The sequence below is a fragment of the Nocardia sp. NPDC058633 genome (assembly GCF_042717045.1).
GTDB lineage: Bacteria > Actinomycetota > Actinomycetes > Mycobacteriales > Mycobacteriaceae > Nocardia.
Genome location: NZ_JBHXRA010000008.1, coordinates 171,388 through 284,749 on the forward strand (window position 1 = coordinate 171,388; position 113,362 = coordinate 284,749).

Consider the following 113,362-nt stretch of genomic DNA (forward strand, 5'->3'; position numbering starts at 1 on the left):
GCGGGCCGGGCGGAGTCGCGAACTCGGTGAACTCCGCGGTGGTGTCCTCGGCGCTGATGCTGTTCGCCACCAACATCATCGTCACCCAGCTGTACAACACCTTATTCCCGTCGAAGGTGGTCTGAGATGGCTGCCGAATACATCCCGCCTGCGCTGCGCCCGGTGCACATGGTCGGCGCGGCGGCCAAGGTACCGGTGCGGGTCAACCAGCGCGTCGGGCATCAGGCCATCGTGTTCTTCCAGGCGCTGTTCGCGATTCCGTTCGTGCTGCGGCACTACCGCAAAGAAGTCGCGCGGCTGGTCGCCGATGTCGGGTGGGGCAACGGCTCGTTGATCGTCGGCGGCGGCACCGTGGGTGTGGTCGTGGTGTTGTGCGCGTTCGGCGGCATCACCGTCGGTGTGGAGTCCTACACCGCGCTGAACCTGCTCACGATGGGCCCACTCACCGGGGCCATCTCCGGTTTCGCCACCACCCGCGAGATCGCACCGATCCTGGGCACGCTGGCTTTCGCCATCCAGTCCGGCTGCCGCTTCACCGCCCAGCTCGGCTCGATGCGGATCTCGGAGGAGATCGACGCGCTCGAGTCCATCGCGATCCGCCCGTTGCCCTACCTGGTCACCACGCGCATGATCGCGGCCACGGTGACGATCGTGCCCCTCTACACCCTCGGCCTCGCGGTGGCCTACATCGCGACCAAGCTGTCGGTGCTGTTCCTCGGCGGCACCACCGCGGGCACCTACGACCACTACTTCTTCCAGTTCCTGCTGGGCGGCGACGTGTTCTTCTCGGTACTCAAGGTGGTGATCTTCGTGCTGATCGCCACGTTCATCCAGTGCTACTACGGGTTCGTCGCCACCGGCGGTCCCGAAGGCGTCGGGGTAGCCGCCGGGCGGGCGATCAAGATGGTCATCGTCGTCATGGTTTTCACCAATCTCTTTCTCACCCTAGCTATCTGGGGCATCGACCCCGGATTTCGAATCTCGGGATAGGTCGATGATTCTCGATCCAAGTGGCCGCGGGCCCAAACCCTTGCAACTCACCCTCGCAGGCCTGGCGGTGGCCGTCACCGTCGCGGTGGCGCTGTATCTGCTCGCCATGCGCTACAACGGCGAGTTCGAAGACACGGTGGTGGTCGGCGCCGAGCTGACCAGTACCGGTGACGGCCTACCGCAGCGCGCCGACGTCAAGTACCGCGGGATGCTCGTCGGCGCGGTCTCGTCCGTCGACATGGTCGCCAAGGGCCGACTCCAGCACGCGACGCTCGAGCTCGAACCCGGACTCGCCGAGACGATTCCGGACACAGTCACCGCGCGGGTGATTCCGGACAACATCTTCGGCGTCACCTCGATCCAGTTGGTGGACAACGGCGACTCGGCCACCACCCTGCGCGCCGGCGCCACCATCCGCGAGGACACCAGCTCGGCGACCGTCCAGCTGCAGACCACGCTCAACACCCTGCGCGACGTACTCACCACCATCCAGCCGGAGAAGCTCGGCCGGGTGCTGGCCACCCTCGCCGCCGCGCTCGACGGCGGCGCGCGCGTGCCCGGCTCCACCATCGAACGCCTCGACACCTGGCTCACCGAAGTGCACCGGATTCCCGAAATCGGCGGTCTGCTCGGCAATCTCGGCCGTGCGTCGATGGCGTTGAGTCAGTCCGCGCCCGAACTGGTCGGCATGCTCGGCGATTCGCTCACCGCCGCGAACACCCTCAACGAGCACCGCACCCAACTGGTCGCGCTGCTCACCGACGGCAACTCCACCGTCGAAGCGGTGAACAGCCTGTTCGCCGCCAACCCCGATTCGGGCAAGGAACTGGTGTCCGGCCTGGACACGGTGTTCGGTGCGCTGGCCAAGGATCCCGGCGCGCTGCAGTCCACCGCGGCCAATCTCAATGCGTCGCTGCACAAGTTGCAGCAGGCGTTCCACTTCGGGCCGCGCAAGCAGATGGTGTGGAAGATGGATGTGTCGTTCACGCCGTTCCAGCAGTACACCGCGGCGGATTGCCCGCGCTACGGCGATATGGCCGGGCCGCGCTGCGGTGGGCCTACTGTGCCGGAAGTCGCTCCGCCGCAGCAGTATCCGGCTCAGCAACTGCCCCGGCGCGTCGAAGCCGCAGGCCCGGCGCCGACGGTGCAGATCCCCGACCTACCCGGCGTCCCGGCGCTGCCCGGCCTGCCTGCGATTCCGGGACTACCGTCGATTCCCGGTCTGCCCGCCGTCCCCGGTCTCACCGCGCCGGCCGCCGCGCAGCTGCCGAACACCGGTGCGGTCACGCCGATCTCGCTGCGCGGTCACGCCGCGGTAGCAGCCCTGGTCGGCGGGCGCCCCACCTTCACCCAGCTCCTGCTGCTCGGTTCGGTGCTGGGCGATGTCCCCCTCGTTGCCGAAAGTGTGGTGTAGCGCGATGAAATCGACCAAGGCACTGTTCGGGTTCAGCTTCTTCGTCGTCCTCACCGTGGTGCTCACCTACACCGTGTGGTCGACGCTGCAACGCAGCGTGCCCGGCACCACCCACAGCTACTCGGCCCTGTTCACCGACGTGCTCGGGCTGCGCGTGGGCGATGACGTCCGGATGGCCGGTGTCCGCGTCGGCCGCGTCGACAAGATCGATTTCACCGACGACTACACCGCCAGGGTCGACTTCCGGATCGAGGCGCGCCAGCACCTCACCGATACGACGAAAGCCCTTGTCCGGTACCAGAACCTGATCGGTCAGCGCTATATCGCCCTGGCCGCGGGTGAGGCAGCGGGGGTGACGGTGCCGCCGGGCTCGCAGATCCCGCTCACCCGCACCGAGCCGTCCTTCGACGTGTCCGCGTTGCTGTCGGGCTTCGAACCACTGTTCAGCGTGTTGCAACCCGACCAGATCAACTCGCTGTCGGAGACCCTCATCCAGGCACTGCAGGGCAACGAGATCTCCCTGTCCGCGTTGATCACCCAGGCGGCTGAGCTGGCCGACACCTTCGGGCAGCGCGACGAGATCCTCGGCGACGTACTCGGCAACCTCAGCGCCGTGATGTCGGGCCTGGCCAATCGCAGCGGCGAACTGGAAACCCTGATCACCCAGACCCGCAGCCTGATGGACGGGCTCTACGCGGAAGGACAGTCGTTGAAGAGCTCCGTCGACCGAGTGGCCACGGCCACCGACTCTTTGGTCACGCTCATCGGCCAGGTGAAACCCGGCATGGGCGAGGCTCAGCGCACCGCCACCCAGGGCGTGATGATGCTGCTGTACAACGGCGCCGCGCTCGACCGGGCGGCGGTGGAACTGCCCGACTTCCTCAACGGTGTCGCCCGGTTCACCAGCTACGGCGCCTACGGCAACGCCTATATCTGCCGACTCGACGTCTCGCTGTGGAACGTGGTGCTGCCGCCGGGCCTGTTCTCCCAGGTCGGCGGGGAATCGCAGTCGGGGGTGTGCCGATGATCGGCAAGTTCTCGTTCCTGCGCGACAACCGCAACCTGCGACTCGGGCTCGGTGCGGTGCTCGCGGTGGCGGTGCTGCTCGGCGGATCCAGCCTGCTCGCCCAGCTCCGGCTCGGAGACAAGACCGTCCATGTCGAGTTCGCTCAGGCGGCCGGGTTGCAGGCGGGTGCCACCGTCGACGTCTCCGGGATCGAGGTCGGGGCGGTGCGCGCGGTCGACCTCGTCAACGATCGGGTCGATGTGACCTTGGCGGTGCGCCGCGACCTGCGTCTGAGTGCCGACGCCACGGCGGCGATCAAGATGTCGACCATCCTCGGCCGCCTCCATATCGACCTCAAGCCCGGCAAGGGCACCGCACTTCCCGGAAACCGGATCACCGTCGACAAGACCTCGGTGCCCTACAACTTGAGCAAGGTGATCCAGGACCCGCAGTACACGTCCTCGTTCGAGCGGATCGAGCGCCTCGACCCGAGCAAGCTGCGGACCGCGCTCGATCTGCTCGACAAGCAGATGGGCGACTCCCCCGCGATGGCCGTCCAAGCGCTGGACAGTATCGGCGCGCTGGCCCAGGTGATCAACGCCCGCCGCGACGAAGTCGACCTGCTGTTGAAGAGCATGGACCAGGTGTCGCAACTCGTGTCCGACAACCGCAACAGCGTGCTCGTGCTGCTCACCCGCGGCGAGGCGATCGGCGCGGCGGTGCAGACCAGGCAGACGCTGCTGACCCAGCTACTCGACAACGTCGCCGCACTGTCGAAACTGTTGCAGGACATGGGCATCGAGAACAACGGCGAACTCGGTCCGCTGATCACCAACCTCGACACGATGGCCGACGGCCTGACAAAGAACAAAGAGAACCTGGACCGGATCTACGAGATCGCCCCGGTCACGCTGCGCCAGTTCAACAACGTGATGGGCAACGGCCCGTACGGCGACGTGTGGGCACCGTGGATCTTTCCCGACAACTGGCTGTGCTTCGCGCAGGCCGTACAGGGGTGCAACTGATGAGAAGCAGAGCGAAACTGGCGGCGCTGTGTGTGGCTGCCGCCGTCGCCTCGGGATGTTCACTGCTGCCAAGCAGTGTGTCGAGCCCGGTCGACCGCTATTTCGGCGAGAACAAGCGCATCAGCGCCGATTTCGAGAGTGTGGCCGGGCTGTATGTGGGCAACGAGGTGGCGGTGCTCGGCGTTCCGGTCGGCGTCGTCGAATCGGTGACACCGCGCGGTAGCTACGTCGAGGTGGTGATGTCGGTCGAGGGCGACGTGCGGATCCCGGCCGACGCGATGGCCGCGCTGATCTCACCGCAGCTGATCACCAACCGCCACGTCGAGCTCGCGCCCGCCTACACCGGGTCGGGTCCCGAATTGGCCGACGGCGCGCATCTTCCGTTGGCGCGCACCAGGACCCCGGTCGAACTGGATCGCATTCTGGAGAACTTCGACCAGCTCGGCGCCGCGCTCAAAGGTGACAGCGAGGGTGGCCCGATGGCCAGCCGGGTGCTGTTCCCGCTGCTCGACGGTAACGGCGACCGGCTCCGCGAGACCCTCGACTCGTTGTCGTCGGCCTTCGAGCTGACCCTCGCGAACAAGGACCAGATCGCGAACACGGTCGTGCGACTCAACGAAATCACCCAGATCATCGCCGAAAACGACCAGACCGTGCGCGATTTCAGCGGCCGGATCACCGAACTGGTCGGGCTGCTCGGTGCGCAGGCACCCGGCTTGCAGGCCGTGCTGGCTCAGCTCGACGACTTCGTCACCAACACCTCCACGGTGGTGGGGCAGAACGAGGATCAGCTGGCGGGCGCGCTGTCCAAGTTCGTCGCGATCTCCACCCAGATGCGGGCCAACGCCCGCGGACTCACCGAGATCATCGATGTCGGGCCGTTGCTGTTCCAGAACGTCGACAACGCCGTCAGCCGCGAACGCCAGGCGCTGCGCCTGCACGGGCTGCTCGACAAGGCGGTGCTCGACGGCGAGGCGCTGTCGTTGTTCTGCGAACGCGTGCAGATGCGCCTGGACGGCTGCCGTACCGGCAAGATCGCCGACTTCGGTCCGGACTTCGGACTCACCGCCGCGCTGTTGGGAATCACCGAATGAGCCTGCGCACCAGTGTTTCGGCGGCCGTGTGCGCCGCGGCGGTGATGTCGGCGAGCACCGCCTGTTCGCTCACCGTGCGGGAGCTCCCGATGCCCGAACCAGGCATCGGCGGCCCTGGCTACACCCTGCACGCCACCTTTCGCGATGCCCTCAACCTGCCCGACCGGGCCCAGGTGAAGATCGGCGGCACCGATATCGGTGTGGTGACCGACATTACGGCCACCTCGTTCCTGGCCGACATCGAGATGCAGATCCGCGAGGACATCCGGCTGCCGCGCGGCACCACCGCCGAACTGCGTCAGGCAACCCCACTCGGTGACGTCTTCGTCGCGATGACGCTGCCCACCGACGCCGACGCCGGCGCACCGCTGCGAGCAGGCGAGACCATCGGCATCGAGCACACCGGCTCGGCCGCCTCGGTGGAACAGCTGATGATGTCGATCTCGATGCTCATCAACGGTGGCGGGATCAATCAGGCCGCGCGGATCACCTCCGAACTGGATTCGATCTTCGCCGGGCACGCGCCGCATCTGCGTCATCTGATCACCGAGATGACCGAGGTGATCGGCGCGCTCAACCAGCGCACCGGCGACCTCGACGCCACCCTGCACGGCTTGCAGGTGCTCACCTCCGAGCTCGCGGGCCGCAAGGCCGAACTCGGCGCCGTCGCCGACAGCTTTCCGCAGCTGATCGGCCTGGTCGCGGAGAACAACCAGTCGATCGTGGATCTGATCGGCAAAGTGGCGGTCACCATGGACGCGCTGGGCGACTTCAGCACGAGCAACGGGCCACAGTTCGTGAGCCTGTTCCAGAGCGTGCAGAACCTGATGTCGGGGTTCACCAGCATGGGCGACGATCTCACCGGCACCCTCGACGGTCTGCACGAGCTCTACCCCTCGCTGATGGCCACGCTGCAGGGCCCGACCCTGGCGGTGGCAGCGACGGTGTCCTATCTCGACATCGGCGCACTCACCGACCCGTCGGGCAGCCGCTGGCCGGAAGGCGCTGATGTGCCGGCGTTCATCGGCAGTCTCGCCGACGTCCTCGCGAAGGTGTTCGGTCGTGTGACCAGCGTCCCGCAACCCACACCGCAGGAGGGTCCTCGATGAATTCACCGCTGTGGCAATGGTTGGTAGGCAGGCGGATCGCGGTCGCCAATGCCGGCCTCGTCGTCGTGCTGGTCGTGGGTTGCCTGTATCTGGGCGGCGCGGTGCTGCGGATCGACCCGACCCGCTCGCAGTACGCGGTGACCGTGGAACTGGCGACGTCGGGCGGGTTGTCGGTCGGTAGCGATGTCACCTTCCGTGGCTGGCGGGTGGGCCGGGTCACCGCGGTTCGCGTGTCCGGTGACGGTGTCGCGGCAGTGGCCGAGATCGACGGGGGGACAAGGATTCCCGTCGGCGGCACCGCGGCCGTCAATCGGCTCTCCGCGGCGGGCGAGCAGTATCTGGACTTCCGGCCGGTCTCCGAGAGCGGGCCCTATCTGCGCGACGGCTCGCTCGTGGGGCGCGCGCAGACTTCGGTGCCGGTACCGATGCAATCGGTGCTGGCGAATATGAGCGGCCTGGTCGGGGGAATGAATCCCGAGCGGCTCACGGTCATCGTCGACGAGCTCGACAAAGCTCTCGCCGGCGGCCCGGATCGATTGCGCAATATGATCTCGGGAATCAGCAGGGCGATGGCCGGGCTCACCGATCTGCTCCCGCAAACGCAGCAGTTGATCCGCAATCTCGAGGTCATCGCCGAGACGACCTCGCACGCGCAACCGGACCTCACCACGCTCACCGGGTCGGGCAGTGCCCTTTTCCGGCAGTTCAGCGCCGCCGACGCCGAATTGCGGCACCTGCTGGAGCAGGGGCCCGGACAGCTGGCGACGCTGGGTGGGTTCATCTCGCGCACCCACGATCCCATCACCGACCTGGTGACGAACTTCGTCGCCGTCACCAGGGCCGCCAAACTGCGGCAACCGGCGCTGGAGGCGCTGTTTCCGTCACTGAGCCGCTTCGCCGAAGCAGTCGGCGTCCCGGCACACGACGGTGGTTTCTTCACCCTCGTCGACCCGTGGCCGCGCCCGACGTGTGACTACGACACCGTCCCGGTGGTGCCGACCACCGAGACCACCGATACCAGGGTGCGTCTCTACAACTACTGCGTCACCTCCGATCCGGCTCTGCAGGTGCGCGGTTCGGCCAACGCGCCGAGGCCGCCGGGGCCCGACAACGGCGCGGGGCCCCCGCCCGGCGTCACCGGCAACGAACTGTCCCAGCCCGCCGTCCCCGCACCACGTTGAGGAGCTCGACCATGAGCAACGAGCAAACAGTTACCCCGAACGCATCGGTCCCGGATTCGCCCGACGCGACGGTGTCCGTGGACAAGCCCGCCACCGACGCGGCCCAGGCACCGACGTCACGGTGGCGCGGAAGACCCGCCGCTGCCGCCACCCGTGCGGGCGTGGCGTTGCTGCTGTGCGCCTCGCTCGCCACCTCGGTGGTGTTGTTCGTGCAGAACCAGCACAACAAGGACCTGTTGCGCGCCCACGAACAGGCGCGCGAGGCCGCGTGTCACTACGGGCCGGTGCTCGCCGACTACGACAGCAAGGAGCTCGACACCTACTTCGACGCCGTGCTCGACGGGTCGACCGGCGACTGGAAGAAGCAGTTCGAGTCGACCAGCGCCGAGTTGCGCGAGGTGCTCACCCAGGGCGAGGTCATCTCGCAGGTCACCGACACCCAGTGTGCGATCCGCACCGCCGACGAGGACTCGGCCGAGGCGATCGTGGTGATCCGCCAGACCATCACGAGCCTGGGCACCCAGCACAAGCCCAAGCCCGGCCAGCTCTCGATGGTGCTGAGCCTGCGCGACGACAACGGCCGGTGGTTGGTCGAGAAGGTGAACTCGCCGACGCCGACGGCGCCGGCCCAGTGAACCGATCCGATGAGCCGCCCCGCGGCGAGCGGGCGATAACATGACAGGCGAGATGGGCAGGACGACGAACGAACGCGCGGCACAATCGACGGCGGACGCGCCACCACGGGTGGTCAAGCGCAGGCCGAAGAACCGGCGTGCGCAGATCGCGGCGGAGTCGGCCGCCGCGTTCGGCGCCCACGGCTACCACGGCGTCAGCATGGACGACATCGCCCGCAGGCTCGAGATCAGCTCCACCGCCCTCTACCGTCATTTCCCGAGCAAGTACGCGCTGTTCCGGGAGGAACTGCTGCGCTTGTCCGGGTTGGCGCTGAGCGCGGTGGAACTGCCCGACGACGCTGTCGACTGGTCGCCGCGCGAGCGCCTCGATCACGTTCTGGACGCGATCGTCGTGCTGACCATCACCAACCGCCCGACCGTCGCCCTGGCCCGGTGGGAGCGCCGCTACCTCGAGCCCGCCGACTTCGCCGAGTTCACCGGCCAGTTCACCACCGCGATCGCCGCCGTGCGCGCCCTCATTCGCGACGTGCACCCCGAACTCGACGGCTACGACCGCGTGATCCGGGCCGTGTCGCTGTTCGCGGTGGTCAGCAGCATCGGCGACCACCACGCGACCGTGTCGGCGAAAGCACTTGCCCCACTGCTCAAGGCGACCAGCTGGGCACTGATCGACGCCGATCTGACGAGCGAGCCGAGCGCCGCGCAGACCCGCCGGGCCGCTGACCGGCCACAGCCGTTCAAGCACGAACTCCTGCTGCGCAAGGCGGTGGAACTGTTCCACGAGCGTGGCTATCCGAACGTCAGCATGGAAGACATCGCCGTCGCCGCCGATCTGTCGGCCGCTTCGGCGGTGTATCGCTACTACCGCAGCAAGAGCGATCTGCTGGCCGCGGCCTTCCGGCGCGCGGCCGATCAGGTGTCCGGGGCGATCACCCCCGCGGTGGCCGCCGCCGACACCCCCGCCGAGGCGCTGGGGACGTTGATCGATCTCTACGTCGCCGGGTCCTTCGACGAACGGGCGCTGACCTTCGTCTACTACGCCGAGTTCACCCATGTGGACCAGGCTGATCAGGTGACCCTGCGCCACCTGCAGCAGTTGATCATCACCGAATGGGCCAAGCTCGTGGCACAGGCCAGACCGGAACTGTCGATCGGCGAGGCCAGAATCCTCGTGCACGCGGCGTTCAGCCTGGTGGTCGACCTCGGTCGCACGTTCGGCGATGACGGAATCTGCCCGCAGGAGACCGTGATCCGGCTTCTCCAGACCATCACCCTGGGTCAACCGCTGTCTCGCTGACACACGAGTATTTCCCGATATCGTGGCACCGCAATGTAGTCGGACTACGCTGACCGCCATTGCCGCCCATCGATGAATTGAGGGGACACGCGTGACCAGCAGCGAATTCGCGTACACCGGGTGCGACAACCTGGAGGCGATGACCGAAGCGGTCAACTACAACAGATTTCTGATCGACTGCGTGCACAAACATGTCACCTCGCCAGATCTACGCATACTGGACTTCGGTGCTGGTCGGGGCACCTACGCCGATATGCTGGCCGAGCGGCGGATCATCCCCGATTGTCTCGAACCCGACGCCGAGTTGCAGAAATTGCTGCTGTCGAAGGGCTACAAGGTCGTCGATTGCGAGGCCGAGCCGTCGGAATCCGAAATGTACAGCCTCATTTATTCTTTCAACGTTTTCGAACACATCAAGAACGATCAGGAAGCGGCGGATCACCTGACCGCGCTGCTGCGTCCCGGGGGGACGCTGGTGATCTACGTACCGGCGCTCGAGATGCTGTTCACGTCGATGGACACCAAGGTCGGGCACTACCGGCGCTACCGCCGCACCCAACTCGACCGCATCCTGCGCAATGCGGGCCTGGAGATCGTGGAGTCGCGCTATTGCGACCCGATCGGCTTCTTCGCGACCCTGGCGTACAAGCTCGTCGGCAGCGACGACGGCACGATCAACACCCGGGCCCTGAAGTTCTACGACCGCGTGGTGTTCCCGCTCAGCAGGCTGCTGCAAGTCGTCACCGGCAAGCTGTTCGGGAAGAACATTCTCGTCGTCGCCACGAAGTCCTGAGCTCGCGGGAAATCTTCGCAGAATTCGACTCCGTCGGCAGCCATCCGAGGCGGTGTGCCAGCCGAACTCCGTTGCGTCCACAACACCGCGGCATCGCGCCGCCTCGATGGAAGTGACGGAAAAGACGATGCGAACTCAGCGCAGCGCCCTCATGGCAGCAATTCTCCTCGGCTCGGTGCTCGGCGCCTCGGCCTGTTCGGACGACGACTCGAGCTCCACCGCGCCCACCTCCTCCGCGCCGATGACCTCGGCATCGACCACCACCGGCATGCCCGCCGCGGCCGATCTGGTCGGTCCCGGGTGCGCCGAATACGCCGCCCAGGTCCCCAGCGGGCCCGGCTCGGTCAGCGGCATGGCACAAGACCCGGTGGCCACCGCCGCGTCCAACAACCCGATGCTCACCACCCTGGTGTCGGCGGTCTCGGGCAAGCTCAATCCCGAGGTCAACCTGGTCGACACGCTCAACGGCGGCGAGTTCACCGTGTTCGCGCCCGTCGACTCGGCCTTCGCGAAGATCGATCCGGCCACCGTCGAGTCGCTGAAAACCGACTCGGCCACGCTCACCGAGATCCTCACCTACCACGTGGTCCCCGGCCAGATCGCCCCGCAGAGCATCGCGGGTACGCACAAGACGGTGGAGGGCGCTGATGTCACGGTCAGCGGGTCGGGCGACTCCATCAAGGCCGGCGACGCGAATGTCATCTGTGGTGGCGTGCGCACGGCCAACGCGACGGTGTACATGATCGACAGTGTGCTCATGCCTCCCGCGTCCTGATGTATTCGGACATCCCGTTCCCGGCCACGACATCGTGGCCGGGAAGGCGAGACACGAAAACCTCTCGACCGGAGGGAATTTCCGATGAGCGGGAAGAATCGGCGGATCCCCTGGTCGTGGATGGATGACGCGTATCCGTACGCACTGGACGCGCTGGAGCCATGGCAGCGGCGCGCTGTCGACGAATGGCTCGTCGCCGCCCCCGATCGTGCGCCGGAGTTTCACGCTGCCGTTCACCACGTCCACGAGATCATGGCGGCGCTGACCGTCTTCGACTCGGTGGCCTCGCCCGTGCGGCTCGAGTCCGCGCTGTTGCGTGCCCTGGATCGACAGGATCGGCGTCCGCATCCGCTCGCTCGACGTGACGCGCCGGCCCGGCGGTATCTGCGATGGTCGGCCGCGGCGATCGTGGCCCTCGGAGCCGGGTTGGGCATCGCGGCGGCAATCACGCGCCGCCGCTCGACAAGGCAAGGGTGACAGCATGTTCGGCCGTATCGGAGTCACACATCGACAGTCGAGCCGCACCGCGGCGGCGGCCGCGACCATCGCCGCCGCCGCCGTTGTGCTCGGGGTCGGACACCTCGTGGCCGTCCTGCTCGGGCCGACCTCCTCGCCGTTCTTCGTCCTCGGCGCGACGGTGGTCGACAACACGCCGAAGTGGTTGAAGGACAGCGCTATCGACTGGTTCGGCACGAACGACAAGCTGGCGCTGGCGATCACGATGGGTGTGGTCATGGTGGGGGTCGCTGCGCTGATCGGGCAGCTGACCCGCCGCAATCTCGCGCTGGGAGCGTGCGCGCTGGGCGGTCTCGGTCTCGTCGTCGCGGTTCTCGCGCTGTCCAGGCCTACCGCCACACCGTTGTCCGCCGTCCCCGCGGTGTTCGGAACGGGTGCCGGGATCGTGGCACTGTGCGTGCTGTTCCTCGTTCCGGTCGATGACCGTGGGCAGGCCGGGCCCACCCGTCGTGGGTTCCTGCTCGCACTGGCGGCAGTGCTCGCCGGCGCCGCCGCGGCGGGCACCCTGGGGCGGGTCATCGGCAGCCGATTGCGCGATATCGAGGCCGACCGAGCAGCTTTCACGCTTCCGCGGGTCGCCGAACCCATCCCCCCGGTCGCACCCGAGATGGATCTCGCGGTGCCCGGCCTGACCCGGTTCATCACCCCGGCATCGGATTTCTATCGCATCGACACCGCGCTACAGCTCCCGGCGCTCACCCGCGCGCAGTGGCGGCTGCGCATCCACGGAATGGTTCAGCGCGAAATACATCTCGACTTCGACCAATTGAGCGCCCGACGTGCCGTCGAATCCCTCGTCACGCTCACCTGCGTCTCCAACGAAGTCGGCGGCGACCTCGCCGGAACCGCGACCTGGACGGGCTACCGCCTCGGCGATCTGCTCGCCGAAGCGGGCCCGGCTCCCGATGCCGACATGATCCTGTCGCGCAGTATCGACGGATTCACCGCGGGCACTCCGCTGGCCGCTGTGCTCGACAACCCGGACGCACTGCTCGCCGTCGCGATGAACGGCGAGGCCCTACCGGTGACCAACGGTTACCCGGCACGGATGATCGTGCCCGGCCTCTACGGCTATGTCTCGGCCACCAAATGGGTGGTCGACCTCGAGCTCACCCGTTTCGACCGCGCCGAGGCGTACTGGACCGAACGCGGTTGGGCCGACCGCGCACCCATCAAGACCGCGTCCCGGATCGATGTCCCCGACGCGTTCGCGAAGCTCGCCGCCGGGCCCGTGACCGTCGCCGGGGTCGCCTGGGCGCAAGGTCGGGGAATCACCGAGGTGGAGGTCCAGGTCGACGACGGGCCCTGGCAGCGGGCCACCCTCGCCGCCGCGTACTCCCTCGACACCTGGCGCCAATGGACCTGGACGTGGGATGCCTCGCCCGGGACGCACGCGCTGCGAGTGCGCGCGGTCGACGCGACCGGCACGGTACAGACCGACGCGCGGACCACACCGTTCCCCGACGGGTCCACCGGACGGCATTCCCGGGTGGTGACAGTGCGCTGACCTGCGGGTCATGCCGGGCTGATCGCAGCCTGCTCGACGCAGCGCCTCACCCTTGCGACACGAAATCCCGATGACCGTGGATCCGGTCATCGGGATTCGTCGCTGTGCCGGGTCAGGCGACCCGCGGTGCTCGGGAACGCGGGTCGGCTCAGTTCGTTCGGCTACCGACCGACCGTGCCAGGAACGGCCAGGACGTTTTCAGGTCGTCCTCCCAATATCCCCAGGAGTGTGTGCCCACGGGACGTTCGTCCAGCGTGACCGGAATGTTCAACTCCCGCAGGCGGTTCGCGAGGTTCACGGTGCAGAAGTGCACCGCCGCTTCGATGGGTCCGCCGAAGGCGATCTGGACCGGGAGCGGGATCCTGCCGTCCTGGACACGGGCGTCGGCCGGTGTGTCGTGGGGTGCGGCGGGAATGCCGGTACCGGTGCTCAGATAGACCTCGGTGCCGCGCAGGCCCTCGGCATTGACGAGCGGATCGTTGGCGCGCCACAGGGGGCCGTTGCGTGGTCCCCACATGTTCTCGATGCTCTGCCCGCCACCCCAGGTCTCGACCGTGATCCGGACGAATTCCTGGCCGATGGGGTCCGACGTCTGCGCGCAACCGCTGTAGGAGGCCACGCTGTTCCAGAAGCCGGGTTTGGCGATCGCCAGATTCAACACCGACGTGCCACTCATCGACACCCCGACCACGGTGCGGTTTCCGTCGGCACGGAGGAACTCCTCGATCACCGACGGCAACTCGTCGTTGAGGAACGTCTGCCATTTGTTGCGGCCGAGCACCGCGTCGTCGCGCACCCAGTCGGTGTAGTAGGAGCTGGCGCCCCCGACCGGGGTCACGACATTGACGTCCTTGTCCTGCAGGAAGCTCACAGCGTCGGTCTGCGCGTCCCAACCGCTCTGATTCGGGCCACCCTGGGAACCGTTGAGCAGATACATCGTCGGGCGCGGGTTATCGATGTCCGCGGCCCGGATGACCTGCAACGGGATCTGCTTGTCCATCGCAGGCGAGAAGACGGTCACCACGTGGCGCCTGCCGTCGATATCGACCGCCGAGACCACCCGGGCCGTCTCGGGGTCGGCGACAGCGACACTCGTGGGAAGGGCCAGACCCGCAAGGGCCAGCGCGCTCACCAACGCCGCGCGCGCTGACACCGTAGGGATCGATCGCCGTGTTCGTCTCACCAGGAAAACCTCTCGTCTACCGGATGCACTGTGGCAGTGCGGGTCACCCCACGGCGGGCGTGAGGCATGAAGAGAGGTTCGGGCTGCTCCCGTCCACGGTTTGGTGGATCAGCCGACAGATCGCGGCGCCTGGCCCCGCGGCGGTGGTCAGCGGCTGAGGAACTCCTCGATCGCCGGCCAGGTGGTCTCGGCGGCGGCCGCACTGGCGACCATGCCAAGGTGGCCGCCGCTCACCTCCACGAACTCCACCTCGGCGGCATTGGGCAACACGTCGAGGCCGCGGCGCACCGAGGCCGCGGGCACCACCACGTCGCTGCGGCTGCCCGCCAGCAGCACCCGGCAGGTGACCTTCGACAGTTCGATCACCAGGTCCGACCGCAAGCGGATCGAGCCGCTCGCGAGTTCGTTGTGCAGCACCAGACTGCGGTAGATCTGCCAGTACGTGCGGCCGGGGTAGCCGGGCATGGTGGCCATGAACCGGTCGGTGGCCTCCATCCTGGCCAGCGCCTCGGTGTCGAAGGCATTGCGGGCCAAGAACATCGGTTTCGCGAGCTCGCGGTCCAGGGCCTGGATCCGGAAGCCGAGCCGGACGAATTCCTGGGGGATCCCGCCCATGACCTTGGTCGCCAAGGCCATCTCCCGGCCGCCGGTGACCTTGGCGACCAAGCGCAGCGGGATCAGGAACGCGGTGCGGGCCTGGTCGATCGGCGCGGCCAGGCAGGTGATGGAGGCGATCGGCAGGTCGGCGTGGGAGGCCGCGGTCAGCAGGGCCAGCACCCCGCCCAGCGACCAGCCGATGATGTCGACACCACGGCCGTCGTGCTCTTCGGACACCCGCGAGATCGCCTCGGGCACGATGTCGTCGGTCCAGTCCTCCAGGCCGAGATCGCGGTCGGCATAACCGAATTCGCCGTAGTCGACGACATAGGGCTGCCTGCCCTGTTCGAGCAGGTAACGCACCAGACTCTGCCCCGGGCGCAAGTCGAAGCACGCCGTGGTCACCGCGAGCGGTGGTACGAGCAGCACCGGATTGCCCTTCGCCGGCGTGGTGCGGTCGTAGCGCTTCACGTGTCGGTGGGCGCCCTTGTACACCGTCGTCGACGGCGCGGGGCGGTAGGACTCGAGTCCCCCGCCGACCGACACCGACCACACATTGCGCACCGCACGCGGCAACGCGGCAACGATCCCCATCGGTAAACCCCTTACCTCACCAGTCACTGCCTTCCGGCAGACCCACTCGCGCATATATTACCAGTGAGTAAGTTATTTCTTCACGCTGCGTGACGCGCCTTGCTCGCCGTCCGTTCACCGCGGTGACCAGCCGACGAGGCCGTGATGGGTCGTCCGAAGAGAACCCGGAACACGGCGCGGCCGAGGGCTCCGAACCCTCGGCGACCCGCGGGCAGCGTGAGCACGCTGCGCACCGTGCGGGTTCGCGACGGTGTCACCGCCACGCCGGCGAATCGATCGCCGAGCCAGTTCAGGCTCAGCGGTGTCGACAGCGGCAGCAGAGTGAGGTGTTCGCTGGTCCGGTCACGGAAATAGGTCACGTGCGCGCCGTGCTCGCGATAGCGCTGTACGAGCGCGTCGATATCGGCCACCGCGATGATCTGGTCGTGCACGGCCTGCACGACCAACAGCGGCACCGCGGGCGCCCGGTCGCCGAGCGCCAGATCGGCGAAGACCGCCAGCATCGCTTCCATCGCGAGCAGTTCGGCGATCGGAGTCCCGGTGTGCCGGTCGACGTTGTAGCGGGCCAGCCGCAATACCGCGGCGGCCGTCGTCGACTGTGCGGCCTTGTCGAGCACCGCGCGACCTTCGTCGCTGAAATGGGTGTCGACGAGCTCGGCGAAGGCCGGGTACACCCGGCGCAGCGCGGCGACGACGAGCGTGGGCAGTCCGGCGTGCAGGCCGCCGTTGAGCCGATGGAAGGTAGACACCAGATCGCCCACCGGGGAGCCGAGCACGGCACCGACGATGTCGAGTTCGGGCGCGTAGCTCGGCGCCATTTCCGCCGCCCAGGCCGTGGCCAGACCGCCGCCCGAGTAGCCCCACAGGGCTACCTGCGCCGACGGGTCGAGGCCGCCGGGCTCGAAGGCCAGTGCCGCGCGAATGCCGTCGAGTGCGCGGTAGCCCGGTTCGCGCGGTGCACCCCACGCGCCGAGCATGCCTTCGTGATCAGGGATCGAGACCGCCCACCCTCGCGACATCGCGTCGGCGAAGCACAGCAGTTCGACGTGGGTGAAGGTGCCGATGGCGCGGGAGCCGCGCTGCAACGCGTAGGACGGAAACGCGCGCGGCGAGATGGCGTCGATCGCGCACTGGAACGACAGCAGTGGCGCGCCGGGCGAGACACCGCCCATCGGCGCCACCACGGTGGTGACCGACGCCTCGGGCATACCGTTGAGATCGGTGGTGCGATACAGCAGCTGCCAGGCCTGCGCCTTCAGCCCGATCAACCCGAACGCGGCGAGTTCGACGGGCCGCCACCTCAGGATCGTGCCCTCGGCGAGGCTTTCGAACCCGGGCCGAGGGGCGAAGAACGGATCCTGGTCCGGGAGCACGGCTCGCGTGGGCACCGACCAGCTTTCGGCCCTCATACGGCCCTGCGCGCGGGCTCGCTGCGGTAGCGCGACACCGGTCCGTCGATGCCGAGCAGACGCCACACCCGTGCGGCGACCGGGTTCATCAGGCCGATGTCGGTGGCCAGCGCGCGAACATCGGTGAACACATCGCGCTTGACGTGCTGCGATCCGGGGCTGCGCCAGTACGCGTCGCGCATCACCTCGGCCGGGATGGCGAACTTGTCGACGAACTGCTTCGGCGGGGTCGCGATCATCGCCAGCATCACGCGCATGGTGATCGGGAATGCCACGGACAGTACGGTTTTCGATACCGGGTTCATCGACGGCACAGTGCGGCGCAGATACTCGTGCGCGAACGAGATGTGCCTGGCCTCCTCGGCCACATGGATCTCCATGATCCGATGCACCATCGGATGCAGGTCGGTGCCGCTGCGCAGCAACGCCTTCTGCAGATGATCGATCGGCTCCTCGCCACCGAGCACCATCGTGAAGAAGAACCCGGGGAAGTACTTCACCGAGGGCCAGATGATCATCGTGAGCTTGCGATCGATGGTGCCCATGCCGATCACGTCGCGGTAGCCGATGCGGTTGATCATTTCCTGGAACATCATCGTGTGGTTGCACTCTTCGGCAGCCTCGTGGGTGATGTAGCGGAATTCCGGGTCACCGTTGGGCACCGAGGGCAGGTACTGCATGAGCCCGCGGATGAGCAACTGCTCGAAGTCGATGCCCACCTTCGCGATGCCGGCCTGGCGCCACAACCCCATCGCGATCTGCCGTTCGATCGGCTGCGCTTTGTACCAGGGGTGACGGCCCAAGGGATCGGCCTCGGGCAGGATCCAGCGCGGGTCGTCGGAGTGCACGGCGAACTCGGGCGAATCCCAGTCGATATCGACGTAGGGATCGAAGTGTTTGGTCACCGAGCCTTCGGACAGGCTCTGCAGGGCGTCGTGATAGCTGGACAGCGTCATCGGTGTCTCCTCGGTGTGGCTCCTCTCCAGTTTAGTGGTACCGGAGGTACCACACAAGAGTTGGCGCTACCGCGTGTTACATCTAATTCTGCGCCGTCAGATCGGCGATCGAGGTCAGCGGATCGAGCGTGACGCCGACCTCGCGCAGACTGGCGTCGATGATCGCCCAAATGGCGACTTGCAGGTAGGACGATAATTCGTCGGCGTCCATCGGCTGCATCGACCGGCTCAGCCATCGGTTCACACTGCCGTCGACGAAGCTGACCAACCCGAACGCCATCGGTTCGGCGACCGCCACCGGCGCGGACTGCGCCCGCAGCGCACTCACGAACACCTCACGGACGGTACCCGCGATAGCGATCTTGGTCCCGGACACGATCGGCGAGTGGTGATCCTTACTGCCACCCGATCCGGCGCCGAGGAAGTAGTGCAGGCGCGGATTGGCGACTATCCAGCCCACATAGGCGTCGATGGAGCGCGCGATCGCCTCGGTGACGGTGCCCTCGGGGTTGAGCGTCGGCGCGAGTACGGCCATCAGATCGTCGACGATGCGCGTGCGCAGCTGTTCGTCGAGGTCCTTGCGGTCCTTGAAGAGGCGGTACAGGACCGAACGGGGGACGCCGGCGAGGTCGGCGATCTCCTGGACTCCGACCGAGGCACCCTGGGCTTGCACGGCCGCGAGGGCGGCGGCGAGGATCAGTTCGCGGCGGTCGGCGCGATGCCGGTCCCAACGGCTCGCTCTGCCGTCGGTGCGCTGTGCGGTCACTTCTCTCCTAACCGGACCCGGGGTGGTACGCCTTGCTGTGTTTGTTGGAGCGCTGACGCGCTCGAGTCGGGGCCCTTCGGGCCCGGAGATCTTCCCTCCCTCCGGGCACTCCTTCGTCGCACCCTCCGCTCAGTCCAGATCGGGGCGGGCCCCTCCGGGTAAAGACACACATCGGGGTTGCGGTCCGAGTGGGGGTCACTCGGTACAACGGCGAACTGTAGTACAGCGATTCCGGGGATTCCGCTTCGCACGGCACGGGAGCGGTGCCCGTGCCGTGCGAAGCGTCAGGCGATCGCCCCGGCTCGGCGGAGACGGTCGGTCTCGTCGTCGCTGTAGCCGAGCTCGCGCAAGACCTCGGCGGTGTCGGCACCGGTTGCGCTGCCCGGCCGCGGCACCGGTGCGGGCGTGCGCCCGAACCGGGGGGCGGGCGCGGGCTGCCTGATGCCGCCGACCTCGACGAAGGTGTCACGGGCCTTGTTGTGCGGATGCTCGTGTGCCTGCCACGGCGAGAGCACCGGCGACACACAGGCATCCGAGTCCGCGAACACCGCCGACCACTCGTCGCGCGACCTGGTGACGAACACCTCGGCCAGCGCCGCCCGCAGCTCCTCGGCACTGTCGAGGTCGTACTGCGCGGGCAACTCCGCCGACGCCAAGCCGAGCCGGTCGAGCAGTTCGGTGTAGAAGTGCGGCTCCACCGCGCCGACCGCGACATACCCGCCATCGGCGCAGCGATAGGTGTCGTAGTACGCGCCGCCGCCGTCGAGCAGGTTCTCGCCTCGTTCGCCTTCCCACAGGCCCGCGGCGTGCATGCCGTGCAGGAAGGCGGTGAGCAGGGCCGCACCGTCGACCATCGCGGCGTCGACCACCTGACCCAGGCCGGATCGCGTCCGCTCCTGCAGTGCGGCGAGCACACCGACGACGAGCAGCATGCCGCCACCGCCGAAGTCGCCGAGCAGGTTCACCGGCGGGGTCGGATTCTGTCCGGCCCGGCCGAGCAGATCCAGCGCGCCCGCGACACCGATGTAGTTGATGTCGTGACCGGCGGCGTCGGCCAGGGGTCCGTCTTGGCCCCAACCGGTCATCCGGCCGTAGATCAGCCCGGGATTGCGGGTGGCGCAGTCATCGGGACCGATACCCATCCGTTCGGCCACGCCCGGCCGGAACCCTTCGACGAGAATGTCGGCGGTTTCGGCCAGGCGCAGGACGACCTCCCGGCCCTCGGGCGATTTCAGGTCCACCGCGATCGAGGAGCGGCCGCGGTCGAGCACACCCGACGGGGCGAGCAGCCCGGCCGAGTCGCCGACCCGATCCACGCGGATCACCTCGGCGCCGAGATCGGCCAGCACCATGCAGGCGAAGGGACCCGGTGCGAGACTGGCGATCTCGATCACCCGCAGACCGGTCAGTGGTCCGCTCGCGCGAGAGCCGGGAGTGCTCACCCGTTCACCGCCGCATCCCGTGGCAGGCCGAGCATCCGCTCACCGATGACATTGAGCTGGACCTCGGTAGTTCCGCCGTAGATCGTGGTGGCTCGGCCCGCGATCAGCTGTTCCATCGCGTGATCGCTGCGCTCGCCGGGCACCGACACCACGCCGGCGACACCGAGTTCGGCGACGACGTACTCCGAAATCGCTTGCCCCAGTGCCATTCCCAGTAGCTTGCCGACGCTGGACGTGGTGGACACGTCGATCCCGGAGAGCTGCTTGAGCACCACCCGCGAACCGATCACGTCGACCGCGCGGCTCTCGGCCATCAGTTCGCCGAGCCGGTAGCGCGCCACCGGGGAGAGGTCGCGACCGATCGCGAAACGCAGCAGGTCGGTGTCGGTGGCGTAGGCCTCCATCTTCTGGCTCAGCGCCACCCGCTCACCCGCGAGGGTGGTGCGGGCCACGTGCCAGCCATCGTCCACGGCGCCGACCACGTTCTCGTCGGGAATGAACACCTCGTCGAGGAACACCTCGTTGAACAGCGCCGATCCGGTCATCTCCCGCAGTGGGCGCACCGTGATGCCGGGCGAGGACATGTCGAGCACGAAGTAGGTGATGCCTTCGTGTTTGGGCTTGTCGGGGCTGGTGCGCGCGATCAGCATCGCCCAGTCGGAGAACTGGGCGACCGTGGTCCAGATCTTCTGCCCGGTGACCCGCCAGCCACCCTCGACCTTGGTGGCCTTGGTGGTCAGGCTCGCCAGATCCGAGCCCGCGCCCGGTTCGCTGAACAGCTGACACCACACCAGTTCGCCGCGCAATGTCGGCACGACCAGTTCTTGCTTCTGCCGGTCGTCACCGTGCGGAACGATCGCGCCGACCGCCCAGGTGCCCATCAGCAGCTGCGGCATCTGGATGCCGGAGGTCTTGATCTCCTGGGCGATCACCACCTGCTCGAGCGGGGCGGCGGAGCGGCCGTAGGGGCGGGGCAGGTGCGGAAGGTTCCAGCCACCGTCGCCGAGGGCGACGAGCTGGTCGTCCTCGTCGTCGATCGCCGCGATCTGGGCGAGCTCGGCGCGGACCGTGGCCCGGATCTGTTCGGCCTCGGCGGGCAGTTCCAGTTCGCTGGACAGGGTCGACCCCGACAGCGCGTACCCGGCCACCGCTTCGGCCCGTTCGTCGCGCGGGCCGAGCAGCCCGCGCAGCGCGAGCGCACGCCGGTAGTACAGGTGCGCGTCGTGCTCCCAGGTGAAGCCGATGCCGCCGTGCACCTGGATGCACTCCTGGGCCACCTGCACCGCGGCATCCGGGATGATCAGCGCGGCGACGGCCGCCGCGTAATCGGCGGTGTCGTCGTCGCGATCGAGGGCGAACGCGGCATCCCACAGCACAGCGCGCGCCTTCTCCAGCGCGATGCCCATCTGGGCGCATTTGTGCTTGACCCCCTGGAACTGACCGATCGGCCGACCGAACTGCACCCGGGTCTTGGCGTATTCCGACGCGGTCGACACACACCACGACATCACGCCGACCGCCTCGGCGCCGAGAACCACCGCGGCCACCGAACGTACGCGCGTCGAGCTCACGTCGAGCACCCGATCGACCGAGACCTCGACCGAATCCGCCTGCAGCCGTGCCGAACCGCGCAGCACATCGATGCTGTCCTGCGCACTGATCGTCAGCTCGATGTTCTCGAAGACGACCCACCGCTGTACGCCGGCCACTGTGACCGGCGCGATGACGACATCGGCCGATCGTGCCCCCAGCACACCGTCGGCGGTGCCACTGACGGTCAAGGTCGTGTCGGTCAGGGTGCCGGTCAGGTTCGATGTCAGCGCCACCGCACCGGTGCGCGATCCGTCCGACAGACCGGCGAGCCGTGCCGACGCGGAATCCGACGTGCCCTCGGCACGTTCACCGCACGCGGCGGCCAGGACCGCACCGGCCAGGACGGTCGGCACGAACGGGCCGGTGTGCAATCCCCGACCGAGCGGTTCGAGTGCGACGGCCAGCGTCAGCAGGCCCGCCCCCTGACCGCCCAGATCCTCGGCGATGTGCAGGCTCAGCAGATCCTGAGCGACGAGAGCGTCCCAGTACGGCAGGACCTTGCCCGGGTCGGTGGACTCCACCGCGGCCCGGACGACCTCGGCCGTGATGGTCCGCTCGACGAATCCGGCGACCGCGTCGGCGAGGGCCAGGTGGTCCTCGCTGACGCCGACCCCGAGCTCATAACTGTTGCGCGCCATGGCTAGTTGGCCTCTTTCAGCTGGGCGGCCACCTCGTCGATGGTCCACGGTCCGTCGGTTTCCACGGTGCGCACGTCGTGCCAGCCGGCCAGTTCGACGATCGCACCGCCCTGGACGGCGAAGACCTTGCCGGTGAGCGAGCAGTCGGCCGCGGCGAGATGGGCCACCAGCGGCGAGATGTTGGCCGGAGCGAAGGCGTCGAACTCGCCCTCGGGCACCTCGGCCGCGAACAGCGCGCCCATGCCGGGGGTGGCCAGGGTCAGCCGGGTCCGCGCGATCGGGGCGATCGCGTTCACCCGCACGCCGTACCGTTCGAGTTCGTCGGCGGCGACCAGCGTCAGCGCGGCGATGCCCGCCTTGGCGGCACCGTAGTTGCCCTGACCCGCGTTGGGCATGAAGGTGCCCGAGGCCGACGCGGTATTGATCACCGAGGCCGACACCGGGGTACCGGCCTTGGACTGCGCCTTCCAGTACGCCGCCGCGTGATGCAGGGTGGCGGCGTGGCCTTTGAGGTGCACCGCGATGACCGAGTCCCACTGCGACTCGTCCATGCCGGCGATGAACGCGTCGCGCAGGATGCCCGCGTTGTTCACCACGATGTCGAGAGTGCCGTACTCGCTGATCGCCTGGTCGACAAGGGCTTTCGCCCCGTCCCAGGTGGCGATGTTGTCGGTGTTGGCGACCGCGGTGCCACCGGCGGCGACGATCTCGTCGACCACCTGCTGGGCCGGGCCCGCATCGGTGCCGGTGCCGTCGTTGGCGCCGCCGAGGTCGTTGACCACGACCTCGGCGCCTTCGCGGGCGAACAGCAGCGCGTGTTCACGGCCGATGCCGCGACCGGCGCCGGTGATGACCGCGACGCGACCGTCGAGTTTTCCCATGAGTCTTGTCTCCTAGTTGATTTCGACGCGGCCGTCGGTGATCGCGATCTGGCCCGCGGCTTCGGTCTCGAAGGCGTAGGCCCGCACGCCGGGATCATCGGATTCGGTGGACCAGAAGGTGGTGGTGATGTCCTGGCCGGGCAGTACCGGCTTGGCGAACCGCACAGCGAGCCTGCGCAGTCGCGCGGTATCGCCGTCGGCGAGTTCGGTCAACGCGGCCCACGACGTGAACGCCATGGTGCACAGACCGTGGTTGATGATGCCGGGAAGCCCTGCCATCCGGGCGATTTCGTCGTCGAGATGAATCGGCATCGGGTCACCCGAGGCCGGGGAATAGCGGAAGGTCTGGTCCTGGTCGACGTGCGCGTCGACCTTCGCGACCGGATCGGCTGCCCGATCCTCGTCGGTGATCCGGTGTGCGGGCGCAGGCTCCCCTTCACCGGGACCGGCATCGACTTTGCGGAAGAACGCGGTCATCCACTGCTCGTTGACGAGTTCGCCGGTGGCGTCACGTGTTTCGGCGTACACGACCACGGTGGAGCCGTTCGGACGGCCCACGTAGCCGATCGGCTTTGCCCGCACCACCAGCTCGTCACCGGCCCGGATCGGCCGATGGAACAGGAAGTCCTGTTCACCGTGGACCAGCTTCATCAGCAGTTCCACCGGCGCGACCGACAGTGCGGCGGGCGCCATCGAGGTGAACACCGGCACCACCGCGAACACCGGCGGCGCGATCTCGCCCGACAGGTGCGCGGCGATCGGATCATTGGTCGCCGCGGCGTATTCCGCGATCCGCTCGGCGGTGACTGAGAATCGTTCTTCGTCGGTCCACTCCCCCAGGCCGGAGCCGTCGAAGACGACTCCGGCCGACTCCGAGGTGGTCATGCGGCCGAACCGACGAGCTCGGTGAACTTGTCCATCGACTCCTTCAAGTCGGCTTCGGCGTGCTTGGCCACGGCCTTGCCGATCGGGCCGACGATCATCGCGCCCTTGAAGCTCGCGTCGAACGCGGCCGAGGACCCCGTGTCGGTGGGTTCGACCTTCAGCACGAATTCGATGGTGACACCGGCCATTCCGGCGCCGGTGATCCGCAGGAAGGAGTTCGGCACGACCTCGGCCACGGTCCATTCGATCTTGTTGGCCATGTTCATCACCGAGACCACCTCGGTGAACCGCGAACCCGCGGCGAGCTCGGCGGGCAGATCGCCGCGCCAGCCCTGGTGAATGGTCAGCCATTCCTCCCAGTTCGCGAGATCGCTCAGCCGGGCCCACGCCAGCTCGGGGGCGACGGGGAGTGCGGTGGAAACGGACACAGATGCCATGGGGTTACTCCTTGTGTGATGCGGAAGGGGAAAGTCAGCGGACGGCGGGGCGATAGGCGGTGACCACGACCGCGCCGCCCAGTCCGATGTTGTGCTGCAGGGCGATGCGCGCGTCGGTGACCTGGCGGGCGTCGGCGTCGCCGCGCAGCTGCCAGGTGAGTTCGCTGCACTGGGCCAGACCGGTCGCGCCGAGGGGGTGCCCCTTGGAGATCAGGCCGCCCGACGGGTTGACGACCCACTGGCCGCCGTAGGTGGTGGCATTGTCGTCGACGAGTCGACCGCCCTCGCCCGGCGCGCACAGGCCCAGCGCCTCGTAGGTGAGCAGTTCGTTGGTGGAGAAGCAGTCGTGCAGCTCGATGACGTCGATGTCGGCGGGGCCGATGCCGGCCTGCTCGTAGACCTTGCGCGCCGCGGTGCGCGACATGTCGGCGCCGACCAGATTGATCGCGCTGTTGGTGGAGAAGGTGGTCTGCAGGTCGGTGACCATGGCCTGCCCGACGATCTCGACCGCACGATCGGCCAGGTTGTGCCGGTCGACGAAGTCCTCGCTCGCCAGGATCACCGCGCCCGAACCATCGGAGGTCGGCGAGCACTGCAGCTTGGTGAGCGGACCGTAGATCTGCTTGGCGCCCAGCACTTCTTCCAGGCTGTATTCCTTCTGGAACTGCGCGTAGGGGTTGTTCACCGAGTGCTTGTGGTTCTTCACGCCGATCTTGGCGAACTGCTCGGCCGTGGTGCCGTAGAGCTCCATGTGCTCTTTACCCGCGGCACCGAACATGTACGGCGCGGGCGGCATCGCGAACTCCTGGAGTTCGGCCAGAGCCAGCAGGTGCTTCATCATCGGCTGCTCGCGGTCGTCGTAGGTCGACCCGAGCGAACCCTTCTGCATCTTCTCGAAGCCGAGGGCGAGGGTGCACTCGGCCAGACCGCCGCGAATCGCCTGCGCCGCGAGGTAGAGCGCGGTGGATCCGGTGGAACAGTTGTTGTTGACGTTGACGACCGGAATACCGGTCATCCCCAGTTCGTAGACCGCGCGCTGCCCCGAGGTGGACTCGCCGTACACATAGCCGACGTAGGCCTGCTCGACCTGGTCGTAGTCGATTCCGGCATCGGCGAGCGCCTTGGTCCCCGCCTCGCGGGCCATTTCCGGATAGTCCCACTCCAGCGAGCCGGGCTTCTCGAACTTCGTCATACCGACGCCGACGACGAACACCTTCTGTGTCATGAACGCACTCCCGTGTGCCGTGTGTCCCGAATACCTGAGACACGGTGTCCATGTAATTTATGTTGGACACCGCGTCCAGGTCAATACCCCGGCACCTGCGTTCCGAAATTCGGCGAAAGGCACGCCGGGGCCCACCCATCGGTCGTGGGAAATCTCTGTGAACTAACCAATGTGTAAATTCCGAATTGGTCAATTCAAAGGGCCGCCGCCGTGGCAACCCCGGGAACTGGTCACTACCCGAACCGCACCGAAAACAGCCTCGACGCAGGGGCGATGAGGCCCCGCGCAGCTACCTCAGGTCTGCTGGCCGAACCGGCGCGGCTTCCTCGATCCCATGATGTCGGTCCACCAGGACTGCAACGGGCTCGGTTCGGGCCAGTGGACGGTCGGGTCTTCTTCCTCGGGTTCGGCGGGTGAGATGTCGGACGGATCGTCGTCGAGATCGCTGGTCATGCAGGTTTCTTCCTCGGATCGATCGACGGCGCGCTGCGGCAGACGAGAGAGGGAATGACAGCCGATGACTCGAGGCCGAGTGCGGCGACGACGCGTTGATCGCCGCTGGTACACGGGCGACCTGTATACGTTCAACGGTACACGGCGGGGATGAACCGCCGGTATCGAATCATGCCCTTTACACCACAGTGCGAGTTACGTTCTGCAGCAACCCGTTTGGTGCACTCGCCGGTTTGCACTGCTAACGTGTCCGCATCACCGAAGCGCCGGGCAGCGAGCCCGGACTCGTCTGAGCTCACGCGCGTGACGCCGAATTATGGTGCGACGCAGCCCCTGTGAGAACAGAGCATCGGCGAGAAGTCTCGTCGGAGAGACCGGCGAGGACCCGGCCACCACGGCTCTTCGGTCGGTACAAACGACAAAGGAACCGATGACTCCGACGCTCGCGGTCTTCTTGTTCTCCCTGGCGACCCTGGTCCTGCTCGGCGCCGTCGCTGTCGCGCTACAGGCCTTGCGCAACGAACGTCAGGTCCGCGGCCGCCTTGCGGTGGCCGAACGAGACCTGCACGCCAAAGACACAGCGATGGAGCAGATGTCGCTCGCCCACGCCGAGGATTTGCGGGCCCGAGACGACGAGGCGGCACTGGCCGAACAGGCCGCACGCGAGCACGCCGCGGCGCAGGTCGAGGCGGCACAGGAGCAGACGCGCGCGCAGGTCTCCGCCGACGCCCGCGCCGCCACGAGCAACGCGGTCCGCGCGTTCGGCACCACCGTGGTCAGCCTCGGCGCCGACGTCGGCCAGGTGGTGAGCAACGCGCTGCGGGAAAACCGCAACGACGAGGTCTACGCGACACTGACCCGCATCGACCACACGGTCCAGCAGATGATCCGCCAGGCGCAGGCCTACGTCATCGTCTCGGGCGGGCTGCCCGGCAGGCGCTGGCCACAGCAGACCGTCGGCGACGTGGTGGGCGGCGCCACCGGCCGGGTGCGCGACTATCTGCGCGTGCGCGCGGGCAACTGTGACCTGGTGGTCATGAGCCGGGCCGTCGAACCGCTCGTGCACACGGTCGCGACCCTGCTCGACAACGCGCTGCGCTACTCGCCACCGTCGTCGTTCGTCGACATCTCCTACCAGCAGGGCCACCACGGCGTGACCGTGATCATCGACGACGCCGGCGTGCGGATGAGCCACGAACAGATGGAGGAGGCGCGCCAGGTGCTCTCGGGTGAGCGCGTCGTCGACATCAACGCGCTCGGTCCCTCACCGCGAGTGGGATTCCCCGGCGTGGCCGCGCTCGCGCGCCGCTACGGCTTCGCCGCCTATGTCGACGGGCCCAATATCTACGGCGGCACCAGGGCGATGGTCTTCGTTCCCGCCGCCCTGCTCGTCGCGGCCACCGAGGTGCACCGTCCCAAGCACGCCGAGGCGCCCGAGCCGACACCAGCACCACCACCAGTGGCCGAGATCGCCGCGGCCGCGCCCGAGCTGGATGTGGTCGAGCACGACCGCACCACGGGCGGACTACCCAAGCGCACCCGCCGCACCGTCGCCCCGGCCGACGAGCGCGCCGACACCGGTGAGGTGCTCGCGCGGCCCGAGCTCGCGGCGGCATGGCACAGCGGCTCCAGACACGGCCGCGCCGCGGCCGCACGCTCGACGAAAGGGCACGACAGCTGATGAGTACTCCGATCGCGAACAGCACCAACCGCCTCGCGTGGCTGCTCGACGACCTGGCGCTCGACGGCGTCCGCTTCGCGGTGTTGTTATCCGAGGACGGCCTACGCGTGGCGCATTCCGGCTCGATCACCATCGACGACGCGGAGCGTTTCGCGGCCGCCGCGTGCGGGCTGCGCTCGCTGGGCAAGGTCCTCGGCGAGTTCTGTGGTGGGCTCGCGAACTCGGTGCGCCAGAACATGACCGAATACGACGAGGGCATGGTCCTGATCACGGCCGCGGGCGCGGGCACCCTGCTCGGCGTCGCCACGGCCCCCGATGTGGACCTCGCGCTCGTGGCCCATCGCATGAACGAGCTGGCCGCCCGGGTCGGCCACGAACTCGGCGCGTCGCCGAGGCACCGATCCTCGACTCAGGAGTACACGCTGTGACACTGGACGTTTCGCCGGACTCGCGCAGCGGTCAGGACCGGGTGCCGCTGTACTCGCCGGAGTTCGCGGCCGATCCGCAGAGCACCTACCGCGCCATGCGGCACCGCTTCGGCTCGCTGGTGCCGGTCGACCTGGTGCCCGGCGTTCCCGCCACCCTGGTGATCGGCTACCGCACCGCGGTGCAGATTCTCAACGATCCCGACCATTTTCCCGCCGACCCGCGGATGTGGCAGCGCGACATCCCCGCCGACTGTCCCGTGCTTCCGATGATGCGCTACCGCCCGAACGCGATTCGGACCGCGGGCGTGGAACACACCCGCCACCGGCAGGTCACCGTCGCGGGACTGGCGGGGGTCGACCTCTACCAGCTGCATCGCACCGTCGAGCAGATCGCGATGCCGGTGATCAATTCGTTCTGCTCCGACGGTAGCGCGGACCTGTTGAGCCAGTACGCCTTTCCCGTCATCTTCGCCACCATCAACGCGATGCTCGGTGTCCCCGCCGACATCGGCGGGCGGGTGGCGACCGGGATGGCGCAGATGTTCGAGGGCGGCGACACCGCGGCCACCGGCACGCAGATGATGGAGGAAGCGCTCTACGACCTGGTGCGTCTCAAGCAGAGCGAACCCGGCGACGATGTGACGACCCGGTTGGTGCAGCATCCGCAGCGACTCACCGACGAAGAGTTGATGAACCAGGTGCTCACGATGTACGGCGCGGGGATCGAGCCGATGCTCAACCTGATTCTCAACACGGTGCGGCTGATGCTCACCGATCAGCGTTTCGCGGGCAGCCTGCTCGGCGGCAGCCTGTCCACCCGCGACGCGCTCGACGAGGTGCTCTACACCGATCCGCCGATGGCCAACTTCTGCACCACCTATCCACGTCAGCCGATTCTGGTCGACGACGTGTGGCTGCCCGCGCATCAGCCGGTCGTGATCAGCATGGCCGCGTGCAACAACGATCCCGCGATCGGGACCGGCGATTTCCTCGACAACCGCGCACACCTGGCGTGGAGCACCGGCCCGCACGGCTGCCCGGCGAAATCGCCCGCCTACCTGATCGCCCAGGAGGCCATCGACCAGCTTCTCGACGCGTTGCCGGAGCTCGAGCTGGCGGTGCCCGCGAACGAATTGGTCTGGCGGCCGGGGCCTTTCCACCGCGCGTTGGCCGGGCTGCCGGTGGTGTTCCCGAGCACTGCCCCGCTGGTGGTGCCCGGCAACTGACGTTCTCGGTCGGCCGAGGCGCACGGGTCGGCCGACCGAGTTCGACACTATGCGCCGTGGACGTAGGCCGGCAGGCTCCGGTGACCGTTGGAGATGAAACTGGGCACCGTGCCGAGTTCGGACACGGGAGCGGCCAGCGTCAGATCCGCGAACCGCTCGAACAGGGCGGGCAGCGACACCAGCGCCTCGAGCCTGGCCAGCGGCGCACCCAGACAGTGATGCGCCCCGTAGCCGAAGGCCATGTGCGACTGCTTCTGCCGCTGGGGGTCGAATTCGTCGGCGGTCGCGCCGTGCAGCTTCGGATCGCGCGCGGCACCGGCGTAGCTCGCCAGGATCGGATCGCCCTTGGCGATCCGCACACCGTCGATCTCGATGTCGTCCACCGCGAAACGCAAGGGCAGATGCGCGACCGGCGACTCGAATCGCAGCGTCTCCTCGACCACGTCGGGCCAGGTGATCGTGCCCGCGCGCAGGCCCTCGCGCACCTCGGGCCGGGTGAGCAGCGCGGTGATGGCCTGGTCGAGCAGGTTCACAGTGGTCTCGTGACCCGCCGAGATCACCAGCAGCAGCGTGCCGACGAGCTCCTCCTCGGTGAGCTGGCCCTCGTCCTCGTCGCGCTGGACGATCAGCAGGCTCGTGATGTCGTCGCCGGGCTGTTCGCGCCGCAGCGCCACCAGTTCACCGAGGATCCGGTACATCTCCATGTAGTTGGCCTGCGACTGCTCCGGCGTGAGCGAGGTGTCGAAGATCCCGTCGACGCACGTGCGCAGGCCGGGGTTCAACGACTCCGGCACCCCCATCAGTTCCGAGATCACCTGGATCGGCAGCGGATACGCGAACCGCTCGCGCAGGTCCACCGTCTCACCGGGCGGAGTCTGCGCCAGCCCGTCGAGCAGTTCGGCAGTGATGCGCTCGACCTGTGCGCGCATGGCCTCGGTGCGCCGCGCGGTGAAGGCCGGCGCCACCAACTTGCGCAGCCTGCGGTGATCGGAGCCGTAGGCGGTGAACATGTTCGGCGCGGAAACCCACAGGTACAGCGGCCAATCCGGCGGAATCTCACCCGCGACGAACGCGGGCCAGTGCTGGCTCGCGTCCTTGGAGACCCGGGGATCGATCAGCAGTTTCTCCAGCAGTGCGGCATCGGTGATCGACCACGCCTGCACCCCGCCCGGCAACTCGACCCTGGTAGCGGGGCCGTGCGACCTGATCTCGACGATCTCACCTTGAATATCTTGCCCGGTCGGATCCATCACGACCCGATTCGTCACCGTTTCCACTGTGAAACCTCTCGATCACCCGGTGCCCCGCAGACCCCGGTTCTCCGCGACGCAACGAAACATATTGCTGGACTAGACCTTACGGTCCGTTAGCGATGCTACCGGCCGAACGTGTCTGTCGCAGTGAACACTTGAAATGGGGGTCACACAGTGAGATCGGACTATCGTCGCCGCCGAAGTGGTTACCCACGGCCCCGCCCGCGGGTCACTTGGGCACGAGCACGCCCGTGAGATCGGCCTCCCGGATGGGGGTGTCCGGATTGGCTTGCGCCCCGCACATCAGATCGATGGCGGCCATCGACAGGTCGATGGTGTTCGGATCCGGCTTCGCCTCGTCGCCACGCTCCTGCTCGAGGAACTTGGTCACCGTCGTGCGCCGATCGTCCGGGTCCTGGGCGGTGTATTCGCTACAGGGCGTATCGCCGCCCTTGTTGACCGCCTTCTCCACCTGATCACAACCCGTGCCGAGCACGGCGATCGCGGCCGCGGTGAGCGCGGTAGCCACAACATTTCTGCGCAGTGTCATCATGTGGCAGCTTTACCCGATTCCGGCGAAAGAACGCAACGGTGAGCGTTCGTGAATAGGCCTGACTGTTTGCGCGTGAATCTTGTACTGTCGCAAACAGATCAGTTGCCAAGTCACTGGTGGTTCACCCTGGGCGGGGCGCGCCACTGTCAAGTCGCAGGAGGAGCAAGGCTCATGGCCGACGTGCAGACCCCGATGATCAGGACCGATATCCCCCATTCGGCACGGATCTGGAACTACTGGATGGGTGGTAAGGACCACTACGAGATCGACAAGATCGCCGGCGACGCCGGACTGGCGGTCGACCCCGACATCTCCACCATGGCCGTGCAGTCGCGGCAGTTCCTGATCCGGGCCGTGCGCTTCCTGGCCAAGGAACGCGGCATCAAGCAGTTCCTCGACATCGGCACCGGGCTGCCCACCATGCAGAACACCCACGAGGTCGCCCAGGGCGTCGCCCCGGACGCCAAGGTGGTCTACGTGGACAACGACCCACTGGTGCTCGCCCACGCGCGCGCGCTGCTGACCAGCACCACCGACGAGGGCGTCACCACCTACATCGACGCCGACTTCCACCACCCCGAACAGATCGTCGCCGACGCGCGCAACGTGCTGAACTTCAACGAGCCGATCGCCGTGATGTTCATGGGCGTTCTCGGACACGCCGAGACCTACGACGACCTGCTGCGCATCGTGCGCACCGTCGTCGGCGCGGTCCCCTCCGGCAGCCACCTGATCTATTGGGACGGCACCGACGACAGCCAGGCCTACGTCACCCTGTGCGAGAACTACACCGGCACCGGCGGCACGCCGTACGTCCCGCGCACCCAGGCCCAGATCCATGGCGTTTTCGACGGCATGGAAGTGGTCGAGCCGGGCGTTGTCTCGATCACCCAGTGGCGTCCGGAGACCACCGAGGTGGGCCAGGTCCTGCCGATCTCGGCCTACGGCGCGGTCGCCCGTAAACCCTGATCCACGCCGTGCACGGCAGCGGGCTCCGCTGCCGCCGAAGCCGCGTGCGGCGCCCCGTTCGACCGGTCGTCGAACGGGGCGTCACCTTGTCCGGCCACCGCCGAGCAGCGACCACCTGCCGATTCGGACGAACCCGCACGGACAGATAAGCTGATACAGGGAGTTACAGCTAGTTCTCTCCTACCGCCGCGACGTATCCGGAGAATTACATGGGCCCCCTGTCGGTTGCACTGCGCAACGTGGTCGCGCTCTTGAGCGACGGTGTCGAGCCGTACGCGCCGACGCCGTCGGACATCGTCTACGACGAACCGCACCGCAGGCTGCTGCGATACCGGCGCGCCACCTCCGCCACGGGCGATCCCGTGCTGCTCGTTCCACCATTGGCAGTGACGATCTCCTGCTACGACATGCGGCCGAGCCAGAGCCTCGTGCGATTCCTCCTCGATCTCGGGCGCGAAGTCTATGTGCTCGACTACGGCGAGATCACCTACGCGGACCGCGATCTCGGCTTCGAGGAATGGGTCGACGACATCGTGCCGACCGCCGTCGACGCGGTGAGCGCGGACAACGACCACTCCCCCGTCGACCTGATCGGCTGGTCGTTCGGTGGCACGATCAGTGTCCTCACCGCCGCGGGGCACCCCGGACTGCCGATCGGGTCGGTCACCGCGGTGGGGACCCCGTTCGACCAGCGCCGCAACGGCCAGATCTCGCTGGCCCGCAGGTTCGGGCAGCTCACCGGCGGCCGCGAGGTCACCGTGCCGGTACGCGTGGCCGGTGGCGTGCCGAAGTACGGGGTACGTGCCGGATTCCGCATCCAGTCGATCGACCGTGAACTCACCAAGCCCTGGTACATCGCACGCAATATCGCCGACACCGAAGCGTTGGCTCGCATGCAATCGGTGGACCGGTTCATGGACACCATGCCCGGCTACCCCGGTCGGTTCTATCGCCAGGCCTATCGACAGTTGATCATCCGCAACGAAATGTTCAAGGGCACAGTACATCTGAGTCCAGAGCGTGCCATCGACCTGACCGAGCTCACCGCACCGACCCAACTGATCGGCGGCACCAAGGACGCCCTGGCCTCCTCGGCTTCCGTCGCGGCAGGCGTCGGAGTACTCACCGGCACGTCGCAGGTTCGCTTCACCGAGGTCCCGGGAAGCCATCTCGGCATCATCGCGGGGCCGAATGCCCGCGAAACCACCTGGGCGACGATCGCGGACTTCCTCGACAGCGCGCGGGTCTCCGGTCGGACACCCTCGCCGACCCACTGAGCGGCACCGGGTCAGCGGGGGTCGACGAAGGGTCGTGCCCCTGTTCGACCGAGACGCACCACGGTCACACGGTTCTCACGCACCACGCATGGCGCGATAGACGGCCGAGCCGACGAAGGCACCGAGATCGTCGGGATTCCAGTCGCCCTCGTGGGCGAACAGGGTCCTGACCGCACTTTCGGCGGCCGAGACCCACAACTCCACCAGGGCGGGCAGTTTGCGCTCGGCGTCGTCGATGCCCCAGGCCTGCAAGGTCGGACGCAGCAGCGCCGTGCAGCGCTCGACAGCCAGCCGCCGCCCCCGCCCGAAGGAACCGGCGACCGCGGGGTCGGGGTTGCCGTAGATCAGCCGCCAGGCATCGGGGCGCTCGGCCGCCTTGTGCAGCAGGGTGCGGAAACCTTCGACGAAAACCGTCTCGTCGGCGTCGGTCGCGCGCGGCGGTAGCACGTCGAGGACACCCGATATCAGAAAACTCTCCTCGCGCTGGATCAGCGCGTCGATCAGCTCGACCCGATCGGGGAAACAGGCGTAGATCACCGGGCGGGTGACCTTCATGTAGTCGGCGACCGCGCCCATCGTGACCGCGGCGACGCCGTCGTCGGCGGCGATGGCCAGTGCCGCGTCGAGCACCTGCGGCCTGCGCCGCTCGGGGCCGAGGTGCGCGGCCCGCCCTCGCCGCGGCACGACCGTCTCGCTACCCATGCGCCCACAATAGCAACCCCTGCAATGTTCCTACACCAGTGTACGAAAATGCTACAGTGGCGAATGAAGCGTCCTACCGTGCTGGACGCCCGCAGGAGGAGCGACGATGCCCCAGGATTTCTTCAACCCGAACACCGCCGACTTCGCGCAGTTCGATCCACAGACGCGCAAGCTGCTGCGCGCGATGGTCGACTGGTTCGAGTCGCGCGGCAAGACCCAGCTGCTCGACGACGACCGGTCCCGCGTCTGGCCGTCGGATTTCCTGGACTTCGTCAAGCAGGAGCGGCTGTTCGCCACTTTCCTCACCCCGGCCGCCGAGGCGGGCGGTGACCCGAACAAGCGCTGGGACACCTCACGCAACGCGATGCTGAGCCAGATCTTCGGCTTCTACGGCATGACCTACTGGTACATCTGGCAGGTCACCATTCTTGGCCTCGGCCCGATCTGGCAGAGCAGCAACACCGCGGCCAAGAAGAAGGCGGCCGCACAGCTCGAGTCCGGTGAGATCTTCGCGTTCGGCCTGTCGGAGAAGGAACACGGCGCCGACGTGTACTCCACCGACATGATCGTCGACCCACAGCCCGACGGTGGTTACACCGCCACCGGCGGCAAGTACTACATCGGCAACGGCAACCTGGCCTCGATGGTCTCGGTGTTCGGTCGTCGTTCGGACAAGCCGATCATCGACAGCGCCGCGGCGTTGCGGGGCAAGCCGACTCAGCAGGATTACGAGGGGTATCTCTTCTTTGTCGCCGACTCCCAGCACGACGCGTACAAGCTGCACAAGAATGTCGTCAACAGCCAGATCTACGTCGCGGCCTTCGAGCTCGAGAACTACCCCGTGGCCGAACAGGACATCCTCCATCGCGGCGAGGACGCGTTCCACGCGGCGATGAACACGGTCAACGTGGGCAAGTTCAACCTCGGCTTCGGCGCGGTCGGCGCCTGTGAGCACTGCTTCTACGAGGCGATCGACCACGCCGAGAACCGAATTCTGTTCGGGCACAGGGTCACCGAGTTCCCGCAGGTCCGGGCGCTGATCACCGATTCCTACGCGCGCATCGCCGCGATGAAGCTCTACAGCGCTCGCGCGGTGGACTACATGCGATCGGCGTCGCCCGACGATCGGCGCTATCTGCTGTTCAACGCCATCGAGAAGATGTCGGTCACCCGGCAGGGCCAGCGCGTCATCGAAGACCTCGCCGACGTGATCGCCGCGCGCGGGTTCGAGAACGACATGTACTTCCCGGTCGCGATGACGGCCATGTTCGGTCTCCCGAGACTCGAGGGCACCGTCCACGTCAACATGGCGCTGTCGCTGAAGTTCATGGCCAACTACATGTTCCACCCCGCCGATGCGGGCCTGGCCGCGATGGGGTCGCTGCCGGGCGCTTCGGTGGCATCGAAGGCGACCACGCGCGCGGTCGCCGGCGCGCTGTCGTGGTCGAGTCGCAAGGTCGCCCCGCGCCTGCGTGCGGTCGTGAAGCCGCTGGCCGCCGAATTCGCCGGCGCCGCCTATGAACCGGTGCCGTCGCGGCACGACACCGCCGACGACGAATTCCTGTTCCGACAGGGCCCGAGCAGTGGTCTGGGCCGGATTCGCTTCGCCGACTGGCGCCCGGTCTTCGAGAGCTTCAGTGACGTGCCGAACGTGGCGGTGTTCCTCGAGCAGGTGCTCGCGCTACAGGCCCTGCTCGCGGTGGCGGCACCGACCTCGTCGCAGCAGCAGGACGTGGACTTCCTGTTCGCGTTCGGTGAGCTGTTCACCGCGGTGCCCTATGCGCAGCTGGTCTTGGAGCAGGCGGTCATCGACGGCACCGACCCGGTGGTCATCGATCAGATCTTCGACGGCTTCGTGCGCAGCTTCTCCGCGAACGCGCTCACCTTGCACAACAAGCCGACCGCTACCCCCACCCAGCAGCGCAGGGCCCTCGACCTGGTTCGCCGACCCGCCTTCGACAAGGCCCGATTCGAGCGTGTCCTCGGTAAGGCGCGCGCCCTGGCGGGGACCTACGAGATGAAGGCCTGACCCAGTGGTGACGGCGGTCTCCGCGGGCCGAGCGGAGGCGACCGCGCGTCAGTCGAGTGGCGGCGCGTTCTCGGTGATGACGGCCAACGTCGCCGCCACCGACATGTCGGGCTCGATGACCAAGCCCTTCTCGCGAAGAAAGCCGTCGAACAGCTGGACGACGGCATTGGTCGTCCGTTCGACGAACAGGGCCGTCGGTTCCGGGAGCGGGACGGGATCGGTGTCGAGCCACAGGTCGGTGACGGCCATGACGAAACCGACGATGCCGCGCAACAGATGGTCGATACCGTCGGTATCGAGCGCGACCGAGGACAGCACACTGCGGCTGCGCTCGGCCAGATCGCGCGAGAGGCGCCGACCGATGTCCAGGGGCCGAGCAGACGGATCGGCGCTGGAGACGCTCTGGGTGAGGACGAGAAACCGGAACACATCGGGGTGCTCGGCGATGACCCCGGCATAGGCGGTGAGGAACCGATGGATAGTGGCCCGTGGCGGCTGCACGATCAGCGAGAGATCCGGCGCGACGGCCGAGTAGACCTGCGCGACAAGCCAATCCGAGACCGCGCCGTCGAGCTCGGATTTATCGGCGAACATCCGGTAGAGACGCGGTTTTGCCACGCCCATCTCCCTGGCGAGCGTTTCCATGCTCACCTGTGGTCCGTCACGGTCGATACACCGCACCGCACCGGCGATGACCTGCTCGCGAGTGAGCGACCGCGCGGGCGACCGCCGAACCGGCCTCGACGATGTAGTCACGATGTCCTCTCTGTTCGCCCTTCGCGTACGGCCAGGATAGCGGCGCCCGGAGGCGGTTCCACTACCCCGCCGCGCATGGGATCGACGTTCTGATCGAGAGCGGCGCGCGAGATCATCAGAATAATCCGGTACCCCCCGTATCATTAATAGGTACCGTCGGTACTATCGAATACGCACGGAGCAACGTGGCCCGTGTCGAAAGGAGTCCCGTATGACGCGCGAAACCGGCGTCGACATCCCCGCAGCACCGACATCCAGAACCCATCGGGTGCGCAACGGTGACATTTCGCTCGCCGTCTACGAATCCGGCCCCGTCGACGGCATCCCGGTGGTGCTCGTCCATGGTTGGCCCGATACCCATCACCTGTGGGACGGCGTCGTCGCGCTGCTGTCGGACAGATATCGCGTGATCTCCTACGACACCCGCGGCTACGGACAGTCCAGCGCGCCGACGGAGGTCTCGGCCTACGAACTGAACCGGCTCGCGACCGACTTCTTCGCCGTGGTCGAGGCTGTGAGTCCCACCGAACCCGTGCACGTCGTGGCCCACGACTGGGGCTCGGTGCAGGTCTGGGAAGCGGTGTGCGAGCCGGGTGCGGACCAGTACGTCGCCTCGTTCACCTCGATCTCGGGCCCGAACCTGGACCACCTGGCCACCTGGATGCGCCGCGGTGTGCTGTCGGGGACCCCACGCGGGATCTTGGGCACGCTCAGCCAATGCCTGTCCTCGGCCTACACCACCTTCTTCATGCTGCCGCTGCTGCCCGGCCTGTTCTTCCGGCTCGTCGGCACCGAGAAGACCTGGAAGTTGTTCCTTCGCGTGGTCGAGGGCACGCCCGCCGAGCAGATCTCGCTGGCGCCGACCCTGAAACAGGACATGATCTCGGGGCTGCGCTTCTACAAGGCCAACATCATCGCCCGCATGTTCGGGCCACGGGAACGGCGCACCACCGTCCCGGTGCAGCTGCTGGTGAACACCCGCGACATCGCCGTGCGCCCCGCGGGTTTCGACGACACCGCGCAGTGGGCTGATCATGTCGTCCGCCACGACCTGGCACGCGGGCACTGGTTGCCCTATTCCGACCCCGCCGCGATCGCCGACTACGCCGACGCGTTCATCCAGGCCCAGCCCGAGTAACGACGAGGGAGAGAAACGCCCATGCTCGACTTCGACATCGTCATTACCGACGGTCTCTGGTTCGACGGCACCGGAGCCGCGTCCGCCCGGCGCAATATCGGCATCCGGGACGGCGTCGTCGAGGCCGTCACGCCCCACCCGCTGCCGGTCGGCGCCGCCACGGAGGTGATCGACGCCGCGGGCAAGTGGGTGCTGCCCGGATTCGTCGACGTGCACACCCACTACGACGCCGAGCTGCTGATCAAGCCCGCGCTGTCGGAGTCGCTGCGCCACGGTGTCACCACCGTCGTGGTCGGCAACTGCTCGCTGTCGACGGTGCTGGCGTCCAACGCCGACTGCGCCGATCTGTTCAGTCGCGTCGAAGCCGTGCCGCGAGACGCGGTGCACAGCGCCCTCGACGAGCACCGCACCTGGTCGGATCCCGGCGAGTACGCCAAGGCCCTGGACTCGTTGCCGTTGGGTCCCAATGTCGCCGCGTTCCTCGGTCATTCCGATCTGCGCACGCACGTGCTCGGGCTCGGCCGCGCGGTCACCCGCGACACCGAACCCACCGCCGCCGAAATCGACCGGATGACCACCCTGCTCGACGCGGCGATCGACGCGGGCTTCCTCGGACTGTCGTCGATGTCGAACAAGCTCGACAAGATCGACGGCGAGCAATACCGGTCGCGGTCGCTGCCCTCGACCTACACCCGCGGCAAGGAGGTGCGCGCGCTCAACAGAGTGCTGCGCAAGCGGGGCCGGGTCCTGCAGAGCGCCCCGACCGTCAGCCTGAACCCCAACATCGCGAAGTTCTTCCTCGCCAGCGCGGGCATCGGCCGACCCCCGCTTCGCACCTCGCTGCTGTCGGCGGCCGACTCCAAGGCCTACCCGCCGCTGGTGTGGTTCATGCTCTACGCCGCGCCGCTGCTGAATCGCTTCGCGCGCACCAACTTCCGGTGGCAGCACCTGCCCGTGCCGTTCACCGTCCACGCCGACGGTATCGACCTGGTGGTGTTCGAGGAGTTCGGCGCCGGCGCCGCGGCCCTGCACCTCAAGGATCAGGTCGAACGCAACGAACTGCTCCAGAGCGAGCCGTACCGGCGTTGGTTCCGCAAGCAGTACGACAACAAGTTCACCCCGCGCATCTGGCACCGCGACTTCTTCGACGCCGAGATCATCGCCTGCCCCGACGAATCGGTGGTCGGCACGTCGATCGGGCAGGTCGGCAAGGACCGTGGCCTGCACCCGGTCGACGCCTACCTCGACATGGTGGTCGAGCACGGTCCCGCCCTACGCTGGCGCACCACGATCGCCAACGACCGCCCCGAGTACCTGAACAAGCTCGCCGCGAGCCCCGGCGTGCAGATGGGGTTCGGCGACGCGGGCGCGCACCTGCGCAACATGTCGTTCTACAACTTCCCGCTGCGCCTGCTCGAAAGAGTGCTGCGCGCACAGGAATCCGGTACACCGTTCCTGAGCGTGGAGCGTGCGATCCACCGCCTCACCGGCGAGCTCGCCGACTGGTACCAGATCGACGCCGGTCACCTCCGCGAAGGCGACCGGGCCGACCTGGTCGTGATCGACCCCGCCGGGCTCGACGACGCGGTGCACCAGCTCCACGAAGCACCGCTGCCCGAATTCGGCCTCGACCGCATGGTCAACCGCAACGACCGTGCGGTCGTGGCCACCGTGGTCAACGGCCGCCGGGTCTTCGGTGCCGGCGAAGTGACGCCCGGTATCGGCGCGGACTGGGGTACCGGACAGTTCCTGCGCGCAGGCCACGACAACCGCGCTCCCCTCACCCAGGGGGCACGATGAAACTCCCATTCCGTCGTGCGGCCGCGCCGATGCGCGCTCCTGACGTGGCACTCCAGGCACGCAACGTGAAGTTCGATTGGACTTCGGCACCGCTGCACTGGATGCCGTCCGAACCGATCGCCTCACACGTGGTGAACTCGCTGAACCTGCTGCTGCCCGAGGGCGAGCGGATGTTCTGTGCCACCTACCGCGACGCGCTGCCCTACGTGCGCGATGCCAAGGTACGCGAGGCCATGCTCGGGTTCATCGGCCAGGAATCGATGCACGCCGAAACCCATGCCAAGGTGCTCGACCAGGTTTTCGCCGCCCACCACATCGACACCGCGCCCTACACCCGCCAAATGGAATACGTCTTCCGCAACTCTCTCGGCGCGCGCGAGGACAGCCCGCAGGCCGCGCAGACCCGCCTGGTCGAACGATTGACGTTCATCGCCAGCCTCGAGCACTTCTTCGCCTGGCTCGGCGACTGGATCCTCAACGCCGACTTGGAATCCCACGGCGCCGAACCTCGCGTGCTCGACCTGTTCCGCTGGCACGGCGCCGAGGAGGTCGAACATCGCAGTGTCGCCCACGACGTGGCGATCTACTTCGGCGCCGGATATCTACGGCGTGCGGCGATGATGCTGGTCGTCATCCCGATCCTGCTGAGCCTGCTCGTGCGAGGCACCAAGTTCCTGGTCAATCAGGATCCCGAACTGCCGAACATGGGCTATCCCACGCTGATCCGCAAGATCCTGGGGGCGATGTGGCGCGGCGCGCTGCCCGGTGTTCCGGCACTGCTGATCAGCGCCGGGTCCACGTTCAACCCGCGCTACGACCCCGCGTCGGTCGGGTCGACCGAGCAGGCGATCGCTTACCTCGCCAAGTCCCCGGCGGCAAGGGCGGCGGCCCAGTGACCGTGTATCCCGCGCCCCGGGTGATCCCGCCGGACCTGTACGGCAAGCACGATCAGGACCCGACCACCAAGGCGATCGACGCCGTGGCCAACCTGCGGATTCGCTGGTCGACCCTGATCAACCGCCGCCCCATCGTCACCAGGGCCGACGATGCCCGCTTCCCGGTGGTCGTCACCGACCGGGTGCTGGTGGCCCAGGACCAGGCCGTCATCGATCTCGGGTTGCGCGCACCCGACGGCGCTCGGTTGCCCCGCTGGGCGCCGGGCGCGCACATCGACCTCGAACTTCCGTCCGGCCGTCTCCGTCAGTACTCGCTGTGCGGCGACCCCGCCGAGACCGGCGAATATCGCATCGCCGTGCGGCGCATCCCGCACGGCGGCGGTGGGTCGATCGAGGTGCACGACGAACTTGCGGTCGGGACCGAGGTGGTGGTCCGCGGGCCACGCAACGCGTTCCCGTTCGCACCGCCCGGGCGTGGCTCGTCGGCGAAACGCCTGCATTTCGTCGCAGGCGGCATCGGCATCACCCCGATTCTGGCGATGGCCCGAGCCGCCGACCGGCTCGGGACCGCGTGGTCGCTGGTCTATTGCGGGCGAAGCCGCGACACTCTGCCGTTCCTCGACGAACTCGCCGACCTCCGCGGGCACGTGGTGATCCGCACCGACGACGAACACGGGATACCCGGCGCCGCGGACCTTCTCGACGGTGTCGACCACGACACGGCGATCTACTGCTGTGGGCCGACCCCGATGACGGCCGCCCTGGTCGCGGCGGTACGCCTGATGCCGGGCATCGAGTTCCACTCCGAAAGGTTCTCTCCCGCACCGGTTGTCGATGGCACCGCGTTCGAGGTGGAGTTGGCGAGTACCGGCGAGGTCGTATCCGTGGCCGCCGACCAGACGATGCTCGACGCGCTGCTCGCAGTCCGCCCCGACCAGCCCTACTCGTGCCGGCAGGGCTTCTGCCGCACGTGCGTGGTCCGGGTGGCCGATGGCACACCCGACCACCGCGACACCGTGCTCACTCCCGAGGACCACGCCGCGGGAGTAGTGCTCGCGTGTGTCTCACGCTGTGCGGGACAGCGCCTGGTCCTGGACCTCTGAGCGCGCGGCGCGACGATCCTCGCCCCCCACCTAGGTGTTGTGTCGGTGGCCGCCGAGCACTCTTCGCGAGTCAGCCGGCCAGCCCTTCCGGGTCGACCAGCAGCCGCTTGAGCACCTTGCCGGTCTCGCCACGGGGAAGCGCGGTGAGGAAGGTGACATCGCGCGGGACGGAGAAGCGGCTGAGGCGGTTTCGGACGTAGGTGCGCACCATCTCGGGGTCGAGGCCGGATCCTTCGTGCTTGACGAGGAACGCGGCGAGACGCTGGCCGAATTCGCGATCCGGCACGCCGACCACCGCGACGTCGGTGACCTGCGGCAGGTAGGCCAGCGCTTCCTCGACCGGGCGCGGGAAGACGTTCTCGCCACCGGAGATGATCATCTCGTCGTCGCGGCCCGCCACGAACAGCCTGCCTTCGGCGTCGAGGTAGCCGAGGTCGCCGGTGTCCATCATGCCGTCGGCTTCCTCGGGAGGGGAGTCGCTGACATAGCCGTCGAAGAGCATGTGATTGCCGACGAAGATGCGCCCCACCACGCCGATCGGGACGGCTTTGTGCTCGGGATCGAGAATGGCGATCTTGGTGCCCAGCGGCGGGCGCCCCGCCGTGGTCGGCGCGGCGCGCAGGTCGTCGGGTCCGGCCACACTGGCCCAGGAGACCTCGGTGGAACCGTAGAGGTTGTAGAGGACCTCGCCGTAGTCGTCCAGGAATCGGTCGACGGTGGCCGCTGCCAGCGGTGCGCCGCAACTGATCACGTGTCGCAGGCTGCTCAGGTCGTAGCGGGATCGAACCTCGGCGGGCAGGTCGACCAGGCGCTGCACCATCGTGGGCACGGCGATGAGCGTATGCACCCCGTGCTCGGCGATGCGGCGCAGGCACTGCTCGGCGTCGAAGCCCTGCGTCAGCACCACCGTGGCGCGTACGGCGGTGCTGAGTTGCAGCGCCGACAGTCCCCAGGTGTGGAACAGCGGCGCCGGGATCATCATGGTGCTGCCCGCGTGGATCGGGATCAGCGACAGCAGCGCGACCAGCGTGTCGAAGCCCTTCGGATGTGGGCGCCTTGCTCCCTTCGGAACACCGCTGGTGCCCGAGGTGAGCACGATCTGACGTCCTGGCACCGTCGGGACGGGGAATTTCGTGTGACGGATCGCGATGAGGTCTTCGATCGCGATCCGCGTCGGATCGACGGCCGCGTCGTCGGTGAAGAAGCGGGGCAGATCGGCGTGCAGATACTGCACGAGATGGGCCAGATCGGTGTCGACGAACAACGCCGACAGCCGGTGCCGCTGCACGATGTCCTCGATCTGGCGGCCCGACAATCCCGAGTTCAGCAGCGCGACATCGACCCCGAGCTTGCCCGCCGCGACCATGGATTCGACCATGCCGCAGTGGTTTCCGGCCAGCAGGCCCACCGCGTCGCCCGCGCGCAGCCCGAACTCGTACATCGCGCCCGCGAGCGCGGTGGTTCGTTTGTCGGTCTCCTCGAAAGTAGCGGTGCTGTCGTTGTCGATCAGCGCGACCTGATCCGGGCTGTGCGCGGCGCCCGCGGCGTATCCGCCCGCCAGGTTGAAGCCCCATCGGTACAGCGACCGCAGCTGCCTGGCCGAGGTCAACGGTGGCGCGACCTGCCCCGACTGCACCCACCATCGAACGAGTTCGGACTTGCGCCGGATCGGTGCGCGGTTGCCGTTGGCCACCACCGCGGTCTGCGCGCCGCCCACCACGTCGGCCGCGCGGCGCACGCCGTCCTTGACCCAGCCGACGATCGCCGAGTTCGTCACCCCGGCCAGCGCCGGGTGCAGGCGGGGCGCGCCGAAGACCGTCACGGTCACCCTCGTGCGCTGCTCGTCCCCGGTGAGTCGGATCATGGCGAAGCTGCCGGATTCGGGATTGTGCAGTTCGAAACTCTCGTACCAGCGCCCGATCGTCACCACCAACCCGGTCCGCCGCACGCCGACCGCCCGATCACCGATTCTGACCTGCCATACGGTGCTCCCGTCGGGACCGAGCAGTCGATCGCACCCCCCGATCCCGGCCCACAACCGCGGATAACTCTGTGGTTCGAGCAAGACGTCCCACAGCGCCCGGCGCGAGACGGAGAACTCCACGGACACATCGACGACATCACTCGGCATTGCTGCGCGCTTTCCTCGGTCCGGCCACACTGCCGGGCAGTGCCTGCTCGCCTCGGCCCCCGTGCCGCGACGGTGCCCGTCGTCAGGCACTGCACCAGAAGCCAGCTTCGTCCCCCGGTGCGTGGGCGAACGAAATATCTACGGATTCTGGCGACCGAACGAACAACTACACCCGCCGACTGTGAGAGTTGCCAACGTGATGGCGCACCCACCGCACGAGGCGTTCACCAGGAGAACGGCACAATGGAGTCGATGAAACCTTGGCAGCGCGACCCCAGCACCGATGACGGCCCGCTCGGCAACGGGGACGGCGTCGGCTTCGACGACCTGCGGATGCTCAGGGAGCAGTTCGTCGACTTCATGCTCGGCTACAAGTTCGCGATAGACGAGGTGACGACCAAGATCAACATTTTGCGCGAGGACTTCAACAACACCCACGAGTACAACCCCATCGAGCACGTGGGGTCACGACTCAAGTCGCCCGAAAGCGTCCTGGAGAAGGTCCGTCGCAAGAACTACGCGATGAACCTGGCCGCCATCCGGGACAACGTCCTCGATATCGCCGGGGTCCGGGTGGTGTGCAGCTTCATCTCCGACATCGCCACGATCAGGGACATGCTGGCCGGTCAGGAAGACATCACGGTCCTCGAGGAGCGCGACTACATCACTCACCGCAAGCCCAACGGGTACCAGAGCATGCACCTGATCGTGTCGATCCCGGTGTTCCGGTCCGACCGCACCGAACGCATTCCGGTCGAGATCCAGATCCGCACGATCGCGATGGACTTCTGGGCCAGCCTCGAACACAAGATCTATTACAAATACCGCGGTGAGGTTCCGCCGAACCTGCGCAGCGACCTCGCCCAGGCCGCCGAGGTCGCCACGCAACTCGACGAGAAGATGGAAGCCCTGCACCGCCAGGTCGACCGCGGCGCACAGACCACGAAGAAGCCGCCCTCGGACTCACTCGACCTCAGCGGTCTGTACCACAACCTCACCGCCGGCCACCCCGTCTACCTGCGGCCCAGCGATCCACCGCACTGACCCGCCGACCTGTCGGCGCGTTTCGGTGGGTCATCGATCTCGACCCGAACCAGCGTCCCCGGCCTGTGCGCCACGCCTGGCGAGGGTGCGTCGACGGGTGTCCTCATACGCCGCGCGCAACAGGCGAACCGCCTGCGGGGTGGTTTCCCCCGGGTCGATGATCGAAATCCAGCCCTGCGTTCGGTAGACCGGATGAGGTAGGACGGTGTCGGTGGCCGCGTAGTCCCACGAGGACGGTTCGAACCGGGGATTCTCGCCGATGAGTTCGATGAACGCGCTTGTCCCGACGTGGATGTTCAGTCGCCGACGACCAGGGATGTCGAGATCGCTGAGGGTGTCGTCGGGGTAGTTCTTCGTCACGATGGTCGCGAAGGGCTGCTCGCGCCGCGGCACCAGCCCGTCGGGTGCGTAGTAGAAGAAGTGATCTCCCCAGGCGATCTCGGGGAACTCGCTGCCGACAGCGGGCGCGAGTTCGAGAACTCCGTCGAAGGTGCGGACCGTCTCGAGGATGTGTTCCATACTCATGGTTCGAGTGTGTACTTGAACCGCTTATGGAGGGTTTCTCGATGAACATCGCCGACGTGGTCGCGGCGACCGGTTACTCGGCGCAGCAGATCCGCGACCTGGAGGGCTCGGGCGTCATCCCCACCGCGCGGCGCGAGCCCAACGGCTATCGGCAGTTCTCGGAAGTTCACATCCGCAACCTGCACGCCTACCGGGACCTGGCCTCGGCGGTGGGACCGGTCGACGCGCGTCGGGCGATGCGAGAGATTCGAACGCTTGCCTACGGTCGAGCGGCATCGTTGGTCTGCTCGTTGCATGTACGCCTCGACAGCGAGCGTGAGCAGGCACTCATCGCTCGCGCGGCATTGGAGGCCATCCGCGCCGAAGCAACGACTGACGCAGCGCCTGTCGAGTCCGATTCCATGACCATCACGGAGTTGGCACAGGCGTTGGGCGTCAAGGCCTCCGCCCTGCGCTTCTGGGAGAAGGTCGGCCTGGTGGCGCCTGAACGGACCGCCACCCGCACGGGCGCCGCGCGGCGCTACCACCTCACGGCGATCCGCGAGGCCCGCATCATCACAGCCCTGCGTGCGGGCGGCTACCGAATCCCGGACGTGCGGGCCGCGATCACGGCAGTTCGAGAACTCCACGATGTCAGCCACTCACTCGACGCGCTCGACCAGCGACTCGAGTCCATCGCCGAACGCACCATCGCTCTTCTGCGAGCCGGAGCCACACTGTCGGAGACCATCGAGCGGGCCCGCGAGCGTGCAGGCCGAGCGGACATCCTCGTTCGGCCGCACGGGTAGGCGGGAAGAAACACGCGCGTCGTCGGCCGGAACCCCTCCACGGCCCGCGATCTGCGGCACACTACCCCTGTGTCCGAGCACAGCAGCCCGGTGTCGCTCTCGCGTCGACGGTTCCTCACCGCCGCTACCGTCGGTGGCGCGCTCGCCGCGGTCGGTGTTCCCGCCGCCCGCGCCGATGAGCACATTATCGGTCTGGGCGAGCCGCAGTACCAAGCCCTCACCGAGCGCGGTTACAACCGCCGCTTCCAAGCGCGACCAGCGAGAATCTATGTGCCGACGTCGCCGGAGGACGTGCGCGGCGCGGTCGCCAGGGCGGTCGCCGAGGACTCGGGGATCGCGGCGCGCTCGGGCGGACACTGCTTCGACGATTTCGTCGACAACGCGCGGACGCGGTCGATCATCGACCTCGGCCGGTGCACCGCCGTGTTCTGGGACGAAACCCATCGCGCCTTCTCGGTCGACGCGGGCGCCGACATCGGGACGGTGTACGACGCCCTGCACCGCTGGGGTGTCACTGTGCCGGGTGGGATCTGCCTCGGTGTCGGGATGGGTGGTCATGTCTGCGGTGGTGGCTATGGTCCGTTGTCGCGGCGATTCGGGCTCGTCGCCGACCATCTGACCGGGGTGGAAGTAGTCACCGTCGATGCCGACGGCGCCGCGAAACTCCGGGTGGCGACCAAAGACGGGCCCGACCACGACCTGTGGTGGGCGCACACGGGTGGCGGGGGCGGCAATTTCGGTGTGGTGACCCGGTTCCTGTTCCGTTCTCCCGAATCCGACGGCTCCGACCCCGCGCACGCGTTGCCGAAATCGCCCGCCACCATGCTCAGCGCACGACTGATCCTGCCCATCACGACCGAGGATTCGTTCGTTCGCCTGCTCGGCAACTACCTCGGATTCTTCGAACAGCACGCTGCGCCCGGCAATGAATTCGCCGGTCTCTACGCGCCGTTGATGATCAGAACGACCGGTGCCGGCACGGCCGAGATGCTGATCCTGTTCGACGCCGACGCACCCGACGCGCGAAACCGTGTCGACGAATTCGTCGACACTGTGCGCGACGGCGTGTTCCCGCCGCCCATACTCACTCCGGTCGCACGGCTGTCCTACCCGGACACCGTGCGCCAGGTGTATTACGCGAAGGGCGTGAACACCACCCGTGTCAAGGTGAAGGCCGCGTACCTGCGCAAGGCCTACTCCCCCGACCAACTGCGCATCTTCTACCGCTACATCACCGATCTCGGTTTCCTCGGCGAATCCCAGCTCGAATTCCTCCCGTTCGGCGGTGCCATCAATGCCGTCGCCGCCGATGCGACAGCCATGCCCGCGCGCGATTCGTTCATGAAGATGCTGATCCACGCATCATGGCGGCTGCCCTTCGACGACGAGCGGTATCTGCGCTGGGCCCGCGAGATGTACCGCGACGTCCATGCCGACACCGGCGGTGTTCCGGTGCCGAACGAGACCTACGGCGGCAGCTACATCAACTATCCGGACCCCGACCTGGCCGACGCCGCGTGGAACACCTCCGGCCTGCCGTGGCACGCCTTCTACTATGGCGACAACTATCGGCGTCTGCTTCGAGTCAAGGCCGCCGTGGATCCGGGAAATGTCTTCCAGCACCGACTCTCGGTCGGTCGACCGGACTGGTAGCGGCGCTCAGGTGAGTGCGAGCACCCGGCACGGACCGCCGGTTCCGCCCGCGTGCTTGGGTGCGCCGACGATGACGGTCGCACCCGTCGCCGGTACCGCCGCGAGGTTGGCCAGCATCTCCACGCCATAGCGCCCCGCACCGAGGATCGCGGTGTGCGCACCGTATTCGGGGTCGGCACCGCAGTCGAGGCTGAGCGTATCGACGCCGACACCGACTACTCCACACCGCGCGACGAGGTGGTGCGCGGCGTCGGCGGAGAATCCCGGCGCGTGCGGCGTTCCCCGTTCGTCGAGATTGAGAAACGTCGACGGGTCGGCGATGCGCCGTTCCCACCCGGAGTACATCGCGACGAAAGCCCGCTGCGGAATGTCGCCGTGCTGGGAGCGCCAGTGGTCGATGTCGGCGACGGTCACCACCGCGTCGGCGTCGGCGGCGGCCTTGGCGCTGATATCGATGACGACGAGCGGGGCGACGAGGTCGTCGACCGCGATGGCCTCGGTGGTGGTGGCGCCGGGAATCCGGTGTGCGGGCGCGTCGACATGGGTTCCGGTGTGCTCCCAGTACCCGAGCGCGTACTGCCCGAATCCTCCCGACGCGTGCCAGGCCACAGGGACCATGACCATCGGCGGACTACCCGGCCACACCGGCAATCGGGGCGTGAGCGTGTGGGTGAGGTCGACGACGCCGGAGCGTGGCGCCGCGACCGCGGGCGCGGGCGCCACCGTGGTCAGCGCGGTGAGCCCCGCGAGGCCGAACAGAGCCCGCCGACTCGGCTGCGGCGCACTCTCGTGGGCGAGACGAACGATCTCGGGCGAGCACATCGGACTCAAGATAGCCGAGCGAATCGGGTCCGGCGCTCGATCGGGCCGACGACGCGGTTCGAATTCGGCAGACCGCGACCCCGTGCGAAAATCGGTTTCCCCTTCGGGGGCGTCTCGGTAGATTGCCGTTCGTGACCACTGCTACCGAGGCGGACAGACTCTAGCCACCGGTCTGCCGGTGGCTGCCCCGAGCGAACGAGACCGTGCCGACCAGGCGCGGGATTTCGTGGTGCCCTGGGCGTCCGGCGGGACCGCTGCCTGTCCGTTCCGGCGCGACCCGCTACGGGGATGCGCGCCGTCTACTCGGTAACCAGTGGGAGTCCCCTTATGCCTTGGTGGTTGGTGGCGCTTTTCGCCGCCTCGTTCATTTTCTATACCGACGACTACGTGATCGCCGGAGTGCTGCCCGAGTTGGCACACGATCTCCACGTCGGTCAGGCCGCGGCCGGGCAGCTGGTCACGATCTTCGCGGTCACCGTGGCGATCGTGGCTCCGGTCGCCGGCGTTGTGCTCGCCCGGGTCGCTCGCCGGACGCTGCTCGTGACCAGCATGTGCGTCTTCGTCGCCGCCAATTGCGGTGCCGCGCTCACACCGTCGTTCGATGTGCTGATGGTGTTGCGTGTGGTGGCCGCCGGTGCCGCGGCGACGGCGACACCGTCGTTGTTCGCGACCGCGATCCAGCGCGCGCCCGACGGGAAGGCAGGCCGCTATGTCGCCGTGGTGACGCTCGGCGTGACGGGCTCGATTGCTGTCGGCGTGCCCATCGGTACCTGGATCGGCGGTGTATTCGGTTGGCGCGCGACGTTTGCCACGATGGCGATCGGCGGCGCGGTCGCTCTCGGCGGTGTGCTGGCGACCTTCCCACGTCGGCTTCCCACGGGCGCGACCCCCGACTGGAGAGCTCAACTGCACAGCCTCACCCGAAGGACGGTGGGTCTCGGACTGCTGGCGAACGTGGCACTGATGACGGGTTCGATGATGATGCTCACCTACCTCGCCCCGTTCCTCTCTGATGTCTCCACATCCGGTGTCGATGTTCGCGCGCTGTCGTTCGGACTCGCCGGCGCGGCGGGCATGGCAGGGCTGTGGGGCGGTGGTGTCGCGACCGATCACTGGGGGCCCGACCGGGCACTGACGATCGGAGTCGGCGTGATCGCCGCGTCGATGGGCTGTCTGTGGCTGATGTGGGTGCTTCGCCCGGTCCCGCTGTGCGCCCTGCTGCCGGTGCTCGCGATCTGGGGCGCGGCCGCGTTCTGGAACTCGCCGCCCATCCAGGCCCGACTCGCTGTCGCGTCCGGCCCGCTGGCTCCGCAAGCCATGGCACTGAACACCTCCGGCACCTATCTCGGAGTTTCGCTCGGTGGCCTACTCGGCGGACTCGCCCTCGGCACTGCGGGCAGCGGCTCGTTGCCCCCGACAGCAGCGGCCTTCGCCTTGCTCGCGCTCCTGCTGGTTCGGATGTTGCGGTGACCGCGCCGATCGCGGTCAGCGAATCGAGCGCCGCCGCCCCGGGCGAGCTTCGCGCGACACCGATCGGGCGGTCAGGCCGATGTCGACAGTGTCGCGGCATTGCCCTGACGGTGGTCTCGGGGACTCATCCCGAAGTGTCGTTTGAACGCGGCACTCAGGGCGAACGCGCTGCTGTAGCCGACCCGGCGGGCGATGGCCTCGAGCGTGGCGTCGGATTCGGCCAGCAGATCGGCGGCCAGTGACAGCCGCCATTCGGTCAGGAAGGTCATCGGGGGTTCGCCCACCAGGTCGGTGAATCGGCGGGCCAGCGCGGCCCTGGACATGCCGACGGTCTCGGCGAGCGAGACCACGGTCCACGGGAGGGCCGGATCGTCCTGCAGCAGGCGCAGGGCCTTGCCGATCAGCGGATCGCTGTAGGCGTGATACCAGGCCGGGGCGTCGTCGCGGGCGAACCAGGCGCGCAGCGCGGCGATGAGCAGCAGATCCAGCAGGCGATCCAGCACCGCGGTCTGCGCGGGCAGGTCCTTGTTCGCCTCCTCGACGAGCATGTCGAGCAGGCGCGCGTCGAGATCGCCGTGCCCGACGATCGCGACGTGCGGGAGCGCGCGCAGTAGTCGGCTGCTCACCGCGCCGGCCGACTCATAGGTACCGCTGACCAGCACCGTCTCACCGCAAGAATCGGTACCCCACTGTCGCAAACCCAGCTTCATTGTCTCGCACAGGCTTTCGCCGTCAGGCGCGGCGAGACCCTGACCGGGCTTGACGACAATCTGAGGTTGGCTCGCCGGATCGTCGGCCACCACATAGGGCTGTGGTCCACGGAATATCGCGACATCGCCCACGGTGAGTTGACGCGGAGCCATCGAATCCGCACTGACCCAGGCATTTCCCCGGATCACCGCCACCACTTTGAGCGGCGCTCCGTCTTCCACCCGCACCGACCAGGGGGCGGTCAACAGCCCGCACGAGAGGAACGCTCCGCGAGCGCGCGGACCTTCGAGTAGCCCGGCTAGCGCATCCACCCGTCCACACTAGACGAAAGCTCCCAGACGACTGCATGTTTCACCGACCATGGTCGGTGACCTCGAGCGCGAGACCGCCCGGCGCTTTCAGCAATCCATGCATACGGCTCGACCAGCAGCACAAGGCCGACTCCGTAAGGATGCCGACAGCTTCGAGGCGGCGGCCTCGGTGGTCTCGGACACACGGTATGCGCCGGGGACCTACTCGGGGGTGTGCCGCTCTCCATCCTGACCGACGACAGACAGCCCGCTGTCCTTCGGTGCGAGGGCTTGGTGCAGGCAGGTCGGCCCGAGACCTCGGAACAGGCCGAGAATCACTACCGCGCAGCCGAGTCCGGACAGGACGAGATCGAGCAAGCGCACGGCTCGGTCAGAGTGTGGGTCGCGCGCATCGAATGTGTTCGAAGACCAGACTCGTCTCGGTCGAGGCGAATTCGCGGGTCGCGCTGAGTTCCTGGGTCACGAACTCGCGCAGCGCGTCCGGCGAGGCCGCCGAGACCTGGATCAGGAAGTCGACCGTACCGGCCAGGAAGTACACGTTCAGCACACCGGGCAGCGCGGCGAGTTTGGCACTGAGCTCACCGATTCGAGCCCGAGCCGCCTGCTGCACCTGGATCGAGATCATCGCTTGCAGCGGCAGCCCCAACGCCTCCGGGGCGATATCGGTGTAGAAACCGCGGATCGCGCCGAGTTCGCGGAGCCGCCGTAGTCGCAGCGAACACGTCGAGGCGGCGATGCCCACACGCGCCGCCAGGACATTGTTGGGAACGCGGGCGTCTTCGGCGAGTTCGGCGAGCAGCTGTCGGTCGATGTCGTCGAGGTTCGACGGCGATCCGCGGAACGGCCGCACGGGTTGCGAGCTGTGCTGCTGTCGCGGGGCCATGAACGCAGGATACTCGACCAGCGAACCGATACTCGTCGATCGTGCAGGTTCTCTCGCCAGTTGTCGGATCGATCATCGATGCTCGATTGACAACTCGATCATCCTTGAGGAGAAGCATCATGCGCGTCGGCGTCCCCAAAGAAGTCAAGAACAACGAATTTCGCGTGGCGATCACGCCGATCGGCGTGCACGAACTGGTGTCGAACGGTCATCGAGTATTCGTCGAAGCCGGGGCCGGGGTGGGCTCGTCGATTCCCGACGAGGAATACCTCGCCGCGGGCGCACAGATTCTCGCCGACGCCGACGACGTCTGGGGTAGCGCGGAGCTGGTGCTGAAGGTCAAGGAGCCGGTCGCGCAGGAATACCACCGGTTGCGCGAAGGGCTGATCTTGTTCACCTACCTGCACCTGGCGGCGGACCGGCCGCTCACCGACCAACTGCTGGCCCACCGGGTGACCGCCATCGCCTACGAAACCGTGCAGCTGCCCTCGGGCGCACTACCGTTGCTGTACCCGATGTCGGAGGTCGCCGGCTGCCTGGCACCGCAGGTCGGCGCACACGCGCTGATGAAGCCCTACGGCGGCCGCGGGGTCCTGCTCGGCGGCGTCGGCGGCGTCGACCAGGCGAAGGTTGTCATCATCGGGGCAGGTGTAGCGGGCCAGAACGCCGCGAACATCGCCTTGGGGATGGGCGCACACGTGACGCTGCTCGACACCGACCTCGACAAACTGCGCATGTCGTTCTGGCGCTACGACAACCGGGTGCGTGGGTTGGCGTCGTCGAAACTGGCGATCGCCGAGCAGGTGCGGGCGGCGGACATGGTGATCGGGGCGGTACTGATCCCGGGAGCAGCCGCGCCGAAGCTGGTGAGCAACGAGCTCGTGGCGCAGATGAAACCGGGATCGGTGCTGGTCGACATCGCGGTCGACCAGGGCGGATGCTTCGAGGACACCCGGGCCACCACCCACGCGGATCCGACGTACCAGGTCCACGACTCGACGTTCTACTGTGTGGCGAACATGCCGGGCTCGGTGCCCCACACCTCGACCTACGCGCTGACCAACGCCACGCTGCCCTATGTGGCGGCCTTGGCCGACAAAGGCTGGGAACGCGCCTGCGCCCAGGACCCCGGCCTCGCGCTCGGACTGAACACCCACGTGGGCAGTGTCACCAGCGTCCCGGTCGCCGCCGCGCACGAGCTGCGAGCCCACGCAGTAGTGTGAAACGTTCATCTGCGGGGACAGGTGGCCAGCCGGAGGAGAGACTGACTACGTATGAGCGACGAGCAACACATCCTCACCCCTGGGCAAACCTGCTGGCAGATCGCCCCGGCTGATCGCCTGGCCTGCATCGTCGACGCGGCCGACTACTTCCGCCATGCCAAATCCGCGATGCTGCAGGCCCGCAAGCGCATCGTGCTGATCGGCTGGGACTTCGACACCCGGATCAAGTTCGAACCGCAGGAAAAGACCCTCGAAGGGCCGAATCAGCTGGGCAAATTCCTGTCCTGGCTGCCGAAACAACGCCCGGAACTCGACATCTACCTGTTGAAGTGGAATGTCGGCGCGTTCGCCGCGATCAGTCGTGGAATGACACCGATCTTCGTCGTCAACTGGATGACCGATCGACGCCTGCACTTCGAGATAGACGGCGCACACCCGATCGGCTCGGCCCATCATCAGAAGATCGTCGTGATCGACGACCGACTCGCCTTCTGCGGCGGCATCGACATGACCGTCGACCGCTGGGACACCACCGCCCACGAGGACGACAACAGCCACCGAACCGAGCCCAACGGCAACCACTACGGTCCGTGGCACGATGCCACCACTGCCGTCGACGGTGACGCGGCGCGAGCGATCGGCGAGCTGGCCAGGGCCAGATGGAAAGCGGCCACCGGACAACAACTGGATGCGGTGGACGAGATCCCCGGCCACGCACCATGGCCGGTCGGGCTCGAGCCGACGATGCGGTCTGTCGAGGTGGGCATCGCGCGAACTCTGCCCGGGCTCGCCGATCGCCCCGAAGTGCGCGAGATCGAGGCGCTGTATCTGGCGGCGATCGCAGGCGCCACCCGATCGCTGTACATCGAGAGCCAGTATCTGGCGTCGCGCACCCTCGCCGAGGCGATCGCCGCCCGCCTGCGTGAGCCGAACGGCCCGGAGATCGTGCTGGTGCTCCCGCGTCATGCCGACGGCTGGCTAGAGCAGCAGGCGATGGACGGGGCCCGCCGCCGCCTCCTGCACCTGCTGTGGGAGGCCGACACCGGCAACCGCCTCGGCGTCTACTACCCTGTCACCGCCGCCGGTGCGCCCATCTACGTGCACGCCAAGGTGCTGGTGATGGACGACCGGCTCCTGCGGGTGGGATCGTCGAACCTCAACAACCGTTCGATGGGCTTCGACACCGAATGTGACCTGGCTGTGGAGGTGACCCCCACCACCACCGACGGCGAACTGCTGCGAGAAACCATTCTCGAAATCCGCCGCCGGCTGATCTGCGAACATCTCGACACCGAACCCGCAAAGTTCGATGCCACCCTCGCCGAGACATCCTCGCTCGTACGCACTGTCGAGGCGCTGCGCGGCGACGGCCGGACCCTGGTGCGATTCGAGTCCGACACCGTCGAGAACGAGGACAGCCCCTTGGCCGAGAACGACCTGATGGATCCGGAGCGGGCCCCGACACGCCTGTTGGACAACCTGTTCCCGAGCCGGGGTATCCGCGCCGACTGATTCCCGATCAGCGATCGAGCGGATTCGCCGCGATGGCCGTTCGCATTCCCGAGCGCCACAGTGCGGCCGCGGTCGAACGCGGCCGTACGCGCGCTTCCGTTCGCATGGCGTCGGCGAACTCGCGGCCGAATCCGTCCCGGCTGTGGCGGGCGGTGATCGCGGCGATCCGCCGCGCATCCACCTGGTAGGCGCGCAGTCCGATGACATCCAGGTGCGCGGCGTCGTGCAGCAGACTCGCTTCCGCGCCGCAGTCGCGCGGGGTGCCCGGATCCATGTGCCGCGCGATTGCGGTGTGGACGCACTCCCCGAGTTCGACCGTGGCGCCGTGGGCGAGCACGAACGCGCGGGCCCGGTGGGCACCGAGCAGGGCGAAACATCCGGTCGTGGAGTCGTCGGGCCCGCCCAGGGCGACGTCGTGCAGGACGCAGGCGACGTAGAACGCTTCGGGGTCGGGCGTGAGCTCGTCCACTCGCGCCAGGGCCGTGCCGAATTCCCAGCAGCGCAAGCTGTGGGCGAGCAGTGACGGCGTGAGCACCTCGGTGGCTTCTTCGAGCGCGGCCCGACACAGCCGCGAATCCGGCGGCACCGGTGCCCGATGATGCCGACAGTCGACATCGCGGCGCAGCCCTCGCACAAGATGGGGCAGCGCGGCGGTCTGCGCGCCCAGCGCCGCACCCACCGTTCGCATCTGGTGCAGTCTGCCGAGTTCGCCCTCACGCCGCACGGTCGCCACCTACGTGGGCGAGCAGATCGGCGCGAGCGATGCCGAGCATGGCGTCCAGGCCTTCTTCGTCGACCATGCGGCGCTGGAACAGCGAGTAGGCACCGTTGACCGCGGCCCACGAAACCAACACCAACGCACGGGGATCGACGTCGCACCCCACGCGTTCGACCGCGGTCGCGAAGGATTCGATCAGCCCGCCGAGCAGCCCGTCGATCTGCGCCTTGGCCTTCGTCGCCAGTTCGGATTCGCCGACGTCCACGTCGGTCAGGGCGAGGATCCGCAGCGCGAGCGGATTCTCGCGATGGAAGGCGACGTAGCGATCGAAGGTGGCGGCCACTTCGTGGCGAGGCGACGATTCGGCGCCGATCGGCGCCGACATCGCTGCCGCGTGCCGGGTGGCTGTGCGCCACGCGAGCGCGGCATAGACGTCGGCCTTGCCCTCGCGGAAATTCGCGTAGATCGAGCTCACCGCGATGTCGGCCGCACCGGCGAGCATGTCGATCGTGGTGCCCCGGTAGCCCTCTCGCAGGAACAGGACCTGCGCGGCGTCGAGCACGGCGGTGTGGGTCCGGCGCTTGCGCCGGTCGTCAGGGGGTTCCAACGTCATGAGACATAACGTAGTCTCGTTCCGATATCGTAGTCAACTTCCGATAGGAGTTTCGATGACCACCTCTCCGCCGCTCCCGCGCACCGGCAGCGAAGCCATGCGCCTGTTCCTGCCCCAGTCACCCTTCGTTCGGTACATGGGCATCGAACTCGTCGACCTCGGCGAAGGCTCGGCCCGCCTGCGCATGCCGTTTCGCGAAGAACTCGTCACGGTGGGCGACATGGTCCACGGCGGCGCCCTCGCCGGCTGCGTCGACATCGGGATCATGGCCGCGGCCTGGGCAGGAGCCCGACTCCCCGAACACATGCGCGGAGTCACCGTCTCGATGTCGATCGACTTCGTCCAGCCCGCCCACGCCGAGAGCATCGATATCGTCGGCACCCGACTGCGCGCCGGTCGCCACCTCAGCACCTGCCGGGTCGATATCGTCGCCACCGAGGATGGGCGGCTCATCGCCGCGGGCAGCGGCACCTACAAGGTGGGATGATCGCCGCAGCGGGCTTAACCTCGATGGCATGGAGTCCCGCAGCAGAGCGTTTCTCGTCGCGCCCGTCCTGGCTCTGCTGTGCGCGTGCGCCCCGAGCCCGAGCGGCGGCTCCGAGCAGTCATCCGCCCGGACCGGCTCCGCCGGGGCCGACGCCACTGTCACCGCCGAGCTCGACGCCCCGTGGTCGATCGCCTTCCACGGGGCCACCGCCGTGGTGAGTGAGCGCGACAGCGCGCGGATTCTCGAAATCGGCTCCGACGGAATACAATACGAGGTAGGCGTCATCGACGGGGTCGAGCCCTCGGGCGAAGGCGGGCTTCTCGGCATCGCGATACGCGAAGGGCAGCTGTTCGCCTACTACACCACGGCCGACGACAACCGCATCGAACGATTCGACCTCACCGGGCAGCCGGGCGACCTCGCACTCGGTGGCGGCACGACGATCCTCGCCGGGCTGCCCGCCGCCGGTAACCACAACGGCGGCCGGATCGCCTTCGGACCCGATGCAATGCTGTATGCCACGGTCGGTGACGCAGGCGAGCGCCGAACCGCCCAGGATCTCGACAGCCTCGGCGGGAAGATCCTGCGGATGACACCGGAGGGGCAGATCCCCGCCGACAACCCCGTCCCGGGATCACTCGTCTACAGCTACGGCCACCGCAACCCCCAGGGCATCGCCTGGGCGCCGGACGGCCGGATGTTCGCCAGCGAATTCGGCCAGAACACCTGGGACGAACTCAACCTCATCGAAGCCGGTGGCAACTACGGCTGGCCCGAGGCCGAAGGCACCGCCGAGCGAGCCGGCTTCCTCGATCCCGTGCAGCAATGGCGACCGTCCGACGCCAGCCCCAGCGGCATGACGATCAGCGACGGTTCCCTCTACATCGCGAATCTGCGCGGTGAGCGTCTCCGTCGCGTTCCACTCGACGACCTCAGCTCCTCGACCGAGCACCTCGTCGGCGAGTACGGACGTCTCCGGGACATCGCTGTCGCCCCCGACGGCTCACTGTGGCTGTTGACGAACAACACCGACGGCCGTGGCGACCCCGCCCCCGGCGACGACCGTATCGTCGGCATCGAACCCGACCGGTGAACACACCTGCGAGTGCTCAGCGATCCGGGTGCAGCACCAGCACGGTGATCTCACTCGGCGCGAACACCCGCAGCGGCGGCCCCCAGTAGCCGGTGCCCCGGCTGGTGTAGAGCTGAGTGTTGTTCGCGTGCCTGCTCAGGCCCGCGACCACCGGCTGATCGAGCCGCACCAGGTAATGGAACGGCCAGATCTGACCGCCGTGCGTATGCCCGGAGATCTGTAGTTCCACCCCGGCCGCGGCACTGTCGGCAACCTGTTTCGGCTGATGGGCCAGCAGGACCACCGGCAACTGCGGGTCGGTGCCCGCGAGCGCCGCGGGCAGGTCGGGACCGTGGCCCGCCACGTCGGTACCGGCCGGGTCGTCGATGCCGGCCACGACCAGCCGGTCACCGTCGCGGTCGACGGTCCGATGCGCGTTGTGCAGCGGTTGCCAGCCGATGGAGGCCATGTAGTCGATCCAGCTCTGGGCGTCGTCGAGGTACTCGTGGTTGCCGGTGATGTAGAACCGGCCGAGCGGCGCCTCGACACCGGCGAGCGGAGCGACCTGATCGCGGCGCTTGTCCACCGAACCGTCGACGAGATCCCCGGCGAGGCCCACGATATCGGGACGCTGCGCGTTCACCTCGTCGACGACCTGTCGCGACCATCGCTCCCGGTCGAGCGCGGCGAAATGGGTATCGGTGAGGACCACCACACGCAATCCGTCGAGCCCCTCGGCCAACCCCGGGATCGCGACATCGACGGTACGAACCTGCGGCACCCGCCGCGCCTCGTACAGCCCGTACCCGGACAGCACCACCGACACCACGACCACACCGAGCGCGATCCCCTGGGTGACCCGCGCGCCCCTGACTCTGCCGACGCTCAGCGCGCCTCGGACGACCAGCCCGATCACCGACCAGGTGAACACCACCCACAGCACCCCGAGCGCGACGTCGCCGACGATCGCCGCTGGGTCGAATTGCGGCGGACCGTGCCCGAGGAACAGGGCGATGGGCAGACCCACACCGCCGAGGACACAGGCCGCGGTGCCGACCCGGAACCACGACCCGCTGCGCCCGGTCGGCCCGGCCACCAGCACCCACCACGGCACGGCGAGCATCACCGCCAACACCAGCACGATCACGATCAGAACTACAGCGGAGCTCACGAGGTCCCGTTCTACGCAAGGCCGCCCGCCCGAGGCAGCGCCACATCAGATCATGACGCAGGCGGCGGTCCGCGCCACAACCGGCCACGATCCACAGCATGATGGAGGGATGGCCGAAATGGTGAACGCATGCGCGCACTGCTGATACTGCTCGTCGTGCTGGCGATCGCGCTGGTCGTCGGCGACCGGGTCGCGGTCGTGATGGCACAGAACGAGATCGGTCGCGCGATCGCCGCCGAGTACGAACTGCCCCATCGACCCGACGTGGAGATCGGCGGCTTCCCATTTCTGACTCAGGCCCTCGACGGTCACTATCGCGACATCGATATCCGCATCGGCGACTGGAGCGGGTACGACATCTCCGTCCGCGACCTCGATGTCGCGCTGGCCGACGTCTCCGCACCCCTGAGCGATGTCGTGAACAGCCGCACGTCCCACCTCGTCGCAGCCGCGGCGACCGCGACGGCGGTGGTCCCCTACGACGTCGTGCAGGGTTTCGCACCGTCGGGCGTGGAGTCGATCTCCCACGGCCCGGAAGGACTGCGCGCCACCGGACGATTCTCGGTGGGCGCGATCACGGTGCCGGCGACAGTCTTCGTCACGGTGGCGCCGACCGAGGACGGCATCGAGGTCACGCCGGTCTCGGTCCAGGCCGCGACCGGCGGACCGACGCTCTCCCTGGCCGTGCTGCGCCGCACCCTGACCTTCGTCGTGCCGCTACAGCGACTGCCGCTCGGCGCCCGCCTGACCGCCATCGAACCGCGCGCCGACGGCTTGCACGTGACCGCCGTGGCACACGATGTGCGCCTGGACAGCCTGCCGTGAGCACTGTCGTCGCCGGTTCGTGCCCAACTCGACTTCACAAACATTCCGATTGGGGGATTGAAACGCGACCAAAGGGGTACAAGGGATCGACACCGTTGGCGAATCCGGCGAACGGGGGCGCCTTCGCGGGCGCTTCACAGGGTGGAGAACAGGTTGCTGAAGTTGATCGAGCTCATACGTGGCCCCGGCGCGGACGTCGATACCGACGGTGCTCCCACCTCGGCCGGACTGTTGCGCGCCGGCGACATCGTGGTCACCGCCAAGCGCAGCTATCGGGTGGTCAGCACGAGCTTCGCCGATGACGCGCGCCGCGCCGGCCGTGTGGTCGCCGATACGGTCGACCTGATCACCGGGCGGCTACGCGTGCTCGACTACCCCAGCGCCGACACGATGGTCACCGTCAAAACGGCGTAGTCCGGTCAAAAGCGTCGTCCGGTCAGACCGGCCGCTGCCGGATGTCCGTCGGGCGCATCCGACGTGTCGTCGATTGGCCACTGTCCGCGGGAACCACCTCTTCCTCGACCACCCGGCGCTGTTCGACATCGACACCTCGCGCCCGTTCGGCGAAGGCGATGTCGCGCGCACTGCGCACCGACAGCCTGCCCAGCGAGCTCGCGGCGAAGAACAGGATCAGCGCGCCGAGGCCGTAGAAGAACGTCAACTGCAACAGCGCGCGCTTCAGATCCGAGGTGGCGACCGGCTCGCCGATGTCGCCGATCCGTAGCAGTGCGGCCAGGAACGGCCCGACCACGAACCACACGCCCGCCGCGACCGACAGCCAGCCACCGAAACTGGCGACCAGACGGTTCCGGCTCACGAGCATGAGCAGGCCACCGGCGATCGCGACGACGCCGGGCAGGACCTGCAGCCAGCCACGCGCCGCCGACCAGACCCACGGCTCGTCGGGGGTGTACGCGAAATCGAAGTACGGACCGATGAACGGGATCAGCGCGCCCCAGATTCCGAGCAGCAGCACCACCAGCCCGCCCAATGCGCCTCGGCTGCGGGGAATGCGCAGCCGTCCGCCGTGTCCGGTCGAGACTTTCTCGTTGACGTCCACCATGACGCCTCCCATCATCGACAACAGAAGTACGGTGCGCATACCCCGCACGCCACCGAATACGCACCGACTGCGCAATTGCCCGACAACGTGCGTGCGTGCGCGGGTACCGCCGGGGGCCTCTCGTACGCTTACGGCATGGCACACGACTCCGATCAGCCCGTCGACATCAAGCCACGCTCCCGCGACGTCACCGACGGACTCGAGAAAACCGCCGCTCGCGGCATGCTTCGCGCCGTCGGCATGGGCGACGAGGACTGGGGCAAACCGCAGATCGGTGTCGCCTCCAGCTGGAACGAGATCACCCCCTGCAATCTGTCGCTCGACCGTCTGGCCAAGGCGGTCAAGGAAGGCGTCCACACGGCAGGTGGCTACCCGCTCGAATTCGGCACGATCTCGGTGTCCGACGGCATCTCGATGGGCCACGAAGGCATGCACTTCTCGCTGGTCAGCCGCGAGATCATCGCCGATTCCGTCGAAACCGTCATGATGGCCGAACGTCTCGACGGGTCGGTTCTGCTCGCCGGGTGCGACAAGAGCCTGCCGGGCATGCTGATGGCCGCCGCGCGCCTCGACCTGTCGAGTGTGTTCCTCTACGCGGGCTCGACCTTGCCGGGCAACGTCGACGGCAAGGACGTCACGATCATCGACGCCTTCGAGGCCGTCGGCGCCTGCATCAAAGGCCTGATCACTCGTGCCGAGGTCGACCGCATCGAACGGGCGATCTGTCCCGGCGAAGGCGCGTGCGGCGGCATGTACACCGCCAACACCATGGCCTCGGCGGCCGAAGCGCTCGGTATGAGCCTGCCCGGCTCGGCCGCGCCGCCCGCTCCCGACCGTCGACGCGACGACTACGCCCGCAAGTCCGGTGAAGCCGTCGTCGAGTTGTTGCGCAAGGGAATCACCGCGCGCGACATCATGACGTTGGAGGCGTTCGAGAACGCCATCACGGTGGTCATGGCGCTGGGCGGGTCGACCAATGCCGTGCTGCATCTGTTGGCCATCGCCCGTGAGGCCGGGGTCGGTCTCACTCTCGCCGACTTCAACCGGGTCGGCGACAAGGTGCCGCACCTGGGCGATCTCAAACCCTTCGGCCGCTATGTCATGAACGACGTCGACCGGGTCGGCGGCATCCCCGTCGTGATGAAGGCCCTGCTCGACGCGGGTCTCATGCACGGCGACGTCATGACCGTCACCGGCGCGACCATGGCCGAGAATCTGGCCCACATCGAACTCGGCCTCGACGGCGACGTCATCCGGCGCCTCGATCGGCCGATCCACCGAACAGGTGGGCTCACCATCCTGCACGGCTCACTGGCGCCCGAAGGCGCCGTGGTGAAAAGCGCGGGCTTCGACTCCGATGTCTTCCGCGGAACGGCTCGGGTGTTCGACGGCGAACGCGCCGCGATGGACGCGCTGGAGAACGGCACGATCGTGGCGGGCGATGTGGTCGTCATCCGCAACGAGGGACCCAAGGGCGGCCCCGGCATGCGCGAGATGCTCGCCATCACCGGCGCGATCAAGGGCGCGGGCCTTGGCAAGGACGTCCTGTTGCTCACCGACGGCCGATTCTCCGGCGGCACCACCGGTTTGTGCGTCGGTCACGTCGCTCCCGAGGCCGTGGACGGCGGCCCGATCGCCTTCGTCGCAGACGGCGACCCGATCGTCCTCGACGTCGCCAACCGCATCCTCGACGTCGAGATCGACGACGCCACACTCGCCGCGCGCAAGGTCGGCTGGGAACCGCTGCCGCCCAAGTACACCTCGGGCGTGCTGGCCAAGTACCGCAAGCTCGTCAGCTCGGCCGCGCACGGCGCCGTCACCGCCTGACCCTCGCCGCGGCGCCTCGCTAGTCGTCCGTTACCGAGATCGTCGCCTCATCGGCCCGGACTTCCGGGTCGGTGGGGTTGGCGTCGGACTGTACGGTGATGCGCGACTTGTCGATGCCTTCGGCTTCGAGCGCGGCCGCGATGTTCGCGCCGCGGGCATCGGCCAGGGATTCGGCCGTGTCCGGATTCGAATCCTCGGCGTAGGTCATGATCGTTATGGCGGTGTCGTTGCCCCGCAACGGGATGGCTACCGCTTTGAGGGTGGCGGTGTCGATCGAGCCCAGGTCCGAACTGCCGGCGTCGAAGGTGATCGGGGCGGCCGACAGGATCGCGTTGATCGCGTCTTGGATCGTTTGCTGAGCGGTGTCGCGCACCGAGCTCATCGCCGCGGAAGCCGTGGCGGCGATGCTGCTGCGCGCAGCGTCGCCCTGCACGGTCGACGTGGCCGTTATGGCGGCGGAATCGTCGTCGTTGCTACACGCTGCCGTCGTGATCAGAACCGCCGCGATCGCTGCGATCCCGCAGATGCCGTTTGCGAGTTTCACCGGAGTTCTCCTGTTCTGTAACTGTCGGACAAGCGGACCGTGCGTGTGTTGTGTCTCGATCACCCGCCTGGAGAGGGTTGTTCCGAACCCGCTGGATCGGCACCGCCTTGTGGCCGGCGCGGAATCCGCCCGGTGCAGAAAAGCGCCGCGATAGCGAGAAAAGCGGTGAGGGAGAACGCGACTCGCAGCGCGTCGAGCCGGGCCGCACTGTTGACTTCGAGGATCTCGGCCGCCCGTGGCTCCGGGACCGCGTTGTCGCGCAACGCCTCCTGCAACTGGACGTCGGACAGGAACGGGACACCCGCGGCCAATTCGGTGGTGGCTTGTTGTTTCACCGATGCGGGCACGTCGGGGTGCTCGTTCACCTCGGCGATGATCGATGTGCTCAGCGTGGCGATCAGGACCGAGCCGACCAGCGCGGTGCCCAACGACGCGCCGAGATTGGCGGCGGCGTTCTGCAGTCCGCCTACCTCGGCGCTCTGCGAATCCGGCACGGCCGACACGGTCACGGCACCGAGCTGGGATGCCAGGGCACCCAATCCCAGACCCATCAGCACCATGGGGACGGCCACCACACCCGCATCGGCGCCGGGATCCATCCCGGCCACGAGGACGAGGATCCCAAGGATCATGGCGGCCAGCCCGACCCGGACCACGCGGCGCGGATCGGCGCGCGGCCAGATCTTGGGTATTCCGGCCGCCGACAGCAACAGCGCCACCGACAGCGGAACCAGCCGCAGTCCGGTCTGTAGCGCGTCCAGTTCCAGCACCACTGTCAGGAACAGCGGGACGCTGAAGAACACCCCGGCTTGCACGGTGTACTGGCCGAGGAACATCGTGAGCCCGCCGGTGAGTTGCCGGTTGCGAAAGAGTTGGGGGTCGATCAGCGGCTCGCCGCCGGTATCGGCGAGGTGGGTTTGCCAGCGCACGAACACATACAGCAACAGCGATCCACTCAACAGCAGCCAGACAACCGGCGACAGGCCCGCGACGGCCGCACCGCCTGGTTTGGGTTGGATCCACCCCCATTCGCTCGAACGCAGCACACCGTAGACGAGCTGGCCGAGACCGAGCACCGAGAGCAGGGCGCCGAGCAGGTCGATCCGGACCTTCGACGGCCCGACATCCTCGATACGGCGTAGCGCGAAGAGAATGACCACGACGAGGACGGCCTCGCCGATGAACACATAGCGCCACGAAGCGAACGTGGTCACCGCGCCACCGATCAGCGGCCCCGCGGCGACGGCCATCGCACCCGCCGCGGCGACCAGGCCGTAGGCGGCGCTGCGCCGTTCGGGCGCGAAATTGGCCGCGACCAGGGCGACGATCGCGGGCATGATCAGGGCGGCGCCGATACCCTCCAACAGCGACCAGCCCAGCAGCAACACCGCGAGATCGGGAGCGAACGCGGTGGTCAGCGAACCCACTCCGTAGATGACGAGCCCGATCGCGAACGCCCGACGCCGGCCGATGATGGTGCCCACCTTGCCGCCGGTGATCATCAGGGTCGCCATGACGAGCGTGTACAGGGTCATGGCGGTCTGGATCCCGGTGATGGTGGTGTCCAGGTCCTCGGCCACCGCGGCCATCGACACGTTCATGACCGAGCTGTCCAGGGTCATGAGGAACTGGCCCGACGCCAGCACCAGCAGCACCCCACCGGATCCGGCCGCCACCGCGGTCGACGCACCGTTCGCCTTCACGGGTTCGGCACCTCCCACATCGCGGAACCTCGCTTCGTCGATGACGGACATCACCGACCCGGACGTTCTGCGATGGTCACACACCGATCAGCGGGCGCGGCTCACCCGAAACGGATGATTCCCTCGAGCACGGGTGTCATGGCGCGACGAGCGGTTGGCGAGGACACTGTGGCGTAGGTCTGCACTTCGTTCCGAGGAGGACATGCGATGGCAAACAACGGGCCTTTCGGCATAGACCCGGAAGATTTCGAACGAGCACTGCGTGGGACAGGAACCGAACTTCGCGACCTGCTCGGCAAGGCAGGCATCTACCTGGATCGCGTCGATCAGGTCGGCGTCAGCGGGCTGGCATCGCTGCTCGGTCAGTTCATCCAACCCCAACGGCCACGGCCGGCGGCACCCGAGGAGGAGACCACCGGCGCGACCGGTAGCGGCGTGTGGGCGGTCTACACCATCGACGATCTCGGCCAGGCCCGGGTCGACCAGGTCTTTCCGAACGAGCTCGAGGCCTTGCGCGCACATCGCGACAACACCGACGATCGCCGTCGGGTGCGATTCCTGCCCTACGGAGTTCCGGCGAGCGTGTTGGACACTCCCTGATCGAACGCCCTGGCTCACCTGCGCGAGTCCTGGTGCCCTGCGCTGACCCCGTCGATGGACGGCGGCGTCGGCGCGCTCACATGCCGATCGGAGGCGCGTAGCGGGGCACCGACGCGATGCAGGTGTACGAGCGCCTCGCGGTACGAGGAGATCAGCCCGGTTTCGTGGTAGGGCACGCCGATGTCGGCGCAGTAGTCGCGCACGATCACCTGGGCGTGGCGAAGGTTCGGTGTCGGCATGCTCGGGAACAAGTGGTGCTCGATCTGATAGTTGAGTCCGCCGAGGGCGATGTCGATCAACGCGCCGCCGCGCACATTGCGGGAGGTGAGCACCTGACGACGGAGATAATCCGTGCGTTCGTCGCCGGTCGAGGTCGGCATGCCTTTGTGGTTCGGGGCGAAGATGCAGCCCATGTACAGGCCGAACAGTCCCTGATGGACGACGAAGAACGCCACGGCTTTGTCCGCGGGCAACACCGCGAACAGTGCGATCAGATAGGCCGCGAAGTGGCCGAACAGCAGCGTGCCTTCCCAGCCACGGTGTTTGACCGATCGATTGCCGAGCGCGCGAACGCCGGCCACATGGAGGTTCAAACCCTCCAGCAGTAGGAGGGGAAAGAACAGGAACGCCTGCGCCCGCCCGATGAGACGGGCAACACCGCGGCTCGACCGCGCCTGCCGCTGCGACCAGACCAGAATGTCGGGCGCTACATCGGGGTCGAGCTCTTCGTGGTTGGGATTGGCATGGTGGCGGGTGTGCTTGTCCTGCCACCAGCCGTAGCCCAGGCCGATACCGGCGTTGCCGACGAGCCGACCTACGAGCTCCGTCGGCTGACGACGTCGCAGGACCTGGCGATGGGCCACGTCGTGCATCACGAGTGCGATCTGCGCGAACGTCACGGCCATGAACCCCGCGACCAGCAGCGTCCACCACGAATCGCCGACGAGCACGAATGCCGTCCAACCGGCGGCGAACGCGATGCCGACGAGGCCGAGCCGCACGGCGTAGTAGCCGGGGCGCCGGTCCATCAGCCCGGCATCGGAGATCCGGCGCAACAGGCGGGCGTAATCACCGTCGGCGCCACGCCGCGGTGGCCGTGCCGATGATGCGGGGACCAGGGAAGGTGTTGTCATAGGTCTTCCTGAAGGCTGAGTCGGAGACGCCGGGTCCGTTCGTCGATGATGTCGAAGGCCGGTGGTGGAGCGGGCGCCGATGTCGATGGTCTCGAAGCTATCGGGCGTTTTCTCGTCGGCCGTAATCCCTTGGTATGGGAGGGAATCGCACCTCGGTGTGATACCGGACATCGACCGCGGACCGGGTCTACCCCGCGCGGGCGGCAGCTGGCTTTCACGTCGGGAAACGTCCTCGATCAGCGCCTCCGTCTCGCGGGCCTTTCACCGTGCGCGCGAAACTGGTACACCGGATCGAACACGCGGTGCGTCCGAACGCGACACAATGTTCGCCCACGGATTCTCAGGATCGGCCGAGGTCTCCCGCTGGACCAGCCGCGACCGATCCGAGGATCGGCACGCGCCCACGAGGAGACGACATGGCTACCGACCAGAGTTTGCTGCACCGGTTCGTCATCTCCCAGTTCGATGCCGCCGGGCTGGATCGCGCGCAGCTGATCCGCGACACCGGGGTCCCGGACTGGTCGATCACCGGCGACGATGTGCATCTGCCCAGCGCGACATTCTCCCGGCTGTGGGAAGTGGGCGAGCACCGCCTCGGCCCGGACGTCGCCCTCCAGGTCGCGCGGCGCTACGAACTGTCCAGCCTCGGCCTGTACGACTATCTGTTCGCGTCCGCGCCGACGTTGGGCGCCGGACTGGCCACCTGCGGGCCCCACATCACCGCGGTCACCACCAATCACCGGTTCGACCTGGTCGCCGAGTCCGAGACCGAGTCCACTCTCTACCTCGAGATGCTCGAGGGCGAAGGCCGTGGACGCGATCACACCCAGCTCTGGGGACTGTCGGCTGTGCTGAGTCGCGCACGCCGAGCTGTCGACGATCCGCTGAACCCGGCGCGCGTTTCGCTGCGCCAGGCCGCTCCCCGCGATCTCACTGGTTTCCGTGCTGTATTCGGTTCCGCCACCTTGGAATTCGATGCCCCGACCGATTCGATCACCTTCCACGCCGCGGACCTGGATCTGCCCCTGACCACCGCCGATCCGGTCCTGGCCGCGATCCTGCGGCCGCTGGCCGACGCACTGCCACCTCCGCCGACCCTCTCCTCGGCCTGGCCCGAACGGGTGGCCGTTGCAGTGGAGCAGGCCATCGAGGCCGGTGAGGTCTCCCTGAACAGCGTCGCCCGGATCCTCGCCGTCAGCCCTCGAACGCTGCAGCGACGGTTGACCGAGTCGGACACGACCTGGCGGGCCGAGCTGGATCGGGCTCGCAGCGCCCGATTATCGCGAGCGATGTCCGCGGGGTCGCGCGTCGATACCAGACAGGCCGAACTGCTCGGCTACTCCGATGCGGGCTCGTTGCGCCGGGCAGCCCGGCGCTGGTCGGCGGGTTCCCACCCGGCACAGGCCATCAGAACCTGAGGTAGGTCGAAGCGATCCGCCAGAAGGTCTCTTGCTCCATCGACCGGAAGTCCCACCCCTCGGCGATGTCGCGGAACGCGGTGACTATTCCGGCGACGTCGAAATCATCCCGGGTCGCGGTGCCTTTCGCCTCCAGCGCGGAAATAACGTAGACGGTGGCACTCTCTCTCGTAGCCGACACCGCACACTCCCCTCGTTCGCACCGACCGTACAAACGAAGTGTCGAATTCCCTCGGAGCCCGGACAAGGACAGAACGTGCCAATCCCCCGCCGAACACGCCAACTTCCACCGGCCCCGGCGGCTGCTCGCGCCGATCGGCGGCCCACCGGGCAGACCGATGAGTCCTCGACTGTTGCCGTCGAGGGGCGCAATGTCGGATAGGTTCGACCGCATGAATCGCGTTACGACGGTGTCCGACAGCATCGACATCGCTGCCGATCCGGTGTCGGTCTACGAGCAGGTGAGCGATCCGACCCTGATGGGTCGGTGGAGTCCGGAGAACCGCGGGGCGAGGATCACGCAGCCTGGCGAATCCACCTATGTGGGAATGGAATTCGAGGGTGTCAACAAGCGTGGCTTCGCTCGCTGGGTGACTCGCTGCGTGGTGATCGCGGCGGAACCGGGCACCCGGTTCGCGTTCCGGGTCGAGTCGATCGGCGCCCGACGGCCCTGGTTGCGCGGGAAGATCGCCACCTGGGAGTACCGGTTCGCGCCGGAGAACGGCGGCACCCGCGTCACCGAGACCTGGTACGACGATCGCGGGGCGTGGCCGAACGCGGCGGTCCAGATCTTCGACCGGATCGCCACCGGTGGCAACACCTTCGCCGAATTCCAGCGCAAGAACATCCACCGCACCCTGCGCAATCTCAAGCAGGAACTCGAATCAGCGGGCTGATCCCATGAGCGTGGCACCCCGGGGTGCACCAACTCTGCCGCCGACCTTTGTGTCATGTCACCGAACATCGTGACGGGCATATTGCTCTCGCACCACTCCCCTATTCTCAACAAGTGTTGAAAGGTGTCATGCGCCCGACCACGGGGTGCTGACGACCACTGCTACAGCTCTGCCACAGGACTTTCCGTACTTCGCACCCGGAAGCGACACAGCGTCGTTTCCGACAGCGATGAGCAAGGGGAAGCAGGTGATCGACGATGATCAATCCGAGAGAGCGACACGAGGCGATCGCGCACACATCGTGCCCACCACCCGCACTGCCGCGCTCCGCGGTGCGACCGAGCTGGGAGGGCCCGCTCCTACTCGGCATGGAACTGGCAGCGACGGTGCACGATGCGTCCGGACGGGCGCTGTCGGCAGAACTGGAGCGCAGCGCCGCCCGATGCGCTCGCGAAGGGATACCGCTGGCGGCCGTGCGGCAGGCGATCTGCGAGGAGGTGACAGCCACCTTGCCGACCATGCCGTTCGCCGTCGATTCGTCGACCGAGCACGCGATACGCACCGCGCTGATCACCACCGCGTCGAGGGCCTATACCTACCTCGAGTTCACGCCGCGCCGCGGCCGAACTCCGTGACCAGATGCGCCCGAGCACCATCGAAACCGCACCGTCGAGAAGCGGCGCCGTCGCACGTGCCGTATCCGCGCATCACGAGCACCCGAAAGCTGCGCTCTACTCGAGGTTCCACGAGCGCAGCAGCCCGGCGATGATCGGGCGCAGGGAATCGGCCAACGGCGTTGCCCCGATGAGCACTTGGCGTTGGATCAAGCCTTCGATCATGATCACCACCACTTCGGCGGTGATCGCGGGGTAGTCGCGATCCATCGCGGACACGATGTGCGCGGCGAACTCCACGAACGCGCCACGCTGGGTGTCGAATTGGGCACGGATTCGGGGATCCCGCTGAGCCTCGGCCAGCAGCATGTGCCGGGCGATGACTCGCTGACGAGCCGGCGGGGTCGTCATTTCCTGCACGAACGCGGTCATGCGATCCGCCACGACGGCCATGGGAATGCGCGGTGTGCCCATCAGGTCGGCGAAATGATCGGCGGCGACAACCCCGTCGCGGGCGAACAACTCCTCCAACGCCAGCTGGACCAGGTGCGCGCGGGTGGGGGCGTGATAGTTCACCGCGCCGCTGCCGAATCCGGCCGCGGCATCCACCGCGCGGTGGGTCAGCCCGCGTAGACCTTGTTCAGCGAGAACATCGATCACGGCGGCGGCGATCACCTGCCGACGCTGAACCCTGGTGCCTGTGTCCGTGGCCTTGATTCGAGCCATGGAACCTCACAGTAGTAGCAACCGCTGTCGGCCCCGCACCTCCCGGCTCGTTCGCCGACCGGCCCGCGGCGGGCTCAGCTGGTGACCAGGTGTTCGACCTCGCCGATATCGTCGAGGGTCAACGTGAGGACATCGCCCGGCTCCAGCCAGTTTCCGGTTTCCATCCCGCTGCCGCCGGGCAGAGTGCCGGTTCCGAACAACTCTCCGGGATACAGATGTTCGCTGCGGGAGGCGTGCGCGAGGACTTCACCGAGGCTCCATCGCATCCCGGCGCTCGAGACGGTGCTCACGGTGGCGCCGTTGATCCGGACCGACCCGGTGAGGTGGTCGATGCGCGGCAGGATTTCGTCCGCGGTGACAGCTGTCGCCGACATCGAACTGGCGAAGTGCTTGGACTTCTGTGGTCCGAAACCGCTGGCCATCTCGGCGCGTTGCACGTCGCGCGCGCTGAAGTCGTTGAGCAGGACGAACGCGCCGATCGCCGCGGCCGCCTGCTGCGGCGTCGCGCAGTACAGGGGCTCGGCGAGGACGAAGCCGATCTCGAGTTCGTAGTCCAAGGCCGACGAATAGGCGGGCGCGCGGATCGGGGTACCCGACGGCACGAATGTCAGGTGGTTTCCCAGATAGTAGATCGGCTGCTGATAGAACAGCGACTTCGGCTTGAACAGCGGAAAACTTCGCCCACTCAGCCGCTCCACCGCAGTGGCCAACCGGTACTGCGGTGGGTGGAATCGGCGAACCAGACCGCGGCTGGCATCGATATTGTGCTGCTCGAACAGCATGAAGTCGCGAAATGATGCCGGATTGAACGGCAACAACAGCTCCGACTCCCGCCGGTGCCCGTCCGCGACGCCGAGTTCCCACTGCTCGCTGAACACCTGCCCGCCCAACGGTTGCGGGTGCGCGGACCACTGCCCGTCACGCAGGCACTGGGTCTGCAAACCGTCTTCGTTTCGAACGCGACGCAATTTCATCGGGATCCCCTCACGCAGAACAGCAGCGTACAGGGCGCACCCGACACCGGCGGGCCCGGAATCTCGATGTGGCCCGGCACTGTTCGGACGAGCCCGGCCGAGCCGGTCGTCGAACAGACCAGCTCGGCCGCGATCGTCGCCGCAGGCCGCATCGGCACTCGGTGGCGCGCCGACGACGCGCCTAGCTCAGCGTCTTCAGCGCCGCCGCGTCGTAGGGCTTCAGTTCGTCGATCCGACCCGCCAGGACCTTGGCGGCCCATTCGGGGTCCTGGAGCAGGGCACGGCCGATGGCGACCATGTCGAACTCCTCGCGTTCCATACGGTCGAGCAGGTTGTCGAGGCTGCCGAGCTCGGCGCCCTCGCCCGTGAACGCACGGAGGAAGTCGCCGTCGAGGCCGACCGAACCGACGGTGATGGTCGGTTTGCCGGTGAGCTTCTTGGTCCAGCCCGCCAGGTTCAGATCCGAGCCGTCGAACTCCGGGAACCGGTAGCGGCGGGTGGAGGCGTGGAAGACGTCCACGCCTGCCGCGACGAGCGGAGCCAGGATCGCTTCCAGGTCCTGCGGGGTCTCGGCGAGCCGCGCGTCGTAGGCCTCCTGCTTCCACTGCGAGTAGCGCAAGATCACCGGGAAGTCGGGCGAGACCACCGACCGGACCGCGGCCACGATCTCGGCCGCGAACCTCGTGCGGGCCACGGGGTCACCGCCGTAGCCGTCGTCGCGGCGGTTGGTCCGCGCCCACAGGAACTGGTCGAGGAGATAGCCGTGGGCGCCGTGCAGTTCGACGCCGTCGAAGCCGATGCGCTCGGCGTCCGCGGCGGCCTCGGCGAAAGCGGCGATGACGTCGTCCAGGTCACGCTGGGTCATCGCCTTGCCGGTACCCTCGGTGCCGTCGACGCGGATACCGGAGGGGCCGACGGCGGGCGCGTCGGCGTAGGGGGGTTCGCCCTGATTGCGGACCATGCCGATGTGCCACAGCTGCGGCACGATCGTGCCGCCCGCCGCGTGCACGTCCTCGGCGACCTTCGCCCACCCCGCCAGCTGCTCCGCACCGTGGAACCGCGGCACACGATCACTCTGCCCGGCCGACTCGTGGCCGACGTAGGTGCCCTCGGTGATGATCAGGCCGACTCCGGCCGCCGCGCGGCGGGCGTAGTAGGACCGCACGTCGTCTCCGGGAACGCCGCCCGGCGAGAACATGCGCGTCATCGGCGCCATCGCGATACGGTTCGGGACGGTCAGGCCGTTCAGCGTGACGGGCCGGGACAGGATCTCGGCCGTGCGGGAGGCCTCGGACGCGGTGACGATCACGGAATACTCCTCGTAGTTACTTGACAAAGTCGAAGGTTGAGAACTTCAAGCAATACCGCCACGGTAGAGGTTGATATTTGAGATGGTCAAGTTTCTGCGGATAAGCTGAGTCTCATGGCAGCAGCTCCTCACGTCGACACGGCCCAGCTGATGGAGCTCCTCTCGGTGTCGCTCGGCGCCTACTACAGCGATTTCACCGTCGCGGCGGCGAGCGAGAACCTCACCGCGAGCCAGGGCAAGACGCTGACAGTGCTACGCCGGGGACCTGCCGCGATGCGCGCACTGGCCGAGACCCTGGGCTGCGACGCCTCCAACGTGACCGGAATCATCAACCGACTGGAGAAGCGGGGCCTGGTGCACCGCGAGCCCAGCGCGTCCGACCGGCGCGTCACGAATCTCGTCATCACGCCCGAGGGTGAACGTGTCACCGACGCGATCCGCGAGCGAATGCGCGCCACCCACAGCGGCCTGAACAGGCTCAGCGACGAGGATCGCGACCAGCTGTACGAACTACTGGAACGGGTTTTCGGCGCCCGGCTCACCGCACGACCGGCGTAGTCCCGACGGCCACAGCACCCCGGCACGATCGGTGACCCGAAGCCGGCGGTCATGCCACCCGCTACGCGCGACGAGCCAGACGGCGCGCGAGGACCGCGCACACGATCAACTGGATCTGATGAAAGATCATGAGGGGCAACACGATCAAGGCGATCTGCGCGCCGCCGAACAGCACAGCGGCCATCGGCAGTCCGGAAGCCAGGCTCTTCTTCGACCCGGCGAACAACATCACCACGCGATCCTCGTAGGCGAAGCCGAGCGCCCGACCCAGACCCGCCGAGATGCCGAGCACGACACCGAGCAGCACGGCGCACACGAGGACGATCTGCGCGAGCCGCGCCGCGGGCACCGCCTGCCATACCCCCTCGACGGTGCCCACGCTGAAAGCGGCATAGACGACGAGCAGGATCGAGATCCGGTCGACCGACATCACCGGTTTCGGATGCCGTGCCAACCACGGACCGATCGCGGGCCGAGCCAGTTGACCGGCCAGGAAGGGCACGAGCAGTTGGGTCACGATGGTCAGGATCGCCGTCGGGTCGACGCGCGCGTCACCGCTCGTGCTCATCAGCACGACGACGAGCAGCGGCGTGAGCACGACACCGAGCAGGTTCGACATCGACGCACTGACCATCGCCGCCGCCACATTGCCGCGAGCCATCGCGGTGAACGCGATGGAGCTCTGCACGGTGGAGGGCACCAAGCACAAGAACAGCACGCCGACGAGCAGATCGGCGGGCAGGATGCCCCGGCCCAGCAGCCACAGCCCGAGGCCGAGCGCGGGAAAGATGACGAAGGTCATCGACAGCACAGTCAGGTGCAATCGCCAGTGCCGCAGGCCTGCCCAGGCCTGCGCGGGTGACAACCGCGTGCCGTAGAGGAAGAACAGCAGTGCGATCGCCGCCTTGGTGACCCAGCCGAGCGCCTCGGCGGCTGCGCCGGACACGGGACACACCGCGCCGAGCAGCACGGTGCCCAGTAACGCGAGGATGAATCCGTCGATCGGGGCTTTGCGCAGCAGCTTCACGAACATCGACGCTACGGACGGAACAGTCATCACAAAAGGCGATATACGCTATATTCGCTATCACGAATTTCGATAGATGGGGTGCCGATGCTCGATCCCGTGGTGCTGCGCAGTTTCCTCGCGGTCGAGCACTATCGCAGCTTCAGTCAGGCCGCCCGCCAGCTCGGTGTGCGCCAGCCGACGGTGAGCGGTCACGTGAAGAAGCTCGAGGCGTCCATCGGCCGCGAACTGTTCGTCCGCGATACCCACACGGTCTCCCTCACCACCGACGGCGCCGCGATGGTGCGCTTCGCCCGCACCATCGTCGACGCGCACCACGATGCGCTGCGATACTTCGGCGGCGAACAGCTCAGCGGCCGGATCCGCTTCGGCGTCTCCGAGGATCTGGTGTCACGAGCGCTGCCGTCGATCCTGCTGGAGTTCCGGCGCGCTTATCCGCTGGTCGATGTGGAGCTGTCCATCGGCCTCAGCGAGGAGATCCATGCCGAATTGCGGGGCGACCGCCTCGATCTCGCGTTCGTCAAACGCCGCGCGGGCGAACGACACGGACAGCGGGTCTTCGACGACAACTTCGTGTGGGCGGGCCCCGCGGGGGCGGTACCCGATCTGTCGCGTCCGATCCCGGTGGTGACCTATCCCCCGCCCGCCCTGTCCCGCGACGCCGCGCTGGGCGCACTCGAACACGCGGGCCTCGAGTATCGGATCACCTGCACGACGACCGGGCAGCTGGGAATGCGCGCCGCCGTCTTGGCCGGTCTCGGCTACCTCGTGCATACCGAGAGCTTGCTGCCCCCGGACGTGTTCCCGGTTTCCGGACTACCGAGGCCACGTCCCGACACCACCCAGTTCGTTCTCATTCCCTCCTCGCGCCGAGCCCAATCGGCCCCGGAGAAGGCTCTCGCTCGGGTCATCGTGGAGAACACCGATCGGCTCAAACGTGGACACCGCGCCGGCGCCGGTTGGTGAAGGGCTCGATCACACTCCCACCCGTTCGCTGCTCGGCGGCCGGGCAGTTCAGCGCAGTGAACAGTGAAGCCGCTCGCGTGGTTACGCGCCGCACAACCACGGCGACGCGGCCGCCAGCAGTGCCGTCACGCCGATCTGGATGGTCGGCTCGGGCACCGGCGCGTATCGCGGTGAGTGGTTGACCGGGATTGTGTCGGGCAGCCCGTCGGCGAGCAGGTCGGCGATGTCGAGACCGGCGAAGGCGGCCGGGTCGGCGCCGCCGAAGTGCCAGAACACCGAGGGCACCTCCAGTGCGGTCCCGAACGTGGAGAAGTCCTCGCTGCCGTTGAACGGTTGAGGAAGCGTGAACACGCGCTGATCGCCGAAGGTTTCGGTGAGGGCGCCGAGGACCGTCGCGGTCGCGTCGGGGTCGTTGACCGTCACCGGGAACGTGTTGATCACCGTGATCTCCGGCTCCTCGACGGCACCGGAGGCGGCCGATTCCGCGCGCACGATTCGTTCGACCGCCGCCAGCACCCTGGCGCGCACGGCAGGCGTCTCGGTGCGGATCGTGATCCGCAGCTCGGCGGTGTCGGGGATGATGTTCTCCTTGGTCCCCGCGTGGATCGAGCCGACGGTGACGACGGCACGCTCGGAGGCGCCCACCTCCCGCGACACCACCGTTTGGAGTCGCAGTACGACGGCGGCGGCCAGCACGATCGGGTCGACGGTCAGTTCCGGCGCGGAACCGTGTCCGCCCCTGCCGTGCAGCAGGATCCGCAGGTTGTCCGCGGCGACCATGACCGCGCCGGGTCGGGTGCCGACGAAGCCGACCGGGGCGGGCTGTACATGCTGGCCCAGGCAGACCTGCGCGCGCGGGAAACGTTCGAGGAATCCGTCGGCGATCATCGCGGGCGCACCGCCGACCTCCTCGGCGGGCTGGAACACCGCGACGACGGTGCCGTGCCACCCTTCGCGGTGGGCCGCCAGCTGGGCAGTCGCGCCCAGCAGGCAGGTGACGTGCATATCGTGACCGCACGCGTGCATCACCGGGACGACGGTGCCCTCCGCGTCGATGCCGGTGCGCACCGAGGCGTAGGGCAACCCCGTCTCCTCGCGCACCGGCAACCCGTCCATGTCGGCACGCAACAGCACCACCGGTCCCGCACCGTTGTCCAAGACGCCGACCACGCCGGTGCCACCGACGCCTTCGCTCACCGTCCAGCCCTGCGTACGCAGGTGTGCGGCGATGACTCCCGCGGTGCGGACTTCCTGGAACGACAGTTCCGGATGGGCGTGCAGATCCTCGTAGAGTGCGCGCAACGCGGCTACCCGGGTATCGAGCCCGGTGGTCAAGACGCTGACCGGCGATTCGGTTCCGGCGGTTGTGGTCATGAAACTTCCTTGTCGACAGAGGGAACCTCGGGCACGCCGATGGCTGCCCGGAACGAGGCGGCGTTCTGGGGGGTGATGATCGCCATCACCGCCGCGATGACGGCGCCGAGCACCAGAAAACCGAACGCGACCTCGAACGAGAGATGATCGGCGATCACACCGACCACCGGTGGAGTCACCATGCCTGCCAACTGACCGCCGACGATGATGACCGCGCTGCCGACACCGAGGTACTCGGCGGGCAGCGCGCGCAGCGGCACGGCGAAGATCGGCATGTAGGCCAAGCTGGCGGCGAACATGGCCACCGACGCGAAGGCGACGAACGCGGCCAGCGAACCGGAGTCCGCCATCAGGATCAGGGCCAGCGCGGACACCGTCATGCCCGGGACGATCACGAGGCGCTGATTGCCCTCGAGCCGGTCGGCGAGTCTGCCGCCGATGACAACCGCGACGGCGGTGGCCAGGGCCGGAACGGCCAGCAGGACGCCCGCCGACGTGAGCGGGATTCCCCGCTGCTCGGTCAGATACGTGGGTACCCAGGTGGTCAGTCCCCAGCCGATCACGTTGTAGCCGAACATGATCGCCCCGAAGTACCACAGCACACGCAGTCGTAGCACGGCACGCAACGGCGGCGGCTGAACCGGCACCCGCGGGGTTGTCCTCGCCAGCGGCCGAGGGAGCCCGAGCTGGATGGCGAGCAACACCAGCACTCCCAGCGCCGCTGTCGAGAAGAAGGCCGAACGCCAGCCGAACGCGGCGATCAGCGGTGTCATCGCCAGCGGAGTGAGCACCGCGGCGATCGCGTTCGAGCTCATGATCAACCCGTTCGCACTCATCCGCTCCTGCTCGTTCGTCCGCTCGACGAGCACCTTCATCGAGGCGGGCGGGAAGATGCCCTCGGCGGCACCGAAGAGGAAACGCACGATCAACAGCACGGCGAAGGACCAGGCGAAGCCGGTCGCCGCGGTGAAGATCGACCACACCAGGACCGCGACGAGAATCATCTTCCGCGCGCCGAGTCGGTCGGCCAGCACCCCGCCGGGGATCTGGAAGATCGCGTACGCCAGGAAGAACGCCGAGACGAGCAAGCCTTGCTCACCCCTGCTGAGGTCGAACTCCACGCCGATGGCGGGCAGCGCGAGGGTGATCAGGAGGCGGTCGGCGTAGTCGATCAACCAGGCTGAGAAGAGCAGCACGACGGTGACATGCACGGTCCGCCCGGCCGAGATGCTCGGGACTTCTTGTTCCACCGACATGGCGCTCCTGTCCGCTGTGGCCGAAGTGGCGCCGGCCAACCAGGGGTCCTACGATCCGACCTGTGAGTGACATGGACACCGAAGTGCCAGAATCCGGCAATCTTGCGCCTTCTGCACCGGATTCCCGCTTCTCCGAGCTCGATCTTGCGCTCATCGATGCACTACAGACCGCTCCGCGCGCCGCCTGGTCACAGGTCGGCAAGGCACTGGGCATCGATGCGACGACGGTCGCTCGCCGCTGGGATCGGCTGCGCGCCGAGGGCATGGCCTGGATCACCGCCTACGAGTCGGCCAAGACCACCACCGTGGCCTTCGTCGAGGTGCGCTGTCGCCCCCAGGCCATGGACGCGGTCAGCGCCGCGGTGACCGCTTTGCCGTGGGTGTTCAGCGTGGAGGAGACAGCGGGAGACTACGACCTGTTGCTGTCCGTCGGTGCCCCCGACCTGCCCACACTCGGCCGCTGGACCCGCCGTGACATCGGCGCGTTGCCCGGGCTCCGATCGACAAGGACGCGAGTCGGGATCACGTTGTTCAGCGAGGGAGCCGACTGGCAGATCCGGGCCATGGGGCCCGCCCAACGCGCCACCCTGTCCACGGAACGGCCGTCGTCGCGCACGAGCTACAGCAGCCTCTCGCACAACCGCCCCTCGGCCGAGGACCAAGCGCTGCTGACGGCCCTGGGGGCGGACGGGCGGCTGAGCTACACCGCGCTCGGCGTCGCGAGTGGTCTGAGCGAGCACACGGCCCGGCGGCGTGTGCACCGCATGATCCGCGACGGCGAGCTGTTGGTGCGCTGCGACCTGGCACACCCGCTGGCCGGATTGCCGACCTCGGTCAGCTTTCGGATGTCGGTGCCGCATGCCGATCTCGAAGCGGCGGGCTCCACCCTGGCCAGACAGGCCAATGTCCGGTTGTGCGCCTCGGTCAGCGGTCCGCACAACCTGTTCGTCCAAGTGGTGCTGCACGGGCTGCACGGCATCGACGCGTTCGAAACGCTGCTGGCCGAACGGCTCCCGACACTGCGGGTCAAGGACAGGACCATCACGTTGAAGTCCGCCAAGCGGCTGGGCTGGCTGCTGGACGAGCAGGGTCGCGCCATCGGTCGCGTACCGCTGGGGCCGCCGCAGAACTGGTAGTGCGATACCGATGGAGCAGGAATCAGGCGTTTGGTCTCGACCATTTGCCGCTTTCCTGCGTTCCGCGCGACGTAATGCCCGTTGGCCAGATGCTGGGTTCCAGCCGGTTCGGCGCAGGTCACTGCCGGAGAACCCTGATCCGGCGACCGAGCCGTGACACCTTCCTGGAGGCCATCCGTGAGCGCCCCTGTTCATCCAGAAATCTGCGACGCCTCCGCAGGAGAACTCGCCCGCCGGTTGCGTGCTCGCGAGCTGTCGGCCCGCGAGGTCGTCACGGCGCATCTCGAGCGGATCGAGCAGCTCGATCCGCAGATCAACGCGATCGTCACCCTGGTCGCCGATCAAGCTCTCGATGCGGCCGCGGCCGCTGACGAACGCCTCGCGCACGGCCTGCCCGTCGGCCCCCTGCACGGAATACCTATCGCGCACAAGGACACTCACAACACAGCCGGCATCCGCACCACCCACGGCAGCCCGGCGCTGGCCGACCACGTGCCCCACCTGTCCGACGTGAGCATCGAACGGATCCGGGCGGCGGGCGCGATCACCATCGGCAAGACCAATGTGCCCGAATTCGGTGCGGGCTCACACACTTTCAATCCGCTGTTCGGCCCGACGCGCAATCCCTACGACACGACCCGCTCGGCGGGTGGGAGCAGCGGCGGCACCGGCGCCGCGCTGGCCGCGGGCCTGCAGCCGCTCGGTGACGGCAGCGATATGGGTGGTTCGATCCGCAACCCCGCCTCGTTCAACAATGTCGTCGGGCTCCGCCCGTCGCCGGGACGGGTTCCGTTGTGGCCCAATCAGACCGGATGGGCCACCCAAGCCGTGCAGGGCCCGATGGCGCGCACGGTCTCCGATGTGGCACTGCTGCTGTCGGTGATGGCGGGCCCCGACCCACGGTGTCCGCTGTCGATCGAGGAAGACCCCGCGATGTTCTCCCGCCCCCTCGCGGGCGACCTCGGATCACTGCGGGTCGCGTATTCGCCCGACCTGGGCACCTCGGTGCCGGTCGATCCGTCGGTGGCCGCGATCGTCGAGGAGTCGGCCGCGGTGTTCAGCGCACTCGGCGCCACGGTCGAGCGAGCGTGCCCCGACTTCACCGGCGCCGATGACGTCTTCCGGGTGCTACGTGGCTGGCAGATGGCCACCTCCATCGGCGCGGCGCTGGGAGACCTCGTCGAGCAGGTCAAGCCGACGCTGCGCGCCAATATCGAATTCGGTCGCGGCCTCACCGGCGCCGACATCGGTCGCGCCGAGCTGGTGCATTCGGAGCTGTTCCACCGCATGCGGGAGTTCTTCACCCGCTATGACGTGCTGCTGCTGCCGACCAGCCAACTCCCGCCCTTTCCGGTGGACATCGAGTATCCCGAGCAGGTGGCCGGCGTGGCCATGGACGACTACCTCAGCTGGATGCAGTCCTCGTACTTCGTCTCCGTCACCGGCTGCCCCTCGCTGTCGGTTCCCGCCGGATTCACGGCGCAGGGGCTGCCCGTCGGCGTCCAGATCGTCGGCAGGCACCGCGGCGAACTGTCGGTGCTGCGCGCGGGATATGCCTTCGAGCAGGCCACCCGCTACGGCGACCGACGACCGACCTGGTAGCGACCACACCCGCGTCGACCGCGCACCCGATCACGGTCACTTCCGGCTCGGCCGGGTCAGGTGCTGTCGCTGCGCCGGTCGATCAGGACGCCGATCCCGTCGAGCAGCCGGTGCAGTCCGAATTCGAATGCCTCGTCCCCCCAGAATTGGCCATGGCGCGCATCTTGGGCGGCGAGACCGATGCGCATCGACAGCGGAAACCGATTCGGGTCCACCACGGGTTCCAGTGTCGGCATGATCGCCTGCCACCATTGCGAATCGTCGAGTCCGGTGGAGTCGCGCTCACGCCGTAGGATCGACTCGATCCGCGTCATACCCTCTACATGTAGCAACAGTTGGGTCAAGACCTGGTCTTTCTCGACGTCGGTGAGCGGCGTCGACTCCAGCGGGGCGAGCTCGCGATCACGTTTGGCCAGTTCGCAGGGTCCCATGAGCGAACGAACCAGCTGCAGCTCAGGAAGCCATGGATGGGCGAGGCCCAGTGCGCGGTTGGCGCGCGCGACCTCGATCAGCCCCGCTCGCCAGTCCAAGCGCCCGAGCTGTTCGCCGTCGGCGTACACCTCCCGGTATATCCGGTCCACGGCAAGTGCTACCAAGTCGTCCTTGTTGCCGAATATGTAGGTCGCCATGGTCCGCACCCCGAGTCGGGCGGCCACGGCACGCATCGACAATCCGTCGGCGCCGTGCTCATCGAGAATCGCGGTCGCGGCCGCGACAAAGTCTGCGATCGTCAGGCCGGAGCGGCCGACACGTGTGGAATCCTCGCCCCACAGCAAGGCGAGTGTCCTGTCGAATCGCACGCTACCCGTTCACCTCCGTTCGAGATTCCGGTTGACACTACTCGAAACGATTCGATACGTTGTATCGGTACAGCGTATCGAATTGGAGATTGACATGACGACCGTCGACACCCCCGCCTTCCAGCTCGCTTCGTCGGGAAAGGTGGACACAGCCGCCCACGCATTGGGCGCAGGCACCATCGAGATCGACGCACCCCGGGAAGCCGTGTGGAACGCCCTTGCGCACGTTGACAACTGGCCCAGCATTCGCGCCGACATCTCGAATGTGGCGGCGTCGGGGCCGCCCGCACCGGGATCCGTATTCACCTGGCACGCTGCCGGCGCACCGGTTACCTCCGCGTTCGCGGTGGTGGAACGCGCGTCGAGGCTGACCTGGGCGACAACCGCACCGGGCTTGTCGATGGTCGCCGTCTACGAATTCGATGATCTCGGCTTCGGACGCACCCGCATTCGTTGCCGGGAGTCGATGGACGCCACCGCGATCGCGCCCCACATCGACCACAACGTACTGGAAGAGCTCATCCGCTCATGGCTCGAAGGCATCAAGGCGTTCACCGAAACCCCCGCTCCGAACCAGCCTTCCAACTGAGAATTCGGAGTACCGCGACATGTGCGACTGAAACGTCCCCGCTGACCGACCAGATGTGGGAGGCGGTTGCGGTCGAGCGAACGGCCCCATCCCAACCTCCACTTCGAAACACGCCCTAGTTGTTGGCGCGTCGGACAGCGCGTCGGACCAGGCCGCGAATACCGGGGAGCTGGATGGCACGCAGCATCAGCTCGCCGGCCCAGACGTGTGCGCGTGACGGTGGGGCGAATCGGCTCATTCCCCTCCGGGCCAGGGCCTGGCGTTTTCGTACTTCGGGGCGCAGCGATTCCTCCCAGGTGTCGAGCGCGGCGGGAATGTCGTTGCCGTGGGCTGCGATCTCGGTGCCGAGACGGTCGGCGCCATCAAGGGCGAGGGCGGCGCCGTAACCGGCGAACACCGTGACGCACCACGCCGCGTCACCGAGCAGAACGACCCGGCCGCGGCTCCAGCGGTCCATCACGATCTGACCCACCGAGTCGAAATAGGCGGTGGCGGGGCCGGTTTCGAGTTGACGCAGGGCGTCGGCGACGCCGCCGCCGAGATCGCCGAACGCGCGGGTGAGGGCGGGGGCGGCGCCCAGGGCCAGCTCCGCGGTCGGATCGGGGCAGCGGTAGGTGAAGAACGCCGAGGATCGTCGCGGTCCGAGGTTCATCACCGCGGCCGTACGCCCGGGGCCGATGAAGGTGGTACCGGCGCCGTCGGGCACGCGCTCGGGAACCCGGTGCAGCGGGAAGGCACCGACCATGTGGCCCAAGTCCACGAAGTACTCGTGCTCGGCACCGAAGACGAGCTCGCGCACACGCGAGTGCACGCCGTCGGCGCCGACGAGAAGTTCCGATCGCCGGTGAGTGCCGTCGGTCAGGGTGACCGTCACTTCCTCGGCGGTCTGAGCGAGGGCCCGCACGGTGGTGCCGAAACGGATGTCGACCACCTCCGCCGCCGCGTCGTACAGAGCTGCTTCCAAGTCGCCACGGAACACGCTCAGTGCCCGATCCCCGACGGCAGCCTGGGCGACGGCAGCCGGGATCCTGAACTTCTCCCGGCCGTCGGCGTGGACGAGGACCGAGGTGAAGAACCCGATATCGCGCGGGGACAGCGCAGGCACGAGCCCGAGTCGTTCGGCGGCGGCATATCCGGGTCCGTGCAGGTTCACCAGATATCCGCTGCTGCGACGGGTCGGGGCGCGCTCGATGACGACGACGTCCCAGCCTTGCCGGTGCAGCCGCAGCGCGGCGGCCAATCCGGCGATTCCGGCGCCGACGACCGTCGCCCGCCTGCCCGGCTTCCCGGCACCGTGCTGGGCAGTGTTCTCGCGAGCTTCCATTGACGACTCCTGAATTGATCCGGTGTCGGCGACAGCTGTCCACGAACGATCGCCCTGTCGTCAACTAGTAGTTGACGATAGCCGAATCGTCAACCTATGGTTGACGAATGGCCGATCCGGGGCATCACCGCGCGCCAGGGAAGAATGAGCAGATGGACGCCTCCGCCGCCCGAACCCCGTCGACCTCGGCCACACCGGTCGAGGTCCAGCTCAGCGCCCTGCTCGGCCCCCTGCGCCGTGCGGTGCTGCGGCGCACCCGAACAGCGGAGGGTCTGCCCGATCTCCCGGAGGCGCAGATCGAACTGCTTCGCCTGCTGGCCACGACCGGCGGCCTGACGCCCAGCCAGGCGGCACTCGAACTCAGAGTGGCGCAGTCGACGATCAGCAATTTGATTCGGACGATGTCGGCCACGGGCCTGGTCGATCGGGTGCCGTCACCGACAGACGGGCGCGCGGCGACCCTGACGACCTCGGCGACGGCGCGGGAACTACTGGCCAGATACGACCACACCAGTGCGGCCGTGCTGCGCGATTCCCTGGCGAAGTTGCCGCTCGCCGATCAGCGAGCGCTGCAGTACGCCTTGCCGGCGCTGCAACAGTTGCTGGCCGCGCTGGACGAATAGCGCCGATCACGACAAATAGCCCACGCTGAACCACCTGGTCACCTACAGTCGTTTTGTTACAAAAGTAAATCACTGTGGGAGTCTCGTTGCGGGTCCATATCTTCACACCTCGGTTCGGCGCCGCCAGACGGCTGGCGACGGCCGCGATCTTGACCAGTCTTGTCGCCTCGATCTCGGTGACCGCGATCCCTCCAGCCGCGGCCTCACCCGCCGACGCCGCGTCGGACCCGGTGGTCACCGTCACCGAGGGACAGATCCGCGGGCTGCGCACCGACGGGATCGTGAAGTACCTCGGCGTGCCGTTCGCAGCCCCGACCACGGGCGAGAATCGCTTCGCACCGCCGCGGACCGCGGCACCGTGGGCAGACGTGCGTCCCGCGCTCACCCACAGTCCGCAATGCCCGCAGGCATCCCCGATCCCGCTCGGAGTAGCGCTTCAGGAGTCGAGCGAGGACTGCCTGAGTATCGATGTCTACGTGCCACAGAACGCTGCTGACGCCGCGCTGCCGGTGATGGTGTGGTTCTACGGTGGCGCCTTCGTACTCGGATCCAACGCTCAATACGACTCCCCTGCCCGACTCGTGCGCGAGGGCAAGGTCATCGTGGCCGTCCCCAACTACCGCGTCGGGCCGTTCGGCTTCCTCGCGCTGCCCGAACTGGCCGACAGCACCGGCGGTATCACGGGCACCTACGGCACGCTCGACCAGCAAGCCGCGCTGCGCTGGATTCGGGACAATGCCGCCGCGTTCGGCGGCGATCCGGGCAATGTCACGATCTTCGGTGAATCCGCCGGCGGGATGAGCGTGTGTACCCAACTCGCCTCGCCGTCGGCGCGTGGGCTCTTCCACCGGGCCATCATCGAGAGCGGCTCGTGCGCGCGCAGCCCCCTCGCCCCGCCCAGCAGGGACCTCGCGTTCCAACGATCCGCGGACTACGCCGCGAGCCTCGGCTGTGACGATCCGCAGACCCGGCTGCGATGCCTGCGCTCGCTGCCCGCCGACCGGCTGCTCGATTCCCCGACCGCGGAACTGAATTCGATGGCGGTGACCTGGAGCCCGGTCCTGGACGGCGCCGTGGTGACCGCCGAACCCGAACACGCGCTGGCCGCCGGAGCAGCACGAGACATGCCCCTCATCGTCGGCAGCAACGCCGATGAAGGTGCCACCTTCATCGCCCTGCTCGACTACACCCGCGCCACCGTCCCCACCGCGACGGACTATCTGAACTGGACACGAGAACTGTTCGGCGACAACGCCGATCAGGTTCTGGCCCGGTACCCGCTGTCCGATTTCGCCGCCCCCGTCAAGGCGAAGGAACGAGTGATCACGGACGGATTCTTCGCCTGCCCCGCCCTGTTCACCGCCGAGGCGGCGCGCCGGGGCGGCGCCCAGGTGTGGCAATACCAGTTCAACGACGCGCCGCTGGGCGACAATCCGTTGCTACCGGGCGCCTTTCACGCCGCGGAAATCCCCTACGTGTTCTCGGCGTTGATGGGTGTGACCATTCCGCTGCCACCGGCCGCGGATCTGCTCTCGCGACGGATACAGCAGAGCTGGGCACGATTCGCGCACACCGGCGACCCGGTGACAGCGGATTTCACCGGCTGGCCGACCACTCCCGGCAGCACCCTCGAAATGGGAAGCGATCGCATCAGCACCGCCGACTCGTTCAGCCGGCAGCACCACTGCGACCTGTGGTCGGGCATCGGTCACATCGGGTGACCCGGTCCACAATGGCCTTGGACTGTCGACAATCCGTTCCAGCACAGCGCGGACGCGGTATCGACCGCGTCGCTTTTCGGGATCGGCCGCCCGGCCTCCAGCCAGTGGCGGGCCGCGAGGCGGCTGATGCCGACCAGTCCCCACGCATGCATGTCGGCCTCGGTCGCGCCGACGCCTGCCGCTCTCAGTTCGGCACTCACCAGGGCGGCGCAGTCGCGCATCGCGTTGCGCACCCGCCATTCGACGCACGGTTCGCTGGGCACCGGTGATTCGAACACCAGCACATACCCGCCGAGGTCGTGGTCGACGAAGTCGAAATAGGCCCGCACGGCTCGGCGCACCCGGTTGCGTGGCTCGGTGTCCGCCGCGACAGCGGCGCGGACACCGTCGACCATACGATCCAGATTGAGTTGCAGCACAACGAGATACAGGTCCAGCTTGCTCGCGAAGTGATCGTAGAGCACCGGTTTGCTGATCCCGGACCGCGCGCTGATCTCGTCCATCCTGGCGCCGTGATATCCGTGGGCGACGAAGACGGCTTGCGCGGCGACCACCATGAGCCGGCGCCGGTGGGCCCGCGCGGCGGGGCCACGCAGGCCGTACGGGGAGGCGGTCGGCCCCTCGGCATCCGGGCTCACCGTATGCCGAGGGTCGCTGCGCATCGCCGTCATCGCAGACCTGGTCGAACCGAGCAGATCCCCGGCTCCTCGATGGGTGCGACCACCGGGTCGAGCGGCTTCACGCCGTGCGGGGCGTCGCTCTGCTTGCCACGCCCGCGCGGGATGTGGGTCGCCTCGTAGACGAATGCCTCGGTCATGGTTCCTCGAAAAGGGTGTCGAGCGATGCCGAGTCAGCGATGGGTGAAGTTCGGTGGCCGCTTGTCGACGAAGGCGCTCATGCCTTCGGTCTGGTCGTCGATCGCGAACAGCGAGTGGAAGACGCGGCGCTCGAAGCGGATTCCCTCGGCGAGGGTGGTCTCGAAGGAGCGATTCACCGCCTCCTTGGCGATCATGGTGACCGGCAGCGACTTCGCCGCGATGGTCTCGGCCACTTCGGCCGCGACGTCGAGCAGGTCGTCGGCGGCCACGATGCGCGAGACGAGACCGGCCCGTTCGGCTTCCTCGGCACCGATGGTGCGTCCGGTGAGCACCATGTCCATCGCCTTGGCCTTGCCCACCGCGCGGGTGAGCCGCTGGGAGCCACCGATGCCGGGGATCACGCCGAGCTTGATCTCGGGCTGCCCGAACTGCGCGGTGTCGGCCGCGATCAGGATGTCGCAGAGCATGGCGAGCTCGCAGCCGCCGCCGAGCGCGTAGCCCGCCACCGCGGCGACGGTGGGCTTACGGAACTGCGCGACCCGATCCCAGCGCGCGAAGAAGTCGTCCATGAACATGTCCATGTAGGACTTGGGCGCCATCTCCTTGATGTCGGCACCCGCCGCGAAAGCCTTGGCGGAGCCGGTGATCACGACGGCGCCGACCTCGTCGTCACGACCCAACTCGTCGAGCGCGGCGACGATGTCGTCGAGCACTTCGGTGTTGAGCGCGTTGAGCGCCTTCGGCCGGTTCAGCGTGATCCAGCCGACGCGGTTCTTGGTTTCGACCAGGATCGTCTCGTAGACGGTCATTCGATATCTCCTCCGTCGGAGCGTTCGCGGATGTCGGTGACGATGGCGGAGAAGTCGCGGCCCGCGTCGGTCTTGTTGAACCGCGCGTAGATCGCGGCGGCGAGTTCGCCGAGCTGTCCGTCGATCCCGTTGGCCTGCAGCGCGTTCGCGGCCAGGGTGAGGTCTTTCGACATCAGCGCGGTGGCGAAGCCGGGCAGGTAGTCGTTGTTGGCCGGGCTGGTGGGCACCGGGCCGGGGACCGGGCAGTAGCTGGTCAGCGCCCAGCTCTGGCCCGACGCGGTGGACACCACGTCGAAGAACGACTGGTGACTCAGGCCGAGCCGCTCACCGAGCACCAGCGCCTCGGACAGGCCGATCATCGAGATGCCCAGCAGCATGTTGTTGCAGATCTTGGCGGCCTGGCCGACGCCGGAGTCCCCGCAGTGCACCACCTTGCCGCCCATCACCGCCAATACCTCGCTCGCGTCGGCGAAGTCGGCGGCCGCGCCGCCCACCATGAAGGTGAGGGTGCCCGCGGTCGCACCGGCGACGCCACCGGAAACCGGTGCGTCCAGCGGGCGGTGACCGGCGGCAACTGCTTGTGCCGCAGCCGCTTTCGCGTCGGCCACATCGATGGTGGAACAGTCGAGGAACAGCGTTCCCGGCGCGGCGGCGGGCAGCAGTTCGGCGTAGACGTCGAGGACGAGCTTGCCGCTGGGCAGCATGGTGATCACCACGTCACGTCCCGCGGCGGCTTCGGCGGCGGTGGCCACCACCCTCGCGCCGTCGGTGCGTGCCTGCTCCTGCGCGGCGGGGACCGGGTCGTAGGCGAGCACGTCGTAGCCCGCCCGCACCAGGTTCGCCGCCATCGGGCCGCCCATGTGGCCGAGCCCGAGGAAACCGATCGTCTTCGTCATTACCGCGCCTCCGCTGTCGTCGAATTCAGTTCCGCGGCACCGAGGGGGGCGAAATAGGCCGCCACCTGATCGTCGGTGACCTCGGCGAGTGTCGCGGGCCGCCACCGCGGATCGCGGTCCTTGTCGATCACTTGGGCGCGGATGCCCTCGACCAGGTCGGCGGAGCCGAGGGCGGCGACCGAAACCCGGTATTCCTGGTCGAGTACCGCTTCGAGGCTGGGCAGGTCCCGCGCCGAGCGCAGGGCACGCAGCGTGACCTTCAGCGCGACAGGCGATTTCGCGAGCAGAGCCGCGGCCGCCTCGGCCGCCTGTGGCGCTTCGTCGGCCTGCAGCCGGGCCGCGATCTCCTCGACGGTATCGGCGCTGTAGCAGGCGTCGATCCAGCGCCGCTGCGTGAGCAGCTCCGAGGGCGGTGCCCCCTCGGCGAACTTCGCGATCGCAGCCTCCACGCCCACGGTGCCCAGCGCGTCGAGCAGCTCGGGCAGCGCCTCGGAGGGCACGTAGTAGTCGGCGAATCCGGCCGCGATCGCGTCGCCGGCGTTCATCCGCGCGGTGGTCAGCGCCACGTGGGTGCCGATCTCGCCCGGCGCCCGCGAGAGCAGGTAGGTGCCGCCGACATCGGGGACGAAACCGATGCCGACCTCGGGCATCCCGATCTTGGACCGTTCGGTGACGATCCGATGGCTGCCGTGCCCGGCCAGACCGACCCCGCCGCCCATCACGATGCCGTCCATGATCACCACGTACGGCTTGGGATAGCTGCCGATCAGCGCGTTGAGCAGGTACTCGTCGCGCCAGAAGCGCCCGGTCGGCGAATCGGCGCCCGCCGTAGCGCCTTTCGCGTCGGCGTGGATGGCGACGATGTCGCCGCCCGCGCAGAGCCCGCGCTCGCCGGCACCGGTGACCACGACGGCACGCACCGCGTCGTCGCCGGCCCAGGAGCGCAGCGCGTCGGTGATGGCCAGTGTCATCGCGTGGTTGAGGGCGTTGATGGCCTTGGGACGGTTCAGGGTGATCGAGCCAAGACCGTCACGGACGGCGATCAGGACTTCGGGTTCGTCGGTCATGCTGCTCCGATCAGCGAGCGGGCGACGACCACCCGCATGATTTCGTTGGTGCCCTCGAGGATCTGATGCACGCGCAGGTCGCGCACGATCTTCTCCAGGCCGTATTCGTGCAGGTAGCCGTAGCCGCCGTGCAATTGCAACGCCTTGTTGGCCACCTCGAAACCGGTGTCGGTGGCGAATCGCTTCGCCATCGCGCACAGGGCGACCTTGTCCGTCGCGTCGGCGTCGAGCGCGGCCGCGGCCCGCCACAGCAGGGTCCGCGCCGCCTCCAACTCGGTGGCCATGTCGGCCAGCTCGAACTGTAGTGCCTCGTTGCGCACCAAGGGTTTTCCGAAGGCGTGCCGCTCGGTGAGGTAGCGCACCGACTTGTCGAGCGCGGCCTGCGCGCCACCGATCGAGCACGCGGCGATATTGAGCCGACCGCCGTTGAGGCCGTTCATCGCGATCGAGAAGCCGTCGCCCTCGGCGCCGAGCCGGTTGGCGACCGGCACCCGGGCGCCGTCGAGGATGACCTGGCGGGTCGGCTGGGCGTTCCAGCCCATCTTCCGCTCGTTGGCGCCCACGGTCAGGCCCGGCGTGTCGGCTGGGACGATCAGCGCCGAGATGCCGCGCGGGCCCTCGCCACCGGTGCGCACCATCATCACGTACACATCGTTGGCGCCCGCGCCGGAGATGAACTGCTTGGCGCCGGTGAGGATGTAGTCCTCGCCGTCTCGAACGGCCTTGGTGCTCAAGGCCGCCGCGTCGGAGCCGACGCCCGGTTCGGTGAGGGCGTAGCTGCCGAGCAGCTCCATCGACGCCATCTCCGGCACCCACCGGTGTCGCTGCTGCTCGGTGCCGTAGGCATCGATCATCCAGGTCGCCATGTTGTGGATGGAGATGTAGGCCGCCACCGAGGGGCACCCGGTGGCGAGCTGTTCGAAGATCCGCACCGCGTCGAGCCTGCGCAAGCCGGAGCCGCCCACATCGGCGCGCACCGAGATGCCGCCGAGCCCGAGCGGGCCCGCCTTGCGCAGCACATCGACCGGAAAGTGCTTGCGCTCGTCCCAATCCAGCGCGTTGGGCGCGAGGAACTCGTCGGCGAACTGGCGCACGGTCTCACCGATCGCGCGCTCGTCCTCGTTGAGGGTGAACATCACCGCATCAGTCCATCGTCGGGATGACGAACGCGTTGGACTCCTTGAGCCCGGCAGGCCAACGCTGGGTCACCGTCTTGGTCTTGGTGTAGAACCGGATCGAGTCCGGGCCGTGCTGGTTGAGATCGCCGAAGCCCGAACCCTTCCAGCCACCGAAGGTGAAGTAGGCGATCGGCACCGGAATCGGCACGTTGACCCCGACCATGCCGACCTGCACACGGGCGGAGAAATCGCGGGCGGTGTCACCGTCGCGGGTGAAGATCGCGACACCGTTGCCGTATTCGTGCTCGTCGACCAACCGCAGCGCCTCCTCGTAGTCGCCCGCGCGCACCACGGTGAGCACCGGGCCGAAGATCTCCTCCTTGTAGATCCGCATGTCGGCGGTGACATTGTCGAACAGGCTCGCGCCGACGAAGAATCCGTCCTCGGCGCCGTCGACAGTGAGTCCGCGGCCGTCGACCAGCAGCTGCGCGCCCTCGTCGACACCGATCTGCACGTAGTCGTTGACCCGGTTCACACCATCGAGCCCGACCAATGGACCGAAATCGGCGCCCGGGTCGTCGGAGCGGCCCACATTGAGCTTGTGCACCCGCTCGGTCAGCTTCGCGACCAGCCGGTCCGCGGTCTCCTGTCCGACCGGCACGGCCACCGACAGTGCCATGCAGCGCTCACCCGCGGACCCGTACGCCGCGCCGATGAGCTGATCGGCGACGTCGTCGAGATCGGCGTCGGGCATCACGACCGCGTGGTTCTTGGCCCCGCCGAAGCACTGCGCGCGCTTACCGTTGGCGGTCGCGGTCTCGTAGATGTACTGCGCGATCGGCGTGGAACCGACGAACCCGACCGCCTTGATCCGCTTGTCGGCCAGGATCGCGTCGACGGCTTCCTTGCCGCCGTTGACCACGTTGAACACACCCGGCGGCAGCCCTGCCTCCAGGAACAGCTCGGCCAGGCGCAGCGGCACCGAGGGATCGCGCTCGGAGGGCTTGAGCACGAACGCGTTGCCGCAGGCCAGCGCCGGACCCGCCTTCCACAGCGGAATCATCGCCGGGAAGTTGAACGGCGTGATGCCCGCGACGACGCCGAGCGGCTGACGCATCGAGTACACGTCGATGCCGGTGCCCGCGCTGTCGCTGTACTCGCCCTTGAGCAGGTGCGGAATGCCGATGGCGAACTCGATCACCTCGAGCCCGCGCTGGATGTCGCCCTTGGCGTCGGCGATGGTCTTACCGTGCTCGGCCGAGAGCAGCGCGGCCAGGCTGTCCATCTCCTCGTTCACCAAGGTCACGAACTTCATCAGCACCCTGGCCCGCTTCTGCGGGTTGAACGCCGCCCACACCGGCTGCGCCTCGGCCGCGTTCGCGATCACCGCGGCCACCTCGTCGGTGCTCGCCAGCGGAACCCTGGCCTGCACCTGCCCGAGATTCGGATCGAAGACGTCGCCGAAGGCGCCGGAAGTGCCGTTGACGTGCTTGCCGCCGATGAAATGCGTGAGTTCGCGAACCATGCCAGTCCTACTCCGTTGATGTCGGTCGCGCGGTGCGCGCAGTTGGAGGTATTCCAATAGTTGGATGTCCAAGCAACTGGAACTCTGACAGGGCAGCGGGGTGTTTGTCAATGACTCAGCCAACTATTGACAGATTGCCAACAGGGTTCCAGCTCTGGTGCGCGGCCCTAGTCAGGGCAACGGCGCCATCGAGGCGGTGCAGGACTTGACCGCCCGGTCGCCCTGACGTGAGGCGCGCCCGCCTAGGTCCCGGCCACCAGCATCGGGACCACATAGGTGCGGGCGAACGCCGCCAGGGCCTGCTCCGAGCCGGTGTCGATCGTGCCGACCGGCTGCAGGATCAGCGAGTGGACCACTCGGCAGACCACTTCGACCCGGGCGCTGAGATCGGGAATATCGGGGAATCGATTGTCCTCGAGCACTTTTCGGACTATCTCGGTGGACGCGGCGACCGAGAGCAGGAAGAACGACGCGCCGTCGACGGTGAGCTGAGGCAGCAGGCGATCGGCTTCCAGGGTGAGCAGTCGCTCGACCAGCGGGTGCGCCCGCCAGCGGGTGATCACGGTGGTGAAGACGTCGACGACGATGTCGTCGAAGCTGTCGTGGCGCGCCGGGATCTCGCCCAGGTCGGCGAGCAGCCTGCGCACCTCCCGTTCGAACGCGGCGCTCACCACGTCGTCGCGCGACCCGATACGCCGATAGACGGTGGCGCGGTCGACGTCGGCGGCCTTGGCGATGTCCTCGATCGTCGTCTTGCGCACGCCCACCCGCTCGAACTGCACGAGGGCGGCATCGAGAATTCGTTCCTCGACGGAGTCGGCGGTGGGCGAATTTCCCGAGGTCGCAGCGGTGGAGAGCACACTTCGACGGTATCAGGCGGGGCAGGTCCCGAGCACGACCGCAGATCTGATTCGTCTGCAACATTGCGTCACCATTTGTTGCACTGTACGGTTTGAACATGGCTGATAACGGTGCAACGGCGCGCTCCTATCAGGAAGAAGCGCACGCAATTCACGCGCGGGATGTGCATTTCGACTTCTCGTCGGTGCCCCTGCACTACATCCCGGGCGAAGTACTCGCGACACATGTCACCAATGTGATGCATCTCGTACTTCCCGAGGGCGAACGAGCGATGGCCTCCTGCCTCGCCGAAGCCCTGCCCTACATCGAGGACGAGCGGCTGCGGGAGGAGGTCACCGGCTTCATCGGCCAGGAATCGATGCACGCCAGCAGCCACGAAGGCGCACGGCGGCACCTGCAGTCGATCGGACTCGATGTGGAGTCCTTCGTCGCCAAGGTCGCCTGGATGGTCGACCGCCTCCTGGGCGACCAGGGACTCACCGGTCGCGCCAAGGAGGAATGGCTCAAGGAACGCCTCGGCCTGTTCGCCGGGATGGAGCACTTCACCGCGGTCATCGGCGAATGGCTGCTGGAATCGGATGTACTGGCCGAGCTCGGGATGGACCCGACCATGCTCGATCTGGTGCGCTGGCACGGCGCCGAGGAGGTCGAGCACCGCAGCGTGGTGTTCGACGCCTACATGCATGTCGACGGCGGTTACGCGCGCCGACTGCGGACCGGGCTGCTCGCCAGCGGGACGCTGCTACCGCTGTTCGTCATCTCGACCGCCTACCTGTATCGCCAGGATCCCAGCCAGGACAAGGGACGCTCCTGGGCCAGGCAGTTCGTGAGTGCGACTGCGCGCGGGGTGATTCCGAGCTTCACCACCTTCGTCACCGAGATGCCGCGCTACCTGCGGCCGAGCTTCCACCCCTCGCAGCTGGGTTCGATGGACAACGCACTGCGGTACCTGGCGCACTCGCCGGCGGCTCGCGCGTGAACCCCACCACCGATGTGGCGACGCCGGGCCTGCGGGCCATCGGCGCCGCCGTGGACATCTACAAGAAGGTGTTCACCCAGCCCGCGCTGTCCCCACCGCATCCAGTGCGACACCACGGCTTCGACCTCGACGTCCGCGTAGAAGCGGTGCACGCCGAGGCCGCCGACGTCATGAGCCTGACCCTGGCGGCCACCGACGGCGGGCGTCTGCCCTCGTGGCGTCCCGGTTCCCACCTCGATGTCTTCCTCGCCTCGGGCCGCCAACGCCAGTACTCCCTGTGCGGCGATCCGCGCGATCGGCACCGCTACCGGATCGCGGTGCGCCGCCTCGACAACGGCGACGGCGGATCACAGGAGATGCACACCCTGCGCTCCGGCGACGTGCTGCGCATCCGCGGCCCGCGCAATGCCTTCACCTTCGTCGAGACCGCCCCGTCGTACCTTTTCCTCGCCGCGGGCATCGGAATCACGCCGATCCTGCCGATGGCGCGCGCGGCGGGTTCCCGCGGCCGGCTCGTCTACCTGGGCCGATCGCGCGAGACCATGCCCTTTTTGAGCGAGCTCCCCGCGGGCACCGACCTGCGCCCCGACAACGAGACCGGCACGCCCGACCTTCCCGCGCTGCTCGCCACCGCGGCCCCCGGCGCCGCGGTCTACGTGTGTGGCCCTCCCCCGGTGCTCGATGTCGCCCAGCGCAGCCTGTTCGCCCTGAACCCGACTGCCTCGCTGCACACCGAGCTGTTCTCGGCGCGACCGGTGACCGACGGCAAGGCATTCGACATCACCCTCGCGCGCGGCGGGGAGACCGTGCGCGTCGACAGCACCGAGACCGCGCTCGACGCGATCCGTCGGGTGCGGCCCGACGTCACCTATTCCTGCCGACAGGGTTTCTGCGGCAGCTGCAAGACCAAGGTCCTCGCGGGCTCGATCGATCACCGCGACCGACTGCTCCCCCCGGGCGAGCGCGCCGACCACCTCCTCCCCTGCGTGTCCCGTTCCGCCGGTGGCGCACTCACGCTGGATCTCTGATCGCGAAAGGCACGCCTGCCATGACCACCACGCTCACCTTCGACGTCCACAGTCCGGCGACCGGCGCCCTGGTCGGTTCCTATCCCAGCCACGACGAAAGCGCCGTCGAGGCCGCCGTCGACAGGGCACACGGTGCCGCGACCTGGTGGCGCACAGTCGGTTTCGATGAACGTGCCCGTCGCCTCGATCGGTGGCGCGCCGAGATCACCCGCGGCCGCGACGAGCTCGCGCGCATCATGAGCCAGGAGATGGGCAAGCCGCACTCCGACGCCGCACTCGAGATCGTCATGGCGCTCGAACACCTGAAGTGGGCCGCGCACAACGCGAAAGAGGTCCTCGGCCCGCGTTCGGTCGCGCCCAGTCTGTTGACCGCCAATCAGGCCTGCCGGGTCGAATACCGACCCTTCGGCGTGGTCGGGGTGATCGGCCCGTGGAACTACCCGGTGTTCACCCCGCTCGGCTCGATCTCGTTCGCCCTGGCCGCGGGCAACACGGTGGTGTTCAAACCCAGCGAGTACACCCCGGGAGTCGGCGTCTGGCTCGCCGAGGCGTTCACCCGCGCCGTCCCCGAACAGCCGGTGCTGCAGGTGATCACCGGCGGCGGCGAGACCGGTGCGGCGCTGTGCCGCAGCCGGGTCGGCAAGATCGGGTTCACCGGTTCCACCGAGACCGGCAAGCGCGTGATGGCCGCCTGCGCGCAGCGACTCACCCCGGTGCTCATGGAATGCGGCGGCAAGGACGCCCTCGTCGTGGACGCCGACGCCGACCTCGGTGCCGCGGCCGACGCCGCGCTGTGGGGCGGCATGTCCAACGCCGGGCAGACGTGTCTCGGTGTGGAACGGGTGTATGTGCACACCGACGTCTACGACGCGTTCCTCACCGAACTGCTCGATCGGGCGCGCGATCTGCGGGCCGGGCCGGGAACGGCGAAAATCGGTCCGATCACCATGCCGAAGCAGCTGGCGGTGATCCGGCGTCACATCGAGGACGCCCTCGCCCGCGGCGGCCGGGCACTGCTGGGCGGGATCGACGCCATCGACGGCCAGTTCGTGCAGCCGACCATCCTGGTCGACGTGCCGCACGACGCCGCGGCGGTCACCGAGGAGACCTTCGGACCGACGCTGGTCGTCGCCCGGGTCGCCTCCATGGACGAGGCGATCGAGCGGGTCAACGACTCCGAGTACGGGCTCGGGGCCACTGTGTTCGCCCGCCGCGACGGCGACGCGATCGCCGACCGCATCGACGCGGGCGCCACCTCGATCAACGCCTTCGTCGCGCACGCCACCATCCCCGCGCTGCCGCTGGGCGGGGTCGGCGCCTCCGGCTTCGGTCGGGTGCACGGGCCCGACGGCCTACGCGAGTTCACCTACGCCAAAGCGACTACGCGGCAACGATTCGCCACGCCGCTGGCGCTCACGACATTCACCCGCAGCGCCGGGATCGACACCGTTGTCGATCGCCTGGTATCGGTGCTGCACGGAAGGATCGGCTGACCCATGCCCACAGAACACACGCACATCGTCGTGCTCGGCGCCGGGTTCGGCGGGATCGGGCTGACGATCAAACTGCGCGAGGCGGGTTTCGACGACATCGTCGTGCTGGAACGCGCCGATGACCTCGGCGGCACCTGGCGGGCCAACACCTACCCCGGGTGCGCCTGCGATGTCCCCTCCCAGCTCTACAGCTACTCCTTCGCGCCCAACCCGGAGTGGTCGCGCACCTACGGCAAGCAGCCCGAGATCCTCGACTACCTGCGCACCGTCGCCACCGACAACGACGTGCTCCGGCACGTGCGCCTCGGCACCGAACTGCTCGACGCGCGCTGGGACGACGAGCACTCCCGGTGGCGGATCGAGACCTCGAGCGGTGCGCTCACCGCCGACTACTTCCTCTCCGCGGCAGGCATTTTCGCCGAGGCCAAGTACCCGTCACTGCCCGGCCTGGAAACCTTCGAAGGCACGGCCTTCCACTCGCTGCACTGGGACCACGAGCACGACCTGTCCGGCAAACGTGTCGCGGTGATCGGCACCGGCGCCTCGGCGGTCCAATTCGTGCCCGAGATCCAGCCGAAGGTCGCCGCGATGACGGTGTTCCAGCGGTCGGCGCCGTGGATCGTGCCGAGGATGGACCGGCCGACCCTCGGCCTCGAGCGTCGGCTGCTACGGCAGATCCCGTTGGCGCAGAAAGCCGTTCGCGGGGCCTGGTACTCGCTGATCGAGGGCTTCGGCCTGGTCGGGTTCGTCGACAACCGGTTCCGTCATCCCTACGAGCTGCTCGGCCGCATCCAGCTGCGCCGCCAGATCAGCGACCCGCACCTGCGGGCCAAGGTGACCCCGGACTACATGATCGGCTGCAAGCGGGCGATCTTCTCCGACGCCTATCTCCCCGCGCTCGACCAGGACAACGTCGACGTGGTGACCGACGGCATCGCCGAGGTGCGCGCGCGTTCCATCGTCACCCGCGCCGGGGTCGAGATCCCCGTGGACACCATCATCTACGGCACCGGATTCACGTCGACGCCGAGCGTGTTCGACCGGATCGTCGGCCACGACGGGCGAACGATCGCGCAGGTCTTCCAGCAGCGGCCGCAGACCTACCTCGGTGCCGCGGTCGCCGGATTCCCGAACTTCTTCTGCACGCTCGGCCCCTTCGGCGCGGCGGGCAACCAGTCGGCGGTCTTCATGATCGAGTCGCAGATCGCCTACATCGTCGACGCGCTGAGCACCCTGCGCGCCCGTGGCGAAACCCGGGTCGAAGTCCGCTCACAGGTGCAGCGGGACTTCGTCGAGGAGATGGGCAGGCGCAGCGCCGACACCGTCTGGCTCACCGGCGGCTGCGAGAGCTACTACACCACCGCCGAGGGCGGCAATGCCGGGCTGTATCCGAACTGGAGCTTCGAATACCGCCGCCGCACTCGCCGATTCGACATCGAGTCCTACGAGGTGTCGGCATGATCCGACTCCCTGATCTCGCGCCGGCCACCTGGTTCTCGCCGTCCTACGAGGTAGCGGGGAAGGTCGTGCTGATCACCGGCGCCGGACAGGGCATCGGCCGGGAACTGGCCGAGATCCTGTACCGCCGGGGCGCACAGGTCGTCGTGGTCGACATCGACGCGGCCGCGGCTCGGCGCGCAGCCGACGAGTTGGGGCTCGACACCCTCGGCATCGGCGCCGATGTCGCCGACCGGGCGCAGATGTCCACCGCGATCCAGGAAGTGGTGCGGCAGTTCGGCAGGCTGGACGTGGTCGTCGCCAACGCGGGCGTGACTCCCGTGCCCGCCACCGTGCGCACCATGGACCCGGCGGACTTCGACCGGGTGATCGGGATCAACCTCACCGGCGTGTTCAACACCGTGCACCCGGCCCTCGACCACATCGTGGCCGCGCGCGGTCACGTCGTGGTGGTGTCGTCGTGCGCGGCGTTCGCGCCGGGGATGGGCGGTTCGCCGTACATGGTGAGCAAGGCCGCGGTCGAGCAGTTGGGGCGGGCGTTGCGCGTGGAACTCGCCGCGAGCGGCGCCAGCGCGGGCGTGGCCTACTTCGGCATCGTCGACACGGCGATGACCCACGACATGCTCGACACCGACGAGCTGGGCAAAGAGCTCGACGGGATGCTGCCGTGGCCGCTCAACGTGCGGATCACCGCCGAGTACGCGGCCCGCACGATCGCCGACGGCATCGCCCGTCGTGCGCCGCGGACCATCGCGCCGAGCGGGTGGGAGCCCTATGCGCTGCTGCGCGGGGCGATCAATGTCGTCCTCGACCACCGGCTCGCCGCCGACACCACGGTGCACGAGCTGATCCGGGCGATCGAGCATCGCCGGTGAGCGCCGAACGCGGGTCGCTGCGGGCCCGCACGCTCCGGCAGCTGTCGGCGCTCACCGTGCGCCGGTTGGCCGCTCTCGCACCGGTGAACGCCTACACCCTGGCACCGTCGCGGCTGCTCATCGAACAGGCCATGCGCGCGGGTGCGCCGCCGTTGCGCCCGACGACCACCGAGTCCGTGGACGAGGACGGGATCCGCGGTGAATGGGTGCGCGGGCCGCGGGCCGTCCGCACCGACGCGGTTGTCCTCTATGTCCACGGCGGCGGGTTCGTCGCGGGCTCGGTTTTCGGATATCGGGGCGTCGCCTCCCGATTGTCGACCGCGACAAGACTTCCGGTGTTCACCCTGGACTACCGACTCGCCCCCGAGCACCCGTTTCCCGCCGCGCCCTCCGATGTCGCCGCGGCGTTCCGGTGGCTGACTCGGCGATATTCCGCCGACCGGATCATCCTCGCCGGGGATTCGGCCGGTGGATTCCTGGCGGCTCATCTGGCGGTCGAGAACGCCCGCGCCGGGCTGCCCGAACCGGGTGCGCTGGTGTTGTTCTCCCCGATCGTCGACCTGAGCCTGACCATCGCGGTGGGCCACCGCAACCAGCACCGTGACGGTTTGCTGTCCACCGAGATCGCCAGGCAGGCGATCGCCGCCTTCACCACGGAACCGTTCGATCTGCGACCCGTGCACGGAATGCGGTTGCCGCCCACCGTGATCCATGCCAGCGACACCGAGTACTTCGGCGCCGACGCGACCGAACTCGCACGCCGCTGGCAGGCCACCGGCGCGCACTGCGAGCTGCGGGTGTGGCCGGATCAGATGCACGCGTTCCAGACACTGCCCATCGTCGTTCCCGAATCCAGAACGGCCTATCGCGCGGCGGCTCGCTTCGTCGCCACCCATCTCGGCACCGCCCCCGCGGTCATGACCCAGAAAGTGCCTGCCTCGTGAGTATTCCCCGTTTCGACACCCTGCCCGCAGCGTTCCAGCACACCGCCTCGATCGATCCCGCGGCGGTCGCGTTGCGCACTCCGGGTGACGCCGAGACCGTCACCTGGGGCGAATACGCCGCCCAGGTCCGCGCGGTCGCCGCCGGTCTGGCCGGTCTCGGGGTGCGCCGCGGCGACACCGTCGCGCTGATGATGAGCAACCGGGTGGAGTTCTATCCCCTGGAGGTCGGTGCGCAGCATCTGGGCGCCACCTCGTTCTCGGTGTACAACACCCTCTCCCCCGACCAGCTCGCCTATGTGCTCGGCAATGCCGGAGCGCGCGTGGTGATCTGCGAGCCGCAGTACGCGAAGCTGATCGCCTCCGCCGGTGTCGAGCTCGACCACATCGTCTGCGTCGACGAGGCACCCGAGGGCACCTTGTCGGTGGCCGAACTGCTCGAAGCGGGCCGCGACGATTTCGATTTCGACGCCGCCTGGGGATCGGTGCGCGCCGACGATGTGGCGACACTGATCTACACCTCGGGCACCACCGGCGCGCCCAAGGGCGTCGAGACCACCCATGCCGCACTGCTGTTCCAGGTGCACGGCATCGCCGACATCCTCGGCATCGAATTCGGTGACACCATCACCTCGTTCATGCCGACCGCCCACATCGCCGACCGTCTCACCGCCCTCTACATCCAGGAGGTCCTCGGCACCCAGGTCACCAGCGTCGGGGACCCCAAGCAGATCGCCGCCGCCCTCGCCGACCTGCGTCCCACAGTGTGGGGCGCGGTGCCGCGGGTGTGGGAAAAGCTCAAGGCCGCCATCGAATTCAAGGTCGCGGCCGAACCCGACGAGAACAAGCGCCAGGCCGTGGCGTGGGCGATGTCGGTGGCCGCGGCCCGCAGCACCCACCAGCTGGCGGGCGAACCGGTGCCCGCCGAGCTGGCCGCGGAATGGGCGCGTGCCGACGAGCTGGTGCTGAGCAAGTTGCGCGCCGCTCTCGGTCTGGACCGGGTGCGCTGGGCCCTGTCGGGTGCGGCCCCGATCCCGCCGCAGACCCTGGCGTTCTTCGCCGGCCTCGGTATTCCGATCGCCGAGATCTGGGGCATGTCGGAACTGTCGTGCATCTGCAGCGTGAGCCACCCCCGCGACGCCAAGCTCGGTGCGGTCGGAAAGCTGCTGCCCGGCATGGAATCACGACTCTCCGACGACGGCGAACTGCACGTGCGCGGACCGCTGGTGATGAAGGGCTACCGCGGACTGCCCGAGCAGACCGCCGAGGCGGTCGACGCCGACGGCTGGCTGCACACCGGTGACATCGTCAGCATCGACGACGAGGGATTCCTGCGCGTCGTCGACCGCAAGAAGGAGATGATCATCAATGCCGCGGGCAAGAACATGTCGCCCACCAACATCGAGAACGCGATCAAGGCGGCCACGCCGCTGATCGGCGCGATGGCCGTTCTCGGCGACGGCAGGCCCTACAACACCGCGCTGATCGTGCTCGATGCCGAGTCCGTCGAGCCCTACGCGCGCGAGCACGCGCTGCCCGATGCCTCGGCCGCCGCGCTGGCTGTCGATGCCACGGTGCTCGCCGCGATCGGAGCCGGTGTCGCGGCGGGTAACAGCAAGCTCTCGCGGGTGGAGCAGATCAAGCGCTTCCGTGTCCTGCCCACCTTCTGGGAGGCGGGCGGCGACGAAGTCACCCTCACCTTGAAGCTCAAGCGCAAGGTCATCGCCGAGAAGTACGCCGCGCAGATCGACGAGCTCTACGCCGCGAACCCGCCCGCCGACGTCGTCGACGCCGGATAGTCGATCACTTCGACGCCGAGAAACCAACAGCCCCAGCCGATCTCGGCTGGGGCTGTTCGTGCCGTGAGGTCAGCGTTGCCGGACAGCGTCGTAAGCCAGCGGCAAGGCCGTGCCGGAATTCATCGTCAGCAGCGCTCGACGCAGGTGTGCGCGCTCGTCCGGATCGAGACCGTCGAACAATTCGTCGTTCAACGTGCCGACGAGCTCGTCGGCACGCTCGACCGTGCGCCTGCCCTGCTCGGTGATCTCGACGAGAAACCGTCGGCGGTCGCGGTGATCGCGGATCCTGGCGGCGAGCCCCGCGGCCTCCAGATGGTCGATCGCGGCCACCATCGTGGTCGAGTCGATGCGCAAACGCGTTCCCAGTTCGAGCTGAGAACTGGCCTGGTCGCCTGCCAGCACTTTCAAGATCATGAAGTGCCGGGTGCGCAGACCCAGTGCGGCAAGCCGATCCTCGCTCACGCGGAACATCACCTGCCCGAGCTTGATCAGCAGGCAGCTGGTGTGGTCGGCGACCATATCCGGGATCAACGGTTCGGTCACTGGCGGAAACCTCGATTTCTGGACTGGACAGCAGACCGAGCGTAGTCGGCGATCCACCGACGCCCGTCATCGGCAGCCTCGTCACCGATTATCACCACAGATAATAGTTCGTACTACTGATAGTCTGCCCGGCATGGAGTCAGAATTCATCCAGAAGATCGACCTGGCCGACAAGGTCGTCGTCGTCGCCGGCGGCACCAGCGGCATCAATCTCGGTGTGGCAGAGGACTTCGCGCGGGCGGGTGCTCGGGTCGCGGTGCTCAGTCGCTCCGCGGACAAGGTGGACGCGGCCGTCGAACGGCTTCGCGCGCTCGGCGCGGATGCTCTCGGCGGTAGTGCCGACGTGCGCGACTTCAGCGCGACCGAGGCGGTCCTGAAATCGGTGCATCAGGAGTTCGGCGACTTCGATGTGATGATCTCCGGTGCGGCGGGCAACTTCCCCGCCGCGGCCCTCGGCATGTCCGCCAACGGGTTCAAGTCGGTGGTGGACATCGATCTGCTCGGCACCTTCAACGTTCTGCGCGCGAGCTACCCGTTCCTCCGTAAGCCCGGCGCCTCGGTCATCAATATCTCCGCACCGCAGTCGGAACTGCCCACGATCACCCAGGCGCACGTGTGTGCCGCCAAGGCCGGTGTCGACATGCTCACCAAGGTGCTGGCGATGGAATGGGGTCCGCACGGGGTTCGCGTGAACGGGGTGATTCCGGGACCGATCGACGGGACCGAGGGCATGGCCCGGTTGGCGCCGACCGAGCAGGATCGGGCCCTGGTGACCGACAGCGTGCCGCTGCGCCGGTACGGGACACCGCGTGACGTCGCCAATGTCTGCCGATTCCTCGCATCGCCGCTCGCCGACTTCGTCTCGGGCGTTGTGCTGCCCGCGGACGGCGGGTGGGTGCTCGGTGGCGCTTCGCAAGCGATGGGTGTCATCGGTCAGCCGCTGCTCGACGCCGCGCATCAGGATTCCTGATCACCCGCTCACCCGGGTAGGCGCGACTCGGGCACGGTCGGTTCGCTGGTGGTCGAGCAGTCGACGCAGCGCGATCGGGGTGTGGCCGAGATGCGCGCGCACGGTCCGCGTCAGGTGAGGTTGGTCGGCGAAGCCGAGGTCGGCGGCGAGATCGGCGAGGCCGGTTTCGCCGTCGACGAGCCGATCGATGGCGTGGCCGACGCGTACTCGGTTGCGGTAGCGGGTCAATGAGACGCCCATGTGTTGGGAGAACACCCGGCTCAACCGATACGGCGAGACCCTCAGCAGTCCGGCCAGCGACCGCAACCCGGCGGCCTCCGCCGCACCGGTGAGGATCGCCTGTCGCGCGGCGGTGACCATCGCCTGGTCGCCGGGACGCGGACGCGGAGTCGACGGGTCGGTCGCCGCCGCGACCAAACGGAGCAGTTCCTCGGTCAGCGCATAGTCGATGTCACCGGATGCGGCAGCCCCGAGCAGCCTGCGGTGGGCCAACTCCACGCGCGCGTCGATGTACACCGCCCGCGCGGTGATCGGCCCGTCCCAGAACTCGGGCGCGATGCTCAGCGAGGTGCAGACGTCGCCACCAGCGGGGTGGGCGAACCGTTCCTCCTCCCCGGGTGCGCCCAGATAGCCGAGGGTGGGATCCACATCGGCGTCGACGCCGTCGGCACGACGCCGAAACCTGCCGCGCCGCACCAGAACAAGACGGTGCTCACCGCACGCCTGCGGCGCCGACCATCGGGTGTGATCGGCGTGGCACGTCACCGTGGTCACGGTGAAGTCCGGCCGGGCGGCAAGAGCAACGGCGCACAGCATGAGCTGACCGTACGCCGGGGCTACGACACATCGACCCCACAAGAATCTTCAAGACCGCGGGCTGGTCAGGACTGAATGCTGGATGGGCACACCAACCCATCCCCCGCAGCCCGACCAGGAGAACACCATGGCATCTGTTCACAGAGAATTTCTTGTCGACGCCACACCGGACCAGGTCTGGGACGTCCTGGCCGACTTCGGTGCCGTGCACGAACGCCTCGCCCCAGGCTTCGTCACCGACACCCGGCTCGATGCCGACACCCGCACAGTCACCTTCGCCGAGGGCACCGTCGTCGCCGAACGGCTCGTCGACCTCGACCCTGTGCGCAGGTGCGTCGCCTACACGGTGGTCGGCGGGAGCCTGCACCCTTCCCACCACCATGCCTGGATGCAGGCCCTGCCGGAGGCCGGTGGCACGACACGGTTCGTCTGGCACATCGACGTTCTTCCCGAAGATCTCGCCGCACCGATCACCGAGTTCGTCGACCACGGAGCCACGGTGATACGCGCGGCACTGGAGGCGGCGGTGACGCGGTCGCCTCGCGAAGGCGAACCCGTGCACGAGACCGCGCGATAGCCGGCAGGGCGGCGCGCGACGATCCTCGCCGCCCTGCTCAGTGGTCGGCCGATTACCGTTCGCCGCGCGTAGCGGAAACCCTAGCGCCGGTATCGAGTTCGCCATCCGAACGCGAGCCTTCGGCGTCGACGCGTATCGGCTCGGCCAGCGTGATGATGCCCGCCACGGCCGTCGCCACGGCGGCGAAAGCGACCAGACCGGACCAACCGAACCAGGTGACCGCGGCCGCGCCGAACGCCGTGCCCAGGCTGCCCCCGACGAAGTAGACAGACATGTACGCGCTGTTGAAGCGAGCCGGTGCCGACGCATCGATCGCCAACACCGCGCTCTGATTGGCCACTTGCGCCGCGAACAGTCCGGCATCGAAAAGACCGAGACAGATCAGCGTCACCGCGAGGTTCGACAGGGCGAGCGCCAACACGAGGACCGAGGCGAGGGCGAGCGCCAGCCCCACCACGATCACCTTCCTCGGACCGACCCGATCGGTCCAGCTACCGGCGATCCGAGTCGCGACGACACCGGCCAGTCCGGCACAGGCGTACAGACCGATCCGTTCGGGAGAATACGAGTACGGAGGCTGCGACAACGCCACCGCCAGACCCGCCCAGATCGCACAAAAGGCGAAGAACCACAGCGCGCCTCGCCCCGCCGCCCACCGCAGCGCCGCGAAGCGCGCGAACAGCCCCGGAATTCCCCGCACCGTGTCGAGATAGCCGGTACGGGCCCGGCCACCTACCGACGGCAGGACGGCGAACGCTGTCACCGCCACAACGACACACGGCACAGCGAACACCAACAGCATTGCGCGCCAGCCGATCACCTCGGTGAGCCAACCGCCGACGATGCGTCCGGCGAGGATTCCGGCCGAAATTCCCGCGGTCACGATCCCCAGCACGGTGGCCTGGCGACGAGCCCCCGCGAAACGCCCCGCCACCGAACTCAACTGAGCGCCGACGGCCGATCCCGCCCCGACCACGCCGATGACCGCGCCCAGCGCCCACGACGAAGGCACCGCCGCGCCGGCAGCCGACGCCGCCGCCAGTGCCGCGAATTGCGCCGCCACCACGGTCCGCGGCGCGAACCGGTCCACCAGCGGCACCAGCAACACCAACCCCGCCAGATAGCCGATCGGCCCGAACGCCAGCGCCGTGCCGATCACCGCCGCGGAGGTGTCCAGTGATCCGGCGACCTCAGCGACAGCCGGTTGCAGCAGGTAGACGCTGGCAGTGGCGAGAGCGGCCGCCAGCGCCATGAACCACACGACCGGTGCGCGCAACACCGTGCTCGAACTCTGCGGGATCCGTTTGCTTTCCATCGCACCGACGATAGGAATCCCGCAACCACGGATCCGGCGGAAAACAGACAACACCGTCGCCCCGGGCTACATCGTGACGGATCAACGCCAGGTGAAGTCCGAGGCGCCGTTGCAACCCCAGACCGGCGTCTTCCGGCGATGGAGGGCCGGGCACAGCCCAACGGTGCGCGACGGCGACACGCCTGAGCGTGCCGCTCGCATGATGAAAATGATATTCACTAACATGGCCGTATGACCACGATTCCACGCCAGTGGGCCGGCAAGCCGGGTACGGGAACGTCCACGCAGGACCCGGCCGCGGCGGAAGCAGTGTTTCTCGACGCCACCCTGTCCCTGCTCGAGCCGCTGGCGATCGCACCGGGCGACGTGGTCGTCGATGTCGGGCCGGGGGCTGGCTCTGCCACGGTGGCGCTCGCCCGGGCGGTCGGCGACCGAGGGCGGGTGTACGCGGTCGATCTCGACCCCGCGATGCTCGACGCCACCCTCGAGGCCGCGCGGGCCGCCGGGGTGATCGACCGCATTCGTCCGGTGCTGCACGACGTGGAAGACGGGACGCCGGCGCTGCCGGAGCCCGCGGACGTCGTGTGGGCCTCGTGGTGTGTGCACCACGCCCACGACTGGGACGCCGCGGTGGGCGCACTGGCCGGCTTGCTGCGGCCGGGTGGGGTGCTCTGCGTCGCCGAAGGCGGGCTACCCACCCGGTGCCTGCCCTGGGACGTCGGGACGGGGCGGCCGGGATTGGAAGGGCGTCTGGACGTGGCGCACGATCGGTACTTCTCCGAGTGGTTCTTCGACAGGGCGGCGGTGCGCCCGGGCCGTGGGTGGAGCGAGATCCTCACGGGCGCGGGTCTTGTCGATGTCACGACACACTCGACGTTGGTCGATTACCCCGCCCCGCTGTCGGAGCAGGTGCGCGCGGTCGCCCTGGCGGAACTGGCCGCGCGCGTGCGCCGCGCCCAGCCCCACCTGGCCGACGACGACGCCGCGGCCTGGGCGCGGCTGCTCGATCCACACGACGATGCCTGGCTGGGACACCGCGGAGATCTCGCCCTGCTCAGCGCCCGCACCGCCTACCGAGGCAGGTCCGCCCAGCCGGGCCGAAGCTAGGCCTAACACCACCGAGCGACGTAGGCGCTCAACTGCGCATTCCTTCGCATCGGCGCACGACCGCGAGTACCCGATCGATCTCGTCGGCAGTGTTGTAGACATGGACACTCACCCGCACGGCGTGGTCGTCGGATTCACGACCCGCCTGGCAATGTCCGTCCGCGCGCACCATGATTCCTTCGTCGGCCAGCACGAATCCGAGGTCGTCGGAGCGCACCGCGGTATGCCGGAAGGTCACCAGCGATTCCCGGCGCTGTACCGGCGAATCCGCGGTCAGGCTCCGCTGGCAGCCCAGCACCCGCACCCCCGGCAGCCGGGCGAGGCCGTCGGTGAGTCGCGCGCTCAACGCGGTGGTCCAGGCGCCGATCTCGGCGAGGCCCGCGGCGTCGAGCCAGTCGAACGCCGCGGCCATGCTGACGATGCCCGCGGTGTTCGGCGTGCCCTCCCATCCGCGCGGCGCGAAGCGGGGGCCGCGCCGGTTGCGCGCCCACACCGCGCCGACGCCGGGCAAGGCCAGCATCTTGTGCCCGGAGAACACCACGAAATCGACATCGAGGTCGGCCACCGACACCGGGCGGTGCCCGACACTCTGCGCGGCGTCCAGGCAGATCGGCACGTCCGGGCCGACCACCTCGCGCACCCGGTGCACATTCATATCGACCCCGAACACGTGGTGCACGTGGGTCACCGCCACGAACCGGGTCCGCGCGGTGACGAGCGAGGGCAGCGCGCGGTGGTCGTAGTCGCCGGAGGAGGCATCCACCGGCATCGCCAGCACGCTCACCCGTATTCCTCTGAGCGCCAGCTGTTCTCGCAGGTCGAGCCAGGGTCGCAGATTGGCTTCGTGGTCGCCGAACGGAACGATGATCTCGTCGCCGTCGGTGAGCTGATCCGCCAACCAGTCCTGCGCGACGGCGCGCAATCCGTGACTGGTGCCGTCGACGAACTCGACCGACGAACCGGTTGTGTTGTCGCCCAATGCCGTTCGCACCCGCTCGCGTGCGGCGTCGATCCGGGCGGTCGTCGAGGTGGCCCACGGATAGGAGCCCCTGCCGACGTTGGCATTGGTGGTGGTCAAGAACTCGGTGACGGCGTCGAGCACGGCGGCGGGCTTCTGCGTTGTCGCCGCGCTGTCGAGATAGGCCGAGCCAGGATTGGCCGTGATGATCGGGAACTGGGCACGCAGCCGTCGATGCCAGTCGGTGAGACGGTCGATCACGTCGTCGGATCCGGTGCGCATCGTTGTCAGTCCCGGACCAGCGGGGCGCCCGCGTCGCGCCAGGCCACCACCCCGTCGCGCAGACTGCGCGCGTCCTTGTGCCCCATTCTGGTCAGCAATGCCGCATAGCGCGCCGACTTCTCGCCGACCGGGCACACCAGCAGTACGGGCTTGGTCGCGCCGAACGGCAGCCCGCCGTGGACGAGTTCGTCGAACAGTTCGTCGACGATGTTGATCGAGCCCTCGATGTGTGAGGCACCAAAGGCGAACGAGCCGCGCAGATCGATCACCAGCGGCTGCCCGGTGGCGATCCAGTCGCGTGCCGCGGCCACGTCCAGCGAGGTCACGGCGGCGGCGTCGGCCTCGGTCACCGTGTTCACCGAGTTCGGCCGGTCGGGTCGCTCGAGCAGATCGGGCCTGCGCGTGCGGATGTAGCTCATGTAGCTCTCGACTCGATCGCACACGATGAACACCGCCGTGCGGCGCTCGGTGAGCGTGGCGTCGATGGCCGCGAGGTGACGCACGGCGCCGAAATAGGCGGCGCCCGCGGTCGGCCCCGCCAGGATCCCGCACCGGCGATTGAGGGTGAGCAGGCCCTCGATCGCCTCCTGTGAGGTCACCGCGTCGATCGTGTCGTAGTTGTCCGGGTCGAACAGACCGACCTCGTTGACCTCGTCGATATTGCGGATGCCGGGTACGAAATCGGATTTGTCGGCGACCAGACCGATGATCGAGACCCCCGGATTGTGCTCGCGCAGCACGCCTGCCACCCCGGCGGACGAGCCTGCCGTGCCGATACAGGCGATGAAGATATCGGGCCCGGCGCCGTCGAGATCCTTGATGATCTCCGGCGCGGTGCCGGCGCGGTGGGCGTCGAGATTGCGGGGGTTGAAGTACTGATCGGTGTGCACGTAGCCGCCACCGTCCGCCGACAGGGTTCGATACATCCGGGTCAGCGGATCCTCGGTGTCGGTCGGATCGAGACACTCTGTCTGCCCGGGTAATTCCTCGATCTGCGCGCCGAGCAACAGCAACAGATCCTTGATCTCGGGCACCTTCATGCGGTTGGTCACGCTCTTGAACGGCAGCCCGTGCATGGCCGCGATCACAGCCAGCGCCTTGGCGGTGTTGCCACTGGACAGTTCCACCACGGCATCACCGGCCTCGACGGCCCCCGGCAGGTGCTCGCGCACCATGTTCCAGGCCGGGCGGTCCTTCACCGAACCGAACGGATTGAGCATTTCCATCTTCGCGTAGAGGTCGATGTTGTTCAGCCCGTGAACCTTCGGGTCGATTCTGACCAGTGGTGTGTCGCCGATGACGTCGAGAATGCTGTCGTACTTCATGCCCGGTTCCCTTTCACTGGCCAATACTGTTCGTCCAGACACCACGTCCACCCGCCCTCGGCGGGATAGACCGCGACCTTGCGGGCGATGGGTTGCATCAAGGCGTGGTCGGCCGCGAAATCCATGAAGTAGCCCGCGGTGTTCACGAAGGCCAGCAGGTCCCCCGCGACGGGCACGCGCGGTAGCGTCACCTGTCGGCGGGTGATGAAGTCGTCCTCGAGGCACAGGTTGCCCGTCAGATACACCCCGACCGGCTCATCCGCCCCGGGGGTTCGCGACACCAGGATCGGATCCATCAGCACCGCATGGTCTTCGGTGCTGATGTCGCGCGAGTTCGCCGCCACCGCGACCAGTACGTCTCCGGCGGCGTTCGTGCGCACCTGCGAGACCCGTGCCAGCGTGAGACCGCACTGGTCGGTCAGTCCGCGCCCGGGTTCGATATGCAAGTCGTAGAGGCCCTCCAGCAGCAACGTCGCCAACGGCCTACCCAGCGAAGGGGATTCGCGGCCGAGTAGTTCGTCGAGGTAGTCGGCGCCCGCGAGGTCACGGTGCGCCGGATACAGACCGAGGGTGCCGCGCAGGGTGCCCGCTTCGGTGCGCAGACCGTAGCCGTGGTTCTGCCAGGTCATCGGTGCCCGGGTGCCCAGCACCGCTTTGCCGAATTCGGTGGTGTAGCGGTCCCACTCGCCCCGGTCCCGCAGGTAGTTCACACCGAATCCGCCGCCGATGTCGATCGCGTCGGGGGTGAATCCACGGGCCTGCGCCTCGTGCACGGCCAGCAGGCATCCCTCGAGCGCGCGGGCTTTCTCGTCGAGTCCGGTGGTATCGAGGTGGTAGGCCATTCCGCGCAGGTCGAGGAGGTCGCGGTGCCGATCCAGAATGTCGAAGCCCGAAGCCAGTTCCCGCGCGTGGATACCGAAGCGACTGCGCCTGCTCGCGATCGTCACCCCGGGTGAGTCGAAGGCCGACAGGCGGATCATCACCCGCACCGGCGCCAGCGCGAAGCGACCGACCAGCTCCGCCAGTTCGACCAGCTCTTCGCAGGAATCGACGTTGATCATGGCACCGACTCTGGCTGCCAGCCAGAGGAATTCGGTGTCCTTGGGTCCGGTGGCCATGAGGCGCGCACCGGTGAATCCGGCCTCGAGAGCGTGCTGCAGTTCGCCCAACGAGGCCACATCGACTCCACAGGATCCGGCGGCCAGCTGGCGGATCAACGCGCTCGACCTGTTCGCTTTGTGCGCGAAGTAGATGGCCCCTCGCAGCCGATGCCTGCCGTAGACGGCGCGATACTGCGCGGCGTTCGTCTCTATCTGCTGCGGGACAACCACATTCAGCGGGGACCCGAGTGCCGCGACCATCTCGGTCAACCTGCCCGGCGCGTCGAGGACCTCTCGCAACAACCCGCTCACCAGCGGCTTCAAAACCAGGTCCGGTTCCACACTTCCCCCATCCGAGCTCCACGTCGTGCCGTGCACGGCACGAGGGATCCGCCGACCCGTGCGACGACGGGTCGAGCGCCGTAACGACGCCTGCACCAACTGCTGAAAGGCGATCTTCGTCAACCCATCGTCTCGGACCCCTTTCGGCGCGACCACTGAACCCGACGAAGCTGTTGTTCGAGCAGCACTGGGCCACAACAGGTTCGGAATCCAGGGTAGCCATCCGGGCCACCGTGCGAGCGTCATCCCGCGCTATTGAAAAGGATGTTCATCAGTCGTGGACTCTGTGTTACACGCCCGGCCATCGGCGTGCAGCCCCCGCACGCCGCCGATCCGCACGCCCTGCGGCTCACCCGTCGGCGAGCCGCAGGACACGGCGACTATTTCGCCGGAGCCGTGAAGGGCTGGTTGATCGTGGTGAAGTACTGGATCATCGCACCGACGGCGACCGGCGCGGTGACCAGAATCTGGCCGGCCACCGTGCCGAGGGCACCGATCGCGAGGACGCCACCCAGGCAGCCGAGCGCGGCGGCCGGAATGAACGGACCGAACATCCCGACGATCGTCGCCGCGGCCACCGTGGCCCCCGCGATACCGCCGAGCACGCAACCGACCGCGGCACCGCCGAGACCGCCGACCAGCGTGCCGATGCTGGCACCCATCCCGATGGTGCTGGTCATCCGCGACCACGCGGCCTGTTCCCGCTCGTATTCGGACTTCCACGGCGCCTTGTCCTCGAACGGCAACGCGACCGGCTTGTACACGGCCTTGTCCATACTCAGCTCGGGCGTGAGGGTGGCGGTGCGGCCGTCGACAACGGCCGCGATCGGAAACTGGAAGTCGTCGACAGTGAACGTCAGCGGAGCGGCGGTGACGACCCGACCCGCGTTGTCGCGTACCTCGAGCGCGCCGTTCTCGACGACGAGCGCACCCGCATCGATCTCGACGACAGACGTGCTGTCGGTGGCATACGCGGTGAACCCGATCGGCTGCTCGGCAGCACTCGGCTGGGCCTGCACCGCACCGGCGGCGACGGTCAGAGCCGCCAGCGCGAGCGCGGCGGGGGCAACAATTTTCCTCATCAACATGGCGATTTTCCTCATCAGACACATGCCGGGCGAAGCGCTCGGCTTTCGAAGCATACCGATAATGATTATCATTAACATTTGGCATCGGCATACGGCCCGCTGGAGGTCCGCCGATGGCGAAAACGGTCAGGGGGCGGAGCAGCCCCGTCAGCGACCACGCGGATCGCCCGGCCGCGAGGCGGATCGGCTACGAATGCCGATCGACAGAGGTGAACGGGCGGGGCACTACCGGTACGCGGGCTCGTCCGCGGCGCGGAGGCCGGCAGCGCTGTGCGCGTAGTACCCGGGCGTTGTACCCAGAATGCGTTTGAAGTGTCGAATCAAATGCGGCTGGTCGTGGAAACCCGTGGTGGCGGCCACGTCTCGCGCGGGCATGCCGCTCAGCAGCAGCGGCCGGGCGAGATCGACCCGACGCGAGATCAGATACTGATGCGGTGGCATCCCGAACTCGCGGCTGAACGCGCGGATGAGATGGGTGGAATCGGCGTGCAGGACCGCCGCCGCGTCCGCGAGTGTGAGACCTTCGACGATGCGGGAATCGAGCAGCTCCCGCAATCGGTGAGCCAACACGGGGTCGGCTCGCCGAGGCGGCGGATCGGTGCCGCGTAGCAGGTCGCGCAGCCGCTCGTGGATGAGAGCGAGGCGACTGGCCGCCTCCAATTCCTCACCGGGGTGATGCAGCGTGGCGTGCAACCGGCGGATGCGACTGTGCAGCAGCGGGTCGGCGAAGGTGGGAGTGTCCACGGCGAACCCGATCATCTCCTCGGAGAAATGGGCGGGGTCGAGGTACAGCACACGCTTGCGAAATCCGCGCGCGCTCGCGGCTTGGCCGTTGTGCGGGACGAAGGGGGGAAGCAGCGAGACCACCGAGCCGAGGACTCCGTGTTCGTGCCGGTCGAGGTCGTAGCGAACCGCCCCGTCGTCGACGATCAGCAGTGTCCAGGAGTTGTGGGCGTGCATCGGGTACACGTGCCCGACGAAATGGGCGTGCAGGACCTCGACGATCCCCGGCACTCGCGGCTGCCAGGCCCTGATCTGCTCGACGGCGCCGACAACCATGCCAGGATCGTACAAGCCTCGACGGACCGGTCGGCGGCACAGTGATCGGCATGGAAAGCGTGCGATTCGACACCAAGATCGCGGTACTGCTGCGCGACGATCTGCAGACCTGGCAGCGGCTCAATGTGACGGCATTTCTGGTCAGTGGCCTGGCCACGGCAGAACCGGAGGTGATGGGAGAGCCCTACGAGGACGCCGACGCGACGGTCTATCTCCCGATGTTCCGGCAACCGGTGCTCGTCTTCGAAGCAGGCAAGGA

General features: G+C 67.8%; 110 protein-coding genes (2 of these 110 running past the window's edge). 57 read left to right on the forward strand and 53 right to left on the reverse strand.

Annotated elements, in window-relative coordinates:
• From ACFWUR_RS12610 to ACFWUR_RS12675, 14 genes are all read left to right on the forward strand, one after another.
• Positions 1-125: the 3' end of an MlaE family ABC transporter permease gene (locus tag ACFWUR_RS12610; RefSeq protein ID WP_378906086.1), read on the forward strand. The gene continues 724 nt to the left of window position 1, outside the view; only the last 125 of its 849 coding nucleotides appear in the window; its start codon lies off the left edge, out of view; its stop codon occupies positions 123-125.
• A gap of 1 nt (position 126) precedes the next feature.
• Entirely contained in the window at positions 127-990 is an 864-nt protein-coding gene (locus ACFWUR_RS12615) for an ABC transporter permease (RefSeq protein ID WP_378906088.1), read from the forward strand.
• A gap of 4 nt (positions 991-994) precedes the next feature.
• Complete coding sequence (locus ACFWUR_RS12620) at positions 995-2,404, forward strand: MCE family protein (RefSeq protein WP_378906090.1); 1,410 nt, start codon at positions 995-997, stop codon at positions 2,402-2,404.
• Positions 2,405-2,408: 4 nt separating this feature from the next.
• Positions 2,409-3,431, forward strand: coding sequence for an MlaD family protein (locus ACFWUR_RS12625; RefSeq protein ID WP_378906092.1), 1,023 nt, complete (start codon positions 2,409-2,411; stop codon positions 3,429-3,431).
• Positions 3,428-4,435, forward strand: a complete 1,008-nt coding sequence (locus tag ACFWUR_RS12630; RefSeq protein ID WP_378906094.1) for an MlaD family protein — start codon at positions 3,428-3,430, stop codon at positions 4,433-4,435. Before ACFWUR_RS12625 ends, ACFWUR_RS12630 begins: the two co-directional genes overlap by 4 nt.
• On the forward strand, positions 4,435-5,529 hold the full coding sequence (locus tag ACFWUR_RS12635) for an MCE family protein (RefSeq protein ID WP_378906096.1): 1,095 nt from the start codon (positions 4,435-4,437) through the stop codon (positions 5,527-5,529). The genes ACFWUR_RS12630 and ACFWUR_RS12635 overlap by 1 nt, the downstream gene beginning before the upstream one ends.
• Complete coding sequence (locus ACFWUR_RS12640) at positions 5,526-6,638, forward strand: MCE family protein (protein WP_378906098.1); 1,113 nt, start codon at positions 5,526-5,528, stop codon at positions 6,636-6,638. The genes ACFWUR_RS12635 and ACFWUR_RS12640 overlap by 4 nt, the downstream gene beginning before the upstream one ends.
• Positions 6,635-7,819, forward strand: coding sequence for an MCE family protein (locus ACFWUR_RS12645; RefSeq protein WP_378906100.1), 1,185 nt, complete (start codon positions 6,635-6,637; stop codon positions 7,817-7,819). The genes ACFWUR_RS12640 and ACFWUR_RS12645 overlap by 4 nt, the downstream gene beginning before the upstream one ends.
• An 11-nt stretch (positions 7,820-7,830) precedes the next feature.
• Positions 7,831-8,454 (forward strand): hypothetical protein, encoded by a 624-nt coding sequence (locus tag ACFWUR_RS12650; RefSeq protein ID WP_378906102.1) that lies wholly within the window; start codon positions 7,831-7,833, stop codon positions 8,452-8,454.
• A gap of 52 nt (positions 8,455-8,506) precedes the next feature.
• A complete protein-coding gene (locus tag ACFWUR_RS12655) occupies positions 8,507-9,751 on the forward strand; it encodes a TetR/AcrR family transcriptional regulator (RefSeq protein WP_378906104.1) in 1,245 nt (414 codons plus the stop codon).
• A 91-nt stretch (positions 9,752-9,842) separates the two neighbouring features.
• Complete coding sequence (locus ACFWUR_RS12660) at positions 9,843-10,544, forward strand: class I SAM-dependent methyltransferase (RefSeq protein ID WP_378906106.1); 702 nt, start codon at positions 9,843-9,845, stop codon at positions 10,542-10,544.
• Between the two features lie 127 nt (positions 10,545-10,671).
• A complete protein-coding gene (locus ACFWUR_RS12665; RefSeq protein ID WP_378906108.1) occupies positions 10,672-11,319 on the forward strand; it encodes a fasciclin domain-containing protein in 648 nt (215 codons plus the stop codon).
• Positions 11,320-11,403: 84 nt separating this feature from the next.
• Positions 11,404-11,796, forward strand: coding sequence for a hypothetical protein (locus ACFWUR_RS12670; RefSeq protein WP_378906110.1), 393 nt, complete (start codon positions 11,404-11,406; stop codon positions 11,794-11,796).
• 4 nt (positions 11,797-11,800) lie between these two features.
• Positions 11,801-13,342 carry a molybdopterin-dependent oxidoreductase gene (locus ACFWUR_RS12675; RefSeq protein WP_378906112.1) on the forward strand — a complete coding sequence of 514 codons (1,542 nt, stop codon included), beginning with the start codon at positions 11,801-11,803 and terminating at the stop codon, positions 13,340-13,342.
• 148 nt (positions 13,343-13,490) lie between these two features.
• Here the strand turns inward: ACFWUR_RS12675 and ACFWUR_RS12680 are convergent, their stop codons facing one another.
• From ACFWUR_RS12680 to ACFWUR_RS12735, 12 genes are all read right to left on the reverse strand, one after another.
• Positions 13,491-14,495, reverse strand: a complete 1,005-nt coding sequence (locus tag ACFWUR_RS12680; RefSeq protein ID WP_378906114.1) for an alpha/beta hydrolase — start codon at positions 14,493-14,495, stop codon at positions 13,491-13,493.
• A 177-nt stretch (positions 14,496-14,672) separates the two neighbouring features.
• The gene (locus ACFWUR_RS12685) at positions 14,673-15,716 is read right to left on the reverse strand and encodes an alpha/beta fold hydrolase (RefSeq protein WP_378906116.1); all 1,044 of its coding nucleotides are present in this window, start codon (positions 15,714-15,716) and stop codon (positions 14,673-14,675) included.
• 80 nt (positions 15,717-15,796) lie between these two features.
• Positions 15,797-17,104 (reverse strand): lipase family protein, encoded by a 1,308-nt coding sequence (locus tag ACFWUR_RS12690; protein ID WP_378906118.1) that lies wholly within the window; start codon positions 17,102-17,104, stop codon positions 15,797-15,799.
• A 17-nt stretch (positions 17,105-17,121) separates the two neighbouring features.
• The gene (locus ACFWUR_RS12695; RefSeq protein ID WP_378906120.1) at positions 17,122-18,081 is read right to left on the reverse strand and encodes a diiron oxygenase; all 960 of its coding nucleotides are present in this window, start codon (positions 18,079-18,081) and stop codon (positions 17,122-17,124) included.
• Between the two features lie 82 nt (positions 18,082-18,163).
• Complete coding sequence (locus tag ACFWUR_RS12700) at positions 18,164-18,847, reverse strand: TetR/AcrR family transcriptional regulator (RefSeq protein WP_378906122.1); 684 nt, start codon at positions 18,845-18,847, stop codon at positions 18,164-18,166.
• Between the two features lie 284 nt (positions 18,848-19,131).
• Positions 19,132-20,289: a CaiB/BaiF CoA transferase family protein gene (locus ACFWUR_RS12705; protein WP_378906124.1), complete on the reverse strand. Its 1,158-nt coding sequence runs from the start codon at positions 20,287-20,289 to the stop codon at positions 19,132-19,134.
• Entirely contained in the window at positions 20,286-22,520 is a 2,235-nt protein-coding gene (locus ACFWUR_RS12710) for an acyl-CoA dehydrogenase (protein ID WP_378906126.1), read from the reverse strand. The genes ACFWUR_RS12705 and ACFWUR_RS12710 overlap by 4 nt, the downstream gene beginning before the upstream one ends.
• Before the next feature lie 2 nt (positions 22,521-22,522).
• Entirely contained in the window at positions 22,523-23,401 is an 879-nt protein-coding gene (locus ACFWUR_RS12715) for an SDR family oxidoreductase (protein WP_378906128.1), read from the reverse strand.
• A 12-nt stretch (positions 23,402-23,413) separates the two neighbouring features.
• Entirely contained in the window at positions 23,414-24,286 is an 873-nt protein-coding gene (locus tag ACFWUR_RS12720; protein WP_378906130.1) for a MaoC/PaaZ C-terminal domain-containing protein, read from the reverse strand.
• Positions 24,283-24,723, reverse strand: coding sequence for an SRPBCC family protein (locus ACFWUR_RS12725; RefSeq protein ID WP_378906132.1), 441 nt, complete (start codon positions 24,721-24,723; stop codon positions 24,283-24,285). The genes ACFWUR_RS12720 and ACFWUR_RS12725 overlap by 4 nt, the downstream gene beginning before the upstream one ends.
• 34 nt (positions 24,724-24,757) lie before the next feature.
• Positions 24,758-25,948, reverse strand: a complete 1,191-nt coding sequence (locus tag ACFWUR_RS12730; RefSeq protein ID WP_378906134.1) for a lipid-transfer protein — start codon at positions 25,946-25,948, stop codon at positions 24,758-24,760.
• A 294-nt stretch (positions 25,949-26,242) separates the two neighbouring features.
• The gene (locus ACFWUR_RS12735; protein WP_378906136.1) at positions 26,243-26,401 is read right to left on the reverse strand and encodes a hypothetical protein; all 159 of its coding nucleotides are present in this window, start codon (positions 26,399-26,401) and stop codon (positions 26,243-26,245) included.
• A gap of 430 nt (positions 26,402-26,831) precedes the next feature.
• Here ACFWUR_RS12735 and ACFWUR_RS12740 point away from each other — a divergent pair, with 430 nt between their 5' ends.
• Genes ACFWUR_RS12740 through ACFWUR_RS12750 form a run of 3 tightly spaced genes read left to right on the forward strand, consistent with a single transcriptional unit; the run spans position 26,832 to position 29,736 of the window.
• Positions 26,832-28,082, forward strand: coding sequence for a sensor histidine kinase (locus tag ACFWUR_RS12740; protein WP_378906138.1), 1,251 nt, complete (start codon positions 26,832-26,834; stop codon positions 28,080-28,082).
• Complete coding sequence (locus ACFWUR_RS12745) at positions 28,082-28,510, forward strand: roadblock/LC7 domain-containing protein (protein ID WP_378906140.1); 429 nt, start codon at positions 28,082-28,084, stop codon at positions 28,508-28,510. The genes ACFWUR_RS12740 and ACFWUR_RS12745 overlap by 1 nt, the downstream gene beginning before the upstream one ends.
• 2 nt (positions 28,511-28,512) lie before the next feature.
• Entirely contained in the window at positions 28,513-29,736 is a 1,224-nt protein-coding gene (locus tag ACFWUR_RS12750) for a cytochrome P450 (protein WP_378906370.1), read from the forward strand.
• Positions 29,737-29,783: 47 nt separating this feature from the next.
• Here the strand turns inward: ACFWUR_RS12750 and ACFWUR_RS12755 are convergent, their stop codons facing one another.
• Positions 29,784-30,986, reverse strand: a complete 1,203-nt coding sequence (locus ACFWUR_RS12755; RefSeq protein WP_378906372.1) for a cytochrome P450 — start codon at positions 30,984-30,986, stop codon at positions 29,784-29,786.
• 232 nt (positions 30,987-31,218) lie between these two features.
• Positions 31,219-31,539, reverse strand: a complete 321-nt coding sequence (locus ACFWUR_RS12760; RefSeq protein WP_378906142.1) for a hypothetical protein — start codon at positions 31,537-31,539, stop codon at positions 31,219-31,221.
• A gap of 174 nt (positions 31,540-31,713) precedes the next feature.
• Here ACFWUR_RS12760 and ACFWUR_RS12765 point away from each other — a divergent pair, with 174 nt between their 5' ends.
• The gene (locus ACFWUR_RS12765) at positions 31,714-32,511 is read left to right on the forward strand and encodes an SAM-dependent methyltransferase (protein ID WP_378906144.1); all 798 of its coding nucleotides are present in this window, start codon (positions 31,714-31,716) and stop codon (positions 32,509-32,511) included.
• A 209-nt stretch (positions 32,512-32,720) separates the two neighbouring features.
• Positions 32,721-33,788 (forward strand): alpha/beta hydrolase, encoded by a 1,068-nt coding sequence (locus ACFWUR_RS12770; RefSeq protein WP_378906145.1) that lies wholly within the window; start codon positions 32,721-32,723, stop codon positions 33,786-33,788.
• Positions 33,789-33,863: 75 nt separating this feature from the next.
• On the opposite strand, the gene ACFWUR_RS12775 is transcribed toward ACFWUR_RS12770, so the two are convergent.
• The gene (locus ACFWUR_RS12775; protein ID WP_378906147.1) at positions 33,864-34,490 is read right to left on the reverse strand and encodes a TetR/AcrR family transcriptional regulator; all 627 of its coding nucleotides are present in this window, start codon (positions 34,488-34,490) and stop codon (positions 33,864-33,866) included.
• A 106-nt stretch (positions 34,491-34,596) separates the two neighbouring features.
• Here ACFWUR_RS12775 and ACFWUR_RS12780 point away from each other — a divergent pair, with 106 nt between their 5' ends.
• The gene (locus ACFWUR_RS12780; protein WP_378906149.1) at positions 34,597-36,519 is read left to right on the forward strand and encodes an acyl-CoA dehydrogenase family protein; all 1,923 of its coding nucleotides are present in this window, start codon (positions 34,597-34,599) and stop codon (positions 36,517-36,519) included.
• A 48-nt stretch (positions 36,520-36,567) separates the two neighbouring features.
• On the opposite strand, the gene ACFWUR_RS12785 is transcribed toward ACFWUR_RS12780, so the two are convergent.
• The gene (locus ACFWUR_RS12785; protein WP_378906151.1) at positions 36,568-37,275 is read right to left on the reverse strand and encodes a TetR/AcrR family transcriptional regulator; all 708 of its coding nucleotides are present in this window, start codon (positions 37,273-37,275) and stop codon (positions 36,568-36,570) included.
• A gap of 211 nt (positions 37,276-37,486) precedes the next feature.
• Here ACFWUR_RS12785 and ACFWUR_RS12790 point away from each other — a divergent pair, with 211 nt between their 5' ends.
• The 4 genes from ACFWUR_RS12790 to ACFWUR_RS12805 are packed head-to-tail and all read left to right on the forward strand — an operon-like array spanning position 37,487 to position 42,212.
• Positions 37,487-38,413 (forward strand): alpha/beta fold hydrolase, encoded by a 927-nt coding sequence (locus ACFWUR_RS12790; RefSeq protein WP_378906153.1) that lies wholly within the window; start codon positions 37,487-37,489, stop codon positions 38,411-38,413.
• Positions 38,414-38,434: 21 nt separating this feature from the next.
• On the forward strand, positions 38,435-40,213 hold the full coding sequence (locus ACFWUR_RS12795) for an amidohydrolase family protein (RefSeq protein ID WP_378906155.1): 1,779 nt from the start codon (positions 38,435-38,437) through the stop codon (positions 40,211-40,213).
• On the forward strand, positions 40,210-41,109 hold the full coding sequence (locus ACFWUR_RS12800) for a metal-dependent hydrolase (protein ID WP_378906157.1): 900 nt from the start codon (positions 40,210-40,212) through the stop codon (positions 41,107-41,109). Before ACFWUR_RS12795 ends, ACFWUR_RS12800 begins: the two co-directional genes overlap by 4 nt.
• Positions 41,106-42,212, forward strand: coding sequence for a PDR/VanB family oxidoreductase (locus ACFWUR_RS12805; RefSeq protein WP_378906159.1), 1,107 nt, complete (start codon positions 41,106-41,108; stop codon positions 42,210-42,212). Before ACFWUR_RS12800 ends, ACFWUR_RS12805 begins: the two co-directional genes overlap by 4 nt.
• A 70-nt stretch (positions 42,213-42,282) precedes the next feature.
• Here ACFWUR_RS12805 and ACFWUR_RS12810 read toward each other — a convergent pair whose 3' ends face one another.
• Entirely contained in the window at positions 42,283-44,343 is a 2,061-nt protein-coding gene (locus ACFWUR_RS12810) for an AMP-binding protein (protein WP_378906161.1), read from the reverse strand.
• A 252-nt stretch (positions 44,344-44,595) separates the two neighbouring features.
• On the opposite strand from ACFWUR_RS12810, the gene ACFWUR_RS12815 reads away from it, so the two are divergent.
• On the forward strand, positions 44,596-45,387 hold the full coding sequence (locus ACFWUR_RS12815; RefSeq protein WP_378906163.1) for a GTP pyrophosphokinase family protein: 792 nt from the start codon (positions 44,596-44,598) through the stop codon (positions 45,385-45,387).
• 30 nt (positions 45,388-45,417) lie between these two features.
• Here ACFWUR_RS12815 and ACFWUR_RS12820 read toward each other — a convergent pair whose 3' ends face one another.
• Entirely contained in the window at positions 45,418-45,912 is a 495-nt protein-coding gene (locus ACFWUR_RS12820; protein WP_378906165.1) for a DUF6194 family protein, read from the reverse strand.
• A gap of 41 nt (positions 45,913-45,953) precedes the next feature.
• Between ACFWUR_RS12820 and ACFWUR_RS12825 the strand changes: the two genes are divergently transcribed.
• Both ACFWUR_RS12825 and ACFWUR_RS12830 read left to right on the forward strand, forming a co-directional pair.
• A complete protein-coding gene (locus ACFWUR_RS12825) occupies positions 45,954-46,700 on the forward strand; it encodes a MerR family transcriptional regulator (RefSeq protein WP_378906167.1) in 747 nt (248 codons plus the stop codon).
• 69 nt (positions 46,701-46,769) lie between these two features.
• The gene (locus ACFWUR_RS12830) at positions 46,770-48,353 is read left to right on the forward strand and encodes an FAD-binding oxidoreductase (protein WP_378906169.1); all 1,584 of its coding nucleotides are present in this window, start codon (positions 46,770-46,772) and stop codon (positions 48,351-48,353) included.
• A 6-nt stretch (positions 48,354-48,359) separates the two neighbouring features.
• Here ACFWUR_RS12830 and ACFWUR_RS12835 read toward each other — a convergent pair whose 3' ends face one another.
• Entirely contained in the window at positions 48,360-49,175 is an 816-nt protein-coding gene (locus tag ACFWUR_RS12835; protein WP_378906171.1) for a cyclase family protein, read from the reverse strand.
• A gap of 327 nt (positions 49,176-49,502) precedes the next feature.
• On the opposite strand from ACFWUR_RS12835, the gene ACFWUR_RS12840 reads away from it, so the two are divergent.
• The gene (locus ACFWUR_RS12840; RefSeq protein ID WP_378906173.1) at positions 49,503-50,645 is read left to right on the forward strand and encodes an MFS transporter; all 1,143 of its coding nucleotides are present in this window, start codon (positions 49,503-49,505) and stop codon (positions 50,643-50,645) included.
• Positions 50,646-50,716: 71 nt separating this feature from the next.
• On the opposite strand, the gene ACFWUR_RS12845 is transcribed toward ACFWUR_RS12840, so the two are convergent.
• Together ACFWUR_RS12845 and ACFWUR_RS12850 are read right to left on the reverse strand one after the other, a co-directional pair.
• On the reverse strand, positions 50,717-51,667 hold the full coding sequence (locus ACFWUR_RS12845) for an AraC family transcriptional regulator (RefSeq protein WP_378906175.1): 951 nt from the start codon (positions 51,665-51,667) through the stop codon (positions 50,717-50,719).
• Between the two features lie 370 nt (positions 51,668-52,037).
• The gene (locus ACFWUR_RS12850) at positions 52,038-52,550 is read right to left on the reverse strand and encodes an Lrp/AsnC family transcriptional regulator (RefSeq protein ID WP_378906177.1); all 513 of its coding nucleotides are present in this window, start codon (positions 52,548-52,550) and stop codon (positions 52,038-52,040) included.
• Positions 52,551-52,669: 119 nt separating this feature from the next.
• Here ACFWUR_RS12850 and ald point away from each other — a divergent pair, with 119 nt between their 5' ends.
• Together ald and ACFWUR_RS12860 are read left to right on the forward strand one after the other, a co-directional pair.
• On the forward strand, positions 52,670-53,773 hold the full coding sequence (gene ald / locus ACFWUR_RS12855) for an alanine dehydrogenase (protein ID WP_378906179.1): 1,104 nt from the start codon (positions 52,670-52,672) through the stop codon (positions 53,771-53,773).
• Positions 53,774-53,824: 51 nt separating this feature from the next.
• Positions 53,825-55,285: a phospholipase D-like domain-containing protein gene (locus tag ACFWUR_RS12860; protein ID WP_378906181.1), complete on the forward strand. Its 1,461-nt coding sequence runs from the start codon at positions 53,825-53,827 to the stop codon at positions 55,283-55,285.
• 7 nt (positions 55,286-55,292) lie between these two features.
• Here the strand turns inward: ACFWUR_RS12860 and ACFWUR_RS12865 are convergent, their stop codons facing one another.
• A complete protein-coding gene (locus ACFWUR_RS12865) occupies positions 55,293-56,009 on the reverse strand; it encodes a hypothetical protein (protein WP_378906183.1) in 717 nt (238 codons plus the stop codon).
• On the reverse strand, positions 55,999-56,616 hold the full coding sequence (locus ACFWUR_RS12870) for a TetR/AcrR family transcriptional regulator (RefSeq protein WP_378906185.1): 618 nt from the start codon (positions 56,614-56,616) through the stop codon (positions 55,999-56,001). The genes ACFWUR_RS12865 and ACFWUR_RS12870 overlap by 11 nt, the downstream gene beginning before the upstream one ends.
• Positions 56,617-56,671: 55 nt before the next feature.
• Between ACFWUR_RS12870 and ACFWUR_RS12875 the strand changes: the two genes are divergently transcribed.
• Both ACFWUR_RS12875 and ACFWUR_RS12880 read left to right on the forward strand, forming a co-directional pair.
• Positions 56,672-57,103 (forward strand): PaaI family thioesterase, encoded by a 432-nt coding sequence (locus ACFWUR_RS12875; RefSeq protein WP_378906187.1) that lies wholly within the window; start codon positions 56,672-56,674, stop codon positions 57,101-57,103.
• Between the two features lie 28 nt (positions 57,104-57,131).
• Entirely contained in the window at positions 57,132-58,196 is a 1,065-nt protein-coding gene (locus tag ACFWUR_RS12880; RefSeq protein WP_378906189.1) for a PQQ-dependent sugar dehydrogenase, read from the forward strand.
• A 16-nt stretch (positions 58,197-58,212) separates the two neighbouring features.
• Here ACFWUR_RS12880 and ACFWUR_RS12885 read toward each other — a convergent pair whose 3' ends face one another.
• The gene (locus ACFWUR_RS12885; protein WP_378906191.1) at positions 58,213-59,346 is read right to left on the reverse strand and encodes a metallophosphoesterase; all 1,134 of its coding nucleotides are present in this window, start codon (positions 59,344-59,346) and stop codon (positions 58,213-58,215) included.
• Between the two features lie 129 nt (positions 59,347-59,475).
• Between ACFWUR_RS12885 and ACFWUR_RS12890 the strand changes: the two genes are divergently transcribed.
• Entirely contained in the window at positions 59,476-60,171 is a 696-nt protein-coding gene (locus tag ACFWUR_RS12890; RefSeq protein WP_378906193.1) for a DUF2993 domain-containing protein, read from the forward strand.
• 162 nt (positions 60,172-60,333) lie between these two features.
• Positions 60,334-60,585: a hypothetical protein gene (locus tag ACFWUR_RS12895; RefSeq protein WP_378906195.1), complete on the forward strand. Its 252-nt coding sequence runs from the start codon at positions 60,334-60,336 to the stop codon at positions 60,583-60,585.
• A gap of 22 nt (positions 60,586-60,607) precedes the next feature.
• Here the strand turns inward: ACFWUR_RS12895 and ACFWUR_RS12900 are convergent, their stop codons facing one another.
• Positions 60,608-61,234 carry a hypothetical protein gene (locus ACFWUR_RS12900; protein WP_378906373.1) on the reverse strand — a complete coding sequence of 209 codons (627 nt, stop codon included), beginning with the start codon at positions 61,232-61,234 and terminating at the stop codon, positions 60,608-60,610.
• A gap of 135 nt (positions 61,235-61,369) precedes the next feature.
• Here ACFWUR_RS12900 and ilvD point away from each other — a divergent pair, with 135 nt between their 5' ends.
• Positions 61,370-63,061: a dihydroxy-acid dehydratase gene (gene ilvD, locus ACFWUR_RS12905; protein ID WP_378906197.1), complete on the forward strand. Its 1,692-nt coding sequence runs from the start codon at positions 61,370-61,372 to the stop codon at positions 63,059-63,061.
• 19 nt (positions 63,062-63,080) lie between these two features.
• Here ilvD and ACFWUR_RS12910 read toward each other — a convergent pair whose 3' ends face one another.
• Positions 63,081-63,605, reverse strand: a complete 525-nt coding sequence (locus ACFWUR_RS12910) for an OmpA family protein (protein WP_378906199.1) — start codon at positions 63,603-63,605, stop codon at positions 63,081-63,083.
• Between the two features lie 59 nt (positions 63,606-63,664).
• Positions 63,665-65,308: an MFS transporter gene (locus ACFWUR_RS12915; RefSeq protein WP_378906200.1), complete on the reverse strand. Its 1,644-nt coding sequence runs from the start codon at positions 65,306-65,308 to the stop codon at positions 63,665-63,667.
• A 207-nt stretch (positions 65,309-65,515) separates the two neighbouring features.
• Between ACFWUR_RS12915 and ACFWUR_RS12920 the strand changes: the two genes are divergently transcribed.
• Positions 65,516-65,908 carry a hypothetical protein gene (locus ACFWUR_RS12920; RefSeq protein ID WP_378906202.1) on the forward strand — a complete coding sequence of 131 codons (393 nt, stop codon included), beginning with the start codon at positions 65,516-65,518 and terminating at the stop codon, positions 65,906-65,908.
• Positions 65,909-65,922: 14 nt separating this feature from the next.
• Here the strand turns inward: ACFWUR_RS12920 and ACFWUR_RS12925 are convergent, their stop codons facing one another.
• Entirely contained in the window at positions 65,923-67,041 is a 1,119-nt protein-coding gene (locus ACFWUR_RS12925) for a fatty acid desaturase family protein (protein ID WP_378906204.1), read from the reverse strand.
• Positions 67,042-67,457: 416 nt separating this feature from the next.
• On the opposite strand from ACFWUR_RS12925, the gene ACFWUR_RS12930 reads away from it, so the two are divergent.
• Entirely contained in the window at positions 67,458-68,459 is a 1,002-nt protein-coding gene (locus tag ACFWUR_RS12930) for an AraC family transcriptional regulator ligand-binding domain-containing protein (protein ID WP_378906205.1), read from the forward strand.
• Here the strand turns inward: ACFWUR_RS12930 and ACFWUR_RS12935 are convergent.
• Positions 68,449-68,640: a hypothetical protein gene (locus tag ACFWUR_RS12935; protein WP_378906207.1), complete on the reverse strand. Its 192-nt coding sequence runs from the start codon at positions 68,638-68,640 to the stop codon at positions 68,449-68,451. The genes ACFWUR_RS12930 and ACFWUR_RS12935 overlap by 11 nt on opposite strands.
• A 211-nt stretch (positions 68,641-68,851) precedes the next feature.
• On the opposite strand from ACFWUR_RS12935, the gene ACFWUR_RS12940 reads away from it, so the two are divergent.
• Together ACFWUR_RS12940 and ACFWUR_RS12945 are read left to right on the forward strand one after the other, a co-directional pair.
• Positions 68,852-69,355, forward strand: a complete 504-nt coding sequence (locus tag ACFWUR_RS12940) for an SRPBCC family protein (protein ID WP_378906209.1) — start codon at positions 68,852-68,854, stop codon at positions 69,353-69,355.
• Between the two features lie 257 nt (positions 69,356-69,612).
• Positions 69,613-69,990: a hypothetical protein gene (locus tag ACFWUR_RS12945; protein ID WP_378906211.1), complete on the forward strand. Its 378-nt coding sequence runs from the start codon at positions 69,613-69,615 to the stop codon at positions 69,988-69,990.
• 96 nt (positions 69,991-70,086) lie between these two features.
• On the opposite strand, the gene ACFWUR_RS12950 is transcribed toward ACFWUR_RS12945, so the two are convergent.
• From ACFWUR_RS12950 to ACFWUR_RS12960, 3 genes are all read right to left on the reverse strand, one after another.
• Positions 70,087-70,695: a TetR/AcrR family transcriptional regulator gene (locus ACFWUR_RS12950; RefSeq protein WP_378906213.1), complete on the reverse strand. Its 609-nt coding sequence runs from the start codon at positions 70,693-70,695 to the stop codon at positions 70,087-70,089.
• A gap of 74 nt (positions 70,696-70,769) precedes the next feature.
• A complete protein-coding gene (locus ACFWUR_RS12955; protein ID WP_378906215.1) occupies positions 70,770-71,669 on the reverse strand; it encodes a fumarylacetoacetate hydrolase family protein in 900 nt (299 codons plus the stop codon).
• A 181-nt stretch (positions 71,670-71,850) separates the two neighbouring features.
• Entirely contained in the window at positions 71,851-72,978 is a 1,128-nt protein-coding gene (locus tag ACFWUR_RS12960) for an NADH:flavin oxidoreductase (RefSeq protein WP_378906375.1), read from the reverse strand.
• 114 nt (positions 72,979-73,092) lie between these two features.
• On the opposite strand from ACFWUR_RS12960, the gene ACFWUR_RS12965 reads away from it, so the two are divergent.
• Positions 73,093-73,536, forward strand: coding sequence for a MarR family winged helix-turn-helix transcriptional regulator (locus ACFWUR_RS12965; RefSeq protein ID WP_378906216.1), 444 nt, complete (start codon positions 73,093-73,095; stop codon positions 73,534-73,536).
• Positions 73,537-73,597: 61 nt separating this feature from the next.
• Here ACFWUR_RS12965 and ACFWUR_RS12970 read toward each other — a convergent pair whose 3' ends face one another.
• A complete protein-coding gene (locus ACFWUR_RS12970) occupies positions 73,598-74,563 on the reverse strand; it encodes a bile acid:sodium symporter family protein (protein ID WP_378906377.1) in 966 nt (321 codons plus the stop codon).
• Positions 74,564-74,650: 87 nt separating this feature from the next.
• Between ACFWUR_RS12970 and ACFWUR_RS12975 the strand changes: the two genes are divergently transcribed.
• Complete coding sequence (locus ACFWUR_RS12975; RefSeq protein ID WP_378906218.1) at positions 74,651-75,529, forward strand: LysR family transcriptional regulator; 879 nt, start codon at positions 74,651-74,653, stop codon at positions 75,527-75,529.
• 81 nt (positions 75,530-75,610) lie between these two features.
• Here ACFWUR_RS12975 and ACFWUR_RS12980 read toward each other — a convergent pair whose 3' ends face one another.
• Together ACFWUR_RS12980 and ACFWUR_RS12985 are read right to left on the reverse strand one after the other, a co-directional pair.
• A complete protein-coding gene (locus tag ACFWUR_RS12980; RefSeq protein ID WP_378906220.1) occupies positions 75,611-76,903 on the reverse strand; it encodes an amidohydrolase in 1,293 nt (430 codons plus the stop codon).
• Positions 76,900-78,159, reverse strand: coding sequence for an MFS transporter (locus ACFWUR_RS12985; protein ID WP_378906222.1), 1,260 nt, complete (start codon positions 78,157-78,159; stop codon positions 76,900-76,902). The genes ACFWUR_RS12980 and ACFWUR_RS12985 overlap by 4 nt, the downstream gene beginning before the upstream one ends.
• Before the next feature lie 71 nt (positions 78,160-78,230).
• Here ACFWUR_RS12985 and ACFWUR_RS12990 point away from each other — a divergent pair, with 71 nt between their 5' ends.
• Together ACFWUR_RS12990 and ACFWUR_RS12995 are read left to right on the forward strand one after the other, a co-directional pair.
• Positions 78,231-79,295, forward strand: a complete 1,065-nt coding sequence (locus ACFWUR_RS12990) for an Lrp/AsnC family transcriptional regulator (protein ID WP_378906379.1) — start codon at positions 78,231-78,233, stop codon at positions 79,293-79,295.
• Positions 79,296-79,472: 177 nt separating this feature from the next.
• On the forward strand, positions 79,473-80,897 hold the full coding sequence (locus tag ACFWUR_RS12995) for an amidase (protein ID WP_378906224.1): 1,425 nt from the start codon (positions 79,473-79,475) through the stop codon (positions 80,895-80,897).
• A 56-nt stretch (positions 80,898-80,953) separates the two neighbouring features.
• Here ACFWUR_RS12995 and ACFWUR_RS13000 read toward each other — a convergent pair whose 3' ends face one another.
• Positions 80,954-81,697, reverse strand: coding sequence for a TetR/AcrR family transcriptional regulator (locus ACFWUR_RS13000; RefSeq protein WP_378906226.1), 744 nt, complete (start codon positions 81,695-81,697; stop codon positions 80,954-80,956).
• A gap of 94 nt (positions 81,698-81,791) precedes the next feature.
• Between ACFWUR_RS13000 and ACFWUR_RS13005 the strand changes: the two genes are divergently transcribed.
• Positions 81,792-82,286, forward strand: coding sequence for an SRPBCC family protein (locus tag ACFWUR_RS13005; protein ID WP_378906228.1), 495 nt, complete (start codon positions 81,792-81,794; stop codon positions 82,284-82,286).
• Between the two features lie 115 nt (positions 82,287-82,401).
• Here the strand turns inward: ACFWUR_RS13005 and ACFWUR_RS13010 are convergent, their stop codons facing one another.
• Positions 82,402-83,610, reverse strand: coding sequence for an FAD-dependent oxidoreductase (locus tag ACFWUR_RS13010; RefSeq protein WP_378906230.1), 1,209 nt, complete (start codon positions 83,608-83,610; stop codon positions 82,402-82,404).
• Between the two features lie 152 nt (positions 83,611-83,762).
• Here ACFWUR_RS13010 and ACFWUR_RS13015 point away from each other — a divergent pair, with 152 nt between their 5' ends.
• Complete coding sequence (locus tag ACFWUR_RS13015; RefSeq protein ID WP_378906232.1) at positions 83,763-84,233, forward strand: MarR family winged helix-turn-helix transcriptional regulator; 471 nt, start codon at positions 83,763-83,765, stop codon at positions 84,231-84,233.
• 74 nt (positions 84,234-84,307) lie between these two features.
• The gene (locus ACFWUR_RS13020; RefSeq protein WP_378906234.1) at positions 84,308-85,954 is read left to right on the forward strand and encodes a carboxylesterase/lipase family protein; all 1,647 of its coding nucleotides are present in this window, start codon (positions 84,308-84,310) and stop codon (positions 85,952-85,954) included.
• Here the strand turns inward: ACFWUR_RS13020 and ACFWUR_RS13025 are convergent.
• The 8 genes from ACFWUR_RS13025 to ACFWUR_RS13060 all read right to left on the reverse strand — a co-directional run bounded on the left by ACFWUR_RS13025 (position 85,942) and on the right by ACFWUR_RS13060 (position 93,047).
• Positions 85,942-86,616, reverse strand: a complete 675-nt coding sequence (locus tag ACFWUR_RS13025; RefSeq protein WP_378906236.1) for a TetR/AcrR family transcriptional regulator — start codon at positions 86,614-86,616, stop codon at positions 85,942-85,944. The genes ACFWUR_RS13020 and ACFWUR_RS13025 overlap by 13 nt on opposite strands.
• A gap of 5 nt (positions 86,617-86,621) precedes the next feature.
• Positions 86,622-86,771, reverse strand: coding sequence for a hypothetical protein (locus ACFWUR_RS13030; protein ID WP_378906238.1), 150 nt, complete (start codon positions 86,769-86,771; stop codon positions 86,622-86,624).
• A gap of 33 nt (positions 86,772-86,804) precedes the next feature.
• On the reverse strand, positions 86,805-87,581 hold the full coding sequence (locus tag ACFWUR_RS13035; RefSeq protein ID WP_378906240.1) for an enoyl-CoA hydratase: 777 nt from the start codon (positions 87,579-87,581) through the stop codon (positions 86,805-86,807).
• Entirely contained in the window at positions 87,578-88,477 is a 900-nt protein-coding gene (mmsB, locus tag ACFWUR_RS13040; RefSeq protein WP_378906242.1) for a 3-hydroxyisobutyrate dehydrogenase, read from the reverse strand. The genes ACFWUR_RS13035 and mmsB overlap by 4 nt, the downstream gene beginning before the upstream one ends.
• The gene (locus tag ACFWUR_RS13045) at positions 88,477-89,544 is read right to left on the reverse strand and encodes an enoyl-CoA hydratase/isomerase family protein (RefSeq protein WP_378906244.1); all 1,068 of its coding nucleotides are present in this window, start codon (positions 89,542-89,544) and stop codon (positions 88,477-88,479) included. Before ACFWUR_RS13045 ends, mmsB begins: the two co-directional genes overlap by 1 nt.
• Entirely contained in the window at positions 89,541-90,680 is a 1,140-nt protein-coding gene (locus tag ACFWUR_RS13050) for an acyl-CoA dehydrogenase family protein (protein ID WP_378906381.1), read from the reverse strand. Before ACFWUR_RS13050 ends, ACFWUR_RS13045 begins: the two co-directional genes overlap by 4 nt.
• A gap of 7 nt (positions 90,681-90,687) precedes the next feature.
• Positions 90,688-92,187, reverse strand: coding sequence for a CoA-acylating methylmalonate-semialdehyde dehydrogenase (locus ACFWUR_RS13055; protein WP_378906246.1), 1,500 nt, complete (start codon positions 92,185-92,187; stop codon positions 90,688-90,690).
• 242 nt (positions 92,188-92,429) lie between these two features.
• Complete coding sequence (locus ACFWUR_RS13060) at positions 92,430-93,047, reverse strand: TetR/AcrR family transcriptional regulator (RefSeq protein WP_378906248.1); 618 nt, start codon at positions 93,045-93,047, stop codon at positions 92,430-92,432.
• A gap of 98 nt (positions 93,048-93,145) precedes the next feature.
• Here ACFWUR_RS13060 and ACFWUR_RS13065 point away from each other — a divergent pair, with 98 nt between their 5' ends.
• From ACFWUR_RS13065 to fadD11, 7 genes are read left to right on the forward strand one after another with little or no spacing between them, the layout of a single operon-like run.
• Positions 93,146-94,027: a metal-dependent hydrolase gene (locus tag ACFWUR_RS13065; RefSeq protein ID WP_378906250.1), complete on the forward strand. Its 882-nt coding sequence runs from the start codon at positions 93,146-93,148 to the stop codon at positions 94,025-94,027.
• Entirely contained in the window at positions 94,024-95,055 is a 1,032-nt protein-coding gene (locus ACFWUR_RS13070; RefSeq protein WP_378906252.1) for a PDR/VanB family oxidoreductase, read from the forward strand. Before ACFWUR_RS13065 ends, ACFWUR_RS13070 begins: the two co-directional genes overlap by 4 nt.
• Before the next feature lie 20 nt (positions 95,056-95,075).
• The gene (locus ACFWUR_RS13075; RefSeq protein WP_378906254.1) at positions 95,076-96,548 is read left to right on the forward strand and encodes an aldehyde dehydrogenase family protein; all 1,473 of its coding nucleotides are present in this window, start codon (positions 95,076-95,078) and stop codon (positions 96,546-96,548) included.
• A 3-nt stretch (positions 96,549-96,551) separates the two neighbouring features.
• Positions 96,552-98,009: a flavin-containing monooxygenase gene (locus ACFWUR_RS13080; RefSeq protein WP_378906256.1), complete on the forward strand. Its 1,458-nt coding sequence runs from the start codon at positions 96,552-96,554 to the stop codon at positions 98,007-98,009.
• A complete protein-coding gene (locus ACFWUR_RS13085) occupies positions 98,006-98,881 on the forward strand; it encodes a short-chain dehydrogenase/reductase (RefSeq protein ID WP_378906258.1) in 876 nt (291 codons plus the stop codon). Before ACFWUR_RS13080 ends, ACFWUR_RS13085 begins: the two co-directional genes overlap by 4 nt.
• The gene (locus ACFWUR_RS13090; protein ID WP_378906260.1) at positions 98,878-99,825 is read left to right on the forward strand and encodes an alpha/beta hydrolase; all 948 of its coding nucleotides are present in this window, start codon (positions 98,878-98,880) and stop codon (positions 99,823-99,825) included. The genes ACFWUR_RS13085 and ACFWUR_RS13090 overlap by 4 nt, the downstream gene beginning before the upstream one ends.
• A complete protein-coding gene (gene fadD11, locus ACFWUR_RS13095) occupies positions 99,822-101,621 on the forward strand; it encodes a fatty acid--CoA ligase FadD11 (protein ID WP_378906262.1) in 1,800 nt (599 codons plus the stop codon). The genes ACFWUR_RS13090 and fadD11 overlap by 4 nt, the downstream gene beginning before the upstream one ends.
• 69 nt (positions 101,622-101,690) lie before the next feature.
• Here the strand turns inward: fadD11 and ACFWUR_RS13100 are convergent, their stop codons facing one another.
• Complete coding sequence (locus ACFWUR_RS13100; protein ID WP_378906264.1) at positions 101,691-102,164, reverse strand: MarR family winged helix-turn-helix transcriptional regulator; 474 nt, start codon at positions 102,162-102,164, stop codon at positions 101,691-101,693.
• 133 nt (positions 102,165-102,297) lie between these two features.
• On the opposite strand from ACFWUR_RS13100, the gene ACFWUR_RS13105 reads away from it, so the two are divergent.
• Complete coding sequence (locus tag ACFWUR_RS13105; protein WP_378906266.1) at positions 102,298-103,134, forward strand: SDR family oxidoreductase; 837 nt, start codon at positions 102,298-102,300, stop codon at positions 103,132-103,134.
• On the opposite strand, the gene ACFWUR_RS13110 is transcribed toward ACFWUR_RS13105, so the two are convergent.
• Positions 103,135-103,950 carry a helix-turn-helix transcriptional regulator gene (locus ACFWUR_RS13110; protein ID WP_378906268.1) on the reverse strand — a complete coding sequence of 272 codons (816 nt, stop codon included), beginning with the start codon at positions 103,948-103,950 and terminating at the stop codon, positions 103,135-103,137.
• A gap of 127 nt (positions 103,951-104,077) precedes the next feature.
• Between ACFWUR_RS13110 and ACFWUR_RS13115 the strand changes: the two genes are divergently transcribed.
• Positions 104,078-104,527, forward strand: coding sequence for an SRPBCC family protein (locus ACFWUR_RS13115; RefSeq protein WP_378906270.1), 450 nt, complete (start codon positions 104,078-104,080; stop codon positions 104,525-104,527).
• Between the two features lie 52 nt (positions 104,528-104,579).
• Here the strand turns inward: ACFWUR_RS13115 and ACFWUR_RS13120 are convergent, their stop codons facing one another.
• On the reverse strand, positions 104,580-105,842 hold the full coding sequence (locus tag ACFWUR_RS13120) for an MFS transporter (RefSeq protein WP_378906272.1): 1,263 nt from the start codon (positions 105,840-105,842) through the stop codon (positions 104,580-104,582).
• Positions 105,843-106,073: 231 nt separating this feature from the next.
• Here ACFWUR_RS13120 and ACFWUR_RS13125 point away from each other — a divergent pair, with 231 nt between their 5' ends.
• The gene (locus ACFWUR_RS13125; RefSeq protein WP_378906274.1) at positions 106,074-106,949 is read left to right on the forward strand and encodes a class I SAM-dependent methyltransferase; all 876 of its coding nucleotides are present in this window, start codon (positions 106,074-106,076) and stop codon (positions 106,947-106,949) included.
• Positions 106,950-106,977: 28 nt separating this feature from the next.
• Here the strand turns inward: ACFWUR_RS13125 and ACFWUR_RS13130 are convergent, their stop codons facing one another.
• From ACFWUR_RS13130 to ACFWUR_RS13150, 5 genes are all read right to left on the reverse strand, one after another.
• The gene (locus ACFWUR_RS13130) at positions 106,978-108,189 is read right to left on the reverse strand and encodes an aminotransferase class V-fold PLP-dependent enzyme (RefSeq protein ID WP_378906276.1); all 1,212 of its coding nucleotides are present in this window, start codon (positions 108,187-108,189) and stop codon (positions 106,978-106,980) included.
• Positions 108,190-108,194: 5 nt separating this feature from the next.
• Positions 108,195-109,514, reverse strand: a complete 1,320-nt coding sequence (locus ACFWUR_RS13135; protein WP_378906278.1) for a pyridoxal-phosphate dependent enzyme — start codon at positions 109,512-109,514, stop codon at positions 108,195-108,197.
• On the reverse strand, positions 109,511-110,956 hold the full coding sequence (locus ACFWUR_RS13140; protein WP_378906280.1) for a Y4yA family PLP-dependent enzyme: 1,446 nt from the start codon (positions 110,954-110,956) through the stop codon (positions 109,511-109,513). The genes ACFWUR_RS13135 and ACFWUR_RS13140 overlap by 4 nt, the downstream gene beginning before the upstream one ends.
• Positions 110,957-111,336: 380 nt before the next feature.
• On the reverse strand, positions 111,337-112,044 hold the full coding sequence (locus tag ACFWUR_RS13145) for a hypothetical protein (protein WP_378906282.1): 708 nt from the start codon (positions 112,042-112,044) through the stop codon (positions 111,337-111,339).
• 225 nt (positions 112,045-112,269) lie between these two features.
• Positions 112,270-113,103, reverse strand: coding sequence for an AraC family transcriptional regulator (locus tag ACFWUR_RS13150; protein ID WP_378906284.1), 834 nt, complete (start codon positions 113,101-113,103; stop codon positions 112,270-112,272).
• A gap of 50 nt (positions 113,104-113,153) precedes the next feature.
• Between ACFWUR_RS13150 and ACFWUR_RS13155 the strand changes: the two genes are divergently transcribed.
• Positions 113,154-113,362, forward strand: the start of a protein-coding gene (locus ACFWUR_RS13155; RefSeq protein ID WP_378906286.1) for a DUF2000 family protein. 211 nt of this gene lie beyond the right edge of the window; 209 of the gene's 420 nt are visible here — the first part of the coding sequence; the start codon lies at positions 113,154-113,156; its stop codon lies off the right edge, out of view.

Bases quoted from the DNA above. Each gene is read 5' to 3' on its own strand.
- ACFWUR_RS12740 (WP_378906138.1), top strand. From the start codon at position 26,832: ATGACTCCGACGCTCGCGGTCTTCTTGTTCTCCCTGGCGACCCTGGTC.
- ACFWUR_RS12655 (WP_378906104.1), top strand. From the start codon at position 8,507: ATGGGCAGGACGACGAACGAACGCGCGGCACAATCGACGGCGGACGCG.
- ACFWUR_RS13035 (WP_378906240.1), bottom strand. From the start codon at position 87,581: ATGACCGTCTACGAGACGATCCTGGTCGAAACCAAGAACCGCGTCGGC.
- ACFWUR_RS12840 (WP_378906173.1), top strand. From the start codon at position 49,503: ATGCCTTGGTGGTTGGTGGCGCTTTTCGCCGCCTCGTTCATTTTCTAT.
- ACFWUR_RS12765 (WP_378906144.1), top strand. From the start codon at position 31,714: ATGGCCGACGTGCAGACCCCGATGATCAGGACCGATATCCCCCATTCG.
- ACFWUR_RS13145 (WP_378906282.1), bottom strand. From the start codon at position 112,044: ATGTTGATGAGGAAAATTGTTGCCCCCGCCGCGCTCGCGCTGGCGGCT.
- ACFWUR_RS12760 (WP_378906142.1), bottom strand. From the start codon at position 31,539: ATGACACTGCGCAGAAATGTTGTGGCTACCGCGCTCACCGCGGCCGCG.
- ACFWUR_RS12815 (WP_378906163.1), top strand. From the start codon at position 44,596: ATGAAACCTTGGCAGCGCGACCCCAGCACCGATGACGGCCCGCTCGGC.
- ACFWUR_RS12695 (WP_378906120.1), bottom strand. From the start codon at position 18,081: ATGACGCTGTCCAGCTATCACGACGCCCTGCAGAGCCTGTCCGAAGGC.
- ACFWUR_RS12810 (WP_378906161.1), bottom strand. From the start codon at position 44,343: ATGCCGAGTGATGTCGTCGATGTGTCCGTGGAGTTCTCCGTCTCGCGC.
- ACFWUR_RS12630 (WP_378906094.1), top strand. From the start codon at position 3,428: ATGATCGGCAAGTTCTCGTTCCTGCGCGACAACCGCAACCTGCGACTC.
- ACFWUR_RS12775 (WP_378906147.1), bottom strand. From the start codon at position 34,490: ATGGGTAGCGAGACGGTCGTGCCGCGGCGAGGGCGGGCCGCGCACCTC.
- ACFWUR_RS12880 (WP_378906189.1), top strand. From the start codon at position 57,132: ATGGAGTCCCGCAGCAGAGCGTTTCTCGTCGCGCCCGTCCTGGCTCTG.
- ACFWUR_RS12870 (WP_378906185.1), bottom strand. From the start codon at position 56,616: ATGACGTTGGAACCCCCTGACGACCGGCGCAAGCGCCGGACCCACACC.
- ACFWUR_RS12945 (WP_378906211.1), top strand. From the start codon at position 69,613: ATGATCAATCCGAGAGAGCGACACGAGGCGATCGCGCACACATCGTGC.
- ACFWUR_RS13055 (WP_378906246.1), bottom strand. From the start codon at position 92,187: ATGGTTCGCGAACTCACGCATTTCATCGGCGGCAAGCACGTCAACGGC.
- ACFWUR_RS12950 (WP_378906213.1), bottom strand. From the start codon at position 70,695: ATGGCTCGAATCAAGGCCACGGACACAGGCACCAGGGTTCAGCGTCGG.
- ACFWUR_RS12975 (WP_378906218.1), top strand. From the start codon at position 74,651: ATGCTCGATCCCGTGGTGCTGCGCAGTTTCCTCGCGGTCGAGCACTAT.
- mmsB (WP_378906242.1), bottom strand. From the start codon at position 88,477: ATGACGAAGACGATCGGTTTCCTCGGGCTCGGCCACATGGGCGGCCCG.
- ACFWUR_RS12645 (WP_378906100.1), top strand. From the start codon at position 6,635: ATGAATTCACCGCTGTGGCAATGGTTGGTAGGCAGGCGGATCGCGGTC.
- ACFWUR_RS13080 (WP_378906256.1), top strand. From the start codon at position 96,552: ATGCCCACAGAACACACGCACATCGTCGTGCTCGGCGCCGGGTTCGGC.
- ACFWUR_RS12640 (WP_378906098.1), top strand. From the start codon at position 5,526: ATGAGCCTGCGCACCAGTGTTTCGGCGGCCGTGTGCGCCGCGGCGGTG.
- ACFWUR_RS12735 (WP_378906136.1), bottom strand. From the start codon at position 26,401: ATGACCAGCGATCTCGACGACGATCCGTCCGACATCTCACCCGCCGAA.
- ACFWUR_RS12930 (WP_378906205.1), top strand. From the start codon at position 67,458: ATGGCTACCGACCAGAGTTTGCTGCACCGGTTCGTCATCTCCCAGTTC.
- ACFWUR_RS13015 (WP_378906232.1), top strand. From the start codon at position 83,763: ATGGACGCCTCCGCCGCCCGAACCCCGTCGACCTCGGCCACACCGGTC.
- ACFWUR_RS12665 (WP_378906108.1), top strand. From the start codon at position 10,672: ATGCGAACTCAGCGCAGCGCCCTCATGGCAGCAATTCTCCTCGGCTCG.
- ACFWUR_RS13050 (WP_378906381.1), bottom strand. From the start codon at position 90,680: ATGTTCACCCTCAACGAGGACGAGCGCGCGATCGGTGAGACCGTGCGC.
- ACFWUR_RS12725 (WP_378906132.1), bottom strand. From the start codon at position 24,723: ATGGCATCTGTGTCCGTTTCCACCGCACTCCCCGTCGCCCCCGAGCTG.
- ACFWUR_RS12955 (WP_378906215.1), bottom strand. From the start codon at position 71,669: ATGAAATTGCGTCGCGTTCGAAACGAAGACGGTTTGCAGACCCAGTGC.
- ACFWUR_RS12985 (WP_378906222.1), bottom strand. From the start codon at position 78,159: ATGTCGGTGGAACAAGAAGTCCCGAGCATCTCGGCCGGGCGGACCGTG.
- ACFWUR_RS12820 (WP_378906165.1), bottom strand. From the start codon at position 45,912: ATGAGTATGGAACACATCCTCGAGACGGTCCGCACCTTCGACGGAGTT.
- ACFWUR_RS13025 (WP_378906236.1), bottom strand. From the start codon at position 86,616: ATGCGCAGCGACCCTCGGCATACGGTGAGCCCGGATGCCGAGGGGCCG.
- ACFWUR_RS12920 (WP_378906202.1), top strand. From the start codon at position 65,516: ATGGCAAACAACGGGCCTTTCGGCATAGACCCGGAAGATTTCGAACGA.
- ACFWUR_RS12685 (WP_378906116.1), bottom strand. From the start codon at position 15,716: ATGGGGATCGTTGCCGCGTTGCCGCGTGCGGTGCGCAATGTGTGGTCG.
- ACFWUR_RS12745 (WP_378906140.1), top strand. From the start codon at position 28,082: ATGAGTACTCCGATCGCGAACAGCACCAACCGCCTCGCGTGGCTGCTC.
- ACFWUR_RS12825 (WP_378906167.1), top strand. From the start codon at position 45,954: ATGAACATCGCCGACGTGGTCGCGGCGACCGGTTACTCGGCGCAGCAG.
- ACFWUR_RS12800 (WP_378906157.1), top strand. From the start codon at position 40,210: ATGAAACTCCCATTCCGTCGTGCGGCCGCGCCGATGCGCGCTCCTGAC.
- ACFWUR_RS13135 (WP_378906278.1), bottom strand. From the start codon at position 109,514: ATGAAGTACGACAGCATTCTCGACGTCATCGGCGACACACCACTGGTC.
- ACFWUR_RS12770 (WP_378906145.1), top strand. From the start codon at position 32,721: ATGGGCCCCCTGTCGGTTGCACTGCGCAACGTGGTCGCGCTCTTGAGC.
- ACFWUR_RS13045 (WP_378906244.1), bottom strand. From the start codon at position 89,544: ATGACCGACGAACCCGAAGTCCTGATCGCCGTCCGTGACGGTCTTGGC.
- ACFWUR_RS12710 (WP_378906126.1), bottom strand. From the start codon at position 22,520: ATGGCGCGCAACAGTTATGAGCTCGGGGTCGGCGTCAGCGAGGACCAC.
- ACFWUR_RS13085 (WP_378906258.1), top strand. From the start codon at position 98,006: ATGATCCGACTCCCTGATCTCGCGCCGGCCACCTGGTTCTCGCCGTCC.
- ACFWUR_RS13075 (WP_378906254.1), top strand. From the start codon at position 95,076: ATGACCACCACGCTCACCTTCGACGTCCACAGTCCGGCGACCGGCGCC.
- ACFWUR_RS13030 (WP_378906238.1), bottom strand. From the start codon at position 86,771: ATGACCGAGGCATTCGTCTACGAGGCGACCCACATCCCGCGCGGGCGT.
- ACFWUR_RS12720 (WP_378906130.1), bottom strand. From the start codon at position 24,286: ATGACCACCTCGGAGTCGGCCGGAGTCGTCTTCGACGGCTCCGGCCTG.
- ACFWUR_RS12990 (WP_378906379.1), top strand. From the start codon at position 78,231: ATGGACACCGAAGTGCCAGAATCCGGCAATCTTGCGCCTTCTGCACCG.
- ACFWUR_RS12650 (WP_378906102.1), top strand. From the start codon at position 7,831: ATGAGCAACGAGCAAACAGTTACCCCGAACGCATCGGTCCCGGATTCG.
- ACFWUR_RS12755 (WP_378906372.1), bottom strand. From the start codon at position 30,986: ATGGATCCGACCGGGCAAGATATTCAAGGTGAGATCGTCGAGATCAGG.
- ACFWUR_RS13120 (WP_378906272.1), bottom strand. From the start codon at position 105,842: ATGGAAAGCAAACGGATCCCGCAGAGTTCGAGCACGGTGTTGCGCGCA.
- ACFWUR_RS12780 (WP_378906149.1), top strand. From the start codon at position 34,597: ATGCCCCAGGATTTCTTCAACCCGAACACCGCCGACTTCGCGCAGTTC.
- ilvD (WP_378906197.1), top strand. From the start codon at position 61,370: ATGGCACACGACTCCGATCAGCCCGTCGACATCAAGCCACGCTCCCGC.
- ACFWUR_RS12890 (WP_378906193.1), top strand. From the start codon at position 59,476: ATGCGCGCACTGCTGATACTGCTCGTCGTGCTGGCGATCGCGCTGGTC.
- ACFWUR_RS13115 (WP_378906270.1), top strand. From the start codon at position 104,078: ATGGCATCTGTTCACAGAGAATTTCTTGTCGACGCCACACCGGACCAG.
- ACFWUR_RS12900 (WP_378906373.1), bottom strand. From the start codon at position 61,234: ATGGTGGACGTCAACGAGAAAGTCTCGACCGGACACGGCGGACGGCTG.
- ACFWUR_RS13110 (WP_378906268.1), bottom strand. From the start codon at position 103,950: ATGCTGTGCGCCGTTGCTCTTGCCGCCCGGCCGGACTTCACCGTGACC.
- ACFWUR_RS12635 (WP_378906096.1), top strand. From the start codon at position 4,435: ATGAGAAGCAGAGCGAAACTGGCGGCGCTGTGTGTGGCTGCCGCCGTC.
- ACFWUR_RS12875 (WP_378906187.1), top strand. From the start codon at position 56,672: ATGACCACCTCTCCGCCGCTCCCGCGCACCGGCAGCGAAGCCATGCGC.
- ACFWUR_RS13125 (WP_378906274.1), top strand. From the start codon at position 106,074: ATGACCACGATTCCACGCCAGTGGGCCGGCAAGCCGGGTACGGGAACG.
- ACFWUR_RS13065 (WP_378906250.1), top strand. From the start codon at position 93,146: ATGGCTGATAACGGTGCAACGGCGCGCTCCTATCAGGAAGAAGCGCAC.
- ald (WP_378906179.1), top strand. From the start codon at position 52,670: ATGCGCGTCGGCGTCCCCAAAGAAGTCAAGAACAACGAATTTCGCGTG.
- ACFWUR_RS12670 (WP_378906110.1), top strand. From the start codon at position 11,404: ATGAGCGGGAAGAATCGGCGGATCCCCTGGTCGTGGATGGATGACGCG.
- ACFWUR_RS12980 (WP_378906220.1), bottom strand. From the start codon at position 76,903: ATGACCACAACCGCCGGAACCGAATCGCCGGTCAGCGTCTTGACCACC.
- ACFWUR_RS12730 (WP_378906134.1), bottom strand. From the start codon at position 25,948: ATGACACAGAAGGTGTTCGTCGTCGGCGTCGGTATGACGAAGTTCGAG.
- ACFWUR_RS12940 (WP_378906209.1), top strand. From the start codon at position 68,852: ATGAATCGCGTTACGACGGTGTCCGACAGCATCGACATCGCTGCCGAT.
- ACFWUR_RS12675 (WP_378906112.1), top strand. From the start codon at position 11,801: ATGTTCGGCCGTATCGGAGTCACACATCGACAGTCGAGCCGCACCGCG.
- ACFWUR_RS13130 (WP_378906276.1), bottom strand. From the start codon at position 108,189: ATGCGCACCGGATCCGACGACGTGATCGACCGTCTCACCGACTGGCAT.
- ACFWUR_RS12850 (WP_378906177.1), bottom strand. From the start codon at position 52,550: ATGGCCCCGCGACAGCAGCACAGCTCGCAACCCGTGCGGCCGTTCCGC.
- ACFWUR_RS12795 (WP_378906155.1), top strand. From the start codon at position 38,435: ATGCTCGACTTCGACATCGTCATTACCGACGGTCTCTGGTTCGACGGC.
- ACFWUR_RS13105 (WP_378906266.1), top strand. From the start codon at position 102,298: ATGGAGTCAGAATTCATCCAGAAGATCGACCTGGCCGACAAGGTCGTC.
- ACFWUR_RS12615 (WP_378906088.1), top strand. From the start codon at position 127: ATGGCTGCCGAATACATCCCGCCTGCGCTGCGCCCGGTGCACATGGTC.
- ACFWUR_RS13005 (WP_378906228.1), top strand. From the start codon at position 81,792: ATGACGACCGTCGACACCCCCGCCTTCCAGCTCGCTTCGTCGGGAAAG.
- ACFWUR_RS13010 (WP_378906230.1), bottom strand. From the start codon at position 83,610: ATGGAAGCTCGCGAGAACACTGCCCAGCACGGTGCCGGGAAGCCGGGC.
- ACFWUR_RS12835 (WP_378906171.1), bottom strand. From the start codon at position 49,175: ATGTGCTCGCCCGAGATCGTTCGTCTCGCCCACGAGAGTGCGCCGCAG.
- ACFWUR_RS12860 (WP_378906181.1), top strand. From the start codon at position 53,825: ATGAGCGACGAGCAACACATCCTCACCCCTGGGCAAACCTGCTGGCAG.
- ACFWUR_RS12965 (WP_378906216.1), top strand. From the start codon at position 73,093: ATGGCAGCAGCTCCTCACGTCGACACGGCCCAGCTGATGGAGCTCCTC.
- ACFWUR_RS12790 (WP_378906153.1), top strand. From the start codon at position 37,487: ATGACGCGCGAAACCGGCGTCGACATCCCCGCAGCACCGACATCCAGA.
- ACFWUR_RS12925 (WP_378906204.1), bottom strand. From the start codon at position 67,041: ATGACAACACCTTCCCTGGTCCCCGCATCATCGGCACGGCCACCGCGG.
- ACFWUR_RS12715 (WP_378906128.1), bottom strand. From the start codon at position 23,401: ATGGGAAAACTCGACGGTCGCGTCGCGGTCATCACCGGCGCCGGTCGC.
- ACFWUR_RS12620 (WP_378906090.1), top strand. From the start codon at position 995: ATGATTCTCGATCCAAGTGGCCGCGGGCCCAAACCCTTGCAACTCACC.
- ACFWUR_RS12625 (WP_378906092.1), top strand. From the start codon at position 2,409: ATGAAATCGACCAAGGCACTGTTCGGGTTCAGCTTCTTCGTCGTCCTC.
- ACFWUR_RS13150 (WP_378906284.1), bottom strand. From the start codon at position 113,103: ATGGTTGTCGGCGCCGTCGAGCAGATCAGGGCCTGGCAGCCGCGAGTG.